Raw genomic sequence first — 113,231 nt, forward strand, 5'->3', positions numbered from 1 at the left:
TCGCCATCGATGCGGTCGGTGAGCATGGTGACGATCGCGGAGGCACCGCGGACCGCCTCGTGAAGCTCCGGTGAGGTGAGGGGCCGGTCGTGCGGGGAGATCCATACCTCGCCGAGGTCTCTCAGCGGACGCAGGGTGGCGGCGGGGAGCCCGCGGGTCACGACGATGCGGGGGGCTGCGGGGGAGGTCATTCGCTGCTCCTCTGTCGCTCGGTGCCGAGCAGTGTCCGTGCGCGGCGGGCGACGGGGTAGTCGATGAAGGTACCGTCCTCGAGCCGGATGGAGGAGACTCCGGCGGCCTCGGCGTCGCGGAACGCCTCGTCGACCTTCCGGGCCCAGGCGAGTTCCTGCGCGGTGGCGGTGAAGGCGGCTGAGACAGTCCCGATCTGCCGGGGATGGATCACCTGCTTCCCGCCGAATCCCAGCCGGTGAGCCCGGGCGGCGGACCGGGCGAGGCCGTCGTCATCGTCGAGATTGAGGTGCGGTCCGTCGATGGGGGCGGGGAGTCCGGCGGCGGCGGTCGCCAGGACCAGCTGCGACCGGGCGACGAAGAGTTCCTCGCCGTCGGCGGTCGGCGTGACACCGAGTTCACGGGACAGGTCGGCCGGGCCGAAGGCGAGAGTGCGGACGCGGGGATCGGATGTCGCGATGGCCCGTGCGTCGAGGATGCCTGCCGCGGTCTCGATCAGCGGGACGATGCCGGTGCGTCCAGGCTCCAGACCGGCGGCGGCCTCGGCGTGGTCGAGCAGCGTGGCGACGTGACGGATCCCCGATGCGGTCGAGCTCATCGGCACGATGATCAGGTCGATGGCGCCGATCACCGGGGCCAGCGCTTCGACGTCGGCCTCGGCGAGCCCGGTGTCGACGGCATTGATGCGCACCGCGACGGCCGGCCAGTTCGGGGCCGGGGCGGCGAGGGCGTCTGCGGTGCTGCCGCGGGCGGTCTCCTTCGCCGCCGCAGCGACGGCGTCCTCAAGGTCGACGGCCACACCGTCGGCACCCGCGGCCAGCGCTTTGCCGATGCGGTCGGCCCGGTCTCCGGGCACGAACAGCAGGGTGCGTAGCCGTGGGGTCGTACGGGTCAGGGAGCTGGTCATCGGGTTGCGGTTCCGATCCGAACGTTGGTGAGGTGGGCGAGAGTGCTTCCGAGGTCGGTCAGGTCGGCTGCGGCGTGGGTGGGTCGGCCGCTGAGGGGGATCACGCCGATCGCGCCGGCCTCGCGGAGCCGGTCCGCCCCGTCCGGCTGTACGAGGCCGCCGAAGACGACCGTCGGGACTCCGCTCGCGTCGGCGGCGGCGCAGACCCCTGAGACGACCTTGCCCTCGGTCGAAGACAGGTCGACACATCCTTCCCCGGTGACGACGAGGTCGGCCCGTCGCACGGCGTCGTGCCAGCCGGTGAGGTCGAGTACGAGTTCGATGCCGGAGGTGATCTCGGCTCCCATCGACAGGAGCATGGCGCCGAGGCCACCCGCCGCACCTGCTCCCGGCCGCCGCGTGATCTCCGGAGCGAAACCCATGGAGGCGAGCCGAGCCTCGAGGCGGGGAATGTCCGCAGGTCTCGCGCCCTTCTGCGGTCCGAACACCGCCGCGGCACCCCGGGGGCCGAGGAGCGGATTGTGTACGTCCGAGGCGACCCGCACCGGCACCGGCAGCTTGTCCAGGATTTCGCGCAAACCGGCACCGCCGTCGACCGTCGCGACCCCGCCGACGCCGAGCACGATCTCGCGGATGCCACCGCCCGTGACGGCGGCGGCGATGAGTTCACCCAGGCCCCGGCTCGACGCGGCGAATGGGTCGAGCTCGTCGGGTGTGAGCCGGGTGAGCCCGATCGGCTCGGCACTCTCCATGATCGCGCTTCCGTCGTCAAGGACCAGGTAGCGGGCATCCACCGGGCGGCCCAGGGGATCCGACACGGTCGCGTCTCGCAGCTCGCCGCCGAGGGCATGCCGCAGGATGTCCACCAACCCCTCTCCGCCGTCGGAAAGCGGCATGGGGATCGCCGTCACGCCCGGCCTGGCGCGGCGGAAACCCTCGGCCAGTGCTCTCGCGGCGTCAGTGGCGCCGAGCGAGCCCTTGAGGCTGTCGGGGGAGAGCAGCACGGTCAGGTCATCCATGATCCCTCCCGCTCAGTCGCCGTACCAGTTGGGCAACTCCTGCTGCAGATCCACCCACACGGACTTGACTCGCGTGTAATGCTCCATGACCTGCAGCCCGCCCTCACGCCCGTATCCGGACTGCTTGTATCCGCCGAACGGAACGAGGTGGTTGATGGTACGGGTGGTGTTGACCCAGATCAGGCCGGCCTGGATGCCAGCGGCGACGCGGTGGCCGCGGGCGATGTCTCGGGTCCAGACCGAGCCGGCGAGCCCGTACTCGGTGTTGTTGGCCTGGCGCAGCGCGTCGGCCTCGTCGGTGAAGGTCGCCACTCCGGTGACCGGGCCGAAGATCTCCTCGCGGATCATCCGCATCTCGGGACGTACGTCGTCCAGGATCGTTGGGGTGAAGTAGTAGCCCTCGGTCAGTCGCGGATCGGTGGGGCGAGTGCCGCCACAGACCAGGGTCGCGCCCTCGTCGAGCCCGCTCTCGACGTACGCGGCGATCTTGTCGCGGTGCTGTGCGGAGATCTGCGATCCCATCTGGGTCGTCTCGGCCAGCGGATGGCCGACCCGGATGCGCCGGGCGAGGGCGGAGAAGCGTTCCAGGAACTCGTCGTGTACGCGTTCCTGGACGAAGATCCGGGAAGCGGCCTGGCAGGACTGCCCGGCGGCAGAGAAGATGCCGTACGCGGTGCGGTGCACCGCCGCGTCCAGGTCGGCGTCGTCGAAGATCAACGTCGGTGACTTACCGCCCAGCTCGAAGGTGACGAGCTTGAGGTCCTCAGCCGCGGTCGCGGCGATCTGCCTACCGACCGCCGTGGACCCGGTGAAGGCGATCTTGTCGACATCGGGGTGGGCGACCAGCGCCGCGCCCGCGGACTCGCCGATGCCGGTGACGACGTTGAACACGCCAGCGGGCAGGCCCACCTCTTCGATCAGCTGCGCGAACACGAGGGCGGAGACGGAGGTCTCCTCCGCCGGCTTGAGCACGAGGGTGTTGCCGCCGGCCAGGGCCGGGCAGAGCTTCCAGGCCAGCATGAGCAGCGGGGAGTTCCAGGGCACGATCGCGCCGACCACCCCGACGGGCTCCCGGCGGGTGTAACTGAACACCGAGGCCGCCTGCGGGTGGGTTTCGCCGAGCACCGTCTGGCAGACACCCGCGAAGTACTCGAAGTACCGGACGATCCCGTCGATCTCGGCGCGGACCTCCCGGATCGGCTTCCCGTTGTCGCGAGACTCGATCACGGCCAACCGGTCCCGTTCGTGGTCGACCCTCGCGGCGATGCGGAGGAGGAAGCGGCCCCGGTCGGCCGCGCTCACCTTCGACCACTCACCGTCCAGCGCACGACGGGCGGCGGCGACGGCCCGATCCACGTCGATGGCTCCGGAACGCGGCAGGCTCGCCCAGACGCGGCCGGTGCCCGGCTCGTACGAGTCGAACGTGGAACCGTCCTCGGCCTCGGTCCAGACGCCATCGACGTACATGCGCAGCGGGACGACCGCCGCGGTGGGGTCAGGGGACGCCAGCCGGGTGACGAGGTCGACGCCTGCGTGGTTCTGGATGGTCATGCGAGAGGTCCTCTCGATGTGTCGGTGGGGTACCCGGTGGTCACGATGTGACGCCGGGCAGTAGGACCGGCTTGATCTCACGGAAGGACTGCATCCGCTCGATCACGGTGTTGACCTGGTCGAGCGGGTAGCGCCCGCTGATCAGTCGGTCGAACGGGAGCCGATCCGCGTAGCGTTCGAGGATGGTGAGCGCTTTGTGATAGTGCGAGATGTCACCGGAGAAGGAGCCGATGACGGTGAGGTTCTTCTTGGTGATGGTGCCCGGCGCCACTGCCGTGGTGCCCGCGCCGAGTTGTCCGACGACGAGGTAACGCCCGAGGGGAGCCGCCATCTCGACCCCCTCGGCGAAGGCCGCCGGGTGGCCGGAGAACTCGGCGGTCAGGTCGGCGCCGCCGCCGGTGGCCTCCCGGACGCGGGCGATCCGGTCCGCGGGGTCCGGGACCTCCTCCAGCGAGATCACCTCGTCCGCCCCGAACGCGCCGGCCAACTCCAGCCGGGCCGCGGGCGCCCCGACCGTGATCACCCGGGCGGCGCCCGCCTGGGCGAACAGCCCGGTGGCGAGAATCCCCAGCGGGCCCGCGCCCTGGACCACCACGGTCTGCTCCGGGCCGATCCGGCCGGCCTGCTCGACGGCGTTGACCACCGAGCGCAGCGCACAACTGGCCATGCTGGCGAGGTCGTCGGAGACGGCGTCGGGTACCCGGACCCGGCCCGCCCCGGGAAGCACATACGCGTGACCGGCGAACCCTCCCAGCAGGTGGGGCCAGTTCGTCATCGTGTCCTGGCCGTAGGCGATCCGGTTGCGGCACAGGGCGGGGTGCTTGCGTGCGCACATCTCGCAGCGTCCGCAGAAGACGTGGCTCCAGAGGATCCGGTCGCCGACGGCGAGCGGCTGCCCGACCGAGTCGACGTCGGCTCCGGCACCGATCGCGACGATCCGTCCGACCATCTCGTGGCCCAGGATGAGCGGCAGTTCGACTTTGATCGCGAGGGAGCCCTCCCAGCAGTGCACGTCGGTGCCGCACAGGGAGCAGGCCACGACTTCGACCAGCAGGCCACCTGCCTCGACGGTAGGTGGCAGGGCCACTTCCTCAATCGTGATCGGCTCGCCGAAGGCGCGGACGACGGCGGCGCGGGTGTGGTCGGGCAGTGTTCGGTCGCTGTTCACGGTGAATGCGGTCACGCGGATGCTCCGTGGTCTGAGTTGACGGTGTCGGTGTGGTCGCCGGCCGGGTCGTCGGGAGGCGCGGTGACGGATCGGTGTGTTCCGGCGCGCGCCTTGCCCCAGATTCCGACCACGAGGACGGTGACCAGGCACAGAGCGATGATGTAGAGCGCGACGGGCCACGGCTCGTCGTGGCTGCGCAGCAGCAGCGCGGCGGCGATCAGCGGGGTGAATCCACCGATGAGGGCCGCGCCCACCTGGTAACCGAGCGAGGCGCCGCTGTAGCGGACCCGAGCGTCAAAGAGTTCGGAGAAGTAGGCGGACTGCGCCCCGTACATCGACGCGTGTCCGATCGCGAGACCGATGATCAACGCGATCCAGAGCGTCGCCGTGGACCCGGCGCTGGCCAACCAGAAGAACGGAAACGCGAAGAGGGCCATGAATGCGGCGCCGAACAGGTAGATCGGCCGGCGCCCCACGCGGTCGGAGAGAACCCCGAAGAGCCCAACCGTGCCGATCGCCACGACCGCGGCGGCCAGTACGCCGTTCGACGCGGCCGATCCGCTTATGCGGCCACTCTGGTCGGCCAGGGTGAGGGCGAAGACGGTGATCAGGTAGAACGCCGCGGTCTCGGCGGCCTTGGCACCGAAGACGACCAGGATGCCGCGTGGCGCGGTCTTCAGCGCCTCCATGACCGGCAGCTTGACCGGCTCCTTGGCGAGTGCCTTGGCCTGCACGAACTCGGGCGACTCGGTGATGGAGCGGCGCAGATAGAGCCCGACGACGACGAGGACGAAGCCCAGCAGGAACGGCACCCGCCAGCCCCACGTCCGGAACTGGTCGTCGGGCAGCAGAAGGAACAGCCCCAGTACGAGGTTGGCGAGCACGATGCCGGCGTACACACCCATCTGTGGCCATGTGCCATAGAAGGAGCGGCGCCCCTCCGGGGCGTGCTCCACGGTCATGATTACCGCACCACCCCACTCGCCGCCGTGAGCCAGGCCCTGCAGTACGCGCAACAGCACCAGCGCCGCCGGTGCCCAGACGCCGATCGTGCCGTAGGTCGGAAGCAGGCCGATGCCGACCGTCGACACACCCATGAGCGCCAGGGTCGCGATGAGCACGGACTTGCGGCCCATCTGGTCGCCGTAATGCCCCGCGATGATCCCCCCGATGGGGCGGGCGACGAACCCGACGCCGAAGGTCGCCAGGGCCAGCAGGGTCGCGACGGCGGGATTGTCACTGTGGAAGAAGAGCGATCCGAAGATCGTCGCGGACAGGGCGCCGTAGAGGTAGAAGTCGTAGTACTCCAGCATCGTTCCGATGCTGCTGGCCAGCGCGACGCGGCGGACCAGCCGGGGGGAGGAGACGGCAATCGCGGACATCGGGTGTCCTCTCGTCGGACGAAGTGGGGGAAGGCGGGGAAGGAGAGGTGCGCCGGTGCCCGTTCGGGGACGGCGGACTTCACCGTGGGCGGTCAGCCGTTGCCGTTCCGCGGGACGGGCTCTTTGCCGGGCAACGGGTCGGGGATCGCTTCCCTGGTGGCCGGGCGCGTGGTGCTCGGACCGACTACGCCGTCCGCCCGCAGTCGCGCGAGCTCGTCGGGTTCGATGCCGAGTTCGCGGAGGAGGATCTCGTCGGTGTGCTCGCCGACGCGGGGACCGGGCGTGCGGATGGCGCCCGGCGTCCGGGTGAGGTTGGCGATCAGACCCTGCATCTTGATCGCGCCAAGGGCGGGATGGTCGACCGTCGTGACGCTGCCACGCTCGATGAAGTGGGGGTCATCAGCGATGTCGGCGGCGGAGTAGACCGGACCCACAGTGGCTCCAAGGCCTTGGAACGTGGCGAGGACCTCGGCGTTGTCGCGTTCGGCGACCCAGCTCGCGATCGCCTCGTCGATCTCTTCGCGGTGCGCCAGGCGTCCGGTGATGTCCTCGAACCAGGGCGCGTCCGCCGTGTCGTCCCGTCCGACGGCGCGCATGATGCGCCGGCCGGTGGCTGTCGTCGCACCCGACAGCGCCACCCACCGCCCGTCTCTGGTGCGGAAACATCCCCTCGGGACGTTGAAGTCGGTCTGGCTGCCCCGCCGGGTCGGCACGACGCCGAGCTGGTCGTATGCCGTGGTCTGAGCGCCGAGGATCCAGAACAGCGGTTCGTAGATGGACAGGTCGACGACCTGACCCGCGCCGGTCCGCTCGGCGTGGCGCAGCGCCGCCATCGTGGCGAACGCGCCGGCCAGCGCCGTTACGCCGTCCGCCAGCGGCCACTGGGGGAGCACCGGAGGTCCATCGGCCGGGCCGTTCGTGTCGGCGAATCCGGAGATCGCCTCGGCGAGGGTTCCGAATCCTGGTCGGGAGCGGTACGGACCCGTCTGCCCGAAACCGGACACCCGGACCACGACGAGCCGGGGGTTGATCCGCAACAGGTCCTCGGGGTCGAGACCCCAGCGCTCCAGCGTGCCGGGGCGGAAGTTCTCGATGAACACATCGGCGCCGGCGAGCAGCCTGCGCAGCACCTCCGCGCCGCGCGGGTCGGACAGTGCCAGGCTGATCCCACGCTTGTTGCGTCCGGTCAGCGCCCACCACAACGACTCGCCGTCCTTGTGCCACGCCCACTGCCGGATCCCGTCGCCCCGCGGGTGCTCGACCTTGACGACGTCGGCACCGAAGTCACCGAGCAGCGTCGCGATCATGGGCCCGGCATAGATCGTTGCGGCGTCAACGACGCGCACGCCCGCAACCGGACCGTCGCCGACCGCCGTCCGGTCTCGCTCGGGGCGTCCTGTTGTGTCAAACATTTGATAAAACTAACCGGGCGGTCGCAGGGCGTGTCAACACCTTGGTCCTGGTGACGTTCTCGCGGGTGCCGTGGACGGTTCCCCCGCAGTGATCGGCGAGGGTGCAATGAATATACGTCTGACCTGGGCTTTTTCGTTTTCTTCGGGCGTCGGCGATGCCGGGCGGTGAGAAGAACGAGCGGGGGCCGGGCCGGTCCGCTCGGCGTGATCGCGCCCCCCGTACCGGCCCGGATGTCCACCGGGTGCCCCCTCGCTGGGCGTCGCGTCCAGCCGGGCGATGGCGTCCCATGCGACGAAAGGGTACAAAAGATGCGGATTTCTGGTGAAACTCACGTACACGGTAATCGGCACGACGAATCCCCTATCGCAGGGGGATTTGTCGGCTCCGTAATAGCGCGCCGGTGGGGTCACGCAGCGACCATGTCTTCGCAGGTCAGAGGGCATCTAATGTGCCGTGAAAGCATGCATAACAGACACTTAGCATTACGAATTGATCACGCGTCGGGTGGCGGCGGTGTCGGTGGTCGGTATCTGGATACCACTTGGTCGTGGCCCCGTGATCGGGGTTATCGAGAGTCACGATTTAGGGGGAAATCAGTGCTCAAGAAGCTCACCGCAACAGGGATCCTGGCAGGGGCGGCCACGGGCGTCATCCTGCTCGGCGGTCCCGCTCACGCGGACCGTCTTGCTGCCAGCCCGAACGCCGTCTCGTACCCGGCAGCCTGCTACGTCACCACGCCCGGCTACGTCCCGCCGGCCTGGTGCTCCACCTACCTGCCGGCGCCGGTACAGGTCTACCCGCCCACCACGTACTACCCGCCCACCACGTACTACCCGCCGGTCACGTACGCGCCCGGCTACGGCTGGGGCCGGTGGCACCACGGTGGGTGGCACCACTGGCACCGCTGAGACGGCGCGCCCGGAAACTGACCGGCTTCCGGCGTGACACCCGTGGCCCGTCCGCGTCATCGCGGGCGGGCCACGGCCGTGTTTCCACGTCCCCGGCGGTGCCCTCGCGTCCTTGACGGTGGCCCGACGCCCCTGGCCGTCCTCTTGCGTCCCCGGCCGTACCTCCGCGCCCCTGAGCCGTTCTCCTGTGTCCCCGGACGTTCCGCCGCGCCTGCGGGCATCCGCCTCGGTTGCCATTCGGAGTTTCCTCCGCTTAGGGTGGTCGGTGCGGAGGAGTCTCCGGTTACCGGCGGCGCAAGGGCAGGTCGCGCCGTCCAGAACAGGACCATCGATGACCACCAACACCCTGTCCGCACCGGTCATGGCGAGGACAGACATACCCGACGGCATGACGGGAACGAGCGACGGAACGTTCCCAAGAGACGGCGCTCCGCCCCAGGAGAGTGAATGACTTCCACCAAGTCCACGGCGATCTCGCTCCGTGTCAACGGCGAGACGCACTCCCTCACGGTCGACAACCGCACCACCCTGCTCGACGCCCTGCGGGAGCGGCTCGACCTCATCGGTACCAAGAAGGGCTGCGACCAGGGCCAGTGCGGCGCCTGCACGGTGCTGCTCGACGGCCGGCGGGTCAACTCCTGCCTGCAGCTCGCGGTCGCCGCCGAGGGCCGCGAGGTGACCACGGTCGAAGGCGTGGCCGACGGAGAGCGGCTGCACCCGGTCCAGCAGGCCTTCCTCGACCTCGACGGCTACCAGTGCGGCTACTGCACGTCCGGCCAGATCTGCTCGGCGGTCGCGGTGATCGAGGAGCTCGCCCGGGAGTGGCCGAGCGCCGCCACCGAGGACGTACGGCGGCCTCCGGAGGTCAGCGAGGAGGAGATCCGCGAACGCATGAGCGGCAACCTCTGCCGCTGCGGCGCGTACGTCAACATCGTCCGCGCCGTGACCCAGGCCGCGAAGAACGAGCAGGTGACCGCATGAGGGAATTCGACTACCGGCGCGCCGCCGACGCGCACGAGGCGGTCGCGCTGCTGTCCGGCGAGCCCGAGGCGCGTTTCCTCGGCGGCGGCACCAACCTCGTCGACCTGATGAAGACCGGCGTGGAGAACCCCGCGCTGCTGGTCGACGTGCGCGGCCTCCCGCTGGACCGGGTCGAGGTCGCCGACGACGGCGCGCTGACCATCGGCGCGACGATGACCAACAGCGACCTCGCCGCCCACCCCGAGGTCAGGCACCGCTACCCGGCGCTCGCCGAGGCTCTCCTCGCCGGCGCGTCCGGGCAGCTGCGCAACATGGCCACGGTCGGCGGCAACCTGCTCCAGCGCACCCGCTGCGGCTACTTCACCGACCTCAGCCGGCCCTGCAACAAGCGCGAGCCCGGCAGCGGCTGCTCGGCGCTGGACGGCGAGCACCACAACCACGCCATCCTCGGCTGGTCCGAGCACTGCGTGGCCACGAACCCCTCGGACATGGCCGTCGCGCTCGCCGCCTTCGACGCCGTCGTCCGCGTCCTCACGGCGGAGGGGTCCGCCGAGATCCCGCTCGCGGAGTTCTACCTGCCGGTCGGCGACACTCCGCACCGCGAGACCGCGCTGCCGGACGGCGCGCTGATCACCGGCGTGACCCTGCCGGCCGCCCCGGTGGCCGCCCGGTCCCGCTACCGCAAGGTGCGCGAACGCGCCTCCTACGCCTTCGCCAACGGCTCGATCGCCGCCGCCCTGCACGTCGAGGACGGCACCGTACGCGACGTGCGCATCGCCTTCGGCGCGGTCGCGTCCCGGCCCTGGCGCGCGCGGGAGGCCGAGCGGGCCCTCACCGGCGGCCCGGCCACTCCGGAGGCGTTCGCCGCCGCGGCCGACGCCGAGCTGGCCGCCGCCCGGCCCCTGGCGCACAACGGGTACAAGGTGCCGCTCATCCGGAATCTCGTCGTCTCGACGCTCACCGAGCTTCAGGAGGCCGCTCGATGACCACCCCCGCCGCGCCGCCCCGCACCTCCGCGACCGGTACGCCGCACACCCGGCGGGAGGGCCGCGCGAAGGTGACCGGGGAGGCCCGTTACGCCGCGGACATCCCGTTCGCCGAGCTCGCCCACGGGTGGCTCGTGACCTCGACCGTCGCCCGCGGCCGGATCCGTTCCATCGACGCCGACGCCGTGCTCGCGATGCCGGGCGTGCTCGCCGTCCTGCACCACGGCAACGCGCTGCGCCTGACACCGGGTGCGGGCGTCATGGGCCCCGACGCGAACCTCCAGCTCCTGCAGGACGACCGCGTGCCGCACGTCGGCTGGCCGGTCGCCCTCGTGGTCGCCGAGACCCAGGAGCAGGCCAGGGAGGGCGCCGACGCCCTCGTCATCACCTACGACGAGGAACCGCACGACACCGCCTTCCGGGCCGACCATCCCGGTTTGCGCCCGACGACGCCGAGCCCTCTCGCCATGCCCGACGTCGACCAGGGCGACCCCGACGCCGAACTGGCGGCCTCGGCCGTCGTGGTGGACCGGGAGTACACCACGCCCGAGGAGTTCCACAACGCGATGGAGCCCCACGCCGCGATGGCGCGCTGGGAGAACGGCCGCCTGGAGGTGGTCGACTCCAACCAGGGTTCCTACGCGGTCGCCCAGGTCCTGGCCAAGCTGTTCTCCCTCGACGCCGACAAGGTGCGGGTGCGGTCGGAGCACGTCGGCGGCGGCTTCGGCTCCAAGGGCCTGCGGCTCCCGCACGCCGTGCTCGCGGCGATGGCCACGACCGTGCTCCACCGGCCGGTCCGGGTGGTGCTCACCCGCCGGCAGATGTTCTCGCTGGTCGGGCACAGGCCCGCGACCGCGCAGCGCGTACGGCTCGGCGCGGACGCGGACGGGCGCCTGCGGGTGCTCGAGCACGAGACGGCCTCGGCCACCTCGACCGTGCACGAGTACGCCGAGCAGTCCACGCGACACAGCCGGATCCTGTACGCCGCGGACGCGTTCCGCCTGCGCACCAGGGTGGTTCCGCTCGACGTGCCGACGCCGTCGTTCATGCGCGCGCCCGGCTGGACTCCCGGGTCGTTCGCCGTCGAGTCGGCGATGGACGAGCTGGCGGCCGAGGTCGGCGTGGATCCGATCGCGCTCCGCATCCGCAACGAACCCGAGGTCGGCCCGGTCTCCGGGCTGCCGTTCAGCAGCCGCAACCTGGTCGGCTGCCTGGAGGAGGGGGCGCGCCGCTTCGGGTGGGCGGACCGCGACCCGCGTCCGGGCGTCCGCCGGGACGGGCGCTGGCTCCTCGGCACCGGAGTGGCGTCCTCCGCCCACTCGGCCGGGGTCGGGGCGTCGACGGCGGCCATCACCGCCGAGGCGGACGGCACGTTCACCGTACGGGTCACCGCCGCCGACATCGGCACCGGCGCCCGTACGGCGCTCAGCCAGATCGCCGCCGACGCCCTGGACGTGTCACCGGGGTCGGTACGGATACGGATCGCGGACAGCGACTTCGGCCCCGCGTGGCTCGCCGGCGGCTCGATGGGCACCGCGTCGTGGGCCTGGGCGATCACCGAGGCGGCGGTCGCGCTGCGCAAGAAGCTGGCCGACGTTATCGACGTCCCGCCGGAGGGGATCACGGCCGGCGCCGACACCACGGAGCTGCTCGGCGCCCGTGAGCAGCGGGAGAGCCACGGGTACGGCGCCCAGTTCGCCGAGGTCGCGGTGGACCCGCTCAGCGGCGAGGTCCGCGTGCGCCGCATGCTCGGAATCTTCGCGGTGGGCCGGGTCGTCAACCCGCTGACCGCCCGCAGCCAGCTCGTCGGCGGCATGACGTGGGGGCTGTCGATGGCACTGCACGAGGAGGGCGCGCGGGACGACGTCTCCGGCGGCCTGGCCAACGGCGACCTCGCGGGCTACCACGTGGCGGCCAACGCCGACGTTCCCGTCATCGAGGCCGACTGGGTCGAGGACCACGACACCTACAACCCCTCGGGGATCAAGGGGCTCGGCGAGATCGGCATCGTCGGCGGCGCGGCCGCCATCGCCAACGCCGTCTGGCACGCGACCGGCGTACGCCACCGGCACCTGCCGATCAGCCTCGACCGGGTACTGAACGGCGGCCGGCGGTAACGTTCGCCCGGACGACGGAGGTGGCGGTGCCCTGGACGCCGGGTCCGAGACGGCCTCGGCCCCTCCAGAGGGAGGCTTCACCATGGCCGGCCGTACCGACCCCGAGAGCGACCCCCGGGAACCCGCGGCACCGGGCTTCGCCCTGCCACCCGACGCGCCGGAGCCGCTCGGCAACGGTCCGGGCGGCTACGGCCGGCGGGTGCTGCGTGAGCGCACCCCGACGCTGATCACCGAGGTGCGCGACCGGCACCCGTACGGGCCGGGGCAGCGCCGCGCGCTCGACGCGCTGCGGGAGGAGATCGCCTCCGGTGCGATGCGGCCGCTCGGCGAGGGCGCGCCCGACCGTGCCCGCTGGGACCGCTGGGGCGCCGCCTACTTCGGCCGTCCGTGGGCCGACGTGCCGTTCCTGTGGTGGGAGTCCTACTTCTACCGGCGGCTGCTGGAGGCGGTGGAGTTCTTCACGCCCGGTCCCTGGTTCTGGGTCGACCCGTTCGAGTACTGGAAGACCGCGGAACTCCGTGACGCGACGGTCGCCGTGCCCGCTCATCGGCGGCCCGCCGCCGATGAGCGGCAGGCCCTTCTGCCGGCCTCGCTGTGGGGCAACCAGGCCGACCTGGGCTTCCTGTTCGGAGCCGCGGGAGGGCCGGCCGCCTCCGGCGGCCTCGTGGCCGACGACGGTGCCCTGGTGTGGTCCGCGCTCGACGCGGGCGGCCCGGACCACGTGGCGGTCGTCGCCGACAACGCCGGCCGGGAGCTGCTGGCCGACCTGCTGCTGATCGACCACCTGCTCCGCACCGGCCTGGCCGCGACCGTGACGCTGCACCTGAAGCCGCATCCGTACTACGTCTCCGACGCGACAACGGCCGACCTGGTCGCCTGCCTGCGCCGCCTCGCCGCCGCGGACGGCGAGGCCGCCGCCGTCGAGCGGAGGCTGTCCGAGGCGATCGGCACGGGCCGCCTCCGCCTCCGCGCCCACGCGTTCTTCTGCGCGCCGTGGTCGTACCACCACATGCCCGCCGACCTGGCGGAGGAGTTCGGCGGCCGCACACTCACGATCATGAAGGGCGACCTGAACTACCGGCGCCTCGTCGGCGACCTCGCCTGGCCGCCGACGACGCCGTTCGCCGAGGTCACCGCCTACTTCCCAGGGCCGGTGGCCGCGCTGCGCACGCTGAAGTCCGACGTCGTGACGGGCGTCGACGCCGCGACGCTGTCCTCGCTCGACGCGTCCGGCGGCGACTGGCGGACGAGCGGCACCCACGGCCTGATCCAGGCGCGCGTGTCAACTTGACTCGGTCCTGAAGGGCCGGGTTTGGAGATGGCTCCCGGCTGGCTGCTGGGTGGGCTCCTCCGTTCAGCCACCGCTATGGGGTGGCAGGGACGCGTGACTCACGCCCCGCGGTCCACGCAGCTTCGCCTTTGCGGGCGATGTTGCGGGAGGCGTTGCGGTCTGCGTGGGCAACGACCCCGCAGTTCCGGCAGGTGAAGACCGATTGGCTTGCCCGGTTGTTGTTGTCGATGTGGCCGCACTCGCTGCACTGTTGTGAGGTGTAGGCCGGATCGACGAAGACCACGGGCACACCGGCTCGTTTGGCCTTGTAAACGATGAAGTTTCCAAGCTGGGCGAAGGCCCAGGAGTGCAGCGGGACCCGTTGGGGCTTGCGGAGCCGTACCCTCTGCCGGATTCCTGTGAGGTCTTCTAGGGCGATTCCGGATGAGGTGCGTTCAGCCTCGGTCACGATCGTCTTGGCGATGATGTGGTTCTGGTTCGCGGCGTGGCGCTTCTCGCTCCGGTTGCGTTTTTTGAGCAGCCGCTTGGCGGACTTGGTGCGCTTGTTCTGGAGCTTGCGGCGTAGTTCGAGCTGCCGCCTGCGGTGCCGGTTGAGTCCCCGCCCGGCGGCCTTGTAGCCGGTGGAGGTGGTGGCGATGGCGGCGATGCCCAGGTCCACGCCGATGAACCGGCCGGGCTCGTACGGCTCGGCCTCGGGCACCTCACAGGTGGCGATCAGATAGAACACCCCGTCACGCCGGACCAGATCGGATTCGCCCTGCCGGTGGGCTTGCAGCGTCTTGAGCGCGCCCGCCGAGCAGGCGAACGGAATGTTCTTCACCCGGCCCTGGACGGTCCACACCGACACGGTCCCGGCGTCGTACCGCCACGACAAACACCGGTCGTCATACGGCTGCGCGGCCTCAGACCGGAAGGCGATCGGTTTGGTCTCGGCCTTGACGCGGCGACGAGTGCCCGGTTTGCCGAGGTTCCCGGCGCGGATGTTCGCCTTCAACGTGGTGTAGGCGTCGCGGACCTTCTTGATGACGTGCTGGGCGGCTTGTGCGCCCAGGCCCCGTGATTTCAGCTCGGCATAGGTGTGTTTGCGCAGTTCGTACAGGTGCGGCACACCGTGGTCGAACGCCACGGCCGATACCCAGTTCGCCGCCTCGTTGACCGCGTGCAGGGTGCGTTCGAGCGCCAGTGCCTGCCCGGCATCTGGCATGAGTTTGACTGCACCACGACCTTCACGGAAAGTGACCTTAGCGTTCTTCTGTGTCATACGTAAGGGGAGTCTCCCGATAACCACAGGGCTAACAGCGTCGCCTACACCTCGCACACACACTTGGCCTCCCGCGCCCAAGCACCGGTCCAGGCGGCGCTAGCGCGCCGCACTCGAGGGAAGCGATTCCTCCCGGCCCTGAAGGACCGGGGTTTCTCGCTAGATCATGCTGAAACCGTCGGTGCCGTCGGTCAGGCTGGACCCGATCCGCAGCGGGGGAGAGGGGCCGGCATGCCGATCCACGTCGCGAGCCGCCGTCGTTCGGCGGCCAGGCTCGCCGAGGCCTTTCCGGCGGCGCGCATCATCGACGTGACCTCGCGGGCCGAGGAGCCCTGGGTGCGGCTCAGCCCCTTCTACCCGCACGGCGGCATCCCGGTGCCGCGCTCACCCGGAGTCACCGCGCAGTCGGTCGAGGGCATCTGGCAGGCGCTGAAGGTCTTCGCCACCGCGGACGTCGACCGCGCCGTCCTCGGCAACACGCGCATGCGCGGGCTGAAGCGCACCGTGCGCAGGTACGGCCCGGTTCGCGGCCACCGCGACGGGCTCGACGGCGAGACGCTGCTGCCGTACGAGACGGCGCGGCGCCGCATCTACCTGCCGGCCTACCGCTGGGTGCTGGAGAACAGGACCGCCGACCTGGTCGACCGCCTCCGCGCCATGGCCGCCGGCGGCGACGTCGTCCTGCTCGACTACACGACCAACGGCGACGTCGCCGACCCGTCCGCTCCGCTGTCGCACGCCGCGCTCATCGCCCACCACGTGCGAGGTCACTGGCCGCGGGAGGCGTGACGCCGGGTGACCCGGGCCGGTCGAGCATGGCGCGACGCTCGGAACGGCCGCTGAAAGCGTGGTAGAGCGGAGCCATGACGTATGACATCGCGGAGCCCTACGGGCCGCTCATCACGACCACGCTGCGTCTCGTCACGTGGAACGTCTGGGCGCGTTTCGGGCCCTGGGAAAGCCGGGAGACCGCGATCAAGGCCACCCTGGCACGCCACGACCCGGACGTCGTCGCCCTCGTCGAGGCATGGGACGGCCAGGCGGAGCGGCTCGGGATGCCGCACCACGTCTTCGCGGGCGAAGGCCTGGCCGTGCTGTCCCGCTGGCCGATCGAGCGGCACGAGTGGCGTCGCCTGCCCGGCCCCGAGGGAGCCGGGGGCGGCGTCGTGTTCACCGAGATCGCCGGGCCGCGCGGTCCCGTTCAGCTCTTCACGGTGGCGCTGACCTGGCGGCTGGAGCACGGCGCGGTGCGGCAGGAGCAGGTACGCGCGCTGAGCGCGTTCGTCGCCGAACTCCAGCGCCGGAGCCGGCCGACGATCGTGTGCGGTGACTTCAACGCCGACCCGGACAGCGACGAGATCCGCATGCTGACCGGCAAGGCCGCGACGGCAGTGCCGGACCTGGTCTGCTACGACGCCTGGGACACCGCCGGCACCGGCGGTCCCGGTCACACCTGGGCGCGGGCCAATCCCTGGGCGGCCCCGGTGTTGTGGCCCGACCGGCGGATCGATCACATCCTGTCCGCCTGGCCCCGGCGCGGCGGCGCCGGCCATCCGGTTCACTGCGAGGTCATCGGCGCCGACCCGGTCGACGACGTCGTCCCCTCCGACCACTACGGCGTCCTCGCCGACCTGCGGTATTAGACGGACGTTGGGACCGGAGGTGTCTCCGGTTGGCTGTCGTCGCCGGGGGTCGGTATGCTTTTCCCGCCGATGAACGCGGATTTCGATCCGCGACTTCGGCGCCTCGAAGATCCCGGTTCGTACAACGGGAGAACGTCCGCTAAGCTGGGCGTCGCCCGCGAGGGAGACCAAGCGGGCGGGGTGAGGTCCCGTCGTCTAGTGGCCTAGGACGCCGCCCTCTCAAGGCGGTAACGCCGGTTCAAATCCGGTCGGGACTACAGCAGGAAGGGCTGATCGCTATAACGGCGGTCAGCCCTTTTGTCATAGGCGTCCTTCGCTTACACCTCAGGGGGCGCAGGGCTCAATTTCGCCCCATTGTTTCCAGATATGTGGTGACGCATGCTTGGGATCGACCGGCGTCATCCACCGCCGACCGCACGTCAGGTGCCGACGAGCGCGAGCGCCTCTTCGCGGGCCATCGTCGCGCCGCGTGCGAACGCCGCCGCGTACGCCGCCTCGCCGATCAGCTCCCCGGCCCGGCGGGCGACGCGCGCGATGTCCGGGTCGCCCGCCACGGAGATCCCGCGCAGAGCCGCGCCCGCGCCGAGCAGCGTCGCGGCGCGTTCCCCGTCACCACGGAGCACCGCCACCCCGGCCAGCCCCTCGACGGCGTCCGCCGCGGCCCGCGCGTCGTTGCCGCCGACGCCGAGCGCCTGCCGGTGCCACGCCTCGGCCGCGGCGGCGTCTTCATCGGCCTCGGCGATCCGGCCGAGGCTGACGAGGACGCGTCCCCGTACCTCGGTGACGCCGAACGACGCCGCCGTGCAGGCCTTCAGCGCCTCCTCGGCCAGGCGGCGGGCCGCGTCCAGGTCGCCGGTCAGCCGCGTCAGCTCGGCGAGCCCGTGCCGGACCTGCGCCACCCTCTCCGGCGAGCCCGACCGGCGCGCGAACTCACCGGCCTGCGCGTAACACGAACGCGCTCCGGCGACGTCGCCGGCACGCCCCAGCCCCTCGGCCCGCAGGCACAGCAGGTCGGCGATGTCCTCGGCGGCATCGAGCCGGCGGACCAGCGCGAGCGCCTCATCGGCCAGCGCGAGCGACCGGCGGTCGTCCCCGCGCCAGGCCGCCAGGCGGGCCAGTGCGGACAGGACCCCGGCCAGTCCCCAGCGGTCGCCGACCGCCCGGAATCCCTCGGTGCTGGCCGTGAACTCGGCCTCGGCGCCGTCGACGTCGCCCTGGAAGAGCAGGACGTACCCCCACCCGAGATGACGGAGCGCCAGCGACCACGGGTCGTGGCCCATCAGCCGCTCCTGCAGCTCGACGTCCGCCGCGGCCGGCCCGGTGCCGAGCGCCCACATCACGGTCACCACCGGGCGCAGCGGCCGGTGCTCACCGGCCTGGCGGCCGGCGGCCACCACGTCGAGGAACCGCTGGAGGTCGTGCACCGGGAATCCCTGGACGCCGCCGATGACGATGACCAGGACGGCGAAGAGGTACTCCTCCTCCAGCCCGGCCGGCGGCTCGGGCCCGATGACGTCGAGCAGTTCGAGGGCGACCGGCACGCCCTCGCTGCGCAGCCCGCGCAGCCACCAGTACGACCCCACGGCCGTGAGCAGGCGCAGCGCCAGAGGCGGGTCGGCGCGCACGGCCCACCGCAGCGCCGCCATGAGGTTGCCGTGGTCGGCGTCGAGCCGGGCCAGCCAGTCCACCTGCTCGGCCCGGCGCAGGTACGGCTCGGCGGTCTCGGCCAGGTCGAGGAAGTACGCGGCGTGCGCCGCGTGCGTGGACTCGTTCTCGCCGGCCTCGGCCAGCCGCTCGGCGCAGAACGCCCGGATGGTGTCGAGCATCCGGTAGCGGCCGCCGGCGTCCTCGACGAGCGACTTGTCCACGAGGTCGGCGAGCAGATCGTCGACGTCCTCGGCGGGCAGGCCGCACACACGCGCGGCGGCGTCCGGCGTCGCGCCGCCGGCGAAGACCGTCAGCCGCCGCGCCAGGGTCCGTTCGTCCTCGCCCAGCAGGTCCCAGCTCCACTCGACCACCGCACGCAGCGTCCGGTGCCGGGGCGCCTTCGTACGGTCGCCGCGCGAGAGCAGCCGGAACCGGTCGTCCAGGCGGGCGGCGACCTCCTCCACGGTGAGCGAGCGCAGGCGTGCGGCGGCCAGCTCGATGGCCAGCGGGAGCCCGTCGAGCGCGACGCAGATCCGCTGGATGGTGCCGAGCTCGGCCGTCGGGTCCAGATCCGGGCGTACGGCGGCGGCACGGTCGGCGAACAGGCGGATCGCCGGATATTCCAGCGCGTCGAGGGCGTCCGCCGCGGGCGGTGGCAGGGGGAGCGGGGGAAGCGGGCACAGGCCCTCGCCGGTGATGCCGAGCGCCTCGCGGCTCGTCGCCAGCACGCGGAGCTCCGGGCAGGCGCCGAGCAGCCGGTGCGCGAGCCGGGCGGCGCTGTCGACGACGTGCTCGCAGTTGTCGAGGATGAGCAGGAGCGGCCGTTCGGACAGGGCGGCGACGAGCCGCGCCTCGGGGTCGGGCCGCGCCTCGGCCGGCTGCGCGAACAGGCCGGACTCGCGTAGCCCGAGGGCCTCGACGACCGCCTGCACGACCGTGTGCCGGGCCCCCGCGGCGTCGACCGGTGCCAGGTCGACGAAGCACACCTCGCCGTTCTCCTGCGCTGCCGCCTCGATCGCCAGGCGGGTCTTGCCGGACCCGCCCGGGCCGAGGAGCGTCACGAGCCGTCCGGCGGCGAGCAGCTTAGAGATCCGCCGCAACTCCTCCTCGCGCCCGACGAAGCTGGTCAGCTGGGCCGGCAGCGCGCGGCGCGCGCCCGGCGTCTCCGGCGGCGCGGCCGGCCGCTCGGCGCGCAGGATCGACAGGTGCACGGCGGCCAGCTCGGGTGACGGGTCGGCGCCGAGCTCCTCGGCGAGAACCCGGCGCGTGTCCTCGAACACGGTGAGGGCCTCGGCCTGCCGGCCGCTGCCGTGGAGCGCGCGCATCAGCTGGCCGCGCGGACGTTCGCGCAGGGGATGGGCGGCCACCAGCTCCTGGAGCTCCGGTACGAGGTCGCGACCGCGGCCCAGCGCCAGCGCGGCCTCGGCGCGGTCCTCCAGCGCGGACAGGCGCATCTCCTCCAGCCGTGCGGCCTGCGCCTCGGCGAACGGCGCGTCGGCCACATCGGCCAGCGCGGGCCCGCGCCACAGGCCCAGCGCCTCGCTCAGCAGGTCCATCGCGGGCGCGGCGTCACCCGCGGCCAGCGCGGCCCGCCCCTCCCCGGCGAGGCGCTCGAACCGGTGGACGTCGACGTCTTCGGCCTCGACGGCGAGGCGGTAACCGGCCGCGTGGAACTCCACCACCCCGGAGGCGAGGCCGGCGGCGGCGAGGCCGCGCCGGAGCCGGGAGACCTGGGACTGCAGGGCGTTGGCGGCGCCCGCGGGCGGTTCGTCGCCGTACAGGCCGTCGATGAGGCGCTCGGTGGTGACCAGCCGGCCGGCGTTCAGCAGCAAAAGGGCGAGGAGCGCGCGCACCCTCGGGCCACCGACCGACAGGGCGTGCCCCTCGGCGGACCGCACCTCCGTCGCTCCCAGAATGCCGAACTCCATGGCGTCGATTGTGGCGCATAGGAGACATATTGATCCTAATCAACATTGACGATGATTGATCGGCTTGCGACGATCCCGGCATGAGCACCGCCCAGAGCGCAGCCGACCCTCTCGCCGAGCTCTTCGCCGCCTCGCCGCGTCATTTCGCCGACTCGCCGCTGTACACGCGGCTCGGCCGGGTGGTCGCGGCCGATGAGCGGCTGCTCGCCATCGCCCGGCACGCCCGATCCGGCCAGCTGCCCTCCAACCTGCTGTTCGCGTCAGTGCACTACCTGCTGCTCCGCGATCCGGCGCAGGAGCTGGCGGCCTGGTACCCCTCGACCGGACGCGGACCCGCGGCCGGTGATCCCGGCCCGGCGTTCACCGCGTTCTGCCTGAGCCGGCGCGAGGAGATCATCGAGCTGATGCGCCGCCGTCTCGTCCAGACGAACGTCGTGAAGCGCTCGGTCCTGCTGCGGCTCGGCATGACGGTGGTCGCGTCGATGACGGACGAGCCGGTGACGCTGATCGAGGTGGGGTCCAGCGCGGGCGTGCACCTGCGTTTCGACGACTACCGGTACGAGATCGGGGGGCGTACGTGGGGGAGGGCGTCCTCACCCGTCGTCGTGGCGGCCGAGTGGCGCGGGGACGGGGCGCCGCCCGACCTCGGCCCGCTGCCCGCCATCGCCGATCGTGTGGGCATCGACCTCAACCCCATCGACGCCGGCGATCCGGACGAGCGGCTCTGGCTGCGGGCGCTGATCTGGCCGGAGAACCTCGCGCAGGCGACCCTTCAGGACGAGGCGCTGCGGGCCGTGGCGGCGAACCCGCCCCGCACGTACGCGGGGGACGCGGTCGACCTGCTGCCGGAGGTGGCCGCCGAGGTGCCGCGCGGGGCGCCGATCGTGATCTTCCATTCCGCGACGCGCCTGCACGTGGCCGCCGAGCGGAGGGAGGCCTTCGACGCCGCGATCGCGGGGGCCGGGCGGGAGCACGACCTGTTCCATCTGTCCTTCGAGGGGGCCCGTGACCTCGGGACGGATGCGTTCGCCCTCGAACTGCGCCGCGGCCGTGAGCCGGTCCGGCGGCTGGCGATCGGCCACGGGCACGCGGAGTGGCTTTCGGACTCCGGAGCCGGCCGGCCGTGCGTCAGATGATCGAGAAGGACGCCCAGACCGCCTTGCCGCCGCCGAGGAGGGGCGTCCAGCCCCAGGCGCGGCTGATGGCCTCGATGATGTGCAGGCCGCGGCCGGTCTCGGCGACCCAGTCGGGCTCCTGCATCTTGGGCGCGGTGTCGGTCGGGTCGGTCACCATGCAGACGAGCTGGCTCTCGTAGCGGGCGAGCACCAGGCGCAACGGGTCGTGGGCGGTGGGGCACAGGCCGTACCGGATGGCGTTGGTCACGAGTTCGGAGACGACCACCGCGGCGTCGTCGTAGAAGTCACCGAGACTCCACCGGGTAAGTGTGTCTTTTGTCACATGACGGGCGATACCCGGCGAGGCAGCCTCAGGGGGCAGGTCCTGGGCGGCGACCAGCGGCCGACCGCCGTCCGACCAAGGGGTGCCGTCAAAAGGGCGGAGCCAGTCGTCCCACCCCTGGTCGTTGAGGGGGACGCCGGTGGTTTCGCTCGGTGGCGGCAAGTTCATTGCGGACCCTGGGGGAAGTCGGGGACGTCGCGGGGCGCTTCATGCGCCGTTCCGCTATCTTGCTCCTCAAGTCGTGCATATGCAAGCACGCATGCACGCACGGATGCACGTGCATGTGCACGAGCGTTGTGCCGCTCCCGGAAGGGGTCCGACCTTTGGCTCACCGGTCGGGCGGTCTTGGATGGCTTGGAGGCGACATGTATCAGGCCTACAACGGAATATCGGCAGCCCGCCTGCGGGAGGCCAGCTGGCTCAAGAGCCATGCCAGTAATCCGAGTGGAAACTGCGTCGAACTCGCCGAACTACCGTGCGGCGAGATCGCGATTCGCAACTCACGGTTCCCGGACGGCCCCGCGCTGCTGTACACCCGGGCGGAGATCGACGCTTTCATCAAAGGAGCGAAGGACGGCGACTTCGATCACATGCTCGCCTGAGGCGAGCGACCATACGCCGCCTGAGGCGGGCGACCACCCGCTCGCCGAGGGCCGGCCGAACCCTGCCCGCACGAGGCGGGCGCTTTGCAACGACGGGCTCCAGTGGGACACTGGGCCGATTCCAGTGTCCTAGGGGAGCACATGATCGGGTCCCATGCCGGCGGTGAAGACACCGCACGCGACATGTTCGGCCCCCATCGCGGTGGGCCGACCGTGTTGCGCATCATCCTGGGTTCCCAGCTGCGCCGCCTCCGCGAGCAGCGGCAGATCACGTGCGAGGAGGCCGGTGCGGCGATCCGGGGTTCGCACTCGAAGATCAGCCGCATGGAGCTGGGGCGCGTGCGCTTCCGGCGCCGCGACGTCGCCGACCTGCTGACGCTCTACGGAGTGGACGACGAGAGCGACAAGGCGGCGATGCTCACGCTGGCCGACCGGGCGAACGCCCCGGGCTGGTGGCACAGCTACTCCGACATCCTCCCGGCCTGGTTCGAGGTCTACATCGGCCTGGAGGAGGCCGCGTCCCGCATCCGCGCGTACGAGGTCCAGTTCGTCCCCGGCCTGCTGCAGACCGAGGACTACGCGCGCGCCGTCACGCTGCTGGGCCACCCGACGGCCCCGGGCCACGAGGTGGAGCGCCGCGTCGGCCTGCGGATGCGGCGACAGTCGCTGCTGCAGTCCGACGACCCGCCGCACCTGTGGGCGGTCGTCGACGAGGCGGTGCTGCGGCGCCCGCTCGGCGGAGTCCAGGCGATGCGCCGTCAGCTGCGGCACCTGCTGGAGATGACCGAGCTGCCGAACGTCACGCTGCAGATGGTGCCGTTCGCCCTCGGCGGGCACGCGGCGGCGGGAGGGCCGTTCAGCATCCTGCGGTTCGCCGAGCGCGACCTGCCCGACGTGGTCTACCTCGAACAGCTCACCAGCGCCCTCTACCTCGACAAGCGCGAGGACGTCGACCACTACCACGTGGTGATGGAGCGGCTCTGCATCGACGCCGAGCCGGCCTCAAAGATCCGCGACACCCTCAACCGCATCCTCAAAGAGATGTAGCGCTGGATCCTCAGCGAGTCCGGCACTGGATCCTCAGCGAGATCCGATGCCGGCTCCGCGCGCCCGCCGGGCGCGGTTGCAGGGCTTGCGGCCGACGCCGCCGACCTTCCAGACCGTCTCCGCCGCCCGCGCGTGCAGCGGGTGGTCCGGGCGCCACTGACGCAACCAGACCAGACCGGGGTCGACCAGCTCGAAGCCGTCGAAGAACCCCAGCACGTCCTCGCGGTTGCGCGCGGTGTTCGCCGTGGGTCGGTGGAGGGCGGTCCGGTAGACGTCCTCGATGGGGCCGGCGACCTCGGGCCGGATGTCGAAGACGAGATGAGAGAGGGCCAGGTGGCTTCCCGGCGCGGTCGCGTCCCGCAGCGTCGCGACGCTCTTGTACGGATCGTCCGCGTTCGGGATGACGTGCAGCGCGCCGAAGATGAGGACGGCGACCGGCTCGTCGAAGTCGATGACGCCGCGCACCTCGCGGTCGTCGATGAGTTCCTGCGGGTGCAGGATGTCGCCCTCGACGACGGCCGTGCGTTCGTCGCGGGCGAGGACCGCGCGGCCGTGTGAGATCACGACCGGGTCGTTGTCGACGTAGACCACGCGGGCGTCCGGGAGCACCGAGCGCGCCACCTCGTGCGTGTTCTGGAGGGTGGGAAGGCCGGACCCGATGTCGAGGTACTGCCGGATGCCCTGCGCGGCGAGGAAGCGCACGGCACGGCCGAGGAAGTTCCGGCTCTCGGCCGCGATCGCCCTGATCTCCGGAGCGATCGCGAGCAACTCTTCCGCCGCGCGCCGGTCGGCGGCGAAATTGTCCTTACCGCCGAGAAAGTAATCGTTGATGCGGGCGATGTTCGGCCGGGTCGTGTCGAACTCCCCGAGTGCCCGCCGCGCCGCGCCGGTCACATTTCACCCTTTCTACCGCTGTGACCCGATCTTAGACCCATGCGGAGATCACCAGCATCGATCTGAATTGTCCGGTAGTCAGGAAGCGTCGGCCGCGAGGTCGCGGGCGCGGCGGCGCGCCTCTCGCGCGGTGCGTTCGGCGCGGCGGTGCTCCCGCTCGGCCACCTGGGTCCGGCGGGAGAGGTCCGTCTGCCGGGCCTCGGCCTCGTGCACCCGCCGGCGCAGGTCGTCGAGGTCCCGTTCGGCGTCGGCCAGCCGCCGCCGGGCCTCCTCGACGGAGGACGCCCACTCGGCGAGAGAGCGCTCGGCCTCCTCGGCCTCGCGCTCGGCGGCGCGGGCCCGCTCCGCGCGCCGTTCCCGCTCCTGCCGTTCCCTGCGCTCGCGTTCCTTCCGGGCGGCCTCGCCGTCCTCGCGTTCCTTCCGGGCGGCCTCGTCGTCCCCGCGTTCCTTCCGGGCGGCCTCGTCGTCGTCGCGGGCCTTCTTCGTCCGGTGCGGCGGGGGCTTCGGGCGGGCCGGCGGCGGGGCGGCACCGAACGGGCCGAAGCCCGCGTGCCGCAACGGATGGTCGAGCCGCCCCGCGCGTACGGCCTCCGCGGCCGACGGGTCGGCGATCGCGGCGCGCAGCGTCTCGTCCACCTCGTCGGCGAAGGCGTCGCTCAACGGCCGCCCGGCCTCGTCGGCCAGCGTGCGGGCGCGCCGGACCAGACCGTCGACGAGAGAGTCCCGTTCGCGGTCCAGGGCGGTGAGGTCGCCGCCCTCCGACCAGGCCGCGCGCATGCGTTCGCCGAGCTCCAGCACGGGGCCGACCGCGTCGTCGCGGACGAGGAGGTTCACCGCCCACGCCGGGACGGTCGGGCGCCGCATCGCGGTGAGGCGCCGGGCGTCGTCGCGCGGCAGCTCGCCCGCCAGCCGCTTCCGGGTCGCGGTGAACTCCGACGGCAGCACGCCGTACAGCTCGTCGGCGGCCTCGTCGAAATCCACATCGTCATGATTACCCGTGCCCGGCCGGACGTGAAGCCTGCGGTCAGCGGCTCTCGGCGTCGGCGCCGAACCGGCGGGCCGAGGCGTCCTCCTGGGCCATGCGCCGCAGCGCGAGCAGCACCTTCTCGTACAGCACGTTCGTGGCGACCGCCGTCTGCACGGCCCGGCCGCGCTCGCCCTCGACCGGTATGCCACCGATCTCGTGCTCGGCGATGATCGTCGCCGCCTCGATGTAGGGCCGCAGGTCGGTCCAGACGATGGGCCGCCCGAGGCGGCGCAGTGCGAGGAACGCCTGGGCGAGCAGGTCGCGGGTCGGCGCGTCCGGGGACACCTGCCAGCCGAGCTCGGCGACGATGGCGTCCACGTCCTCGCGGGCCGAGCGCCAGTCGGGCTCGTCCGGCCGGGCCTCGGCCGCCGGGCTCAGTGTGTACGCGGCGGTGCCGAGCAGCTCATGCAGGCCGACCGCCTCGTCGTCGACGGCGCCGATGATGCGCTTCACCGCCGCGACGGACAGGTCGCCGACCTCGCGGAGCGCCCGGATGAGACGCAGCCGCTCGAGGTGCTCATCGGCGTACTCCGCCCTGGTCGCGGCGGTCGCCGCGCCTTTCGGCAGCAGACCCTCCCGGATGTAGTACTTGATCGTCTGCACCGGCAGGCCGCTGCGGTCGCTGAGCTCGGAGATCTTCATCTGCCCCCCAATTTGGATACTAGCGCTATCCAACGTTGGGGAGTGTTGCTATCCGACAAGCGGTGCCGACTCCGCGGCGTCAGGGTCGGCGCATCGACTCGGAGATCTTCTCGGCGGCGGCGAGGACCGGCGGGGCGTGCATCCGGCCGGGGGAGCGGCTCAGGCGTTCGATCGGGCCGGAGACGGAGATCGCGGCGATCACGCGCGCGCCGGTCCCGCGGATCGGCGCGGACACCGACGCCACGCCCTGCTCGCGTTCGCCGACGCTCTGGGCCCAGCCGCGGCGGCGGACGGAGGCCAGCGTCGTCGCGGTGAACTTGGCGCCGCGCAGGCCCCGGTGGAGGCGGTCGGGCTCCTCCCAGGCCAGCAGGATCTGGGCCGCCGACCCGGCCGTCATCGGCAGCGAGCTGCCGACCGGCACGGTGTCGCGCAGGCCGCTCATCCGCTCGGCCGCCGCCACACAGACGCGTGCGTCGCCCTGGCGGCGGTAAAGCTGGGCGCTCTCGCCGGTCAGGTCGCGCAACTGGGTCAGGATGGGCTGGGCGACGGCCAGCAGCCGGTCCTCGCCGGCCGCGGCGGCGAGCTCGGCCAGGCGGGGGCCGAGGATGAACCGGCCCTGGGTGTCGCGGTGGACCAGTCGGTGGTGCTCCAGCGCGACGGCGAGGCGGTGGGCGGTGGGGCGAGCCAGACCGGTCGTCTGCACGAGCTGGGCCAGCGAGGCGGGGCCGGCCTCCAGGGCGTTCAAGACGAGTACCGCTTTGTCAAGTACGCCGACTCCGCTAGAGTTGTCCATGCCTCGATACTGCCGTCTCGCAATCTGAGATGCAAGTCGTGAGCAAAGGAGCCCAGGACCAAGAAGAGGTGAAGTGATGGGCCGGACACTGGCGGACAAGGTTTACGACGCGCACGTGGTGCGCAGCGCGGAGGGCGAGCCGGACGTCCTCTACATCGATCTTCACCTCGTCCACGAGGTGACGAGCCCGCAGGCCTTCGACGGCCTGCGCATGGCGGGCCGCAAGATCCGCCGGCCGGACCTGACGATCGCCACCGAGGACCACAACGTCCCGACGACCGACATCCTGGCCCCGATCGCCGACCCCGTCTCCCGGACGCAGGTGGAGACCCTGCGCAAGAACTGCGCCGAGTTCGGCGTACGTCTGCACCCGATGGGCGACGCGGGGCAGGGCATCGTGCACGTGATCGGCCCGCAGCTCGGGCTCACCCAGCCCGGCATGACGGTCGTCTGCGGCGACTCGCACACGTCCACGCACGGCGCGTTCGGCGCTCTGGCGTTCGGCATCGGCACGAGCGAGGTCGAGCACGTCCTGGCGACGCAGACGCTGTCGCAGAACAAGCCCAAGATGATGGCGGTCACCGTGAACGGTGAGCTGCCCTACGGCGTGACCGCCAAGGACCTGATCCTGGCGATCATCGCCCGCATCGGCACCGGCGGCGGCCAGGGCCACATCATCGAGTACCGCGGCGAGGCGATCCGCGCGCTCTCGATGGAGGGCCGCATGACGGTCTGCAACATGTCCATCGAGGCGGGCGCCCGCGCCGGCATGATCGCGCCGGACGAGACGACCTTCGCCTACCTCGAAGGCCGCCCCAACGCCCCGAAGGGCGCCGACTGGGAGGCCGCCAAGGAGTACTGGCGGTCGCTGCGCACCGACGACGACGCCGTCTTCGACCGTGAGGTCGTCATCGACGCCGCCGAGCTGACCCCGTTCGTCACCTGGGGCACCAACCCCGGCCAGGGCGCTCCGCTGTCCGCGAGCGTGCCGGACCCGTCCTCGTTCGAGGACCCGACCCGCCGCAGCGCCGCCGAGCGGGCCCTGGAGTACATGGGCCTGACCGCCGGCACCCCGCTGCGCGACATCGCCGTCGACACCGTGTTCGTCGGCTCCTGCACCAACGGCCGCATCGAGGACCTGCGCGCCGCGGCCGAGGTCGTCAAGGGTCGCAAGGTCGCCGACGGCGTCCGCATGCTGGTCGTGCCGGGCTCGATGAAGGTCAAGGCGCAGGCGCAGGAGGAGGGCCTCGACGCTGTGTTCACCGAGGCCGGCGCGGAGTGGCGCGAGGCGGGCTGCTCGATGTGCCTCGGCATGAACCCCGACCAGCTCAAGCCGGGGGAGCGCAGCGCCTCGACCTCCAACCGCAACTTCGAGGGCCGGCAGGGCAAGGGCGGCCGTACCCACCTGGTCTCGCCCGCCGTCGCCGCCGCCACCGCCGTCACCGGCCGCCTGGCCGCTCCCGCCGACCTGTAACGAGGAGACCCAGCAGACATGGAAGCCTTCACCGTTCACACCGGGCGCGCCGTGCCGCTGCGGCGCAGCAACGTCGACACCGACCAGATCATCCCGGCGGTCTGGCTCAAGCAGGTCAGCCGTACGGGCTTCGACAAGGGGCTGTTCTCCGCCTGGCGGGAGGACCCGGAGTTCGTGCTGAACCGTCCGGAGTACGCCGGGGCGTCGATCCTGGTCGCCGGGCCGGACTTCGGCACCGGATCCTCGCGTGAGCACGCCGTCTGGGCCCTGCAGCAGTACGGCTTCCGCGCCGTCATCTCGGCCCGCTTCGGCGACATCTTCCGCAACAACGCCACCAAGATGGGCCTGCTGCCGATCCAGCTGCCCGAGGACTACATCGAGCGCCTGCAGGACAAGATCGAGGCGAATCCGGCCAAGGAGTTCACCATCGACCTGCCCGCCCGCGAGCTGCGCTGCGACGAAGGCGGCGTGCGGTCCTTCGAGATCGACGACTACACCCGCTGGCGCCTGACGGAGGGCCTCGACGACATCGGCCTCACCCTGCGGTACGCCGACGACATCACCGTCTATGAGAAGAACCGGCAGCCGTGGCTCCCGGTGACCGCCTGAGGGACCGGGACAGGGCGGTCTCCGCCCGTCCGTGTACGCCGGCGGGGCGCGCGTCGTCCCCGCCGGCGGCCTCGCCGCGCCGGAGCCACCGAAAAAACCGGGTGTGATTATGAACGCATCGCGCGGGAGCTGGAACGATCCGCAGCTCGACGCCCTGGCGGATGGGCTCCGGATCGCGCATGCGCGGGTCGCGAAGCTATCGCCGCTGGTCAGACCGCAGATGACCAGGCATTTGCTGGTCATCACCGACCTCGCCAAACGGGATGCCGCGCTCGCCCTGAGACGCCTCGAATCATTCCTCAGCGATCTCGACGGCGATGAAAACGTTCCCTGAGAGGCACTTCCGCCTGCGACACAGCCGAAAACCTCAGCCATGGGTGATTGTGTAGATGCTGCGAGTCCCCTAGTTTCAAGCGAGCAAGGGGGAAGAGGAGTAACCCATGAACAAGCGTGAGCTCGTCGACGCCGTCGCCGAACGAGTGGGCAGTAAGAAGATCGCGGGAGAGGCCGTCGACGCGATTCTGGACACCATCCAGGACACCGTCGCCAAGGGGGAGAAGGTCGCCATCACCGGCTTCGGCTCCTTCGAAAAGGCGGATCGACCCGCCCGAGAGGCCCGTAACCCGGCGACCGGCGCCACCATCAAGGTGCCGGCGACGTCGGTCCCGAAGTTCAAGGCCGGTGCCGATTTCAAGGGTCAGGTGGCCGGTCCCAAGAAGAAGTAACACCCGAAGAAGCGACGCATACGGTCGGCGCCCGGAGAGACATCCCGTCTCCCGGGCGCCGTCGGCGTCCGCGGGCCCCCGACCTCAGACCGGCAGGGCTCAGGCCCGCGACGCTCAGGTCCGTAAGGCTCAGGTCCGTAAGGCTCAGGGCAGGGGGAACGTCGACAGGGTGATCGCGGTGATCCAGCCCTCCTCGACGGCGATGTTGACCCGCTGACCGAGACGCAGCAGCCGCAGGCCGCCGGCGTCGAACGCCAGCGCGCCGAAGGTCATCTCGCTTCCGTCGTCCAGCAGCACGCTTCCGCTGCGCGTGTCACGATCGAACGCCTTCACCGTCGCCTGCATAACCGCAGAGCTTAGAGCCTGCCCGCGAGTCCCTGATGTCCCCGGCGGCGCGGCGGGGCTCGGAGGCAGGACTAACGGCGTGCGGAGGGCAGGAGCGGGGCGACCGAGGCCGTACGGGGGCCGACGCCGAGCTCCAGGGCGGCGTGCAGGTCGTCGATCGTGTCGACGTCGCGGCGCACGCTCGGGACGTCGTCGAGCGCCAGCTCCCGTGCGCCGCCGTCGCGGTGGCGGGCCCGTGACTCCAGGCCGAAGGCCGGGGTGAAGACCGCGTCCGGCCGGGCGGTGTAGAGCGTGGTGCCGACGCCCGCCGCGTCCGGGACGAAGGCGTTCGGCACCGCGGCGGCGGCGTCCAGCACCCGCGTCAGCTCGGCGGGGCGCAGCGACGGCAGGTCGGCGCTCAGCGCGCCGACGGCGCGTTCGGGGGCCAGGCGCCGGGCCTCGGCGGCGCCGTGGACCAGCGCCGGGTTCAGGCCGTCGTCGGGTTCGTCGGGCACGATGATGGCGCCGAGGGCGGCCAGCTCCGGCGCGGCGACCGGATCGTCGGTGACCACGACGACCCCCTCGACCCGCGATGATCGGAGTACGGCCGATACCGTGTCGGTCGCGATCGCCAGCGCGAGCCGCTCGCGGTGCGGCCCGGCGGGTCCGGACAGGCGCGACTTCGCCCGTGCCAGCGGCTTGACCGGCACGACGAGCGTCCAGGTGAGACGGTGGGTACGAGGCATCGTGGGTCGACACTATGCGGAACCAACCGCGAGACTTGACCGGACCCCGCAGTTGGCGGGGACGAACCTAGGAGATGGGCAATGAAATATTCGCCCGTGTGGCGCACGATCGTCGTGGGGATCCTGCGGCCGTTGCTGTTCAGCCTGCTCAAACGCGACTGGAAGGGGCAGGAGAACATCCCCCGCACGGGCGGCGTGGTCATCGCGCCCAACCACCTGTCCGAGTCCGACCCGCTGGCGCTGGCCCACTTCGTCTACACCAGCGGCCGATTCCCGGTGTACCTGGCCAAGGACTCGGTGTTCAAGAGCCGGGTGCTCGGCCACATCCTGCGCCGTACCGGCCAGATCCCGGTCTACCGCGACCGCTCCGACGCGGGCCTGGCGCTCCGCGACGCGGAGAAGGGCCTGCGCTCCGGCGAATGCGTGATCTTCTACCCCGAGGGCACCTGCACCCGTGACCCGGACCTGTGGCCGATGACCGGCAAGACCGGCGCGGCCCGCGTCGCGCTCACCACCGGCGTCCCGGTGATCCCGGTCGCGCACTGGGGCGCGCACGAGCTGTGGCGGTACGGCACGAAGAAGATCCGGCTGTTCCCGCGCAAGACGATGCACGTCGTCGCCGGGCCGCCCGTGGACCTGTCGAAGTACGAGGGAAGGCCGCTCGACGCCGAGACGCTCACCGCCGCGACCGTCGACATCATGACCGCCATCGCCGCCCTGCTGGGCGAGCTGCGCGGCGAGACGCCGCCGGAGACGCTCTATGACCACCGCGCGGCGACGCGCGCCGCCCGCGCCGCCAAGCGGGGCGCCGGCGCGGAGGGCGGCGGGAGCGACAAAGACGGCACGGACGACACGGACGGCGACAATGAGGAGGCCAAGGCCTCTTGAAGATCGCAGTACTGGGAGCAGGGTCCTGGGGGACCGTCTTCGCCAAGGTGCTCGCCGACGCGGGCGGCGACGTCACCCTCTGGGGGCGCCGTACGGACGTCGTCGACGCGATCAACCGGACCCGTCGCAACCCCGACTATCTCCCGGACACCACGCTGCCGGAGCGCCTGAGCGCCACCACGGACGTCGCCGAGGCCCTCGACGGCGCGCCGTACATCGTCCTGGCCGTGCCCGCCCAGACCCTGCGCGCCAACCTGCAGGAGTGGCGGCCGCTGATCGGCGACGACGCCGTGCTGGTCAGCCTGATGAAGGGCATCGAGCTCGGCACCTGCAAGCGGATGAGCGAGGTGGTCCGCGAGGTCGCCGGGGTGCCGGAGGAGCGGGTCGCGGTGATCAGCGGGCCCAACCTGGCCCGCGAGATCGCGCTGGAGCAGCCCTCGGCCGCCGTCGTCGCCTGCACCGACGAGCCGACCGCGCAGAAACTCCAGCTCGCCTGCATGACGCCCTACTTCCGCGCGTACACCAACCCGGACGTCGTCGGCTGCGAGCTGGGCGGCGCGGTCAAGAACGTCATCGCCCTCGCCGTCGGCATCTCGGTCGGCATGGGCATGGGCGACAACGTCCGCGCCCTGCTGATGACGCGCGGGCTCGCCGAGATCGCCCGGCTCGGTGCGGCGCTGGGCGCCGACCAGCACACCTTCGCCGGGCTGGCGGGCATGGGCGACCTCGTCGCCACCTGCGGCTCGCCGCTGTCGCGCAACCGGACGTTCGGGGAGAACCTCGGGCGCGGCATGAGCCTGGACGAGGTCATCGCCGTGACGAAGCAGACCGCGGAGGGCGTCAAGTCCTGTGACGCGGTGCTGGAGCTCGCGCGGCGCCACCACGTCGAGATGCCGATCACCGAGGGCATCGTGGCCGTCATGCACCGCGGCCTGAGCCCCGTCGAGGCCGGCCGGCTGCTGATGTCGCGCACCCCCAAGCCGGAACGCTACGGAGTCTGAGAGCACATGAGTGAACAACCGTTCGGTGAGAACACCCGCGCGGTCCACCTGCCGCCGGCCCCCGTGCCCAGCCAGCAGCCGCTCGGCACGCCCGTGTGGCGCTCGGCCACCTACGCGTTCCCGACGTCGCAGGAGTACGCCGACGTGCTGGGCGAGCGCATGCCGGGCTACACCTACAGCCGGATCGACAACCCGACCTCCGACGGGTTCGCGGCGGCGGTCGCCGCTCTCGAGGGCGCGCGCGTCGGCGGCGTGACGGGAGAGGCGTTCGCGTCGGGCATGGCGGCGATCACCGGGGTGCTCCTGGCGTACACCCACGCGGGCGCGCACGTCGTCGCGCCCGCCGCGGCGTACGGCGGCACGTACGGGCTGTTGTCGCAGCTGCTGTCGCGGTTCGGGGTGGCGACCGACTTCGTCGACATGACCGACCCGGCGAAGGTGCGCGCGGCGATCCGCCCCGAGACGCGGCTCGTGTGGGCCGAGACCCTGGCGAACCCCACCATGGCCGTGGCCGACCTGCCCGCGCTGGCGGAGGCGGCACACGAGGCGGGGGCGCTGCTGGTCGTCGACTCGACGTTCGCGACGCCGGTCGTGTGCCGCCCGCTGGAGCACGGCGCGGACCTCGTCGTCCACTCGGCGACCAAGTACATCGGCGGGCACAGCGACGCGACGGGGGGTGTCGTCGTCGGCCGTACCGGCGTGATCGCGCCGGTCCGCGCGGTGCGCATCCACACCGGAGGATCGCTGGCGCCGGACGAGGCCTTCCTGCTGCGCCGCGGGCTGGAGACGCTGCCGCTGCGGGTGCGCCGCCAGTGCGACACCGCCGCGCTGCTGGCGGCGGCCGCCGCCCGGCACCCCGCGGTCGCCCGGGTCGACTACCCGGGCCTGCCGGACCACCCCGGCCGTGAGACGGCCCGCCGGCTGTTCGACTCCGGGCCGGAGGGCACCCGGTTCGGCGCGATCGTGACGATCATCCCGCACGGCGACGCCGCGGCCGGCATGGCCCTCGCGGACGGCCTCCGCCTGGCGAAGGTGGCCACCTCACTGGGCGGCACCCACACGCTGGCCGGGCACATCGCCTCCACGACGCACCGGCAGATGGACGAGCGCGCGCTGGCGGCCGCGGGCATCGGCCCGGCGGCCGTCCGCTTCTCCGTCGGGCTCGAGGACGCCGACGACCTGATCCACGATGTCAACAATGCCTTGAGCGCTCTGGGGCGGATCGGGGAACACGAGGGGGCATTGAACTCGTAACCCGGCCCGGCCGTTTCGCGCGGCCAGGCGGCGAAACACGCCGTGTAGGGTCGAGGCTCGCGGGTGTCGTCGCAGGTGAGAAGAGGGGTGGAGGCATGCGCAAGGTTCGTGTCGCCGTCGTTTTCGGCGGCCGTAGCTCCGAACACGCGATCTCCTGTCTCACCGCGGGCGGCATCATCGCGGCGATCGACCCGGACCGCTACGAGATCGTCCCGGTGGGCATCGCCCGCGACGGCCGCTGGGTGCTCGCCTCCGGGCAGCGGCTCGCGATCGAGGACGGGCACCTGCCCGAGGTGGACACCGGCGGCGCGGCCCTCGCCCTCCCGTTCGACGGGCCGGGCGGCGGCCTGATGGTCGTGGCGCCCGGAGAGGTGCCGCGCGCCCTGGGCGAGGTCGACGTGGTGCTGCCCCTCCTGCACGGCCCGTACGGCGAGGACGGCACGATCCAGGGCCTGCTCGAACTCGCGGGAGTCCGCTACACCGGCGCCGGGGTGTTCGCCAGCGCCGCCAGCATGGACAAGGCCTTCATGAAGGTCATCCTGCGGGGCGCCGGGCTGCCCGTGGGCCCGTACGTGGTCGTCGGCGACCGCCGCTGGCGGCGTGAGCGCAAGCGCGTGGTGGACGACGTCAAGGAGCTCGGCTGGCCGGTCTTCGTCAAGCCCGCGCGTGCCGGGTCGAGCATGGGCATCTCCCGCGTCGACGCCGAGCCGGACCTGGAGGCCGCGGTCGAGGCCGCGCGCGAGCACGACCCCAAGGTGATCGTCGAGGCGGCGGTCGAGGGCCGCGAGATCGAGTGCGGCGTCCTCGAGGGGCTGGACGACGGCCCGCCCGAGGCCAGCCTGCCCGCCGAGGTGCACGTCGGCGACGGCCACGACTACTACGACTTCGAGGCCAAGTACCTCGATGAGGGGCTGCGGCTCGACATCCCGCCCGACCTGCCGCCCGCCGTCATCGAAGACGTCCGCAGGTTGTCGGTGCGGGCCTTCGAGGCGGTCGGTTGCGAGGGCCTCGCCCGGGTCGACTTCTTCTACACGCCCGAGGGGCGGGTCATCGTCAACGAGATCAACACGATGCCCGGGTGCACGCCGGCGTCGGCGTTCCCCAAGATGTGGGCGGCGACCGGCCTGGACTACCCGGCCCTCGTGGACCGCTGGATCCGTACGGCGATGCGGCGGCCCGTCGGCCTGCGCTGAGCCGGCGACCAGGCTCTCAGGCGAACGGCAGCCAGGCCGTCCTGGCGAGGGTCGTCGCGTCGTCGGCCTGCAGACCGGACGGCGACAGCGTCCACAGCGTGCCGCCGACCAGCAGCGGCCGCTGGACGGGGCCCGCCGCGTCCGGCTGCCGTACGCTCCCCAGACGCCGTACGCTCGCCGGGCCGGCCGAAAGCACCAGGGCCCCGTCCCGGCCGCCCATCGGAACGACCGTCAGGCCGGTGGCCGGCCAGTAGAGGAACGCGCGCGGGTCGCCCTCGACCGCCGACCATGAGGACGGCAGCGTGTACCCGCTCAGCCTCTTCGGCGCGGCCGGGTCGCTCACGTCGAACAGCGACACCTGGGCGCCCTTCACCCGCCCGTTCGCGTCGGCCTGCTGACCGACCCCGATGAGCCGTCCGTCGCCGGCCGGGTGCAGGTAGGCCGAGTAGCCGCTGATCTTCAGCTCGCCGGTGACGCGTGGCCGGGCGGGATCGCGCAGGTCCAGGGTGTACAGCGGGTCGGTCTGCCGGAAGGTGGCGACGTAGCCGACCGGGCCGGCGAAGCGCACCGCGTAGAGCCGCTCGCCTCGGCCGAGCCCGCCGGCCTCACCCACCTGCCGCAGGCGGTTCCCGCGCCGGGCCAGGACGTACACGGCGCTCTGGGACGTGCCCGGGGACGTCGCGGTGCCTCCGGAGGTGGTGGCGACCCGCAGGTTCCCGGCGTACTCGGACAGGGCGTACCGGTTCACCGGGGTGCCGGGCACCGAGCCGGAGGCGGCGAACCGGGGCGGGCCCGAGCCTCCCGCGTCGAAGCGGTAGATGTCGGTCCGGTCCGCCGAGCCGGACGGGTGGTCGGTGACGTACAGGCCGGTGCTCGATCCGTACACCGTCTCGCCGCCGGCCACCACGCTGACCGGGGAGGCGTCGGCCATGTCGCCGGACAGGTCCACCGACAGCACCGAGACCAGCGACAGCCCGGTGTAGGACGGCGGATGGCTGACCTGGTCGCACGGCACCTTCTCGGCCGTGGTGCGACCGCCGCGCGTGACGCTGTAGCGCGGCAGCCACGCGTCCAGCGGCGCTTTCCCGACCGCCCCGCGGTTCGCCGCGGTCGCGTCGGCGTCGCTGCCGCCGTGACGCTGCGGGAAGGCGATGTTCGGCGCCGACCGCATGACGATCCGCGCGGTCGGGCCGGTGCGGCGGGCGTCGACGTAGGAGCCGTCGAGGCGCATCGAGCTCACCACGCGTGGCGCGCCGTGCAGGTCGACGAGCACCAGGCGCGGACCCGGTGTGCTGCGGGCGGTCACCGGCCCGTCGACGATGCCCCCGCGCGCGAAGGTGATCGCCGGGCGCAGGACGACGAGTGCCCGGTCGCCGTACAGCATCAGCTCACCGGCGGACCACGCGCCGCCCTCCCGCAGGTCCAGCGAGCCGGTCTGCCTGCGGGACGCCGCGTCGACCACGACCAGCCGCCCGCGCGCCACCGTGACGATCCGGCGGCCGTCGGTCTTGACCTGGTCGGGCTCGTCGACGCCCGGCTCCTGCACATTCGTGTCGGAGTGGGGCGTGGCGGCCTGCTGCTTGGCCGTCAGGTCGCCCGGGACGCGCCCGCTGACGAGCGGACGCATGACCGGGTCACCCGCCAGGCCGTAGGGGCCGACGTGCGCCGCGGTGGCCTTGCGCAGGCCGCTGAGGAGCTCGCCGCAGTCGTCGTAGGCGACCAGGCGGAGCGAGGGGGCGGGGCGTGCGGGGGCGGCGAGGCTGCTCGCGCCGCATCCAGCGATGATCAACCCGGCGACCGCGACCGCGAGGACCGGCCGGCCGCCCGAACTCGAATCGGAGCCCATGGGTCTTGGACGCACGCCGTTCCCGCCCGGTTCCGGTGAAGTCCAATTGACGGGTCGTTAAAAGCCGTGAAACCGCGCTGAAACAGCCTGACGTGCAGGATTGACCCATCAGATCCGCCGAAGGCCCATTGAAAGTCCGTCAAAGGTCCGCCGACGAGAGAAGGGACCGGCACTTGCTGTTCACGCCTGCCGCGCCGATCCGGACGGTGCAGTACATCCCCGGTCACAATCGCTGGCACCCCGACATTCCGCCCGTCGCCGAGGTGATCGCCGGAGGCTCGATCCGGCTGAGCTGCCAGGGCGACGGTGTCCTGTGCGGGCCGGTCGGCGTCGTCGGTGCCGAGCCGGGCGACCTCGTCATGGTCGAGATCCTCGGCATCGGCCGCCTGGACGGGTGCTTCTCGCCCGCGGGCCATCCGGGCGTCCTCGGCTGCGCGCCCTCGCACGCGATGCTCCGCGACACGCCCGGCGACCCGGAGGGAGCGCTGCTCGGGCGCATCGCGCCCTCGTCCGCCGACCACGACCGGATCGCGGCGAGCGCCCCGCCGGTCCGCGCCTCGTGCCGGGCACTGGCGCCGCGCGCGCAGATCCTGCTGCCGGTGCACGTTCCGGGAGCCCGCATTTCAGCCGGTGACCTGCACTTCCCCGATGAGGGCGGCTGCCGGACCGAGGGCGGCCGGCTCGACCTGCGGGTGCATCTGACCAAACGCGGCATGGAGCGGTTCCAGATCACCGAGCCGGTGCTCATGCCGATCACGACCAGTTCCCTCGACGCGACGGTCGCGGGCCTGACCGTCGGAGTCGCCTGAAGCCGCGCCGGACGGCGCCGCGAATCCCCGTGTGACACCGAGGAGGTGAACGCCTAGCGAGAGCACCCAGACCGTCAGGAGGCACCTCGCCGAGGAGCGCGACTCGTCTCCCGCGCTCCTCGGCGTTCCTGCGTGGCATGCTGGAAGCGATGGACGATCCTGAGCTGGTGGAGTTCGCGACCAGGCTGTTCGGCCTCGCCCGCGAAGGCCGCACCGAGACGCTCGCCGCGTACGTCGACGCGGGCGTGCCGGCCGACCTCGCCAACGACGCGGGAGACACCCTGCTGATGCTGGCCGCCTACCATGGGCGTGCCGAGACCGTACGGGCGCTGCTCGAACGCGGCGCCGACCCCGGCCGGGCCAACGACCGCGGCCAGACACCGCTGGCCGGCGCGGTGTTCAAGAAGGAGGCCGACGTCGTACGCGCCCTGCTCGACGCGGGCGCCGACCCTCAGGCGGGCACCCCCTCGGCCGTCGACACGGCCCGGATGTTCGGCCATGAGGACTTCCTGCGGTGGTTCGGCGCGTGAGGCCGCGGCGTACGGGCGTCTCTCAGGCGGCGAGCGGCGCGTCCAGCCGCTGCGCCATCTCCCGCATCCGCCGCAGCGCCGCCAGCTCCATCTGCCGCACCCGCTCGGCGGACACGCCCAGGCGCATCGCGATCTCGCGGCGGCTGTGCTCCATGCCGTCCTCCAGGCCGTAACGCGCCCGGAGCACCACCGCCTCGCGCGGCTCCAGCCGGTCGAGCATGCCGTCGATGATCTCGAGCTGGGCGCCGGCCATCGCCTCGTCCTCGGGGGAGGGCGCGTCCTCGTCGGCCAGCAGGTCGCCCAGCGAGGTCTCCTCGTCCTCGCCGACCACGGCGTCCAGGCTCGCGGGCGTACGGTCCCAGCGGTCCAGCTCGCCGATCCGCTCGACCGGCAGGTCCAGCTCGGCGGCCAGCTCCTCGTTGGTGGGCTCGGAGCCGGTGAGCAGGACGAGTTCGCGGCGGGCCTTGCGCAGCCGGTTGACGTCGGTGTGGACGGCTCCGGGCAGGCGCACGGACCGGGAGGAGTTGGCCAGCGCACGGCCGATCGCCTGCCGGATCCACCAGGTCGCGTAGGTGGAGAACTTGAAACCACGCTGCGGGTCGAACCCCTCGACCGCCCGGATCAGGCCGATCGTGCCCTCCTGGATCAGGTCCAGCAGGCTCATTCCGTCGGTGGGGTAGCGGCGCGCGACCGAGACGACCAGGCGGAGGTTGGCCAGGATGAACCGGTCCTTGGCCGCGTCGCCGCGCGCGGCGACCTCCTCCAGCTCATCGACGGTGGCACCGTCGGGACGGGTGCCGCTGTCGAGGTGGTTGTGAGCCAGCAGCCCGGCCTCCATGGCCAGCGCGAGTTCGATCTCCTGTTCGGCCGTGAGCAGTGGTGTCGCGGCGATCTCATCCAGATAGGCGCCGAGCAGGTCGCCGTCGGCGGCACGTCCGGGCCGCCTGACACGCCTGCCGCTGTTCGTGGTCGCCGCCATGGGCCACCTCGCTCTCACGTCGGATCCCGTATGGATCAACGCCGATCTCCCCTTTGCTGTTCCGCGATACCCCGAATGTCGGCTTCGCCAACACGGAGAAGAGCACCCGGTCAGGGTGCTCTTCGTCACGCGGTCAAGGGAAAGGGCTCAGAGACCGCCCGGAGCCCCCGGCGGTCCCTCAGGCGCGGCTGGCCTGGACCTCGAGCTGGATGTCGACGTTGTCGCCCAGGAGCGCCTTTTCGCCGCCGAGCGGCACGTTGAACTCGATGCCGTACTCCTTACGGCTGATCGAGGTGGTGGCGCTGAAGCCGACGCGCGTGCCGCCCCAGGGGTCCTGGCCGGAGCCGTTGAACTCCAGGTCGAGGGTGACCGGGCGGGTGACGTCGCGGATGGTCAGGTCGCCGTCCAGGAGGTAGTCGCCGCCGTTCTCGCGGATGCCCGTGCTGACGAACCGCATGGTCGGGTGGTTGTCCAGGTCGAGGATCTCGGCGGACCGGACGTGGTTGTCACGGTCGGCGTTGCGGGTGTCGATCGACTTGATCTGGATCTCGACGGAGGTCGTCGACTCGAGAACGTTCTCGGGGATCTCGAGCGAGCCGGAGAACTCCGTGAAGGAGCCGCGGACCTTGGTCATCAGATGCCGGATCACGAACGTGACCTCACTGTGCGCGGGGTCGATGTTGTACGTGCCGGGGTTGATCCCGAGCTCACTGGCGAGGGCGGTCATGGAAGCCTCCATTGCTTGAATGTTCAACTATGGTACCGGGATTTTAGTTGAAACTTAAACCACGGGCAAGTCGTCAGGATAAGGAAGATACTGATCCGGGCCGAGCCGGGCCGGGCCCGGCTCGCAGTGGTCAACCCCGGCAGGTGGCCGGGCGATCTTCTCCTGGCCCTGCACCGGAACGTGATCGTGACCGGTCTCGCCGCGGTGTCGTCGGCGTCCTCACCGGGCTGGCCGACGCCGTCGTGGTGGCCGGGTCGGAACTCGGCTACGAGGACCTCGCGCCGATGCCGGTGCTCGTCGAGGAGGCGGGCGGCCGGGCCACCGACCTGTCCGGTGGGCCGTCGCTGTCCGGGCCGGACACCGCGGTGGTCAGCACGGGGCGGTTCCACGACGAGCTGCTCGGGCTGCTTCGCCCGCCCGGCTGAACGGCGGCTCTAGGTCGCCTCGCGCAGGCGGCGGGCGGCGTCCTCGGGGTAGATGTCGTTCACGAAGGCGCCCATGGCGGCCTCCGACCCGGCGAGGTACTTCAGCTTGTTCGCGGCGCGGCGGGTGCTGAACAGCTGGAGGTGCAGGTAGGCGAGGTCGCGGTCGGCCGTGACCGGTGCCTGGTGCCAGGCGGAGACGTAGGGCATCGGCACGCCGAACAGGCGGTCCAGGCGCTGCAGCACGTCGACGTACAGCGGGGCGAAGGCGGTGCGCTCCTCCGCCGACAGGGCGCTCAGGTCCGGCACCTTCCGGTGGGGGAACAGGTGCACCTCGAACGGCCACCGGGCCGCCTGCGGCACGAACGCCGTCCACAGGTCGTTCGCGGCCACCACGCGTGTCCCGGCGGCGCGCTCGTCCGCGAGCACGTCGGCGAACAGGTCGCCTCCGGTCTCCTCGCGGTGGGCGCGGGCGACCTGGAGCATCCGCTCGGTCCGCGGCGTGACGAAGGGATAGGCGTAGATCTGCCCGTGCGGGTGGGCGAGGGTGACGCCGATCTCCGCGCCGCGGTTCTCGAAGCAGAACACCTGCCGTACGCCGGGCAGCGTGGACAGCTCGGCCGTACGGTCGGCCCACGCCTCCATGACCGTGCCGACCTGGGCCAGGTCGAGCGTCGCGAACGACGCGTCGTGGTCGGGGGAGAAGCACACCACCTCACAGCGGCCCAGCCCCGGGACGACGCCGTCCGGGTGCTCGGGGGCGCGGCCGGAGTAGGACGGGAACCGGTTCTCGAAGACGACCACCTCGTAGTCGGCGGACGGGACCTCGGTGGGCCGGCCGGGCGTGGAGGGACAGAGCGGGCACTGGTCGCTCGGCGGCAGGTGGGTGCGGTCCTGGCGGTGCGCGGCGATCGTGACCCACTCGCCGAGCAGCCGGTCGCGGCGCAGCTCGGACGCCTGCGGGGGCGGCGGCAGCGTACGCGTGTCGACCGCGGACCGGTCGGCGTCGTCGTGCCGGTCGAAGTAGATGAGCTCGCGTCCGTCGGCGAGATGGGTGACCGTGCGTTTCACGCGTCCGCCTCGCCCGGGTCGACGGTGATCAGTTCGCCGACCTCGTCGGCGAGCTGTTTGCGCGCCTCGTCGCCGACGCCGGAGTCGGTCACGAGCACGTCGGCGTCGGACAGCCGCGCGATCGTGCTGAGCCCGACCGTGCCCCACTTGGTGTGGTCGGCCAGGACGGCGAGGCGGCGTGCCGCGCCGACCATCGCCCGGTCGGTCTCGGCCTCCATGAGGTTCGGCGTGGTGAAGCCGGCGCGCGTGCTCATGCCGTGCACGCCGAGCAGTAGCAGGTCGACGTTGAGCGCGCGGACCGCGTTGACCGCGACCGGCCCCACCAGGGCGTCGGAGGGAGTGCGGATGCCGCCGGTGAGCACGATCGTCTGGTCGGCGCGGCTCGCCCGGTAGAAGACATCGGCGATCTGGATCGAGTTCGTGACAACGGTCAGCTCCGGAACGTCGGTGAGGTGGTGGGCGAGCGTCCACGTGGTGGTGCCCGCCGAGACGGCGACCGCGGTGCCGGGCCGTACGAGCCGGGCGGCGCGGCGGGCGATGGCCTCCTTCTCCTCACGCTGGCGGACCGACTTGGCCGCGAAGCCGGGCTCTTCGGTCGAGCCCGCGCCGACCGTGGTCGCGCCGCCGTGCACCTTGGAGACCAGGCCGCGGTCGGCCAGCACCTCCAGGTCGCGCCGGATCGTCATGTCGGAGACGCCGAACTCCCGTACCAGGTCGGCGACACGGACACCGCCGTGCTGCTGGACGAGGTCCAGGATCACCTGCTGTCGCTGTTGGGCGAGCATCGTCACCTCCTCTCGGTGACCGTCCACGGCGTGAAGCGTGCCCGGAGAAACGACATATGTCAACACAGCCGCACATCGTGATGCGGCAGGTCTTGTTGGTTTGTGTTTGGAATGGTAGGAATGCGCACATCGCCTGGTAACTCGGCGGAAACATCGGGGTAACGGGACCAGGACCATCACCAGCCGACAGTTGTCAGAAAGAAGGCAGAGCATGGCCCGGATACGCAGGCCGGGAGCCGCGGTCGTCGCGCTCGGCGTCGCGGTCGCCCTCAGCCTCTCCGCCTGTTCGTCAGGCAAGGAGAGCACCGACACCAACACGGACAAGAAGGTGTCGGGGAAGATCTCCATCGCGTACCTGCAGAAGCAGGGCGACCAGCAGTACTTCATCGACGAGGCCCAGGGCGCCAAGGACAAGGCCAAGCAGCTCGGCAACGTCGACGTCAAGGTCGTCAACCTCGGCAATGACACCAACAAGGCGGTGTCGGAGACGCAGGCGGCCGTCGCCCAGAAGGCCAACGGCGTCATCATCGTGCCGCCGGACCCGGCCGTCGGCCCGCAGATCGTGCAGACGGCGGCCGCCGCGAAGGTCACTCTGCTGACCAGCGACGACCAGATCTGCAAGAACGGCCCGGACCCCTCCAAGTGCCCCAAGGACCAGCTCGTGCAGCGGGTCGGTTTCTCCGGCAGCCAGATGGGCCAGCAGGTCGGCCAGCGCGCCGGTGAGGAGTTCAAGAAGGCGGGCTGGAAGGCCTCCGACACCGCGGTGATCTCGGCCTGGAAGCAGGACGTGACCGTGTGCACCGACCGGGTGACCGCCGCGCAGACCGCGTTCGAGCAGGCCGCCGGCACCAAGGTGCAGGTCATCAAGGTCGGCACCGACAACACCCCGACCGACGCCCAGTCCAAGACCGGCGCCGTCGTCTCGGGCCACCGCTCCGTCAAGCACTGGGTCGTGTGGGGCTGCAACGACGAGAACGTCTCCGGCGCGGTCACCGCGCTGCAGAACGCCGGCTACAAGGCCGGTGACATCGACGGTGTCGGCCTCGGCGCCTACCTGGCCTGCAAGGACTGGAACTCGGGCAAGGCGACCGGCATGAAGGCCGCGCTGTTCATCAACGGCTACGACGTCGGCGGCCTCGCCGTCCAGACGATCGTGGACAACCTGCGCAACGGCAAGCCCATGCCGCAGGAGGCGTTCGCGCCGACCAAGATGGTCGACGCCTCCAACTGGAAGCAGGAAGGCGTCAAGTGCACCTGACCTGAGCGAACCGGCCGGGGAGCGCGGCGTTCTCCCCGGCCGGTCGACGCCGTCGCCCGCCGCGTCGGGCACCGGCGTCCCGCCCCTACGCCGACGATCGCGACCGGTGCGCATCCTCCGCCGCCCACCGGCCGCGTCACCCCGGGGAACGACGCGGTGCCCGGTCCATCGCGCCGGCCCCAGCAGTGCGCACACCCCCGAACGCAGGAGCAGCACATGCGCACCGTCCGTGTCCTGGTATCGGCACTCGTCGCGACCGCGGCGAGCGTCGCCGGTGCCGCCACCCTCTCCCTCGCCTCGGCCCCGCCGGCCGCCGCCCTCGACAACGGCCTCGCCCTCACACCCCAGATGGGCTTCAACAACTGGAACGCCACCCACTGTGGCGCGGACTTCAACGAGGCGATGGTCAAGAGCATCGCCGACCTGTTCGTCTCCTCCGGCCTGAAGGACGCCGGATACCAGTACGTCAACCTCGACGACTGCTGGGCCGAGCACGACCGCGACGCGAACGGCGACTACGTCCCGAACAAGACGCGGTTCCCGAACGGCATCAAGGCGGTCGCCGACTACGTGCACTCCAAGGGCCTGAAGTTCGGCATCTACACCAGCGCCGGCACCATGACCTGCGCCCAGACGATGCCCGGCTCGCTCGGGCACGAGCAGCAGGACGCCCGGCTGTTCGCGTCCTGGGGAGTGGACTACCTCAAGTACGACAACTGCAACAACCAGGGCGTCGACGCCGTCCAGCGGTACACCACGATGCGCGACGCGCTGAAGGCGACCGGCCGCCCCATCCTGTTCTCGATGTGCGAGTGGGGCGAGAACAAGCCGTGGCTGTGGGCCAAGGACGTCGGCAACTCCTGGCGCACGACCGGCGACATCGGCGACAGCTACACCAGCATGCTCGGCATCGTCCACCAGAACATGGCCCTGGCCCAGTACGCCGGGCCCGGGCACTGGAACGACCCGGACATGCTGGAGGTCGGCAACGGCGGCATGACCGACACCGAGTACCGGTCGCACTTCAGCCTCTGGGCCGAGATGGCGGCGCCGCTGCTGATCGGCACGGACCTGCGCAAGGCCTCGCCCGAGACGATGAAGATCCTTACCAACAAAGACGTGATCGCGGTCGACCAGGACACCCTCGGGGCCCAGGGCGCGCCGATCTCCACCGACGGTGGCCGGGACGTCTTCGTCAAGCCGCTCGCGAACGGCGACAAGGCCGTCGCGCTGTTCAACGAGTCGGACGGGCCGCAGCGGATCACCACGTCGGCCGGGGCGATCGGGATGCCGTCCGCGCCGGCGTACCGGGTCCGCGACCTGTGGGCGCACACCGACCGCGAGACCGCCGGCACGCTGAGCGCGATGGTCCCGGCGCACGGCACGGTGATGCTGCGGGTCGCGCGCGACCGGCGCTGGGCGGCGTACCCGCCGGCGGTGGACGCCGCGACCGACGTGCCGGTGGCATACCCCGGCGCGCGGCCGTTCGTCGAGCCCGGCACGTCGGTGACCGTGACGACGACCGCGTCGAACTTCGGCAGGCTGCCCGCGCCGCTCGTCAAGAACGACCTCGCCGCGCCGGACGGGTGGACCGTCCAGGCCACGTCGCGCAGGTCCAGCGCACTCGTCGGCTCGGGCAGGAGCTTCGCGACGACGTGGACCGTCCAGGTGCCGGCCGGCGCGAAGCCCGGCACGTACGACCTGGACACCACCGCCACGTACGAGCCGGACTCCACGGTCGCCCGGAACACCGTCCAGGTCGACGTCCTGAACGTCACGCCGCCGCCGTCCGGCACCTCCTACCTCAGCGACCTGACCTGGCTCCGCGCCGACAACTACTGGGGCCCGGTGGAGAAGGACACCAGCAACGGTGAGAAGGCCGCGGGCGACGGCCACCCGATCACCATCAACGGCACCGTGTACAAGAAGGGGCTCGGCGTGCACGCTCCGAGCACCGTCGAGTACTACACGGCCAAGAAGTGCACCTCCCTGTCGGCCGACGTCGGCGTGGACGACGAGAAGACGGCCAACGGCTCGGTGACCTTCCAGGTCTGGGCGGACGGCACGAAGGTCGCCGACAGCGGCCTGCTCACGACCGCCGATCCGGCCGCACATCTGACCGCCGACGTCGGCGGGGCGACGCTCGTCCGCCTCATCGTCACCGACGGCGGCAACGGCACCGACAGCGACCACGCGGACTGGGCCGACGCCCGGCTCACCTGCACCTGACCCACCCGGCGGGGCGGCTCACGGGCCGCCCCGCCACGACACGAAGGCCTGCCATGACCGAGCGGAGCGACGGAATCGAGGACACGGTCATGAGGCCGACGAAGGAGATCTCGTGACCGAGCGAGACGAGGGAATCGAAGACACGGCCCCAGCCGTCACACCCTCCGACAACAAAGGGCTCGTGACAGAGTTGCGCGTCGCGGGGATCTCCAAACGGTTCGCCGGCGTACGGGCCCTGAACGACGTCACGCTGGACTTCGCCGGCGGGGCGGTGACCGCCCTCATGGGCGAGAACGGCGCCGGGAAGTCCACCCTCATCAAGATCATCAACGGCGACTACCTGCCGGACGAGGGAGAGATCATCCTCGACGGCGAGCCGCTGAACCTGCACTCTCCCGCCGACGCGCGGCACGCCGGCATCCGTGTCATCCCGCAGGAGCCCGAGATCGTGCCGCACGTCTCGGTGGCCGAGAACGTCTACCTCGGCACGCTGCCCCGCCGGGCCGGCCGCGCCCTCGACCGCGCCACCCTCAACCGGCGCGTACGCGCCGACCTCGAACGCCTGGGCTTCGAGCGGGTCATCGACCCGGACACCCTCGGCTCCCGCCTCACCCCCGCGCAGCGCCAGCTGGTGGAGATCCTGCGGGCGCTGACCACGGACGCGAAGGTGATCGCGTTCGACGAGCCGACGTCGTCGCTGTCGGAGCACGAGGTCGAGGCGCTGTTCGCGCTGATCCGCCGGCTGCGCGAGGACGGCCTGGCCGTCATCTACGTCTCGCACCGGATGCAGGAGATCTTCCAGCTCGCCGACCACATCGCGGTGCTGCGCGACGGCGGCCTGGTCGGGGTGCGCGAGGCGGCCGAGACCGACGAGAACGAGATCGTGCGGATGATGGTCGGCCGCGACCTGTCGGCCATGTTCTCCCGTGAGCACTCCGCCACCGGCGACGTCGTACTGCAGGTCGACGACCTCACCAGTGACGACGTGCGGGACATCAGCTTCACCGTGCACGCCGGCGAGGTGGTGGCCCTCGCCGGTCTGGTCGGCGCGGGCCGCTCCGAACTCGCGGGGGCGCTGGTCGGCGATCTGCCGATCCGCTCCGGGGAGGTGCGGGTCGAGGGCCGGCGCGTGCGGCTACGGCAGCCGAGCGACGCCGTACGGGCCGGCATGGGCTACGCCCCGGAGGAGCGCAAGGCCCAGGCGCTGCTGCTCGAACGCTCGGTGCGCGACAACACCTCCCTCGTGGTGCTGGACCGGCTGCGCCGCCTCCGCTTCGTCAGACGCGCCGAAGAGCGCCGGCTGACCCGGGAGTACGTCGACCGGCTCAACGTGCGCACGCCCGACATCGAGCACGAGGTGCGCAAGCTGTCCGGCGGCAACCAGCAGAAGGTCGTGCTCGCCCGCTGGCTGGCCCGCAAGCCGAAGGTGCTCATCCTCGACGAGCCCACCCGCGGCATCGACGTGGGCGCCAAGGCCGAGATCTACCACCTCATCGACGACCTCGCCCGCTCGGGCGTGGCCGTCCTCGTCATCTCGTCCGAGCTCCCCGAGGTGCTCGGACTGGCCGATCGCATCATCGTCATGCAGAACGGCCGCATCACCGGCGAACTCGACCGGGCCGACGCTTCCGAGGAGGCCATTCTCGGCCTCGCCATGGCGGAGGACCTGACCACGTCGCTATCGGAGGGACAGCAATGACAACCGCCACCCGCGAGCCGGTGGACACGCCGCCGAAGGAGGCGGCGCCGCGCCGCGTCCTGAGCACGGTCGGGCCGCAGAACATCAGCCTCATCGGCGCGCTCATCGTCGTCGTCGCGATCTTCACCTGGCTGAACTCCGGCTACCTCACCTGGAACAACATCCAGGTGATCGGCGAGGCCGCGACCGTGGCCGGGCTGCTGGCCGTGGTCCAGACGGTTGTGATCATCTGTGGCGCGATGGACATCTCCGTCGGCTCGCAGACCGGCGTCGCCTCGGTCATCTCCGCGATGGCCTTCATGTCGACCGGGCACAACCCGTTCCTCGGGATGGCCGCCGCGGTCGTGCTGGGCATCGTGATCGGCGTGGTGAACGGCCTGATCATCGTGTACGGCCGGGTCAACCCGGTCATCGCGACGCTGGCCGGGCTCGCCGCCTACAAGGGCGTCGCCCAGCTCATCTCCGGCGGCCGGGCGCAGGGCTTCGTCCTGGGCGACGACCTGTTCATCTTCATCGCCCGCGGCCGGATCGCCGGGATCCCGGTGCAGGTCTGGATCCTGATCGTGGTCGCCGTCCTCGTCCACCTGATGCTCAAGTACACCGACATCGGGCGCAACGTCTACGCGATCGGCGGCAACGACACCGCCGCGCGCCTGGCCGGGATCAACATCAACAAGTACCTCATCGCGGTGTACGCGCTCGCGGGCATCGTCTCGGCCGTGGCCGGCATCGTGCTGACCGCGCGCACCGGGTCGGGCCAGCCGACCAGCGGCAGCGAGGGGCTGGAGCTCCAGTCGATCACCGCCGCGGCCCTCGGCGGCTGCGCGCTCAAGGGCGGCAAGGGCGGCATCGGCGGCACCCTGCTGGCGGTGCTGCTCCTCGGCGCCCTGAACAACGGCCTCAACGTCGTGGGCGTCAACACGTTCTGGCAGAACGTCGCCCAGGGCGCGCTCCTGGTCGTCGCGGTCATCATCCAGCAGCGCCGCAGCGGGGAGCGCGCGGTCGGCCTGCCGACCTGAGCACCCGCGCCCGTTCCTCGAAGAACGCCCGGAACCCCGTGCCCGCCGCTCGCGACGGTGAGGGTTCCGGGCGGTCGCTCGAAGCCGGCGCGCCGCCGTACGCGCGCGCTCCAAGGCACCGGGGCACCGGCGATTGACACGGCCCCATGGGGTAAGCATGTGTCGTTCGCCGATACCGGGGAGGAACACGTGCTCGGACTGCCGGAGGCCGCCACGGCGTGCCTGTTCGACATGGACGGGGTGCTGACCCGTACCGCCACCGTCCACGCCGCGGCGTGGAAGCAGATGTTCGACGACTTCCTCCGCGAGCGTGAGGGCGAGGGCTTCACGCCGTTCGACCCGGTGGCCGACTACGACGAGTACGTGGACGGCAAGCGGCGCGAGGACGGCACCCGCTCGTTCCTGGAGTCGCGCGGCATCGAGCTGCCCGAGGGGTCGCCGGACGATCCGCCGAGTGCGTCCACGATCAACGGGCTGAGCGCGCGCAAGAACGCACTGGTGCTGGAGAAGCTGCGCGAGCACGGTGTGGAGGTGTACCCCGGGTCGATCCGCTACGTCCGCGCCGCGCGGGACGCCGGGCTGAAGACCGCGGTCGTCTCCTCCAGCGCCAACACCGCCCAGATCCTCGACGCGGCGGGCATCGCCGACCTGTTCGACGCGCGCGTCGACGGCCTGACCGCCAAGGAGCGCGGGCTGGCCGGAAAGCCGGCGCCCGACATGTTCCTCGCCGGGGCGGAGTCCCTCGGCGTGCCGGCGTCGGCGGCCGTGGTGTTCGAGGACGCCCTGGCGGGCGTGGAGGCCGGCCGGGCGGGCGGTTTCGCGCACGTGGTCGGCGTGGACCGCGTCGGCCAGGCGGAGGCGCTGAGGCGTCACGGGGCGCACGTCGTCGTCAAGGACCTGGAGGAGCTGCTTTGATCAAGCAGGCCGCGTACGCCGTCGAGCCGTGGTGTGTCCGCGAGCAGGAGCTGAACCTCGACACGCTCGCGCAGAGCGAGTCGGTGTTCGCCCTGTCCAACGGCCACGTCGGGCTGCGCGGCAACCTCGACGAGGGAGAGCCGCACGGGCTGCCGGGCACCTACCTCAACTCGGTCTACGAGCTGCGGCCGCTGCCGTACGCCGAGGCCGGCTACGGGTATCCCGAGTCCGGGCAGACGGTCATCAACGTCACCAACGGCAAGCTGTTCCGGCTGCTGGTCAACGATGAGCCGTTCGACGTCCGGTACGGCGAGCTGCGCTCGCACGAACGCCTGCTGGACCTGCGGGCCGGCACGCTGACGCGCAAGGCCGAATGGACCTCCCCGGCCGACGACACCGTGCGCGTGACCTCCGTCCGTCTCGTCTCCCTCGTGCAGCGCGCCGTCGCGGCGATCTGCTACGAGGTCGAGGCGGTCGACCAGCCGGTGCGCATCGTCGTGCAGTCGGAGCTGGTCGCCAACGAGACGCTGCCGACGGCGGGCAAGGACCCGCGCGCCGCGGCGTCCCTCGAGTCCCCCCTCGCCCCCGAGGAGTGCGCCGCCACCGACCAGAGCGTCGTCATGGTGCACTGCACCCGGGAGAGCGGCCTGCGCGTCGGCGCCGCGATGGGCCACGAGATCGACTGCCCCGACGGCACGATCGACACGGGGGTCCTCAACGACGTCGGCCGCGTCACGGTCGCCACGCGCCTGGAGCCGGGCCGGCGGCTGCGCATCATCAAGTACCTGGCCTACGGCTGGTCCAGCCAGCGGTCGCGGCCCGCCCTGCACGACCAGGTCATCGCCGCCCTGGCGGCGGCGAGGCTCACCGGCTGGGACGGGCTGCTGCGTGAGCAGCGGGAGTACCTCGACGACTTCTGGGCGGGGGCCGACGTCGAGGTCGACGGCGACGCCGAGGTGCAGCAGGCGGTGCGCTTCGCGCTGTTCCACGTCCTGCAGGCCGGGGCGCGGGGCGAGCGCCGCCCCATCGCCGCCAAGGGCCTGACCGGGCCCGGGTACGACGGCCACACGTTCTGGGACACCGAGTCGTTCGTCCTGCCCGTGCTCACCTTCACCCAGCCGCGCGCCGTCGCGGACGCGCTGCGGTGGCGGCACTCGACGCTCGACAACGCCCGGGCGCGCGCCCGGCAGCTCGGGCTGGAGGGGGCCACCTTCCCGTGGCGCACGATCCAGGGCGACGAGTGCTCCGGGTACTGGCCGGCCGGCACGGCGGCGTTCCACATCGGCGCCGACATCGCCTACGCGGTCGTGCGCTACCTGTCGGCCACCGGCGACGAGGCGTTCGCCCGCGACTACGGCCTCGAACTGCTGGTGGAGACCGCGCGGCTGTGGCGTAGCCTCGGCCACCACGACGCCCAGGGGCGCTTCCGCATCGACGGCGTGACCGGGCCGGATGAGTACAGCGCGCTCGCCGACAACAACGTCTACACCAACCTCATGGCCCAGCGGAACCTCCAGGCCGCCGCCGACCTGGCCGAACGCCACCCGGAGCAGGCCGAACGCCTCGGCGTGACCGACGAGGAGACCGCGTCCTGGCGCGACGCGGCGGCCGACATGTACATCCCGTACGACCGGCGGCTCCAGGTGCACCCGCAGAGCGAGGGCTTCACCGAGCACGCGCCGTGGGACTTCGAGTCCACCGGGCCGGACCAGTACCCGCTGATGCTGAACTTCCCCTACTTCGACATCTACCGCAAGCAGGTCGTCAAGCAGGCGGATCTCGTGCTCGCCATGCACCTGCGCGGCGACGCCTTCACCCCGGAGCAGAAGGCGCGCAACTTCGCCTACTACGAGGCACTGACGGTCCGGGACTCGTCGCTGTCGGCCTGCACCCAGGCGGTGATGGCGGCCGAGACCGGCCATCTCGACCTGGCCCACGACTACCTGGGCGAGGCCGCGCTGATGGACCTGGACGACCTGGAGCACAACACGCGCGACGGGCTGCACATCGCCTCCCTCGCCGGCGCCTGGACCGCCCTGGTCGGCGGCCTCGGCGGGATGCGGGTGGACGACGACACGCTCGCGTTCACCCCGCGGCTGCCCGGCGGCATCACCCGGCTGGCCTTCCGCGTGCGGTACCGCGGACGCCGGCTGAAGGTCACCGTCACCGCGCACCAGGCCGTGTACGAGCTGCTCGACGGCGACCCGCTGGAGATCACCCACGGCGGCGAGCGCGTGGCGCTGGACGGCGGAGCGGTCAGCCGCCCGGTGACGCCGCCGCCGATCCGGCCCACGCCCACGCAGCCGCGCGGGCGCGCGCCCCGGCGCCGCGGGGAGTGATCACAGGGAGCCGTCGGGCTCGGCGGCGAGCGCCGTCTTGATCGGGCCGGCCGGCTCGAGGGGAGCGATCACAGGGTGCCGTCGGGGTTGGCGGGGACCGCCGTCTTGATCGGGCCGGCCAGCTCGATCAGCACGTCGCCCGGCGGCTCGTACGCCCCGGGCACGGTCACCTCGACGTACGCCCGGCGTCCGACGGCGGTGAACGTGACCGGGCGGTCGGCGGGCACCGGCAGCCAGTTGACGCCGTTGACCACCACCAGCTGCGAGGTGGGCTTCAGCGCGGTGGGCCGGGGTACGCCGCAGCGCACCACGATCGCGGGCGAGCCCCAGGCCGTGACGAGCGGCGACTTCGGCGACGTGGCGCGCCGGGACTTGCCGTGGACCTTCGCGGGCAGCCGGTCACGGAGGCTCCGGCACACGGACGCGATCGCCGCGGGCGGTCGCGGCACGGGGACCTCGACGGCTCCGGTGCCGCACCCGGTGAGCAGGAGCAGCACACCGCCCGCCGTCAGAGCGCGTCTCATGGTGCAGACTGACGGCGGGAGGGACACCGGCTCAGATGTGGACGATGGGGCAGGTCAGTGTGCGCGTGATCCCCTCCACCGACTGGATCGACGCGACGACGAGCTTGCCCAGCTCGTCGACGTTGTTCGCCTCGGCTCGGACGATGACGTCGTACGGGCCGGTGACGTCTTCGGCCAGGGTCACGCCCGGGATGCCGGAGATCTCACCGGCCACCTCGGCGGCCTTGCCGACCTCGGTCTGGATGAGGATGTAGGCCTGCACCATCACGTCCTCCCTGGGACAGCCAATCTGACGGTCACCGTACCGTGTCTTCACTGGAGGTGGGTCATCACCGTCGGCGAACTCGGCGAGTTCGGAATCATCGCACGGATCACCGCGCGTCTCGCACCCGGCCCCGCCGTAGAGCTGGGACCAGGCGACGACGCCGCGATCGTCGCCGCGCCGGGCGGCCGGGTGGTCGCGACCACCGACGTGCTGGTCGAGGGGCGTCACTTCCGCCGCGACTGGTCACCGCCGTACGACATCGGCCGCAAGGCGGCCGCCCAGAATCTCGCCGACGTGGTCGCGATGGGCGCCCGGCCGACCGCCCTGCTCGTGGGCCTCGGCGTTCCTCCCGACACCGACGTCGCCTGGGTGGAGGCCCTGTGCGACGGGATGCGCGACGAGTCGGCGCAGGTCGAGGCGTCGATCGCGGGCGGCGACATCGTCCGCGCCGACACCGTGCTGATCTCCGTGACAGCCCTGGGCGCGCTGGACGGCCCGCCGCTCACCCGCGCGGGCGCGCGTCCCGGCGACGTCGTCGCGGTCTGCGGGCGGCTCGGCCACGCGCAGGCCGGCGTCGAGCTGCTCGAGCGCGGGCTGCGCGAGCCGGCCGCCCTGGTCGGCGCCCACCGCCGCCCACGCCCGCCGTACGCCGCGGCCCTGCGCGCCCGTGAGCTCGGGGCCACGGCGATGCTCGACGTCAGCGACGGCCTCGTCCAGGACCTCGGGCACATCGCCGAGGCGAGCGGCGTACGGATCGAGCTCGTCGGCGACGCGGTGCCCGGTCCGCCCGTGCCGGACGCGCGGCGGCTGGCGCTCACGGGTGGTGAAGATCACGCATTCGCCGCGACGTTTCCGCAGGAGGCGGCGCTACCCGCGGAATGGCAGGTCATCGGACGTGCGGTCGCCGGACCCGCGGGCGTCACGGTGGACGGACGGCCGTACGGAGCCGGCGGATGGGACCACTTTCACTAACCAGATGGAACAGTTCTCCCTGTTGACGCCCCTCGTCTGGTAGGCATGACTGGTGTGCTTTTGGTATACATCCCGAGACCGGAGAGGGACGGGATGGGACGACACACCAAAGACGTGGAAGACGGCGTTCCTGAGGAGGACGGCCCTCACCGGTACGGGAGGGTCGGCAAGGTGCCGCTCCTGCCGGCGGTCGCCGGTGTCGTGGCGATCGGTGCGATCGTATCCGCGCTCAGCACCCAGCAGATCTCACTGAACTTCGCCGGCGGGCCGCCGCCACCGGGCGACCGGGCGACGCAGCCGCAGGTCAGCGACTCGGCCTCGCCTCAGGACCGGAGCCGCCGCACGGCGCGCGACGGTGACTCCTCGCTCCTCCCGCGCGCGGGCGGCAGCCCGCGGGCGAGCCGGGGGAGCGGGCGAAAGACGGTCACCGTCTCCTACCGCACCCTCACGACGGGGGCGACCGGATTCCGCGGCCAGGTGACCATCACCAACCACGCGAGCACCTCGGTGCGGGGCTGGACGCTCGTCCTGCGATACTCGCGGGCCCAGATCCTGTCGGCGTGGGATGTGAAGGTGGTCCGCCGGGGCACGACCCTCGTCGCGGACAACCCCGCCGGCCACCCGTACATCGCCCCCGGAAAGTCGGTCAAGGTGTCCTTCGTCGCCACCGGGACCGCCGGCCGGCCGTCCGGCTGCTCGTTCAACGGAAGCTCCTGCTGAGCGCCGTACGCTTGGCCCATGACTCCTCCTCGCGTGCTGACGATCGCCGGATCCGACTCGGGCGGCGGAGCGGGCATCCAGGCCGACCTCAAGACGATGCTCGCCCTCGGCGTGCACGGCATGAGCGTCATCGCGGCGGTCACCGCCCAGAACTCCCTCGGCGTCCAGGGCTACTGGGAGCTCCCGCCCGAGGCCGTGCGCGCCCAGCTCGACTCCGTGCTCTCCGACATCGGCGCCCAGGCCGTGAAGACCGGGATGCTCGCCTCGGCCGTTCTGGTCGAGACGGTGGCCGCCGCGCTGGCGGAGGTGACCGTACCGGTCGTCGTCGATCCCGTGGGCGTCTCCAAACACGGTGACGCGCTCCTGGCGCCGGACGCGCTGGGCGCGGTCCGTACGGAGCTTCTCCCGCTCGCGACGGTCGTCACCCCGAACCTCTGGGAGGTCGAGCAGCTCACCGGCGTCAAGGTCGTCGACGAGAGCGGCCTGCGCGAGGCGGCCGAGGCCGTACGCGCGCTCGGGCCGCGGTGGGCGCTCATCAAGGGCGGTCACCTGCCCGGAGAGCCGGTGGACCTGCTGTTCGACGGCACGCGCGAACACCGGTTCGCGGCCGAGCGGCACGACAACCGGCACACGCACGGCACCGGCTGCACGCTCGCCTCGGCCATCGCCTCGTATCTGGCGCTCGGCCACGACGTGGTGAGCGCGGTGGGGCTGGCCAAGGAGTACGTCACCGGGGCGATCGAGCACGGGTTCCCGCTCGGCGCCGGCATCGGCCCCGTCGACCACGGCTGGCTCCAGCGCCGCTGACGGGTCGTACGCACCGGGGCGCGCGGCCTTCTGCGGTCAACCGGTCACGGTGCGCGGTCTGCCGTGGTTGGATTCGCGCGGAGGAGGGGTTTCCTCGTGCTTCGGATCTCTGTGTTAGTCGTTCTCGTGATCGTGGCGGTCGCCGTCGCGTTCGCGTGGTACCTGCGCCGGCGGCGGTACCGGCGAGCCGTCCTCGGCCGCGAAGCCGCGGACGGGTATCACGCCCAGGCCGCGCGCGAGCGGCCGAGGCACCGCGAGACGTGGCCGCAGTGGTCGCAGCCTCAGCCGCCGCAGCCGGCATGGGAGCACTTCCCGTACCCACCGACACCACAGCAGCCCAATGACGCGGGGGCCGACTACGAGGACTACGGGAACCCCTGGGGCTACGAGGCGCCGGCCGAACCGCACGAGAGCGAGGACGACGGGTACGCGAAGTCGCCGCCGACGACCGCCCCGCCGCCGGGCCCCCTGGCTTCGCCGCCGAGCACGCGATCGGAACCGCCACCCCGCTCGCACGACGACGGGACGATGGCCGCGCCGGACCTGGACTGGTTGCTCGAAGGTCCGTACCGAACCGACTCACGTGACCCCGCGCCGAGCTCTGCCCGCTACCTGTCCGCCGACTTTCCGGCGCGGGTCCCGGCCGGCGACGTGGCCAGCCTGATCGTGCGGATCCGCCTCGACCCCGCCCAGGGCGGGCAGGTCGCCCCGCTCAAGGCGCTGCGCGTGCCGCCACAGGGCATGCCGCTGAACATCGTGGCGCAACCGTCGCCGGGCCTGGTGCCGCTCGACCGTCTCGACCGTCAGGTGGTCCTGCCCTACGACGGCGACTCCGAGCCGGTGCGGTTCTTCTTCGAGGCGCGGACGCTCGGTCTGCACCGGGTGAACATCACCGTGTGGGCCGGCGGCACGTTCGCGGGCGAGCTGACCGCCGAGGTCTCGGCCGAGGCACGGGTCGCGGCCACGCCCCGGGGCGCCTACACCGCCTCGCTCGGCCGGCTGGAGCCGACGCCGGGCGAGGCGACTCTGCAGGTCCGGCGCGCGGCCGGGGGTTACATGTTCCAGCTGATGACGCCGCACAACCTCTATCCGCCGGTCACCGAGAGCCTCGCCGGCGACCCGGCGGGCGCGGTCGAGCGGACCGTCGCGACGTTGCAGAGCCTGGCGTCGGGCCGCAGCGGGTACTCCGGCCCCGCGGCGGGGCTGTGGCTGCGGGAGGCCGGCGTCTCGCTGTGGAACCAGATGGTGCCGCAGGTCGTCAAGGAGCAGTTCTGGGAGCAGCGGAGCCGCATCCGGTCCTTCAACATCGCCACCGACCAGGACATCGTCCCGTGGGAGCTGCTGTACCCGCTGTCTCCGACCGAGGACGAGGGTTTCCTGGTCGAGCAGTTCCCGGTGATGCGCCGGGTCTACGGGCAACAGCGGGTCGCGGCGATCTCGCTGCGGCCGGCCGCGTTCGTCCTGGCCCGCGACGCGCCCGCCGAGGCGCACGCGGAGGTCAGCGTGATCAACCAGCGTCTACGCGCCGCCCTGGGCACCGGCAACGGCACGCTGGTCGACGGCGTGCAGAGCCTGCTGGAGCTGATCAACTCCGGAGAGGCCGGGCTCCTGCACTTCGCCTGCCACAACCGGTTCGACGTGTCGGGCGGCGGCTCGTCCGTGGCGATGGCGGACGGCGACTTCACCCCGATGATGCTGACGAGCGCCGCGACCGGGCACACGCTGGCCACCGGACCGCTGGTCTTCCTCAACGCCTGCCGCAGCGCCGGCGCGGTCTATGAGTACACCCGGTCCATGGGCTGGGCGAGCGGCTTCATGGCCGCCGGGGCCGGCGCGTTCGTCGGCACGCTGTGGGCGGTGCCGAGCCGCCCGGCGCGGGAGTTCGCCGAGGCGTTCTACGCGGCCTGCCTGGACGGGGCTCCCCTCGGCCAGGCGGTGAAGATCGCGCGTGCCGCGATCCGGAGACCCGGTGACCCCACCTGGCTCGCCTACACCGCGTACGGAGACCCGGACGCGACGGTCGCGGCCGGGTCATACTTCAGCCCATGAGCGCCGAGCCCAAGATCGGAGATGTCCGGTTCTCCGACTCCGGAGAGATCGAAGTGTTCGACGGCACGGCCTGGGGACCGTACCGGCAGATTCCCGATGACGCCGGGGTCGTCCTGCGGGACCGGGCGGAGGAGTAGACGACGCGTGGGTGAGGACGCGGAACGACCGCAGGCGAGCGTGCCGGCGCCGCGTGTGCCGGGGCCGGCGGACGCCGTCGCCGACATGCGGACGACCGCCCGGTGGACGATCGCCGCGGCGGCGGGCGTGGGTGCGCTGCTGCTCGGCGGCGCACCGCTGACGGCCATCGGGAAGATCTCCGGCGCGGGCGAGGCGGTCCTGGCGTTCGCCGGGCTCGTGGTGGCGCTGGGCGGCGTGGGGTGGGGGATCTGGCAGACCGGGGAGGCGCTGATGCCCCGCGTCGCCACGCTCGACGATCTCGACGATCCGGCCCTCGCCGACCTGCGCGCGACGATCGCCCGCGACCCGTCGGCGTTCTACGGCCCGTTCGGCACGAGCGGAGCGGACCTGCGGAAGGCCGTCGCCTTCCACGGCACGGTCGCGGCCAACCTCGCCGTCACCGCGGCGGCCGAGACCGATCCCGTACGCGTGCGCCTGCTGGACCAGGCCCTCGCCGACGCCCGTGCCAACACCGAGGCGGCACGCCGGCTCCAGGACCGGCTGCTGGAGTTCGTCCTCGCGTGGAAGGTGCGCGCGGCCGTACGCCGCGCTCGCCTGCACACCCTGGCCGCCGCGGCGGTGATCGCACTCGGCGCCGTACTGTTCCTCGGCGCCACCCACGACGCGGACGCCGACCGTCCCGCCCACCCGGCCCCGAGCCCGAGCGCGGCGCGCTGAGCCGGCGGCGTCAGGTCACCGGCACGATCTCGGCGGTCAGGAGGCGGCCGTCCTCGACGTGGAGCAGCCCGATCGTGCCGTGCGGCTGGCGGCGGCGGTCGGTGGGGGAGCCGGGGTTGAAGATGCGGACGCCGTCGCCGGTCTCGTCCAGCGGGATGTGGGAGTGACCGAAGACGACCAGCGCCGCGCCGGGGAACCTGCGACGCATCCGCGCGGTCCGCCGGGCGGCCGGGCCACTGTCATGGATCATCGCCGTCGGCAGCCCGTCGAGGTCGAACTCCAGCGTCTCCGGCGCGCCCCAGGCGGCGACCTCCGGCCCGTCGTTGTTCCCGAGCACCACCTTCACCGGCGCGTACGCGGACAGCTCGTCGAGCACCGAGGGAACGCACACGTCACCGGCGTGCAGAATCAGATCCGCGCCGCGCAGGTGTTCGGCCACCGCAGGCGGACACCCCCGCCACCGCCGGGGTGCGTGCGTGTCGGAGATCGCCACCACTCTCACGCTCCCATCCTGCCCCGTACGAGCGGAACCACCGACCGGGGACCGGGAAGATCACCGGCGGCCGCGGGCCGGTTCCTCGATGCCGGGGACCGGGGGGCTATCGCGGGCGTATCGAAAACCGCATACGTCACCGCAACGCTCTTGCGTTTTCAGTGGAGGCACGGACCACAGCGGTCTGTGCCGAGGCCATGGTGTCCCGGCTTCGAAATGTGATCATGAAGAGGAGAAGACCGTGGCTGAGGGCGGAGAATGGGACCGGCGGTCGCTGCTCCGGGGCGCCGTCGTGGTGGCCGGTGCCGCCGCGGCCGCGCCGCTGCTGGGCAAGGCGGCCACGGCGCGAGCCGACAGCAGCAGTGACGCGGACGCGCTGTTCAGGTCCGGCAGGTTCGAGGAGGCCGGCCGCGCGTACGAGGAGATCCTGAAAACCGACCCTACGAACCTGAACGCGGCCCGCGGGCGGGGCTATGTCGGGCTACTGAGCAACCGGTTCCCCGAGGCCGAGAAGTTTCTCACGATGGCCCTCAAGCTCTCGCCCAGCGACAAGGACACCAACAAGCTGCTGGGCGACTGCTACATCCGGCAGGACAAATACTCCCTCTCCGTACCGTGCTGGCGGGCGACCGGCGACGAAGGCTACGCCGAATGGTTCGGGGCACTCAGCGGCGAGACGTATCAGATCGACGGCGACCTCGCGGAGCTGCCATTTCAGCAGATGGACCCGGAACCGCTGGTCGAGGTCTCGGTCAACGGCGGACCGACGAAGAACTTCACGTTCTACACCGGCTCCCCGTGGTTGCAGATGACCGCGACGACCGCCAAGGAGGCCGGGCTGGACCCCGTGTACAAGCAAAAGAGCGACTTCGAAGGCCAGGCCATCTGGGCCTACTACGGGGTGCTGGAGTCGTTCAAGCTGGGCGCCATCGAAGTGCGCAACGTGCCGGTGGCGTGGTCGGAGTTGGAGTCGGGCGGAGATGTACCCCCGGTGACCAACGACGGCATGATCGGCACGTGGTTCTTCTACCACTTCCTGACCACCTTCGCCTACGCGGGCCGGTCGCTGATCCTGCGCCGCCCGACCTCCGCGACGGCCAAGAGGGTACGCGCCGACGCCCAGCGGGCGGGCGCCGAGCCCCTGCCGCTGTGGCTGGCCTTTGACCACATGGTGCACAGCACGGGCAGCATCGAGGACTCCGGCACACGGATCATGGCCGTGAACCTCGGCGGAAACGGCGAGACCGTCGCGGGCATGCCCGGAGAAACGGCCGAGCAGTTCGGAATCCGCACCGACACCGACCGCCCGCTCGAGACCGCCGCCCACAGCCACCCGGTCGTCGCCTACCCCTGCTACCCGAAGGAGGTCCGCCTCGGCGACGCCGTCGCCAAGGAGGCCTACTGCACCGTGACCTCGCAGATGGCGCTCACCCAGCCCTGGGGGATCGACGTGTGGGGCCACCTGTCCCACTGCTTCTACAAGCCGTACAACGTCACCCTCGACTTCACCACGATGAACCTCTACATCGCCCGCGGCCAAGCCGGCTGACAGGTCTGCCCGGTTTCCGGCCGCGACCAGCTGGTCCTGGTGCTGACGGGAGCCCCAGTGCCTTCGGCCCGGTGTCCAGGCAGGGCCTCGGAGAAACGGTCCCCGCCCGCCTCGGGGGGCTCACCCCACTTCTATTGTCAAGCGCGGGGCTCCGCGGGCGGAAGGTCCGCGGGGGGCTGTGGACAACCCGGCCGGACGGCGCGGTGGGGGAACACGCGGGAAGCCGGACAACGCCGAACGGCCGGCCCATGTACAGGCCGGCCGTTCGTGCATGCCCGGTGAGAGCAGAATCCGTGGTGGCGCCGCTAGGCGCCGGCGGAACGTGGTGTCAGCGCGCCGTGGGGCGGGTGACCTTGCCCGCCTTGATGCAGGACGTGCACACGTTGATGCGCTTGGTGGTGCGGCCGACGACCGCACGCACCCGCTGGATGTTCGGGTTCCAGCGGCGAGGGGTGCGGCGGTGCGAGTGAGAGACGCGCATGCCGAACCCCGGCCCCTTGCCGCAGACGTCGCAGACGGAAGCCATGGATGCGCTCCAAAGGTTCGAGTGGGATGGCCCGGGATCGGGCGCTCGTCAAAAAGAGGCCCGGACCGAGCCTTCGGTAGAGGATAGCCGACCCCGCCCCCCGCGTGCGAATCGCTGGGTTACCGAAGCCGCCCGGTGTCCGGTAAGTCTAAGGGGATCTTGGCCGTCACGCGGCCGGGCGCAGACCCAACCGGACACCCGTGCGCCGGGCGATGATCATGGGAGGTGGCGTGGGAGACCTTCTGGACGCCGCGGGCGTACGGCGGTGGAGCCGGCTCGCGGCGGACGCCCTGGGCCGTACCCGCGCGGAGATCGACGCGCTCAACGTCTTCCCGGTGCCCGACGGGGACACCGGGACCAACCTCCACCTGACCGTCCTGGCGGCGGCCGAGGCGGTCGAGCGACTGCCCGCCGACGCGGACGCCGCCTCGGTCTGGCGTGCCCTCGCCGACGGCGCGCTGATCGGCGCGCGCGGCAACTCCGGGGTGATCCTCAGCCAGATCCTGCGCGGACTGGCCGAGGTCCTGGGCGGCGGAGGCCGGCCGGCCGAGGCGCTGCGGCACGCCTCGCGGCTGGCCGACCGGGCGGTCGCCCACCCGGTCGAGGGCACGATTCTCAGCGTGCTCCGCGCGGCGGCGGAGGCCTGCCCGGAGGACGGCGCCCCGGGCGCGGTCGCCTGGGCCGTCGCCGAGCACGCGCGCGCCGCGCTCGACGAGACGCCCGCGCAACTCGACGTGCTGGCCCGGAGCGGGGTGGTGGACGCGGGCGCGGCCGGGCTCTGCGTCATCCTCGAGACGCTCGCCGCCGTCGCCGGCGAGGAGTTCCCCCAGTCGTACGCGGTGCCGCGCCGCACGGCGCCCGGCGAGACGTCCGGCGAGACGGCGGCCTGCGAGCCCGGGAGCACGCCGGCCGGCGGCGCGTACGAGGTGATGTTCCTCCTCGACGCCGGCGAGGAGGCCGTGGCGGAACTGCGGGCCGAGCTCGACCGGCTCGGCGACTCCCTCGTCGTGGTCGGCGGCGACGGGCTGTGGAACGTCCACGTGCACACCGACGACGCGGGCCCGGCGATCGAGGCGGCCGTCCGGGCGGGCCGTCCCCACGGCATCCGCGTCACCTACCTGCGGGCGGAGGTGGACCGGCACGCGCGCACCACCGGGCGCGGCGTCGTGGCGGTGACCCTGGGCGGTGGGCTGACCGCCCTGTTCGAACAGCACGGCGCCCGTACCGTACGCCGTGAGGCCGGCGGCCCGCCGTCGCTGGAGGAGCTGATCGCCGCGATCGTCCAGGCCGGTGACGAGGTCGCCGTGCTGCCGGGCGACCCGTCGGTCCTCGCGGTCGCCGAGGCGGCGGCCCGGCGCGCGCGGGAGGACGGCGTGCGCGTGGCGGTCATCCCGTCGCGCGCGTCGGTCCAGGGGCTCGCCGCACTGGCCGTCCACGACCCGCTGCGGCGCTTCGACGACGATGTGATCGCCATGACGAGCGCGGCGGGCGCCACGCGGTTCGGCCGGCTCGAGACGGCGGAGGAGGAGGCCGTGACGAGCGCGGGCATCTGCCGCGCCGGCGACACGCTCGGGCTGATCGAGGGCGACGTGGCCGTCATCGGCACCGATCCGGCGGACGTGGCCACGCAGGTCGTGGACCGGATGCTGTCGGGCGGCGGAGAGCTCGTCACGCTGATCACCGGCGAGCCGGCCGGCGACCGCCCCTCCGGCCCCGGCGACCGCATCTCCACGCCCCACGACCGTCTCTCCGGGCCCCGTGGCGGCCTCGCCGGTGTCGTACGGGAGCATCTGCGCGGGCACCGGCCGGACGTCGAGGTCGTCGTGTACGAAGGAGGGCAGGAGCGCTACCCGCTCCTGATCGGCGTGGAGTGACCGCGCCTCCGTACGGCGGGTGGGGAACGTCACGGGCCCGGAGCCGGTAGAACTGTCGGTACCTGGCTGTTGGATGGCTGGAGGAAGGGTTCCGTGACGACACTCGAGCAGCCACTGGTCAAGGCGGTGGGGGCCAAGGCGGCCAAGAAGCTCGCCGCCCTCGACCTGGAGACCGCCGGTGATCTGCTGCGCCACTATCCCCGGCGCTATGCCCAGCGCGGCGAGCTGACCGACCTCGACAGCCTCGCCGAGGGTGAGTACGTCACGGTCCTGGCCGAGGTCCAGAAGGTCCAGGGGCGCAAGATCAGTAAGAGGCCCGGAAACCTGCTCGAGGTCACCGTCACCGACGGCCGCGGCCTGCTCACCCTCACGTTCTTCGGCAAGGGCGCCTACGTGCCCGAGCGCGAGCTGCCGCCGGGCACACACGGGCTGTTCGCCGGAAAGGTGACGTTCTTCGGCTCCGGCCGCAACGCCAAGCGGCAGCTCGTCCACCCGGAGTACAAGCCGCTCGCCGGGGGTGACCTCGCCGGCGCGGCCCGCGAGTTCGCCGAGGAGTTGATCCCCGTCTACCCGGCGGCCAAGGGAGTGACCTCCTGGCAGATCGCCGACTGCGTGCGCATCCTCCTCGACACCGCCGAACTCGGCGACGACGCCCTGCCCGAGCACGTGCGCAGGCGCCACCGGCTCATCGGGCTGGCCGACGCCTACCGCGGCATCCACCGGCCGCGCGACATGGCCGAGGCGGGCCGGGCGCGCAAGCGGCTCAAGTGGGACGAGGCGTTCGTGCTGCAGACCGCGCTGGCCCAGCGGAGGCGCGCGGCGGCCGAGCTGGCCGCGACCCCCCGGCCACCGGCCGCCGAGGGCCTGCTCGCCGCGTTCGACGAGCGGCTTCCGTTCGAGCTCACCGAGGGCCAGCGCGCCGTCGGCGACGAGATCGCGGCCGACCTGGCCCGCACCCACCCGATGCACCGGCTGCTCCAGGGCGACGTCGGCGCGGGCAAGACGGTCGTGGGCCTGCGCGCGATGCTCCAGGTGGTCGACTCGGGCGGGCAGGCGGCCCTGCTCGCGCCGACCGAGGTGCTGGCCCAGCAGCACCACCGCTCGATCGTCGCGATGCTCGGGCCGCTCGCCCAGGCCGGGCAGCTCGGCGGCGCCGAGCACGCCACGCGCGTCGCCCTGCTGACCGGCTCGCAGGGGGCCAAGGCGCGCCGCGAGGCCCTGCTCGACGCGGCCTCTGGGGCGGCCGGCATCGTCGTCGGCACGCACGCGCTGCTCCAGGAGCACGTGCAGTTCGCCGACCTGGGGCTCGTCGTGATCGACGAGCAGCACCGCTTCGGCGTCGAGCAGCGCGACGCGCTGCGCGAGAAGGCCACCGGCGGGCGCCCGCACGTCCTCGTCATGACCGCGACGCCGATCCCGCGCACCGTCGCGATGACCGTCTACGGCGACCTGGACACCTCGGCGCTGACCCAGCTGCCCGCCGGCCGTTCGCCGATCGCCACGCACGTCGTGCCGTCCGCCAACCGCGCCTACTGGAACCGCGCCTGGGAGCGCATCCGCGAGGAGGCCGCCCAGGGGCGTCAGGCGTACGTCGTGTGCCCGCGCATCGGCGACGAGGAGGCGCCCGCGCCGGAAGACGTCCCGGAGGAGGACGGCGAGGACGCCCGCCGACCGCCCCTGGCGGTGCTCGACGTCGCGCCCAAGCTGAGCGAGGGTCCGCTCCACGGCCTGCGGATCGACGTGCTGCACGGCCGGATGCACCCGGACGAGAAGGACGCGGTGATGCGCCGGTTCGCGGCGGGAGAGCTGGACGTCCTGGTCGCCACCACCGTGATCGAGGTCGGCGTCGACGTGCCCAATGCCACGGTCATGGTCGTCATGGACGCCGACCGGTTCGGGGTCTCCCAGCTCCACCAGCTGCGCGGCCGGGTCGGGCGTGGCCGGCACGCGGGCCTGTGCCTGCTGGTCACCGACGCCGTGGAGGAGTCCAAGGCCCGCGAACGCCTCGACGCGGTCGCCTCGACGCTGGACGGGTTCGCGCTGTCGCGCATCGACCTGGAGCAGCGGCGCGAGGGCGACGTGCTCGGCGAGAGCCAGTCCGGCCGGCGGTCGAGCCTGCGGCTCCTCACGCTGTTGCGCGACGAGGAGATCATCAAGGAGGCCCGTGCCGAGGCGACCACGCTCGTCGAGGACGATCCGGAGCTGCGGGGCCATCCCGCGCTGGCGGCCGAGCTGGCCGCGCTCGTCGACGAGGAACGCGCGGAGTACCTCGAGAAGACCTGAGTTTCCCTACCTAACTGGTTGACATTGAAGGGATTGTCCTCCAGGATCGAAGCCGTGTACCGGAGGGCTTTGCTGATCGCGCGGCTCCACGTCGACCTGGGACGGCAGGCCGGCGCGCTGTGTCGCCGGTGATCGCCCCGCGCCCGATCGCCGCCTCAGCTCCGGAGGACCCTGTGACCGTCATCGACCTGCCCGCGAACGAGCCCGCCCTCAGCGAGGAGACCGGCAACGCGCTGGCCCGCGCGCTCGCCGACCCCGACCCCGGCGTACGCCGCGCCGCCGCCGACGCCCTCATCGACGAGCGCGAGGTGCTGATCGGCGAGGAGGGCGTCCGCGCGCTCGTGGACGCGAAGGCGAACGGCCCCGACCCGTACGTCCGCGCCGTCGCCGCCGAACTGGTCCGTGCCATGCGCGCCGCCGCCTGGGAGATCTACACCCAGGCCCTGACCCGCGAGGACGGCGCCCGCGCCGAGACCGTCCGCGGCCTCGTCGTGCTGCGCGCCGCCACCGAGCTGGCGGAGATGGCCCTGACCGACCCTGACTGGCGCGTGCGCCGGCGTGCCGTCGCCGCGCTCGGCGGCCTGGACGGCCGCGACGCGATCGGCCCGCTGACGAGTGCGCTGGAAGACGAGATCGTGTCCGTCCGCCGGGCCGCGGTGCGGGCGCTGGGCGCCTGGGCGGCGGACCGCCACTACGCCCGGACGGCGCTCACCGCCGCCCTGAACGACCCGGACGCGGGCGTGCGCACCGAGGCGCGCTGGGCCCTGGCCTGACGGCCGCTTCCCCCGGCGGTCAGGCGGCGCGGCAGCTGCCCCAACGCCGCTCGCGACGCGCGGGGACGGTGAGACGAGCCTCTGCGATCACGGCGCGGGGCGTGGCAGGGGAGGGACGGTTGCCGATACCCTCCCGCAGTGGAGCACAAGAGCGACTTCCGCCTCCCCGTCGCCGCCGCGCCCGCGTACCTGACCGCCACGATCGCGGCCGTGTCGGCCGCCGGGGCTCTCGTCGTCCTGGTCATGGTGGGGTACCTGCTGGCCACGATGAACCGGCTCTCCCGCGAACCCTCCACCACGCTCGTGTTCGTCTTCTTCCCCGTGCTCGCCTTCGGGCTGCTCGCCTCCGCGGCCGTGATGGCGCTGCTCGCCCGCGGCGAGTTCCGGCTGCTGCGCAACCCTCCCGTCTTCACCACCGACGGCGTACGGCTGCGGGTCTTCGCCCGCCGCGGCTACGACGTGTTCGTCCCCTGGGATCGCGTGGCGCGCCTGCGCATCGCCGACCAGGGACCCCGGCCGTTCCTGGTGGTGGACGTGCCCGGCGCCGAGGACCTCGTCGGCGGCGACCCCGGCAAGACCGAGCGCCTGCGCCGGACCGCCGAGCGGTTCGAGGGAGCCGCCTTCGTGTACGGGCTGCGCGGCGCCCTCATCCACGCCGAGGACCTGGACGCGGTCGTCGACCGGCTCAGCGACGGGACCGTCGCCCTCGACTACTGAACCGCGCTGAGGAGCGGACCGTCGGTCATCGGTCCGAGCCTCGGGTCCGGTGGAGCGCGCCCGGAGGTGGTCGGCGCCCTGCGGCCGGCGCTCGTGCCGCCGGCCGGTCTTGAGCCGTCACCCGGCCCATGCGCCTTCGCCGTGCGGGCCGCCGCCGTCCGCCCGCCGGAACGCCGGAGGGCGTCCCCGCGCGCACGCGGGAACGCCCTCCGGTCGTTCGTCAGGCGTCGCGGCCGAACCGGAACCGGGAGCCGGCGATGCCGGCCGCTCCGGTCAGCACGGCGGCGGCGCCCAGCAGCGCGAGCACCCCGATCGGGCCGCCGGTGAACGGCAGGGAGTCGCCGGCCACGGTCAGTGAGCTCGCGGCGGCCTCGGCGGCGCCGGGCGGGGCCGCCTGCGGCGGCGTGGGGTTGCCGACCGGCGGGGCCGGCGGCGGCGTCGGCGGGCCGGGCGGGATCGGGTTCGGCGGCGCCGGCACCGGTCCGCACTGCTGCGGCGGGTGGGCGCACAGGTGGAGGCTCACGTTCGCCTTGACGCCGTCCGTCGACGCCTTGACGGACGCCTTCACCCCCGCCTTCACCTCCGGCGCGGAGCGGCCGGGCGACTCGCCGCCGCCGGACCGCTGCGGGGCGCCCAGGCGCACATGCACCGGAAGGTTCACCCGGAGGGCCGGCTTGGAGGAGCTTCGCGTGCCGGACGTCGTCTGCTTGACCACCCCGTCGACGGTCTTGGTCACGCCGTCGACGGTCTTGCCCAGCGTGCCGGGCAGGTCGAGGGAGAGGTTCGGCCCGCCGGTGTCGGCCTGGGCCATGCCGCTCATGGCGGTGAAACCCAGGACCGTCACGCCGGCGGTCGTGGCCAGTCTCGTGCGTTTTCGCATACAGGAATCTCCAGGTCGGGAGGGCCGTCCGCGAGGTGACGCCCCCATCACCGCTTGTCTCGGGAAGGGAGGCCCGAGGAGCGCCTGCCGTACGGTCAGCGATTAGTTTGTCACGACAAGTAGCTTTTTGAAATTGTTTGACGGCGATCTGTCAATAATTCACAGCGCTCTGTGGCCGACACCGAGGGGGCCGAGCGGACAGGGCGGCCGGTCCGCTGGGCCACACTGAGTGCGTGACCCGAGTCATCGCAGGAACCGCCGGCGGCCGGCGGCTCTCCGTGCCCACCGGCCGCGACACCAGGCCCACCAGCGACCGCGCGCGGGAAGGGCTGTTCGCGACCGTCCTCTCGCTGCTCGGCGACCTCGACGGCCTGCGGGCGGCCGACCTGTACGCCGGGTCGGGCGCGGTCGGGCTGGAGGCCCTGTCCCGCGGTGCCGCCCACGTGCTCCTCGTCGAGTCGTCGCCGCGGGCCGCCAAGGCGATCAGGGCCAACGTCGAGGCGCTCGGCCTCCCCGGCGCCGAACTCGTCACCGACCGGGTCGAGCGGGTGCTGCGCCGGCCTCCGGCGGAGCCGTACGACCTGGTCTTCGCGGACCCCCCGTACGCCGTGACCGACGACACGGTGACGCGCATGCTCGAGGCGCTGCGCGACAACGGCTGGCTCACGCCCGGCGCCCTCGTCGCCGTCGAACGCGCCACCCGGGGGGCGCCTGTCACCTGGCCGTCCGGGTATACCGAGGACAGGGCCCGTCGTTACGGCGAAGGCACGCTTTGGTACGGTCACGCCGCAGGCCACTGACGACTTCCTTGCAGAGGGGATCCACCTCGTGCGCCGTGTTGTCTGTCCGGGTTCCTATGACCCCGTCACCAATGGACATCTCGACATCATCAGCCGCGCGTCGCGCCTCTATGACGAGGTCGTCGTCGCCGTACTCATCAACATCTCCAAGAAGAGTCTCTTCACCGTAGAAGAACGCGTCGAGATGATCGGCGAGGTCACGAAGGAGTACGGCAACGTCGCCGTCGAGAAGTTCCACGGGCTGACCGTCGACTTCTGCCGCGAGCGCAGCATCCCGGTGATCGTCCGGGGTCTGCGCGCGGTCAGCGACTTCGACTACGAGCTGCAGATCGCCCAGATGAACCACCAGATGGCCGGCGTCGAGACGATGTTCATGGCCACCAACCCGCTCTACTCCTTCCTGTCATCCAGCCTGGTCAAGGAGATCGCGCAGTACGGTGGAGACGTGTCCGGGCTGGTGCCCGAGCCGGTGCAGCGGCGGCTCGCCCGTCGTTTCGCGGAGTCCTGACCGGGCGTCCGGTACGAAGCGCGGGAGGCCGGCCGGCGGTCGCTTCCGATCCTCGTCGGAAGAGTCATGACCGGCCGGTGCCGCGGCCGAGTTGGGGATGAGGGCCCGGGTTCGGTAATCTAACCAATCGACCTTGCCCGACGGCGGTGATGCGCCATGCCTCACGGAAGCAGGAACGACCTGACACGCATCGATCCCCGCGACCCCTTCGTGATCGACACGCGAGCTCTGGGCCGCCGGCCGGGGTCGATGCGCAAGGATTCCCACACCGTGCCGGCTCCGGCGGATCTCGGCGTCGAGATGGTCGGTGTTCCCGAGGGCGCCGACGTCGAGCTGGACATCCGGCTCGAGGCGGTGTTGGAGGGCGTACTCGTCACGGGTACGGCGCGGGCCCCTCTCTCCGGAGAGTGCGCGCGCTGCCTGGACCCGCTCACCTCGTCGATCGAGGTGGAGTTCCAGGAGCTTTATGTCTACGACGACACTCGCTCCGGCGAGAACGCCGAAGACGACGAACGCCGTCTCGAGGGAGATCTGATCGATCTCGAGCCGGTCGTCCGGGACGCGATGGTGCTCGCACTGCCGCTGTCCCCGCTGTGCCGGGACGACTGTCCCGGGCTGTGCTCGGACTGCGGGGTCCGGCTGGCCGACGCCGAGCCGGATCACCACCACGACGCCGTCGACCCCCGGTGGGCGGCATTGCAGGGCATGTTGGATCAACGACAAGAAGACCAGGAGGGCTGACGTGGCCGTACCCAAGCGGAAAAAGTCGCGCAGCAACACGCGGCACCGTCGCTCGCAGTGGAAGACCCAGGCGCCCACGCTCGTGCGCTGCCCGCAGTGCCGCGACGAAAAGCTGCCGCACACCGCGTGCCCGACCTGCGGCACCTACAACCGCCGTCAGGTCATCGACGTGGCCTGAGAGACCGCCCGGAGCCCTCTCCCGAGGGTTCGGACCGTCTCTGACGACGTTCTCGGGGGCGGCGGAGCGCCGCCCCCGCCCGTCTCGCGACGAAGAGTCGCCCGAGGCCGTGGCGGACGCCGGGGGTCGACCCGGCGTGCACCTCGTCCTCGCGGAATCTTCCGCGGAGGAAACACCGTGAATACTGTCAGTGCCGCCTCCCACACGGGGAGGACCGCATGAAGCCCGACCACTCGGTGACCGACCGCAGCGCGCTCGAGGCCGCGCTCGGCGTGGCCCCGGATCCCGCGCTGCTCGAACGCGCCCTGACGCACCGCTCGTTCGCGTACGAGAACGGCGGTCTGCCGACCAACGAGCGCCTGGAGTTCCTCGGCGACTCGGTGCTCGGCCTCATCGTCACCGACACCCTGTTCCGCGGCCACCCGGACCTGCCGGAGGGCCAGCTCGCCAAGCTGCGCGCCGCCGTGGTCAACATGCGGGCGCTCGCCGGCGTCGCCCGCCAGCTCGACCTCGGCGCCTACATCCGCCTCGGGCGCGGCGAGGAGGGCACCGGAGGCCGCGACAAGGCCTCGATCCTCGCCGACACGCTCGAGGCCGTGATCGGCGCGGTCTACCTCGACCAGGGCCTGAAGGCCGCCGACGCGCTCGTCCACCGGCTCTTCGACGCCCTGATCACCCGCTCGGCCAGCCTCGGCGCCGGACTCGACTGGAAGACCTCGCTGCAGGAGCTGACCGCCACCGAGGAGCTCGGCGTGCCCGAGTACCACGTGGAGGAGAGCGGCCCGGACCACCAGAAGAGCTTCCGTGCCGTCGTCTCGGTCGGCGGCGTGGAGTACGGCCGTGGCGAGGGGCGGTCGAAGAAGGAGGCCGAGCAGCAGGCGGCCGAGGCGGCGTGGAACGCGATCCGTGAGCGGTCCGCGGCCCGCCCCGAGTGACGCTTCTCGTGGAGGAGGCCCCCGTTGCCCGAACTCCCTGAGGTCGAGGTCGTACGCCGGGGCGTCGAACGCTGGGTGGCCGGGCGGACCATCGAGTCCGCCACCGTCCTGCACCCGCGCGCGGCCCGGCGTCACGCCGAAGGCCCCGCCGACCTCGCCGCCCGCCTCACCGGCCGTCTCGTCTCCGGCGCGTGCCGACGCGGCAAGTACCTCTGGCTGCCGGTCGGCGAAGACGAGTCGCTCCTGGCCCACCTGGGCATGAGCGGCCAGCTGATCGTCGGCGAGCCGGACCGGCCGTACGAGAAGCACCTGCGGGCGCGGTTCACCTTCACCGACGGCGGGGCGGACCTGCGGTTCATCGACCAGCGCACGTTCGGGCACCTCATGCTGACCGAGATGGCCGACGGCGTGCCCCAGCCGATCGCGCACATCGCCCCCGACCCGCTGGAGAAGGCGTTCGACGAGGAGACGTTCTTCCGCGCGCTGCGGAGGCGCCGCACGGGTCTCAAACGCGCGCTGCTCGACCAGTCGCTGATCAGCGGCGTCGGCAACATCTACGCGGACGAGTCGCTGTGGCGGGCCCGGCTGCACTGGGCCCGCCCCACCGAGACGCTGGGCCGCCCGGAGGCGACGCGCGTGCTGGCGGCCGCACGCGAGGTCATGGAGGCCGCACTCCTGGCGGGCGGAACATCGTTCGACAGCCTGTACGTCAACGTCAACGGCGAGAGCGGCTACTTCGACCGATCACTCAACGTGTACGGGCGCGAGGACGAGCCCTGTCCACGCTGCGGAAGCCCGATCCGGCGCGACGCCTTCATGAACCGCTCCTCCTACACCTGCCCCACCTGTCAGCCCCGCCCCCGCCGGGCGCGCTACTGATCACCGGAAGCGCTTAAGAGCCCGCGCGGATAGGGACTGCGCTACTGCGCGGCGTTCGCTACGCGCGCCCCTATCCGCGCGGGCTCTAAGACGGCTTCCGGGCGGTCCGGTACGGGCGTCCGGGTCCGGTCACGAGGCCCCGGCTGGACGGGTTGCCCTGGTTCGTCCCGAGTGCTACTCGGCGGTCCGTGTTGACCGGCCGTTCGGTCGGCACCGCGCTCCGGCCGGCGAAAGCGCCGGTCAGACGGGTGCCCGGGATCGTTCCAAACCGTTGTCGCGCCCCGGCTGCGCCCGTGCGTGATCGGCTCCGCCGGCGCGACTAGGATCCCGGAGCGTGGAGGAGCAGACACGGCTGACCGCGTGGGTCCGCGGTCGCGTCCAGGGCGTCGGGTTCCGCTGGTGGGTACGTTCCAGGGCGCTTGAGCTGGGGCTCAGGGGCTCGGCGAGCAATCTGACGGACGGGCGCGTCGAAGTGATCGCCGAGGGGCCGCGAGCGGCATGTGACGATCTGCTCGAGATGTTGCGCGGCGGCCGCACTCCCGGAATGGTCACGGGCGTCGTCGAACGATGGACCGAGCCCCGTGGGGATCTTCACGGGTTCATCGAACGCTGATCGTCCCCGGAAGTCTGCTAAACTCGGATAGACAGGTTGTTACGCGTCTGTGACATCCGTCTTGACCGGCTCTCTCGCCGGTGCGACCCTAGTTGTTACGCGCATCTATTCGGCTCTCATGTGCGCGATCATTCCTGCTGGTCACTCAGCGTGGAGGACCCTTAATCATGGCGAAGGCTCTACTCGGCCACGTCGGCGGTCCGGACCCCCGCATGGTTGCGGAGATGCGGCGCCTTCAGCAACGTGTCCGTGACCTGGAGGCCGAGCTCGTACGGCTCCAGACCGAGAACGACGCGCTCGCGGCGGTTGCTGACAACGAAGTCATGGCGCTCAGCGCCAACGACCGTGAACCGGCGCTGACCTAGAGGTCAGGCTGCTCCGTAAAAGGGACGTCGATCATGACGTCCCTTTTTGTTGCCCGGGCATCGGCGGTGGCCGCCCGCTTTCCAAGCTTCTTCCCCGTCTCGTGCGGGGAGGCAATCAGTTCGGAAATATATGTGTGATCACGATCTTCCCAGGTCAGGTCGCTGTCCGGCCGCTAGGTGAATTCTCCCGGCGCGGTGGGGCAAGGGAAATGTGGCGCCGCGAGAGATGTCCGGGCAAAGATTGACCCTTTTTCGCCCCGCGGCGCGAGGCGCCGTACGCCGGGCCGCTGCCCGGCGGGGCGTTCGAGCGGGGCGGGGGAGCCGCGCGGCCGGGGCGGTTTCGCGCGGAGCCCCGCGAAACACGAGGGTTCGTGGCACATTTGGGGATGTCAGATGCCGGTGCGGCGGCTTCCGGCCGGTATGGTGCGCAGGGGCCGGCCGCGGTGACCCCTCGCAGAGCTCCCGGGCCGTGCCGCGCCGGGCGGGGAAAGGATCGGTGGACGCTTGTACTTGAAGAGCCTCACGCTGCGTGGCTTCAAGTCCTTCGCGTCCTCGACCACGCTGCGTCTCGAACCCGGCATCACGGCCGTCGTCGGGCCCAACGGCTCGGGGAAGTCCAACGTCGTCGACGCCCTCGCCTGGGTGATGGGCGAGCAGGGCGCCAAGTCGCTGCGCGGCGGCAAGATGGAGGACGTCATCTTCGCGGGCACCTCGTCGCGCCCGCCGCTCGGCCGGGCCGAGGTCCTCCTCACGATCGACAACACCGACGGTGCCCTGCCGATCGACTACACCGAGGTCACGATCAGCCGGCTGATGTTCCGGTCGGGGCAGAGCGAGTACGCCATCAACGGCGACACCTGCCGCCTGCTCGACGTCCAGGAACTGCTGTCCGACTCCGGCATCGGCCGTGAGATGCATGTGATCATCGGCCAGGGCCAGCTCGACCGGGTCCTGCACTCCGGGCCGGAGGGCCGCCGCTCCATGGTCGAGGAGGCGGCCGGCGTCCTCAAGCACCGTAAGCGCAAGGAGAAGGCCCTTCGCAAGCTCGACGCGATGCAGGCCAACCTCACGCGCGTCCAGGACCTCACCACCGAGCTGCGCCGCCAGCTGAAACCCCTGGGCCGCCAGGCCGAGATCGCCCGCAGGGCCGCCGTCATCCAGTCCGACCTGCGCGACGCGCGCGTACGCCTGCTGGCCGACGACCTGGTGACGCTCAGCGGCCGGCTCAAGCAGGAGGCCGTCGACGAGGCCGCCGTACGCGAGCGGCACATCGCCGTCGAGGAGGCCCTCGCCGCCGCCCAGCAGCGTGAGGCGGCGCTGGAGGCCGAGGCGGCCGAGCAGGCGCCCGTGCTGGCCCGTGCCCAGGAGACCTGGTACTCCCTGTCGTCCCTGCGCGAGCGGCTGCGCGGCGTCGGGGAGGTCGCCGCCGAGCGCCACCGCCACGCCACCGAGGCGCAGGAGGACGACCGCCGGGGCCGCGACCCGGAGGACATGGAGCGCGAGGCCGCGGAGGTCGCCGAGCAGGAAGAGGTCCTCGCCGCGCGGCTGGAGGCGGTCGAGGAGACGCTCGCCGAGGCCGTACGAGAGCGGTCGGAGGCCGAGTCGGCGCTGGAGATGGAGGAGCGCCGCCTGCAGGCCGCCGCGCGCGCCGCCGCCGACCGGCGGGAGGGCCTGGCCCGGCTGCGCGGCCAGGTCGGCGCGCTGGACAGCAAGATGCAGGCCACCGAGGCGGAGATCGGCCGGTTGAGCGAGGCGCGGGCCGCCGCCGAGGAGCGCGCTCAGATCGCCGAAGAGGAGTACTCCTCCCAGAACACCCAGGCGGAGGAGGACCCCGAGCTGGCGGCCGAGCACGAGCGCGCCCAGGAGGTCCTCGAACAGGCCAAGGAGTCCGCCGAACAGGCGCGCGAGGCCGTCGAGGCGCCCCGCCGGGCCGTTCGCGAGGCGCACGAGCGCGTCGGCGCGGCCCGTGGCGCCGACCAGGCCGCGCAGAAGGAGGCGACCGCGCTGCAGGCGCGGGTCGAGGCGCTCGACCTGACCCTCGGCAGCGCGGCGGACGGGGGAGAGGCACTGCTCGCCGCCGGTCTCGACGGCGTCCTGGGCACGCTCGCGTCCCTCCTGTCCGTCGAACCCGGCGCCGAGGTCGCGATCGCCGCCGCTCTCGGAGCCGCGACCGAGGCCGTCGCCGTCGACTCGCTCGACACCGCCGAGTCCGCCCTGACCCGGCTGCGCGCCGACGACGCGGGCCAGGCCGGTCTCGTGGTCGGCGACGGGCCCGAAACCAAGCTCGCGGACGTCCCGCTGCCGGACGGCGTCCGGCGCGCCACCGACCTGATCACCGCGGCGGAGTCCGTCCGCTCCGCCGTGCACCACCTCCTCGCCGACGTCGTGGTCGTCGACGACCTGGCCGCCGCCGCCGCGCTCGTACGCCGGGCGCCGGAGCTGCGGGCGGTCACGCGCGAGGGCGACCTGTTCGGCGCGCACTGGGCCCTGGGCGGGGGCGGCGGCCGGCAGAGCGCGCTGCAGATGCGCGCCGCCCGCGACGAGGCCGCCGAGCGGCTCGCGGCGGCGCGTGAGAAGGCCGAGGGGACCGCCGAGGCGCTCGAGGAGGCCGTGGAGGCCGAGCAGCGGGCCCAGGCGGTGCTGGAGGCGGCCCAGGCCGCCGTCGGCGAGGCGCAGACGGGCGTGAGCCGCGCGCAGGCGGCCCTCGACCGCGTACGCGCCCGGCTCCGCGAGGCGGCCGCCGAGGCCGCGCAGGAGGCCAGGCACGTCGCCGGGCTCCAGGCCGCGGCCAAGGCCGCCCGGCAGGAGGCCGAACGTCTCTCCGCGTCCGTACGGGCCGCGGAGGAGGCACGCGAGCGCGACGCCGAAGAACGCGTCCGGCTGCGCGAGCGGCTGGAGGCCGCCGAGGCCGAGCCGGTCGAGGAGGACGACGAGGCGTCCTTCCGCCGTGACGAGCTCGCCGACCGGTGCCAGGAGCTGCGGTCCGTCGAGATGGAGGCGCGGCTCAACGTCCGTACCGCCGAGGAGCGGGTCAAGGCGATCGAGGGTCGCGCCGACGCGCTGCTGCGCGCGGCGGCGGAGGAGCGCGCCGAGCGCGCTCGCGCAGCCGAACGCCGCGAGCGACGTGCCCGCGACGCCCGTGTCGCGCAGGCCGTCGTCGTCGGCGCGCACCGGGCCCTCGCCCGCATCGAGGTGTCGATCGCCGCGGCCGTCGCCGAGCGCGAGGCCGCCGAGCAGGCGCGTGCCGCCCGCGAGGAGGAGCTGAAGGCCGTCCGCACGCGCGTGCGCGAGCTGACCGGCGAGCACGAGCGGCTCGTCAACGTCGCCCACGGCAGCGAGGTCGCCCGCGCCGAGCGCCGGCTCCGCCTGGAGCAGATGGAGGAGCGGGCGATGGAGGAGTTCGGGCTGGAGGTGGACGTGCTGATCGCCGAGTACGGCCCCGACCAGCTCGTCCCGCCGCCGCCCGACGCGCCCGAGGACGCCGAGCCTCAGCCGTACGACCGTGCCACGCAGGAGAAGCGGGCCAAGCAGGCCGAACGCCAGCTCACCCAGCTCGGGAAGGTCAACCCGCTGGCGCTGGAGGAGTTCGCCGCCCTGGAGGAGCGGCACGCCTTCCTGACCTCCCAGCTGGAGGATCTGAAGAAGACCCGGCGCGACCTGCTCACGGTCGTCAAGGAGGTCGACGAGCGGGTCGAGCAGGTCTTCACCTCCGCGTACGAGGACACCGCGCGGGAGTTCGAGGGGATCTTCTCACGCCTGTTCCCGGGCGGTGACGGGCGCCTGTCGCTGACCGAGCCGGAGGACATGCTGACCACCGGCATCGAGGTGGAGGCCCGGCCGCCCGGCAAGAAGGTCAAGCGGCTGTCGCTGCTGTCCGGCGGCGAGCGTTCCCTGGTCGCGATCGCGTTCCTCGTCGCGATCTTCAAGGCGCGGCCGTCGCCGTTCTACGTCCTCGACGAGGTCGAGGCGGCCCTCGACGACACCAACACCCAGCGTCTGCTGGGCATCTTCGAAGAGCTCCGCGAGTCCTCGCAGCTGATCGTCATCACGCACCAGAAGCGCACGATGGAGGGCGCGGACGCGCTCTACGGCGTGAGCATGCGGGGCGACGGCGTGACCCAGGTGATCAGCCAGCGCCTGCGCGAGCCGGAACCCGCCTGAGCGGCCGAGCCGGAGTCTGTGACTCCGGCCACCCCGTCGAGGTCCACAGCGGGCCGGAGGCCGTCTGGTCGGGCCCTGACTCGCGCGCCCGGCGGGGCTGTGCGAGACCCGATGGGCGGCTCGCCGTCCGGCACCGGCCTGACCGGGACATCTGACACACGCCCCTGACGGTCGAGGTCCGCTCGTGGCGACGATTGGCCCGTTCCAGAACTCTCTGACCACGGTGCCTGACACGACGACGGCGCTCCCGGCTCCGTCTCGACGCGTGCGCGACGACGCGTCCTCCCGGCCGTGGCGGTTGACCTGGGTCCTGTCCACCGGTCGCCTCTTTTGTCACACGGATGCGGTTCTCAACCCTGTGTAACGGTTGCGCCGAGTCGTGCGCTTCGTTAGGAATAGACGTCGTTCAACCCGAGAAAGGGCCTCATATGGACGCTCAGCGACTGAAGGATAACTTTGCGCAGGTCGCCGATCACGGTATGGAGGTGGCCGATTACTTTTACGCGGATCTCTTCCAGGGCAACCCTGGCTACCGGTCACTTTTCCCGGCTTCCATGGCGCGTCAGCAGAAGGTTCTCCTGGAGGCGCTTGCGCAGATCGTCGCATGGGTGGACAACACTGAGGAATTGGTTCCCTACCTTCAGCAACTGGGCCGCCGGCATCAGGGATTCGGTATCACCGCCGAGCACTACCTCGAGGTCGGCAACAGCCTCGTCGCGACGCTTCGCTACTTCAGCGGCGACTCGTGGACGCCTGAGCTGGAGAAAGAGTGGACGGCCGCGTACGACGTCGTCTCGGGCGTCATGCTGAAGGCGGGTGGCGAGGGGTAGCGCGCACCCGGCGCCGGTGCCCGGCACCGGCGCCCGCTCGCGTAAGCCGCCCCATCAGGAGAACGTGTGGACGCTCAAGCATTGAAGGATAACTTTGCGCAGGTCGCTCAGCATGGTGACGCTGTGGCATTGTTCTTTTACTCGGATCTATTTCTGCGGAATCCAGGGCTTCGGGAGATGTTCCCGATCGGAATGAATCACCAGCGTGATCGGTTGTTGCACGCACTGGGACGTATCGTTTCTCAGGTCGACAACCTGCCGGAACTCGTTCCTTTCGTTCGTCAGCTCGGTGCCGACCACCGCAAATTCGGGGTCGAGGCGCTGCATTATCCGGAGGTCGGGCAGAGCCTGTTCACTACTCTGCGTTACTTTTCCGGTGCGGAGTGGACCGACACCCTCGCCAAGGACTGGAGCGACGCGTACGGAGTGGTCGCCAAGGTCATGATCGAGGCCGCGGAAGAGGACGCGGCGCAGCGCCCGGCCTGGTGGAACGCCCAGATCGTGACGCACGAACGGCGCCGCTTCGACCTCGCGGTGATGCGAGTGGTGACCGAACGCCCGCTGCCGTTCCTGCCCGGCCAGGCGGTCGCGGTGGAGGTTCCCGCCCGGCCGCGCACGTGGCGGTTCTACTCGATGGCGAACGCACCGCGCCCCGACAACACGATCGACTTCCACGTACGGCTGGTCGACGGAGGGCCGGTGAGCCCCGTCCTGGTGCGCTCGGTCGCCCCGGGTGACCGGCTCAAGCTCGCGTCGCCGGTGGGCACGATGACCTACGACGATCGCTCCGGCCGCGACGTACTCCTCATCGGCGGCAGCACCGGCCTGGCCCCGCTCAAGGCGATCCTCGAACGGATCGCGCAGAGCCCCGCACCGCCGCGCGTCCACCTGTTCTTCGGCTCACGCACGATGGACGGCCTGTACGACCTGGACGACCTGGCCAAGCGGGCGGTGGAGTACCCGTGGCTCACCGTCGTGCCCGCCGTGTCCGACGAGCCCGCGGACGGCGGCGCCGAGCAGGGCACGCTCGCCGACGTCATCGCCCGGCACGGGATCTGGAGAGATCACGACGCGTACGTGTGCGGCTCGCCCACGATGGTGGACGCGACCTCCGACCGCCTCGTACGCCTCGGGCTCGGCAGGGATCGCATCCGGTTCGACAAGTACGCGGACGCATAGGGGGATCCATGACACGCCTTAGTGGTGACTCTCTCCGACGAAGGAGGCCCCAGTGACCTCGCTAGACAATCCCGGCGCTCAGCGTCTCACCCCGGCCGAGCTGCAGACGGCCGACTTCCGGCGTGCCCCGCTCGGCCGGCGGGGCTATGACGAGGACCAGGTCCGCGCCTTCCTCCACGGGGTCGAGCAGGAGCTGGTCCGGGTCCTCAACGAGAAGGCGGCGCTGCAGAACGAGGTCGGCCGGCTGCGCGACCGGATCTCCGGCAGCCCCCAGGGCATCTCGCCGGCGCAGGCCGAGGACGCCCACATGCAGGCCGTGCGCATCCTGTCCACGGCGCAGGAGACCGCCGACCACTATGTCGCCGACGCCCAGCGTTACAGCCAGGAACTGGCCGAGGAGGCGCGGCGCAACCGCGACGAGATCCTCGCCGAGGCCAAGGCGCGGGCCGTGATGGTGCTGGAGGAGGCGCATCGGCAGGCGTCGACCGCGGCCGAGCAGGTCCGGCCGTCCTCCTCCGCACCCCTGTCGGACGACGAACGCCGCAACCTGGAAAGCGAGATCACCTACCTGCGCACCTTCAGCGACGTCTACCGCACCCATCTGCGGTCCTACCTGGAGGCCCTGCTGAAGAACCTCGAGGAATGGGGGAACTCCGAGCACGAGACCATGCCGCCGACCCGCCTGCCGCCGCCCCGCTCTCGCTGACCGGCCCCGGCCTCTGCGAGACTGGGACACGCTATGGAATACCTGATCCTCGCCATCGCGATCGTCGTGGTCGCCGTCGTCGCGGCCGGACTCTTCCTGCTGAGAGGGCGCGGCCGTACGGCTCCGCCGCCGCAGGCGCCGCCGGAGAGCGGTGTCTCACCGGGCGGCACCGCCGTCCTGGAGGAGGACACCGCGACCGTCGAGGCGCCTCCGGTGGAGGTCCCGGCGCCGCCGGTGCCGGAGGTGGAGGTCCCGCCGCCGTCCGCGGGCCGTCTCGTACGCCTGCGTGCGCGGCTGTCCCGGTCGCAGAACGCCCTGGGACGCAGCCTGCTCCTGCTGCTGTCCCGCGACGCGCTCGACGACGACGCGTGGGAGGAGATCGAGGACACTCTGGTCACCGCGGACGTCGGCGTGGCGCCGTCCCGGCAGATCGTCGAGGACCTGCGCACCAAGGTCAAGGTGCTGGGCTCCCGTGACGCCACCGAGGTGCGCGCGCTGCTCAAGGAAGAGCTGCTGGGCCAGATCGGCAAGGACTGGGAGCGCTCCCTGCGCACCGAGCCGCACGGCGCCCAGCCGGCCGTCATCCTCGTCGTGGGCGTCAACGGCACGGGTAAGACCACGACCTGCGGCAAGCTCGCGCGGGTCATCGTGGGCGACGGCCGTACGGTGCTGCTCGGCGCCGCCGACACGTTCCGTGCCGCCGCGGCCGACCAGCTCCAGACGTGGGGGTCCCGGGTCGGCGCGGAGGTCGTACGCCGGGACGAGGGCACCGACCCGGCGAGCGTCGCCTTCGAGGCGGTCAAGCACGGCATCGCCGCCGGCGTCGACACGGTGATCGTCGACACGGCCGGCCGCCTGCACACCAAGACCGGGCTGATGGACGAGCTCGGCAAGGTGAAGCGGGTGATCGAAAAGCAGGCGCAGGTCGACGAGGTGATCCTCGTCCTCGACGCGACCACGGGCCAGAACGGCCTGCAGCAGGCCCGCGTCTTCGCCGAGGTCGTCGACGTGACCGGCATCGCCCTGACCAAGCTCGACGGCACCGCGAAGGGCGGCATCGTGATCGCGGTCCAGCGCGAGCTGGGCGTGCCCGTCAAGCTCGTCGGCCTCGGCGAGGGGCCCGACGACCTGGCACCGTTCGAGCCGGAGGCCTTCGTCGAGGCGATCCTCGGCGACTGAGCGGGCCTCCGCGTGTACGGGGCGTCTACCTGCGGATTCGGGTATTTTTCCCCGTGTGCCCGGCAGCCTCGGGTGGCATCGTCGTCGGTGGAGGTCATCGGCACGCCGGATACGGCGCCGGCGCCTCCGGGACACCGCGCCGTACGCGGCCGTCCCTCCGGAACCACAGGAAAAGCGGTGGCGCCGTCAACCCCCCCGGCGGCGTCAACGCGTCACGGTGTCGCATCCCCCCCGCGACGCCGTCCCGGCGACGCGGGCCCGGACCCCGCGTCGCAGGTACACCGGGGTCGGCACCCCTCGTCATCGCAGGTGCCGGCCCCGGTGCCCCACCTCGCCGTTGAGGTCGCCATGGCCGTTGCCCTTGTCGCGCTCACTGATCCAGACCGCGATCTGCGAGCGCGACGCGAACCCGAGCCGGTGCATGATCTGCTCCACGTGGCCCTCGGCGGTGCGCTGGGAGATCACCAGCTTGGTGGCGATGTCGCGGTTGGTCAGCCCGCGGCCGATGAGCCGGGCCACCTCGGTCTGCCGCCGCGTCAGCGGCGCCGAGCGGTCGCCGTCCACCGGCCCGGCCGCCTCCGCGACGTCGTCCTCGGCGCTCTCCTCCAGCGCGTACGCGAGCGCGTGGTCCACGTCGAGCCGGGCGCTCTCGCGCACCGTCGACTCGAAGGCCGCCTCGCCGAGCGCGCGCCGGATCTCCGCCACACACCCCTCCTGGTAGGGGCGCAGATGCCGGTATCCGGCCACCTGTGCGCCGATCGCCCGCCGTGACCGCGGCTCCCGCGAGAACCTCTCGAAGATCCCCAGCAGCCGCGCCGCCCGCTCGTACCGGCCGTCCGCCGCCGTGATCCACGCGAGAGCCGCCATGTTGAGGCCGATGCCACGGGAATTGCCGAGCTCACGGTGGAAGGCGAGGCTCTCCCTCACCAGCGCGCCGGCCCGCGCCGTGTCGCCCCGGCGCCAGAACGCCACGCCGAGCATGGTCAGCAGGTGGGCGCGGTACAGGCCCTTGCCGTGGTCCTCGCACAGGGCGATGCCCTCCTGCGCGGTGCGGACGGCGGCGTCCAGGTCGCCGGCCAGGGTGAGCGCGCTGGCGAGCCACAGGGCCGCGCGGATGCGGCCCATGATGTCGCCGGCCGCGCGCTGTCGCTCCTCGGCGGCGCGGCACAGCGTGATCGCGGTCTCCGCGTCGCCCCGGTCCAGCGCCAGCAGTCCCTCCTGGAGGGCGATGTCGGCGAGGATCACGCCGTGCCCCAGGAGTTCGCCGATCTCCCGCGCCTCGTCGAACAGCCGGCTGCCCTCCTCGGGCCGGCCGTCGACCACGGCCAGCCAGCCGTCCACGATCAGGGCACGGCCTCGCGCCTCGTCCTTCGCCCGGTGCAGGGCCAGCCCCTGGGCGAACCGCTGGCGGCCCTCGCCGAGGTAGCCGCTGAGCCAGTGGTTGCGCAGGTCGGCGGCCATCCGCAGGCCGTACGCGGCGCCGCCGGGCGTGCTGAAGCAGTAGTCCATGGCCGAGCGCAGGTTGGCGGTCTCCAACTTCACCCGGCTGAGCAGCTTCAGCTGGCACGACTCCGACGCCAGCGTGTCGGCGCACATCCGGGCGAAGTGATCACGGTGCCGCCGTTGCACGGCGTCGGCGCCGCCCCCCTCGGCGAGCCGCTCCCGGCCGTACTCCCGCAGCGACTCCATGAGCCGGTAGCGGACCCCGAACGGCGTCTCCTCGGTGATCAGCACCGACTTGTCGACGAGCCCGGCCACGAGGTCCAGTACCTCCTCGCGGGCGATGCCGTCGCCGGAGCAGACGTCCTCGGCCGACTCCAGGCCGAAACCGCCGACGAACACCGAGGCCCGCGCCCACAGCAGCCGTTCCTCCGGCGTGCAGAGCGTGTGGCTCCAGTCGATCAGCGCCCACAGCGTGCGATGCCGCTCGACCGCCGTACAGGAACGGCGTTCGAGCAGGCGGAACCGGTCGTCGAGGCGTCCGAGCAGGTGCTGGACCGACAGGGCCCGCAGCCGTACCGCCGCCAGCTCGATCGCGAGCGGGACGCCGTCGAGGCGGCGGCAGAGCCGCTCGACGGCCTGGCGGTTGTCCTCGGTCAGCGCGAAGCCGGGGCGTACGGCCCGCGCCCGGTCGACGAACAGCCGCACCGCGTCATAGCGCGTCGACGCCTCGACCGATCCGGGATCGGTGCCGGGCAGCGGCAGGGGCAGCGCCGGCACGTCCAGGGTCTGCTCGCCCGTGATCCCCAGGAGCTGCCGGCTCGTGGCCAGGACGCGCAGGCAGGGCGCGGCGCGCAGCAGGGCGTCGGTCAGTACGGCGCATTCGGGCAGGAGGTGCTCACAGTTGTCCAGCACGATCAGCGCGGTGATGTCCCGCAGATGATCGGTCAGGGTCTCCACCGGGCACCGGCCGGACCGGTCCTCGACACCGAGTGCCGCGGAGACGGCCTGCGCGAGCAGCTCGGGGTTCTCCAGCTCGGCCAGATCGACCGGCCACACGCCGTCGGGGAACGCGCGCCACAGCTCCGCGGCGACCCGGTAGGCCAGCCTGGTCTTGCCGACTCCGCCCACCCCGGTGAGCGTCACCAGCCGTGAGTCGGACAGCAGGCGTTTGACGTCGGCCACCTCGCGCCGACGTCCGACGAAACTCGTCACCTCCGCGGGTAGCCCGCGTGCGCGCCACCGGACGGAGGGGCGCGACACCGCAGACACCGTTGCCGATCCCCGTCCTTATAGGGATGACCTGGGAACTTGTCCTCACACTGTACGTCGGGCCGGGCGTGACGGTCCGTGACGGGCGTCACGGTGGGGGCTACCGGCGGCGAACGCGTACGAAGCGGGGCGTAGCACTTGGAAACACGTCGGAAACATGGGCGCGCACGGTTTCACACCGCCGAAACACTCATGCCCCGTAGGTGAAACGGCTCTGCTCGAAGCTCCAGAGCAGTATCGACCACCTCACCGAAGGGGCGCCGCATGCCGCCGGACGTTCTCAAGATGTTGAATTCAGGCGACACCGCCTGGCTGCTGGCGAGCTCTGCTCTCGTGCTTCTCATGACCCCGGGCCTCGCGTTCTTCTACGGCGGTATGACCCGGTCCAAGAGCGTCCTCAACATGCTGATGATGAACTTCGCCACGATCGGCATCGTCAGCGTGCTGTGGGTCTTCTACGGCTACTCCCTGGCCTTCGCCAAGGACGTCGGGAACCACGGCTTCATCGGCGGCTTCGGCCGGGTCGGGCTGAAGGACACGCTGCTGTCGGCGTCCGGCACGTCGCCCGAGCTGGCGTTCGTCGCCTTCCAGCTCATGTTCGCCATCATCACCCCCGCGCTGATCAGCGGTGCCATCGCGGACCGGGTGAAGTTCGGCGGCTGGTGCGCGTTCGTGGCGATCTGGACCACGATCGTGTACTTCCCGGTGGCGCACTGGGTGTTCTTCTTCGGCGACCTGTCCACGACCAAGGACGGCGGCTTCCTGGCCGACCACATCGGCGCCCTGGACTTCGCCGGCGGCACCGCGGTCCACCTGAACGCCGGTATGGCGGGCCTGGCCCTGGCCCTGGTGGTCGGCAAGCGGGTCGGCTGGCCCAAGGAGCCGATGCGCCCGCACAACGTGCCGTTCGTGCTGCTCGGCGCGGGCCTGCTGTGGTTCGGCTGGTTCGGCTTCAACGCCGGCTCGGCGCTGGCCGCCAACGCCCAGGCGTCGGTGGCGTTCGTCAACACCCAGGTGGCGACCGCGGCCGCGGCGCTCGGCTGGATCGTCGTGGAGAAGTTCCGCTACGGGAAGTCCACCGCTTTGGGCATGGCCTCCGGCGCGGTCGCCGGCCTCGTCGCGATCACCCCGGCCTGCGCCTCGGTGAACCCGGTGGGAGCGATCATCCTCGGCGTGATCGCCGGCGCGCTCTGCTCCGTGGCGGTCGGCATGAAGACCAGGTTCGGCTTCGACGACTCCCTCGACGTCGTCGGCGTGCACGCGGTCGGCGGCGCGGCGGGCGCCCTGCTGATCGGTTTCCTGGCCACCCCGACCGTGACCGGCATCCTCACCCCGGCCAAGGGCGACGGGCCGGCGGGCCTGTTCTACGGCGGTGGGTTCGGCCAGCTCGGCAAGCAGGCCGTCGGCGTGGTGCTGGTGGCCGTCTACTCGTTCGTCCTCACCTTCGTCATCGGCAAGGTGCTGGACAAGATCATGGGTCTGCGGGTCAGTGAAGAGGACGAGGTGTCCGGCATCGACCTGGCCGTCCACGCGGAGACCGCGTACGAGATCGGCACGGCGCACGGCGGTTCCGGCGGCGGACACGGAATCCTTACCGCACTGACGGCGGACCACGCCAAGGGCTCGGCGGAGCCGGGCGACAAGAAGGTGGAGGCTGAGGCATGAGACTCGTCACGGCGGTCATCAAGCCCTTCAAGCTCGACGACGTGAAGGCGGCGCTGGAGACGTTCGGGGTCAACGGCCTCACGGTGAGCGAGGCCAGCGGGTACGGCCGCCAGCGCGGTCACACCGAGGTCTACCGGGGCGCGGAGTACAAGGTCGACCTCGTGCCCAAGCTGCGGGTCGAGGTCCTCGTCGACGACGAGGACGCCGAGGACATCGTCGACGTCATCGTGAAGGCGGCGCAGACCGGCAAGATCGGCGACGGCAAGGTCTGGTCGGTGCCGGTCGACACCGTGGTGCGCGTTCGTACCGGTGAGACCGGGCCGGAGGCACTGTAAGGGTGACGAACACGCTCGGGGGAGGGCACGGCCCGGCCGAGGCGACGCCTCGGCCGGGCTCCGCCGTCAGGGGCGGCGACAGGGCTCGGCAGGGCTCTGCCATACAGGACGGGGCTCAGGCGGGTCCGGCTGTTCGGGACGGTGGTCAGGCGGGTCCGGCTGGTCAGGGCGGTGCTCAGGCAGGCCCGGCTGGTCAGGGTGGCGGCAGTGCACGCGCGCGGCTGCGTGCCGAGCGGGCGCGCCGCGCCGGCGAGCTCGACCGGCGGCTGGCCCGGCTGGTCGGTGCCGAACCGGACGTCGCGCTGGTCGCGGTCGGCAGCCACGGGCGTGAGGAGCTCACGCCGGGCGGCGACGTCGACCTGGTGCTCCTGCACCGCGGCCGGCCCGACATCGCGGTCCTCGCCGAGCGCGTCTGGTATCCGATCTGGGACTCCGGGCTGCGGCTCGACCACTCGGTCCGCACGCCCGCCCAGGCATGCGAGGTCGCGCGCGAGGACCTCAAGGCCGTCCTCGGCCTGATCTCCGCGCGGCACGTCGCGGGCGATCCGGACCTCACCCGTGAGGTGCGCGAGACGGTGCTCGCCGGCTGGCGCTCGGACGCGCGCCGCCGGCTGCCCGAGCTGCGAGAGATGACCCGCGCCCGCTGGAGCGACTCCGGCGAACTGGCGTTCCTCCTGGAGCCCGACCTGAAGGAGTCGCGCGGGGGGCTCCGCGACGTGCACGCGATCCAGGCGGTCGCGGCGGCCTGGGTCGCCCCGGCCCCGTCCGCCCGGGTCAAGGACGCCTACGCGCTGCTCCTGGACGTCCGGCACGCGCTGCACGAGGCGACCGGCCGCGCGGCGGACCGCCTCGTCCTGCAGGAGCAGGGCGCGGTGGCCGAGGCGCTCGGCCTGCTCGACGCCGAAGCGCTCCTGCGCACGGTGGTCGAGGCCGCCCGTACGGTCGCGTTCGCGGTCGACCACATGTGGCGGTCGGTGGACCGCTTCTGCTCCCCGTCCGGCCGCCCGGTACGCCGCCCCCTCGCCGACGGAGTCGTCGAGCACGACTCCGAGGTCGTTCTCGCCCGCGCCGCGGACGCCGGCGGCGACCCCACGCTCGTCCTGCGCGCCGCGGCGGCGGCCGCGCAGGCCGGCCTGCCGCTGGCGATCTCGACGGTCGAGCGGCTGGCACGAGAGACACCGCCCATGCCGGTGCCGTGGCCGGCGGAGGCGCGCGACGCGCTGGTGACCCTGCTCGGCGCCGGGCCGCCCGCCATCGGTGTCTGGGAGGCGCTCGACCAGGTCGGCCTGATCGAACGCCTGATGCCCGACTGGGAACGCGTGCGCAACCGCCCGCAGCGCAACCCGGTGCACACCTTCACCGTCGATCGCCACCTCGTGGAGACCGCGGCGCGGGCCGCCGCCCACACGCGCGACGTGGCCCGCCCCGACCTGTTGCTCGTCGGCGCGCTCCTGCACGACATCGGCAAGGGCTGGCCCGGCGACCACGCCAGGACCGGCGCGGTGATGGCGCGCGACCTGGGGGAGCGGCTCGGCTTCGACGCCGGCGACGTCCGGGTGCTGGAGGCCGTCGTACGGCACCATCTGCTGCTGCCCGAGACCGCGACGCGCCGCGACCTGGACGACCCGGTGACGATCGAGACGGTGGCCGAGACGGTCGGCGACCCCGTCGTCCTGGAGACGCTCGCCGCGCTGGCGGTCGCCGACGGCCAGGCCACCGGACCGGCCGCGTGGAGCCCCTGGAAGGCCGGGCTGGTCGCCGAGCTCACCCGCCGCGTCGCCGCGGTCCTGGCCGGCGCGCCGCCGCCGGTGGCGCCCGAACCGACGCCGGAGCAGCTCGCCCTCGCCCGGCACGGCGGCGGCTCCGTACGCGTCGTCGGCTCGCGGATCACCGTCGTCGCGCCCGACCGGCCCGGCCTGCTCTGGCAGGCCGCCGGCGTGCTCGCGCTGCACCGCCTGGCCGTGCGCGGCGCCCGTACGGTCTCCTGGGGCCGGGGCGCGGAGGGGCCGACCGCGCTGCTGGAGTTCCTGGCCGTGCCGGAGTACGGCTCCGGGCCGGACCCGGCCGCGCTCGAGGTGGACCTGCGCCGGGTGCTGGCCGGACGCCTGGACGTCGAGAAACGCCTCGAACGCCGGGCGCGCTCGTACCGGCCGCGCAAGGGCGTCCCGGTGCCGCCGCCCCGCGTGACCATGATCGACGACGCGTCCGCGACCGCGACGGTGGTGGAGGTGCGCGCGCACGACCGCCCGGGCCTGCTGTGGCGCGTCGGGCACGTGCTCGGGACCTTCGGCCTGCAGGTGCGGGCGGCGCGGGTCGAGACGCTCGGCGCCGAGGCCGTCGACGTCTTCTACGTCGTCGACGCCGAGGGCCGCCCGGTCACCGACGAGGACCTGCGCTCGTCGGTCCGCGCGGGCGTCCTCGACGTGGTGCGCTGAGCTCCCGTCGTGCCCGTGCCGCGTCCCTGAAGTGCGCGGAATCCCCGAGGTAGGTGTCCTGGCCCACACCGGCCAATGAAGATCACGGAAACCTCTGTCGCGATCATTGACCGCGCTCCCGGTGGCGATGACGCTTCTTGCGTTCGCGATGCCTGGGAGGCTCCTGTGCGTAGATTTTCGCGTGCCGCCGTACTGGCGGGTGTGACGGCGCTCGGCGGGCTGGTCGCCGTGCCGGCCGCCACCGCGGGGACGACGACGGTCGTCGAGCGAGGTCACGACCGTACGATCACGTTCCGCGCCGACCGTACGGGCGAGGCGCTCCTCGACGTGACCGCCGCCGCGCCCGGGGTCTCCTGGGGCGAGGAGGGCCACGAGTCGGCGGTGCTGTCGCTCTACGTCGACGGCCGGTACGTCACCGACGACGTGGTGCCGGCCGCGTTCCCGATCACGCGGGAGTTCGCGCTCGGGCACCTGCGGGCGGGCCGGCACCGGCTGACGCTCCGGTTCGCCGCGGACCGTTCGCGCGGCACGCGGGTCGACGTCACCGGCACCGCCGTCCGCGTGGTGAGCCGCGGGCGGGACTACGTGGACCTGGCGCACGCGCCGATCCTGTACGGCCGGAACGGGGCCGACTCGGGCGGCCCGTTCCAGAACGCCTTCACCGACACGCCCCTCGTCGCCTGGCACGAGGACGTGCCCGCGGCCGTGCCCGGACACCGGCTGCTGACCTATTCCTACATCTGGAGCAACGAGGACGGCGGCACCTCGACGCCGCAGCTCATGGCCCGCTGGGGCCGGACGACCGACATCGAGTGGATCTACCAGGTCGAGGTCGACGCCCGGGGCCGCCGCGTGCCGGGCACCGCCGTGATCCAGGCGCCGAACCACGTGACGCAGCCGTTCGGCGGGACGTACGAGGGCGATCACCCGCTGATGCAGACGTGCACGCTCAACAACAACATCTGCGACAAGGTCGATGACCCGATGCGGTTCTTCCTGTCCACGTCCGCGTCGCTGAACGCGGCCACGGAGGCGCGGGAGCAGATCATGGACCGCAACCCGTGGACGTACTGGGTGTCCGACGCGGAGTCGCGCCGCGAGGGCAAGGTGGAGGCGGACCCGCCGACCTCCTCCACCACGTCCATCGCCGACCCGCGCGACTACCTCTACCTGGTCGTCCGCAAGGTGACGGAGAATCCGCCGAACGGCGCCCTCGACTGGGTGGGCCTGTCCATCGGGGTACGGCTGAAGGACGACCCGACGGTGTACCGCTCGGACCACCTGTTCCCGGACCGCTCGATCCAGCGCGACCTGCCGGCGGCCACGACGGTGCAGCTCCCGCCCGGCACGACACCGTCCGACATCGCGGAGATCACCGCGATCCGGGTGCCGACCTCGAACGCCGACCCGGGCTCGACGATCGAGGTGCAGGCGGTCAACCGGGCGTTCTTCCTCGGCCGCGAGGACGAGCCGCAGCGGTCGTTCCTGTCCGGCGCGACCCCGGCCACGCTGACCAAGGCCGAGCCGACCGCCGTCATCTACGGCGGCTGAGGGTCACTCGGACCAGGGCGGCACGACGGTCCGCCCGTTCAGCGTCGCCCGTACGCCGGCCGAGGTGCACACCACCAGCCGGGCGGGCTCGGACCCGTCGTTGAGCATCGAGAACGGGACCCCCGGCGGCACGATCACCACGTCGCCGGGGCCCGCCTCGCACGGATCTCCGCCGATCGTGGCGGACATCCGCCCGGACCGTACGACGAACACCTCCTCGCGGTCGACGGTGTGCTCCTCGCCGCGCAGGCCGGGCGGCACCTCCAGGTACCAGATGGCCAGCTCGGCGGAACCACGGCTGGGCACCGCCATGGGATGCGCGGTGAGGCCGTGAAACTCGATCTTCTTCGCCTCGGCCAGCGTGTTCACGGGCATGGGTGTCCTCCCTCGATATGGTCAACCTGCTTGACGATAAAGAAGGTAAAGCGGCTTGTCCATATAGTCAAGCTGCTTGTCTTTATGGGGAGGGTGCCGATGGCCGGGGAGATCCCGGGGCTGCTGGGCATGGCCTTTCACGCGATCATGGAAGAGGTGCACGCCCGGCTGGCCGAGGAGGGGTTCGGCGACGTGCGGCCCGCGCACGGCTTCGCGTTCCAGTACCTGTCCGTACGCGGCGGCGCGACAGCGGTCGAGCTGGGGCAGCACCTGGGCGTCACCAAGCAGGCCGCCGTGCAGCTGGTGGACGAGCTGGAGCGGCGCGGCTACGTCGAGCGCCGCCCGCACCCGGCCGACCGGCGCGCCCGCGTCGTCGTCCTGGCCTCGCGCGGCCGGGCCTGCGTCGGACGGGTCGTGGCGCTGTGGACCGAGATCGAGAACCGCTGGGCCGGCCTGGTCGGCGCCGACCGGCTCGAGGTGGTCCGCGAGTCGCTGTCGGCGTACGTCACCGCGGCCGGCTCACCGCCGATCCGGCCTCTCTGGTAGGCGTGCGAGCTCCCGGCCGGCCTCCTCCAGCGCGGCCAGGCCCCGTGCGATCGCCGGCCGGCGGTCGCTGCCGAGCCGGACGCACGCGAGGACGTGGCGGGTGGGCGCGTCCCGCAGCGGGAGCCGGGCGACGTCATGCAGGGCGGGCACCGCGGCCGTACGGGGGATGAGGGCGACGCCGAGGCCGCAGGCGACGAGGGCGGAGACCGCGGCGTAGTCGCGCGCGTGGTGCGCGACCCGTGGTGTGAACCCCGCGGCCGAACAGGCCGCGACGGCGAGCTCGTACAGGTCGCAGCTGCCCGCGGCGGCCAGCACCCAGGGCTCGTCCGCGACGTCGCCCAGCACGGCCTCGTCCCGCCCCGCCAGCGGGTGACCGGCGGGCACGATCAGGTCGAACGGCTCGGCCAGCACCGGGCGGCGGCCGAACTTCGCGTCGTCCAGCGGCAGGGTCGATCCGTCCAGGACGACCACGGCGATGTCGATCTCGCCGGCCAGCAGCCGGTCCAGCCCGGCGGCCGTCTCCTCCTCGGCGACGTGGACGGTCAATCCCGTGTCGGTGGCGCGGAGCCGGGCCGCGGCCGGCGCCAGCAGCCGTGCGACCGCGGAGGGGAACCCGCACATGTGCAGCGACTCGGCGCTTCCGTCGGCGTACGCGGCCAGCTCCGCCCGCGCCCGCTCCCAGTTCGCGTGCAGCGCGTCGGCGTGGGCGACCAGGGCGCGGCCCGCGGCCGTGAGCCGTACGCGGCGGCCGTCGGGCTCCAGCAGCGCGACGCCGGTCTCGCGCGCGAGCTGGCGCAGCTGGTGGGAGACGGCGGACGGGGTGAGGTGAAGGACGTCGGCGGCCGCGGTGACCGTGCCGTGGCGGTGCACGAGGCGCAGCACCTGGAGACGCCGCAGGTCCACCGACTCGATCATGCGTTTTCCTCACAAGGTAATGCGTGAAAAGATGAGCTGGACCTCAACTGTAGGCGCGGCCGACACTGACAGCCATGAACCGGTGCCACCGATGCGGCAGCCCGCAGGAACCCCCGTACACCGTCGTCTCGCGTCACTTCACCTCGGAGGGCGTGCTGGTCTACACCCGCTGTGCCTGCGGAGCGTTGCGGCCGCGGCTGCTCCGCTACGACGGTCTTCGCTGAGACGTGAGGGGTGCGGCGGGGAGCCGCGGGCCGAGCGTCATACCCAAGGCCTGCCGAACGGATAGTGTGGTAGGTCGATCCCCAAAGCTTCCTAGGACTGGCCAGACACGTGTTCGAGACGCTTTCCGACCGGCTGACTACGGTCTTCTCCTCACTGCGCAGCAAGGGCAAGCTGTCCGAAGCGGACATCAATGCCACGGCGCGCGAGATCCGCATCGCGTTGCTCGAGGCCGACGTGGCGCTGCCCGTCGTCAAGGACTTCATCGCGCAGGTCAAAGAGCGGGCCCGTGGCGCGGAGGTGTCCCAGGCGCTGAACCCCGCCCAGCAGGTCGTCAAGATCGTCAACGATGAGCTGATCAAGATCCTCGGCGGCGAGACGCGGCGGGTGCGGTTCGCCAAGACGCCGCCGACCGTGATCATGCTGGCGGGTCTGCAGGGCTCGGGTAAGACGACGCTGGCGGGCAAGCTGTCACGCTGGCTGAAGAACGAGGGGCACGCGCCGCTGCTCGTCGCCGCCGACCTCCAGCGGCCCAACGCCGTGCAGCAGCTGCAGGTGCTCGGCGAGCGCGCCGGCACGCCGGTGTACGCCCCCGAGCCGGGCAACGGCGTCGGCGACCCGGTCGAGGTGTCCCGGCGTTCGATCGAGCACGCGCGGCACGCGCAGCACGACGTGGTCATCATCGACACGGCCGGCCGGCTGGGCATCGACGAGGAGATGATGCGCCAGGCCGCCGACATCCGCGACGCGGTGAAGCCCGACGAGATCCTCTTCGTCGTCGACGCGATGATCGGCCAGGACGCGGTCACGACGGCGCAGGCGTTCGTCGACGGCGTCGGCTTCGACGGCGTCGTACTCACCAAGCTCGACGGCGACGCGCGCGGTGGCGCCGCGCTGTCGGTCCGCCACATCACCGGTCAGCCGATCATGTTCGCCTCGACCGGTGAGAAGCTGGAGGACTTCGACGTCTTCCACCCCGACCGGATGGCCGGGCGCATCCTCGACATGGGTGACATCCTCACCCTGATCGAGCAGGCCGAAAAGGCGTTCGACGCCGAGCAGGCCGAGAAGATGACCTCGAAGTTCGCCTCGGGTGAGGACTTCAGCCTGGAGGACTTCCTCGAGCAGATGCAGATGATCCGCAAGCTCGGGCCGATCAAGAACCTGCTCGGAATGATGCCCGGAATGGGGCAGATGCGGCAGCAGATCGACGAGATCGACGACCGTGATCTCGACCGGGTGGGCGGCATCATCAACTCGATGACGCCCGATGAACGGCGCAACCCGAAGATCATCAACGGCTCGCGGCGCGCGCGTATCGCGAAGGGCTCCGGCGTCACCGTGACCGAGGTCAACAACCTCGTCACCCGCTTCTTCGACGCGCAGAAGATGATGCGCCAGATGGCCGGCGGGATGGGCATTCCCGGCATGCCGGGCACACGCCGCAAGGCGGTCAAGTCCGGTAACAAGAAGAACAAGAAGGGCCGGCAGCGCAGCGGTGACCCGCGCAAGCGCGCCCAGGGCGCGGCCGGAAAGGGCGGCGGCAAGCAGGACGCCCTGCCCAAGGGCCTGCCGCCCGGCCTGGGCGGCGGCCTGCCGGGACAGCTGCCCCCGGGCTTCCAGATGCCGGATCTGTCCAAGCTGCAGGACCCGAAGAACAAGAATTAACCCAATTCCGCCGATGGCGCGGTGCGGCGACCTTGATCGGTTACGACTTCACCGCGATCGTCTGGCAGAATGGCTAGCTGGAACCGCGGTCAGCAGGGGACCCTCTCTCAACCCCAGGCGAGCCGTGTCCTTCCGAGTGGCAGCGCAGGTCCCCACCCGGCGCCCGTCCGCTCATCCATTTCGAATCTGGAGAACACCACACCCGTGGCAGTCAAGATCAAGCTCAAGCGTCTGGGGAAGATCCGGGCACCGTACTACCGGATCGTCGTTGCCGACTCCCGCACCAAGCGCGATGGCCGCGCCATCGAGGAGGTCGGCAAGTACCACCCGAAGGAGGAGCCCTCGCTCATCGAGGTCAACTCCGAGCGGGTGCAGTACTGGCTGGGCGTCGGTGCCCAGCCCACCGAGCCCGTCCTCGCGATCCTCAAGGTCACCGGCGACTGGCAGAAGTTCAAGGGCGAGCCGGGTGCCGAGGGCACGCTGAAGGTCGCCGAGCCGAAGCCCGACAAGGCCGAGGTCTTCGCCGCCGCCCTCAAGGAGACCGCGGACGAGCCCGAGGGCAAGGCGACCCAGCCGAAGTCCAAGAAGGCCGCGCCGAAGAAGGCCAAGAAGGACGAGGCGAAGGCGGAGGAGAAGCCGGCCGAGGACGCCGCCGAAGCCAAGAGCGAGGCGTAGCGTGCTCGAGGAGGCGCTCGAACACCTGGTGCGCGGCATCGTCGAGCATCCGGACGAGGTTCGGGTGCGGGCACGTCGGCTTCGCAACGGCAGAGTCCTGGAAGTGCGCGTGCACCCCGACGACCTCGGCAAGGTCATCGGGCGCAACGGCCGTACGGCCAAGGCCCTGCGGACCGTCATGAGCGCCATCGCCGGGGGACGGTACGTCCGCGTCGACCTGCTCGACCTCAACGAGGCGCGCTGACGGTGTCCTCCGGATCCCCGGCCCGCGCCACGGCGTCCGGGCCGCCGACGCTTCGGCCCGGTGACGGATCCACGCCCGTGCGATCCCCGGTCGGCACCATGCCGCCGGGGATCTCGGCGTTGCTCCGTGAGGTGCCGCCCGGACGCGTACGAGGCGGGGCCTGATGCTGCTCGCCGTCGGTCGTATCGGCCGCGCTCACGGAGTCCGTGGCGAGGTCAGCGTCGACGTGCGCACCGACGACCCGGCCGAGCGGTTCGCCCCGGGCACCTCGCTCGGCACCGAGGACGCGGGCACGCTGACGGTGGAGACGGTCCGTACGCACGCCGGGCGCCTGCTGGTGCGGTTCGCCGGCGTCGAGGACCGCACGGCCGCGGAGGCACTCCGCGGCCTGCTGCTGCTCGTCGACTCCACCGAGATCCCGCCGAGCGACGACCCGGAGGAGTTCCACGACCACGAGCTGATCGGGCTGGCCGCCGTGGCCACGGACGGCACCGAGCTCGGTGAGATCGTGGACGTCGAACACTACGGTCAGGACCTGCTGGTCCTGCGCCGCCCGAGCGGCGACGAGGCGCTGGTGCCGTTCGTCGGCGCGATCGTCCCGACCGTCGACCTCCCCGCCGGCCGCGTGGTCCTCGACCCGCCGCCCGGTCTGCTCGAGTAGAGACCCCCATGCGCCTCGACATCATCACGATCTTCCCCGACTACTTCGCGCCGCTCGGCGTCTCGCTGCTGGGCAAGGCGCGGCAGCGCGGCGATGTCGACGTCCACGTCCACGACCTGCGCGGCTGGGCCCACGACCGGCACCGTACGGTGGACGACACCCCGTACGGCGGCGGCCCCGGCATGGTGATGAAACCCGAGCCGTGGGGCGAGGCCCTCGACGCGATCGTCCCTTCCGGGTCGGCGCCGCGGCTGGTCGTGCCCACGCCGAGCGGGCGCCCGTTCACCCAGGAGACGGCCGTCGCGTACGCGGGCGAGCCGTGGCTGGTGTTCGCGTGCGGACGCTACGAGGGCATCGACGCGAGGGTGATCGAGGACGCACGGTCGCGGATGCCGGTCGATGAGGTGAGCATCGGCGACTACGTCCTCGCGGGAGGCGAGTCGGCCGTGCTCGTCATCGTCGAGGCGGTGACCCGGCTCCTGCCGGGCGTGCTGGGCAACGCCGACTCGGTGAGCGACGACTCGTTCGCGCCGGGCCGGATGGCGGCGCTGCTGGAGGGCCCGGTGTACACCAAGCCCCCGACCTGGCGCGGACGCGCGGTGCCGCCCGTGCTGATGTCGGGCAACCACGGCGCGATCGCCCGGTGGCGACGCGACCAGGCCCTGCGCCGTACGGCCGCCACGAGACCCGAATTGATCGCTCGCAATACCCTGGACGACGTCGATCGGCGTACCCTGGCGGAGGCCGGTTTTCCGATCGACGGCGAACATATGGCACACTGAAGTGTCGGCCCGGCCTCACGCTGGGCGCGCCCAGACTTCCCAGAAGACCCCATCGCGTTGCGGCGCCGTGTGCCGCGCGCGTGTCCAACACGAGGAACCTCAGTCATGCACACCCTGATCCAGGAGATCGAGAACGCCGCGAAGCGGTCCGACGTACCGGACTTCCGTCCGGGTGACACGCTCAAGGTTCACGTGCGCGTGACCGAGGGAAGCCGCAGCCGTATCCAGGTCTTCCAGGGCGTGGTGATCCGGCGCCAGGGCGGCGGCGCCCGCGAGACGTTCACCGTCCGCAAGGTGAGCTACAGCGTGGGCGTGGAGCGCACCTTCCCGCTCAACAGCCCGTCGATCGACAAGATCGAGGTCGTCACCCGCGGTGACGTCCGCCGCGCCAAGCTCTACTACCTCCGCGACCTCCGCGGCAAGGCCGCGCGCATCAAGGAGAAGCGCGAGAACTGACCGCGCCTCCGGCGAAGCCCTCCTCCCGAACCTCTCCACCGGAAACGGTCGGCGTTCGGGAGGATCGGTGTTTTCGGAGCCGGCAACGGATCGGGCGTGCTCGCGTACGGTCGGCCGCCCGCCCTTCGGGACGTGTCCCTGGACGACGCCCGGCCTTCCGTACCTGAGAGCCGCGGCCCCCGTGCGCTGCCCTGGTCGGCCGGAGTTCGTTCGTCCTGGCCTGGTGGGCCGCTCGCGGGATGGCGGTCCTGTTCCGTACGGCGGCCGGCTCTCCTGCGGCGGTTGTTCTGCCGATGGGGGAGGCGGCCTGTTTCGCGCGTTCTGGCCGTCGATGTGCTCCAGGTTCTGGCGCTCGGGCCGTTCGGGTGGTGGCCCCGGCCTGGCGGGCCGTTCGCCGTACGGCGGTCGCGTTCCGTGTGGCGGCTGGGCGTCGTACAGCTTCCCGGCGGCGATCTCTTGTCGTACGGGGGATGCGATCCGCCTCTCGCGGGCTGGATCTCGATGTGCCTCAGGTCCTGGTGGTCCGGCGCGGGTCGTGCCGATGTTCTGGCCGGGCGGCGAACCTCGTACCTGACCGCGCGGCGCGCGCTGGAGGCCGGTTGCCGCTTCCGGCCATCGATGTCGCGACGTGAGCCCGGGATCGGGGGCTGAGAGGCCGCAAGGCCGTCCTCTTTCGGCCGTCGCCGGCAGCCGGAAAGTCAAGTCTCGGCAAGGTCAAGTTGAGCCGAGGGGGCCTTACGGGTACAACGGGCACTGCGAATGGTCCTGGACGGCGCAATGGCGTTCCGGGGCGAAGTTCTCTATTCGGATGACTCCGGCACCCTTGCCGGAGACGACACGCGGCCGATGACCTCCCGTGCGGCCTTAGGGCATTAGGCTTCCCAATGATGAGTGACGACGAGCAGGGCCTGCGCGAGCCCGCGCCCACTTCCGGTGAAACGCGCCACGACATATCCGGGAACTCTCGGGACGGCGTGAGGGGCGACGGGCACGAGCCGAACGGTCCGTCCGACAATGCGGCCCTGGTCGGAGACGAGAGCGACTCCGAGCGTCCAGGTGACGAGGAGTCGGAACAGAAGGGGCGTAAGAAGAAGCAGGGGTCGTTCTGGAAAGAACTCCCCATCCTGGTCGGTGTGGCGCTCGCACTCGCGATGGTCATCAAGGCCTTCGCCGTGCAGGCGTTCTACATTCCGTCCCAGTCGATGGAGAACACCCTCAAGGTCGGCGACCGCGTCCTGGTCAACAAGATCGTCTATCACACGCGCGACATCAAGCGCGGTGACGTCGTCGTCTTCAACGGACTCGACTCCTGGGACCCGGAGGTCCAGTACTCCCAGCCGAAGAACCCGGTGTCGAAGGTGCTTCACGCGATCGGCAGCGCGTTCGGGGTCGTGCCGGGGGAGAAGGACTACATCAAGCGGGTCATCGGTGTTCCGGGCGACCACGTGGCATGCTGCGACGCCCAGGGCCGCGTGACCGTCAACGGCCACCCGCTCGTCGAGACGTCCTACATCTACACCGATCCGCAGGGCGAGCAGAACCGGCCGTCGGACAGCAAGTTCAACATCACCGTGCCGGCGGGCCACCTGTGGGTGATGGGCGACCACCGCGAGGTGTCGTACGACTCGCGCGGCCACATCGGCGACCCGGGCGGCGGCACGGTCCCGGAGAGCCGCGTGATCGGCCGAGCCTTCGTCATCGTCTGGCCGCTGTCCCGGCTCACGACGCTGTCGATCCCGAAGACGTTCGACACTCCGGGGCTGGCGCTGGTGAACGGCGCTTTGCCGGAGGCCCCGCTCGCGCTCGGCCTGATCGGCGCCGTACCGGTCACGCTCCTGCGCCGCCGCATCCGCGCTCGCCGCTCCCGCTGACCGCCCGCCCATGCTTCCTCGCTGAGGCGGTGGATGCGGCGCACGGGCCCTCACAGCGCAGCCGTCGTGGCCCGCACCGCCGGTCCCCGCGCCGAGCCTGCGCCGATGCCGGTCTGCCCTGATGGTTGAGACGCCGTTTCCTCCCTGGGGATGCCGGGTGCGGCTTGGAACACCGGCCGAGCGACTGCCGCGCCGACCACACATGAGCGGCACGCCGGTGCCCGGCGCCAAATCCGGCCCGGCGAGGCGGGTGAGGATACCGGGCGTGAGCAACAGGACGCCACGGACGAGCACCAGCGCGGCTTCAACCAATTCCCGCCGCCCTGACAGAGCCGCCGAGGCCCCGGCCGCCGCGAGCCTCGCCCGTGCCGACTCCCCAAATCACACGCGAAACCAACACGCCCGGACCGGCACACCTGAGCCGCACGTCGAGATCACCACAGACAAAGCCACCGCCCGGCCGGCGCGTCGGAAACGCCGCAGATCAAGCCGTGCCCGGGTTGGCGCGTCGCGGTCGTCGTGGATCGGGTCGGGTCTGGGTCGGTGTGTCATGTCGCCGGGGATCGAGTCGTGCTTGGGTTGGCGCGTCGCGGTCGTCGTGGATCGGGTCGGGTCTGGGTCGGTGTGTCATGTCGCCGGGGATCGAGTCGTGCTTGGGTTGGCGCGTCGCGGTCGTCGTGGATCGGGTCGGGTCTGGGTCGGTGTGTCATGTCGCCGGGGATCGAGTCGTGCTTGGGTTGGCGCGTCGCGGTCGTCGTGGATCGGGTCGGGTCTGGGTCGGTGTGTCATGTCGCCGGGGATCGAGTCGTGCTTGGGTTGGCGCGTCGCGGTCGTCGTGGATCGGGTCGGGTCTGGGTCGGTGTGTCATGTCGCCGGGGATCGAGTCGTGCTTGGGTTGGCGCGTCGCGGTCGTCGTGGATCGGGTCGGGTCTGGGTCGGTGTGTCATGTCGCCGGGGATCGAGTCGTGCTTGGGTTGGCGCGTCGCGGTCGTCGTGGATCGGGTCGGGTCTGGGTCGGTGTGTCATGTCGCCGGGGATCGAGTCGTGCCTGAGCTGGCGTATCGCGGTCGTCGTGGATCGGGTCGGGTCTGGGTCGGTGTGTCATGTCGCCGGGGATCGAGTCGTGCCTGAGCTGGCGTATCGCGGTCGTCGTGGATCGGGTCGGGTCTGGGTCGGTGTGTCATGTCGCCGGGGATCGAGCCGTGCCTGAGCTGGCGTATCGCGGTCGCCGCAGATCGGGTCGGGTCTGGGTCGGTGTGTCATGTCGCCGGGGATCGAGCCGTGCCTGAGCTGGCGTATCGCGGTCGCCGCAGATCAGGCCACATCTGGGTCGGTGCGTCAGTATCGCCGCAGACCAGGCCGTGCCCGGGCTGGTGCGTCGCGATCGTCATGGATCGGGTCGCGCCTGGACCGGCACGTCAGCGCCACAGATCAAGCCACACTTGAGCTGGTGCGTCGGTCGTCACGGATCAGGTCCCACCTGAACCGGGGCGTCGGAATCGCCACAGTGGCTGCCGGCCTCGGGCCGGATGGCCGTGCTGTCGCCGGGGGCTGGCAAGATCACCCATCCTGTGGCGCCGTTACCAACCTCCGTGGTCAGTGCAGCACCCGCAGTCGCGTGTCGTTGGTGTTGGCCATCCGGGTGTGCGGGTCGCCCAGGTCCGAGCTTTCTCCGCTGGGCTGTCGGCTCGGTCGCCTCGTGGTGGCCCGGGCTTGGGACGGCTGGCGCGGTACGGCGTTCTGAGCGAAGGCGGCCGCGAGCGCCGTGAGGACGATGGAGACGATCACCCAGGCGTCGCCCGTGACGTGCATGGCGCCGGCGGTGGCGAAGCCGAACGCCGGCACGGCGACGCCGCGACGGCGTACGCGCGGCAGACGCGGTGCAGGAGCCGCGCAGCCGTGCCCGGGCTGGTGCGTCGCGGTCGTCGTGGATCGGGTCGCGCCTGGGTCGGTGCGTCAGTATCGCCGCAGACCCGGCCATCGCCGGGCCGTCGTCGCCCGGGGCGGCGGTGGATCCGAGGGCGGGTTCGAGGGTGGGCTCGGCGGTGTGCCGGGCGGAGGCCCGGCGGATCGCGGCGGGGAACATGCTGGCCGCCACGGCCACCGGCCCGACGGCGAGGAGCATCCTCCTTGGATGCTCTGCCTGAGATCGGCGGCATGCGCGACGTGGCCGGTCCTGGTCTTTTTATGCGTCGGAAGGTTGTTTCCTGCCTCTATGTGGCGGAAAAGAACGCTCGGTGGCTATGGTGCCAGTGCTGCCGCTCAATCGAGGTATGACCGCAGCTCGAACAGCGGATCACTTCTCTCTGTGCCTTGCCCGAAAAGGATATGGCAGGCCGTTCCGGCGCGCAGGGAGGGCGATCAGCCCTTGTTACCTGGGCGATCTCGGCCTCGGGTGCCCTGTCCTGCCGGTGTTCGAGCGCGGGCTCGGCCGTTGGCGACGTACCCTGCGTCATGTGCACATCGATGTCCGGGCTCACCGCCCCCGTGGTCTCACTCCTCGGCGTGACGCCGGGCTGTACGCCTACGAGCGGGTGCTCGAACGCGCCGGGCTCGGTCCCGTCGCCGGGGTCGACGAGGCGGGGCGGGGAGCGTGTGCAGGACCGCTCGTGGTCGCCGCGGTCGTGCTGCCGCCGAGCCGCCGAGGACGTCTCGAAGGACTGGCGGACTCGAAGCTGCTCACCGCCGCCCGCCGCGAACGCCTCTACGCGGAGATCACCAAGACGGCACCGGCGTGGTGCGCGCTGGTGATCTCTCGCGAGGAGATCGACCGGGTCGGCCTTCACCGGTGCAACATCGCCGGGATGCGCAGGGCACTGGCGGGCCTGAACCTCATGCCGGGCTATGTCCTCACCGACGGCTTCCGGGTACCCGGCCTGGTGGCGCCCGGCCTTCCGGTGCCCAAGGGCGATCGGGTGGCCGCATGCGTCGCCGCCGCCTCGATCGTGGCGAAGGTGACACGAGACCGGATCATGATCGACCTGCACGAGCAGTACCCGGAGTACGGTTTCGCCGTGCACAAGGGTTATGTGACACGAGCACATACGGCGGCGCTTCTAGAGCATGGTCCGTGTCCTGAGCACCGGCGTTCTTTCGTCAACGTGGCCCGCGCGGCAAACGGGGAGATCGAAGAGACTTGCGTGGTCGCGGGCTCGGCGGAGGAAGAGGATGCTCCGGTAACCGGGGAAGTCGAGTGGGATGCGTCAGAGTACGAAGGCACCGCCGGCCGGGCGGATGTCGCCTGAGCCGGTAGTACGGGGAGGGGAACGGCCATGAGCGCAGAGGATCTCGAGAAATACGAGACCGAGATGGAGCTCCAGCTCTATCGCGAGTACCGCGACGTCGTCGGCCTGTTCGCGTACGTGGTGGAGACCGAGCGCCGGTTCTACCTGACCAACACGGTCGACCTACAGGTGCGCAGCACGGACAACGGAGAGGTCTTCTTCGAGGTCACGATGCAGGACGCCTGGGTCTGGGACATGTACCGCCCCGCCCGCTTCGTGAAGAGCGTGCGCGTGGTCACCTTCAAGGACGTCAACGTCGAAGAACTCGCCAAAAGCGACCTGGAGCTCCCCGAAAGCTGACATCGGCCCAGCGCATCCCCACGTGAAACCAACGGCCCGACGCACATGAGCGACCACGTCGGAACGGCCACGCACGAGCGGAGCACGGTGCGCGGGCGGGAAGCATCGTTTCCCGCCTGAGCTGGCAGGCCGGAACGGCCACGGACGAAGCCGCGCCCCCGTTGGGCTACCCGCGGTCCCGCTGGGCGTGTCCACGACCCGCTGGAGCCTGGTCGGACCCGTGGGTCCTGTCGCCGGAAACCGATCCTCGCCGTGGAGGCCGCCCCCGGCTCGATCTGCCTCCGAGCGTCGATGCGATCAGACCGTTGACGTCCAGGTCGGTGGCGTGCGGATCGTCGATGTCCAGGTCGGTGGCGTGCGGATCGTCGATGTCCAGGTCGGTGGCGTGCGGATCGTCGGCGTCCAGGTCGGTGGCGTGCGGATCGTCGACGACCAGATCATCGGCATCCAGACCGTCGACGTTCCATCATCGACGTTGGGGGCTGTCAGCGCCACCGCAGTGCCTGGTCCGCACCTGGCGGGCTTTCGGATACCGCGCTCAGCGAGGCGCGCTACCGGGCGCGGGCGGCCATCTTCAACAGTGGTGAGACGTGATCCAACCGCCATGTCACCGTCAGCCTCTCTACGGCCAGCCTGTCCAAGCGCGGCAGCGGGTTCGATCTGGCCGTCTCCGTCGCGGTACTCGGAGCGGAACGAAGCCGTACTTGAGCGGACATGCCGGAATGGCCATGGGAGAAGCCGTGTCCCAACTCGCTAAGTCATCCCGGCATCGGCATGCGCCGGGACATCTCCGATTTTTCTCAATGGGCGCATGAGTTTCTCCGTCCACATCAAGGCTCCTTACCAGGGGGAATTCGTGTGGCTCTCCTCTCACGATCGGGTTGAGTCGCGCCGTAGCCTCCAGCCCTTGGCGCAACGTTCGATGAATCCGCCTGCGGCGAGTGCGCCCAGGCAGGTGAGGGCGGTGTCGAGGTCGACGCCGGCCGTCACCGCTATGCGGGCGGCGCCCGCTCCGCCTCGTGCCGGAAGTGCTTCGAGGACATTTCGCGCCGCCGGGCCGAGCCGGTCGCGGTCGAGTACCGGGCCTCGGCGTTCGGGTGCCAGGTCATCACCGATGAGCCCGACCCGGTCCAGCACATCGGCGGTGTCGGTCACGCAGACGGCCTCGCCCCATTCGCGCAGAAGCGTGTGGCAGCCCGCAGACGTCGGTGACGTGACCGGCCCGGGCACCACCATCACCGCACGTCCGAGGTCACGGGCATGGCGGGCGGTGCTGATGGCACCGCTGCGTTGCGCCGCCTCGACCACCACGGTGCCGCGGGTCAGCGCCGCGATCACCCTGTTCCGGATCAGGAAGTGCGGGCGGGTCGGCGGCGCTCCGGGCGGGAACTCGCTCACCAGCAGTCCGCTCTGGGCGATCTCCGCGAAGAGCGCCGAGTGCGAGTGCGGATACGCCACATCCACCCCACAGGCGAACACCGCCACCGTCGTCCCATCGGCGCTGAGCACACCACGATGCGCCGCGGCGTCGATCCCGTACGCACCGCCGCTGACCACGGTCCAGCTGTGGTCGGCCAGTTCGGCCGCCATCTCGGCGGCGACGTGAACCCCGTACGGCGACGCGGCGCGAGCGCCGACCACGGCGACCGAACGCAGGCATCCGAACCGCAGATCCTGGTCACCGCGAATCCACAGGGCGTACGGCCGAGCCGCCCCGAGGTCGTCGAGCTGGGACGGCCACTCGGCATCACCTGGGCACAGCAGCCGGCCGCCCCCTTCCTCGCAGACGGTCAGGAGCCGCTGCGGATCGGCCTCGGACAGCCGGGCTCGCCAGGCGGGGAACCGTCGCCGGAGCTCGGTCTCGTCGTCGCCGCCGGGCGTCTCGTCGGCCCGTATCGCTTCGAGCGCGGCCTTCGCTCCCACCGAGTCGACCAAGCGCCCTAAGCGCTCATCACCGGGTTCCGCCACGGCGGTCAACAACGCCCGCGCCAACCGTTCTTCGGCAGGGACGATCATCGGTTCTTCTCCTTCGTGTCGGGGGAGGCCGGATATGCCACTGGCTTACGGCCGGCGGCGGGGCACCGCAGGAGATCACTCGTCGGCTGCCGATGACCGGCGTCCGGTGCGGACGATCAGGGATCTTTCGCGTGCCGGTGGGGGTGTCGCCCGGTGGGGATGGTCGGTGTGGTCAAGTGCGGCCCTCCCAGAGCCCGAGGGCCTCGTTGACCTCGTCGGCGGTGGGAGTCTCCTTGCCGGTCAGGTCGGCGAGGGTCCAGGCGACCCGGACCACGCGGTCGAGGCCGCGTGCGCTCAGGCGGCCGTCGGCCAGGGGGCGGTCGAGGGCGGCGAGGGCGGCGTGCGGCGGGGCGAAACGACGGCGTAGTTCGCGGCCGGGGATCTCCGCGTTCGTGCGCCAGGGTGTGTCGGCCAGGCGTCTTCTCGTGCGGTCTCGGGCGGTGAGCACCCTCTCGGCCACCACCGCGCTGGACTCGGCGATCGTCAGGTCGTAGCGGAGCTCGGCCCTCGTCACCTCTTTCAGCTCGGACTTGAGGTCGACGCGGTCGAGCAGCGGCCCGGACATGCGCGCGAGGTAACGCCGTCGTACGGAAGGGGCGCAGCCGCAGTCGCGCGTCCTCGGGGCGGCGCAGGGGCAGGGGTTCGCGGCCAGGAGCATCGTGAACCGGGCCGGGAAACGGGCCGTCGCCCCCGACCTGGCGATCACGACCTCGCCCCCTTCGAGGGGCTGCCGTAACGCGTCGAGGACGCCGCCGGCGAACTCCGGGCTCTCGTCGAGAAAGAGGATGCCCCGGTGCGCGAGCGACGCGGCCCCCGGCCGGATCAGCCGCCCGGTGCCACCGCCGACCAGGGCCGCTCGCGACGCCGTGTGATGCGGCGCCTGGAACGGCGGTCTGGTGATCAGAGGCTGGTCCGCCGGAAGGGCGCCGGCGACCGAGTGGATCGCCGTCACCTCCAGCGCCGCGCCGTGGTCGAGGTCGGGGAGCAGCGCGGGGAGCCGCTCGGCCAGCATCGTCTTGCCGCAGCCGGGTGGGCCGGTGAAGCAGACGTGGTGACCGCCCGCCGCGCTGATCTCCAGGATCTTGCGCCCGACCGGCTGCCCGCGGACGTCCGAGAGGTCGAGATCGCCACGGTCGGCCGCCAACCGCCGCGCCGGCCCGTCGGCCGGTGTGCGGCCCGGCGGGCCGGCGGTCTCCTCGTCGGGCTCTTCGGGCGGCGGCAGGTCGCGCAGCAGCGCCAGCAGGGCACGCAGCGAACCCACGCCGACCACCTTCACGTCCGGCACGAGCGATGCCTCGGCCGCGTTGCCCTTCGCCACGATCACCGTCTCGGCTCCGCTCTCGGCCGCGGTCAGGACCGCGGGCAGAACGCCGGACACGGGCCGGATGCGCCCGTCGAGGCCCAGCTCGCCGATCATCACGAGACCCGAACAGGCGTCGATGGGCACGGCTTCGTTCGCCCCGAGCACCGCGACGGAGATGGCCAGGTCGAACCCGCTGCCGCGCTTGGGCAGGCTGGCCGGGAAGAGGCTGACGGTGACGTGGCGGTTGGGCCACGTCTCGCCACTGTTGAAGATGGCCGCCCGCACCCGGTCGCGTGCCTCGCTGAGCGCGGTGTCCGGGAGGCCGACCAGGTGCAGGCCGGGAAGTCCGTTGGTGATGGCGGCCTCGACGTCGACGATCTGGCCGTCCACGCCCAGGATGGCGACGGCTCTGGTGCGGGCGAGCGCCATTCAGCACACCGCCTTGAGATGGTCGATGTCGAACCGCCCGGGCCCCGCACGTACGAGCCCGATCACGTCGATGCGGACGTCGGCGGCCCGGCTGATGCCGTGCGACGCCAGCCACCGCATGGTGAGGCGTCGCAGCCGCCCCGCCTTGGCGGGCGTGATCGCCTCGAGCGGAGTGCCGTGCGCGGCCCGTGAGCGCGTCTTGACCTCGCAGACCACCAGGCCGGACCCGTCATGGGCCACGATGTCGAGCTCGCCCTCCGGGCACCGCCAGTTGCGCTCGATGATCGTCCAGCCGAGCCCCATCAGATGCCGGACGGCCGCGTCCTCTCCGAGCCGTCCAAGCACGTCCTTCGCGCGCATGTGCTCACCTCCGGCATTGAAACTGCCCGATGACCACGCTGAGTGGTAGATGTGTCGCAACCTGTGGATAACTCGGCGCGAGAGGCGCTCAGGGCGGTGTCATGCCGACGGTGGGACCGTCGTCCCACCAGGGCAGAAGGCGTACGGGGGCTCGGCCCACCAGGATCAGCGGGTCGAGATACGAGAGCCCGTGCCGCAGCCCCCAGTGCAGGCACGCGACCTGGCCGCAGTGCCCGAGCACGCCCTCCACCACGCCGATGCGCGTCCCGGCCTTCACGACGCGGCCGGGCCGCACCGTCGCGCGTACGGGCAGGTAAGTCGTGCGTAAGCGTCCGTGGATCACGGTGACCACCCCTCGCCCCGCCAGGTCCCGCGCGTATCCGACGCGGCCGGGCCCGGCCGCGTACACCGCCTGCCCCGGGCGGGCCGCCAGGTCGGCGCCCCGATGGCCGGCCTCCCAGGGATGGGCCGGAGGGTCGTAGGGCCGTAACACCTGCGGCACCGGGCGCAGCGGCCACCGCCACCCCGTCCCGCCTCCGGCGCCGGCCGGACCGGCACCGGGACCGGCGGGCAGCAACGTCGTGATCACCAGAAGCACTCCGCTCCACGTCATGCCACCACAGCCTGAGCGCGGCCGGTGCCGGCCACCAGAGCGTCCGCCCCGATGTGGATAACTCCGCTGATTCCACGCCAGGGGCGCGCCGCCGGTACACTGACTGAACGGTCGCATGACCGAATTCACGCGCCCGCCGGCCATCGGTGAACGGTGGGGCGGCCCTCTCGGTCCGTGACGGCAGTCACGGCAGGGGCACGCACGGGCGCCAGACAACCGAGAACGGTCCGCACAGGGCCAGACAGGAGCGGAACGGGCATGGCACCCGTCGTCACCATGAAGCAGCTGCTCGAGAGCGGCGTCCACTTCGGGCATCAGACCCGGCGCTGGAACCCGAAGATGAAGCGTTTCATCTTCACCGAGCGCAACGGCATCTACATCATCGACCTGCAGCAGTCGCTGTCCTACATCGACCGCGCCTACGACTTCATCAAGGAGACCGTCGCCCACGGCGGCACGATCCTGTTCGTCGGCACCAAGAAGCAGGCGCAGGAGTCGATCTCCGAGCAGGCGCAGCGCGTCGGCATGCCCTTCGTCAACCAGCGCTGGCTGGGCGGCATGCTCACCAACTTCTCGACCGTGCACAAGCGCCTGACGCGTTTGAAGGAGCTCGAGGAGATCGACTACGACGACGTCGCGGGCTCGGGTCTGACGAAGAAAGAGCTTCTCATGCGCAAGCGTGAGAAGGACAAGCTCGAGCGCACCCTCGGCGGCATCCGGGACATGGCGCGTGTGCCCAGCGCGGTGTGGATCTGCGACACCAAGAAGGAGCACATCGCCGTCAACGAGGCGCGCAAGCTGGGCATCCCGGTCGTCGCGATCCTCGACACCAACTGCGACCCGGATGAGGTCGACTACCCGATTCCGGGCAATGACGACGCCATCCGCAGTGTCAGCCTGCTCACCCGCGTGGTCGCCGACGCCGTCGCCGACGGTCTGATCGCCCGCGCGGGCGCCTCCGCCTCCGGCGACGAGAAGCCGGCCTCCGTGGGAGCCGAGGAGCCTCTCCCGGAGTGGGAGCGCGAGCTGCTGGAGAAGAAGGCCGAGGCCGACGCGGCCCAGGCTCAGGCCGAGGGGCAGGCCCCCGCCGAGGCGCAGGCCCCGGCCGAGGCGCAGGCCCCGGCTGAGGCGCAGGCCCCGGCTGAGGCGCAGGCTCCGGCCGAGGCGCAGGCTGAGACGACGCAAGAGCAGCCCGCCCAGGAAGCCTGACGGCCGGCCGACAACCGAAGACGAAAGAGACAGACCACAATGGCGAACTTCACCGCCGCCGACGTCAAGCGGCTCCGGGAGCTCACCGGCTCCGGCATGATGGCGTGTAAGAACGCCCTCACCGAGGCGGAGGGCGACTTCGACAAGGCCGTTGAGCTTCTGCGTCTCAAGGGCGCCAAGGACGTCGGCAAGCGCGCCGAGCGCACCGCCGCCAACGGCCTGGTCGCCCAGCACTTCAAGGGCGACAACGACGGCACGCTGATCGAGCTCAACTGCGAGACCGACTTCGTCGCGAAGAACGAGCAGTTCATCGCGCTGGCCGACCAGATCGCCGCGTTCGCCGCGAACACCGACGTGGCGGACGTGCCGGCGCTGCTCGGCGCGGAGATCGAGCCGGGGACGACCGTTCAGCAGCTGATCGACAACAACAGCGCGAAGATCGGTGAGAAGCTCGAGCTGCGTCGCTTCGCCCACTTCACGGGCGGCTACGTGGCCAGCTACCTCCACAAGTCCGATCCGTCCCTGCCGCCGACCACCGGCGTGCTGGTCGAGCTGGACACCGCGAACGCCGAGGTCGCCAAGGACATCGCGCAGCAGATCGCCGCGATGTCGCCGAAGTACCTCAGCAACGACGACGTTCCCGAGGACGTCGTCGCCAAGGAGCGGGCCCTCGCGGAGCAGATCACGCGTGAGGAGGGCAAGCCCGAGCAGGCGATTCCAAAGATCGTCGAGGGACGCGTACGGTCCTACTTCAAGGACTTCGTCCTTCTTGAGCAGCCCTTCGTGAAGGACCCCAAGAAGACGATCGCTAAGGTCCTCCAGGAGTCCGGCGTGACCGTCAAGCGCTTCGCCCGGTTCAAGGTCGGACAGGCCTGAGGGTCGCCGAAGACAGAAACGAGAGACTAAGGAGCCGCCGCCGTGCAGGAGAACGAAACCACCGACACGACGGCGGCTCCGTCGTCCCAGTCCCACGGCTGGAAACGTGTCCTTCTCAAGCTGTCCGGCGAGGCGTTCGCCGGCGGTGAGGGCCTCGGCATCGACCCGGCGATCGTGCAGCACATCGCCAAGGCGATCGCCGAGGTCACGCGCGAGGGAGTGCAGGTCGCCGTGGTCTGCGGCGGCGGAAACATGTTCCGCGGCGCGCAGATGTCGGCCCGCGGCATGGACCGCGCCCGCGGCGACTACATGGGCATGCTCGGCACCGTGATCAACTGCCTGGCTCTGCAGGACTTCCTCGAAAAGCTCGGAGTCGAGACGCGGGTGCAGACCGCGATCACGATGGGGCAGGTGGCGGAGCCGTACATCCCGCGGCGCGCCATCCGTCACCTCGAGAAGGGCCGCGTGGTCATCTTCGGAGCGGGGATCGGACAGCCGTTCTTCTCCACCGACACCGCCGCCGCCCAGCGGGCCCTGGAGATCTCCGCCGACGCGGTGCTCAAGGGCACGCAGGTCGACGGCGTGTACGACGCCGATCCGAAGAAGAACCCGGATGCCTTCCGGTTCGACCGGCTGGAGTACGGCGAGGTGCTGCAACGCGGGCTGAAGGTCATGGATGCCACCGCGATCAGCCTGTGCATGGACAACGGCCTGCCGATCGTGGTCTTCGACCTGATGGGTCAGGGCAACATCGTGCGTGCCGTACGCGGTGAAAAGATCGGCACATTGGTATGTCCGGCGGACAGTTGAAATACAGGAGCCTAAGGTGATCGACGAAATCCTCCTCGAGGCCGAGGAGAAGATGGACAAGGCCGTCACTGTCGCCAAGGAAGACTTCACCAGTATCCGTACCGGCCGAGTCACGCCCGCGATGTTCAACAAGATCACCGCGGACTACTACGGGACGCAGACGCCCATCAACCAGCTCGCGTCGTTCCAGCTTCCCGAGCCGCGCATGGTCATCGTCCAGCCGTACGACGCCTCGTCGATGAACGCGATCGAGAGGGCCATCCGCGACAGCGACCTGGGTGTCAACCCCGGCAACGACGGGAAGATCATCCGTGTGGTCTTCCCCGAGCTGTCGGAGGAGCGCCGCAAGGAGTTCATCAAGGTGGCCGGGCACAAGGCGGAGGAGGCGCGGGTCTCGATCCGCAACATCCGCCGTCACGCCAAGGACGCCTTGGACAAGCTCGCCAAGGCCGGCGACGCGGGCGAGGACGAGGTGCACCGCGCGGAGAAGGATCTCGACGACTTCACGCACAAGCACGTCGCCAAGATCGACGAGTTGCTCGAACACAAGAAAGCCGAGCTGCTCGAGGTCTAGTGGGACTCGAACAGGCCCCCATGCCGGCACCGGAGATCCCGGAGGAGCAGGCGGTCACGGGCAAGAAGAAGCGCGGATCCAGCCGTAACCTTCCCATCGCCGTCGCGGTCGGTGTGGCGCTGGGCGCCGTGGTGCTGCTGTCGCTCTACACGATCAAAGAGATCTTCCTCGGCGTCGTCGTCATCTTCCTGGGCATGGCCGTCTGGGAGTTCATCCGGGCGTTCGACTCGCGCGGCATCCGGATCCCGTGGGTGCCGGTCATGGCCGGCGGGCTCGCGACGGTGCTGTGCACCTACTTCTGGGGTACGACGGCGCTGGTCGCGGGCTTCGGCCTGACCACCCTCGTCGTCCTGCTCTGGCGACTGCCCCGCGGCCAGGACGGCTACGTCCGCGACGCGACGGCGGGCGTGTTCGCCACGGCGTACATCTGGTTCCTCGCCGGATTCGTCGTGCTCCTCCTGGCCGCCCCGGACGGCGCCGACCGCGTACTGATCTTCATCGCGGTCACGGTCGCCAGCGACATCGGCGGGTTCTTCGCCGGTTCCTTCCTGGGCAGCCACAAGATGGCCCCGTCCATCAGCCCGAAGAAGACGTGGGAGGGCGTCAGCGGTTCGGCGCTGACCTGCATGATCGTCGGTGGAATTCTGCTGCCGTGGCTGCTGCACGGCCACTGGTGGCAGGGGGTCATCGTCGGCGCGGCCGCGGTCTGCTCGGCGACTCTCGGCGACCTCATCGAGTCGATGATCAAGCGGGACCTCGGCATCAAGGACATGGGCAGCCTCCTGCCCGAACACGGCGGGGTCATGGACCGCCTCGACTCACTCCTGGCGACCGTCCCGGTGGTCTGGTTGCTGTTCGAGGTGTTCGTGCCGCCCGCGTAGATGCGAGACGCCGGGCGGCCGATCACGGCGCCCGGCGCATGCACACGGCGACCGAGCCGACCCCGCTGGACGCCCGGCTGCGTCTCCCGGGGGCCGGCCGAAGACGGGCGCCTCGGTTACTCGCCCACGACCCAGCTGCGTCCCTTGCGGGCGAGGCGTTCGATGAGGGCGTCCGAGCCTTCCTGCTTGCCGTACTGCCGCTCCTCCTCGGTGATCGGGACGATCCACAGCCACTGCACCGGGTCGCCACCGAAGGAGAACGCCGTCAGATCGGGGGCGTCCGGACCCTCGAGGCGGTTGGGGTTGTCGAGCAGGAGGACGCCTTCCCAGGTCGGACCCAACGGGAACGTCCGAGCCTCGTGGTACCACTTCACATTGTCACCCGGGGCGAAGGAGGTGACGGCCTGCCATGGATACTGCGCCAGCCACGGAAAGACCCTGCCCGCCTGCACGCTGGGCAAGGTCGTGGCGACCGCGAGCTCGATGCGGGCGTGCTCGGCGACGTTGTCCTCATACAGCTCGACCGTGGGCATCCGCTGGCAGCTCATGCCGACGGTCGACAGCACGTTGTACGACCGGTCGCCGCGCGCCGGGCGCTCGGAGACGCCCACGACCGGTTCGCGCCGTGGCGGCGTGGTGGTCGCCGGCACGGCGGGCCATGGCGCGGGTACGGCCGGTCGCTGCGCGGATCCGGCGGGTCGTTGCGCGGGTACGGCGGGCTGCGGCCCGTTGTCCGTACGGCCCGGCCGGCGGCCGATGTCATGCCAGTAGTAGCCGCCCGGCCCCAACCGGCTCAGCAGGTGGCCGAGCAGCGACTGCTGAAAAGCCTCCCAGGCGCCCTGTCCACGCCGCCAGCTCCAGAACGCCTCGGCCTGCAGTATCCGCGGGCCGAGCTCGTCGATCTCATCGTCCAGCGCGAACGCGAACGGGCTCCGGCCGATCGCCTCCCGCGCGTATCCGGGGATGCCGCGGTCCGTGTCGGACCAGCCGGGGATGACGCACAACGGCTGCCCGGCCTCCATCAACGCGACCCCGTCACCCTCCTCGAACCACACGACCTCCAGCGTCCGGGGGTCGAGCGGCGGCCGTCCCTTGGGGTGTTTCGTACGGCCGCTGGGCAGTGCCGGCACCAGACCGGCGTTGAGCCGCGCCAGATCGGCGTGGTAGGGCGCCTCCTGATGGTTGGCGACCCAGCTGGCCGCGACGGTCTCCCCGTCAGCGGTGCGCAGGTACGCCGCCGTGGCGACCTGGTCGTACTCAACGTCGAGGACACGGCTCCCATAGGGGCTCGTGTCACTGAGCAGGACCCGCGCCTCCCGCGGCGTTCTACGCAATACCGGCATAGGAAGGGACTGTAGTGATTCCAGTGCCCGAGCGGAGTAACGACCTGCCGAAAGAACGCCCTCTTGTCCAAACAGAATCCGGGGCCCGCCCGGCGGCCGGTGGGCGGCGTGCGGTCAAAGCTCTCCCGGGTGTCTGCCACACTGGTACGAACATGTCCGCTCAGCTCACCTTCGCCGCTCCGCGGCGGGCCAAGCCGCCCCGTCATCTCGCCGATCTGTCCCCCGGTGAGCGCCGGGAGGCGGTTGCCGCGCTGGATGAAAAGCCGTTCCGTGCCGACCAGCTCTCGCGGCACTACTTCGGCCGGCTGGTCGACGATCCGGCTGATATGACCGACCTGCCGGCGGCGGTGCGTGACCGTCTCGTCGCCGAGCTGATGCCGACTCTGCTCACCTCGGTGCGCGACCAGGTCTGTGACGAGGGCATGACCCGCAAGACGCTGTGGAAGGCGTTCGACGGCACGCTGATCGAGTCGGTCCTCATGCGGTACCCCGATCGCGTGACGATGTGCGTGTCCTCGCAGGCCGGCTGCGGCATGAACTGCCCCTTCTGCGCGACCGGCCAGGCGGGCCTCACCCGCAACCTGTCGACGGCCGAGATCGTCGAGCAGGTGGTGGCCGGGGCCCGTGCGCTGTCCCGAGGCGAGATCCCCGGCGGCCCCGGACGTGTCAGCAACATCGTCTTCATGGGGATGGGCGAGCCGCTCGCGTCCTTCAACAACGTCGTACGGGCGATCCACCGGTTCAGCGACCCCAGTCCGGCCGGGCTCGGCATCTCCCAGCGCAACATCACCGTCTCGACGGTCGGTCTCGTACCCGCCATCGGGCGGCTCGCCGACCTCGACCTGAAGGTGCGTCTCGCGGTGTCGCTGCACGCGCCCGACGACGAACTGCGCGACGAGCTGGTGCCCATCAACACGCGCTGGAAGGTGGCCGAGGTCCTCGACGCCGCCTGGGCGTACGCCGACCGCACCCGGCGGCGCGTCTCCATCGAGTACGCCCTCATCCGCGACATCAATGACCAGGCCTGGCGCGCCGACCTGCTGGGGCGGCTCATCAAGGGCCATCCCGTGCACGTCAATCTGATCCCGCTCAACCCGACGCCCGGCTCGAAGTGGACCGCCTCACGGCCGTCCGTCCAGACGGAGTTCGTCCGGCATCTGGAGGCGCACGGCGTGCCGGTCACCGTACGCGACACGCGTGGCCAGGAGATCGACGGAGCCTGCGGGCAACTCGCGGCGATGCCTCAGGAGGCCCCGCTGCGGACCCGGCAGGGATAGGCGCACCTCACCCAGCCCTCCAACGTGAGGCAGGCCGGATACGGCCATGGCGCATCGCGTGGTCGTGCGTCGCCTGTTCGGCGGAGATCGGAAACAATGATCAGATGCCAGACTTTCCGCGTGCCTTCCGCGGCTACAGCCCCGCTCAGGTGGACGCGCTCATCGGCCGTATCGAGGGGACACTCGGGCTGAGCCCGCTGTACGCGCCGCCGGTCACGGCCGATGAGGTCAACGCGGTGAAATTCCGGCGGGCGGTGCGTGGATATCGCATGAAGGCCGTGGACGAGGCGCTCGAGAAGTACATCCGCGAGCTGGAGGACAAGGCCGGCGGCAACCGCATGGTGTCGGGCGAGGTGGACCGGCTCGTCGGCCTGGTGCGCAACGTGCAGTTCACGACGGCGCGGCTCACCCCCGGCTACGACGAGCAGGAGGTCGACGACTTCCTCGACACGACCATCACCGCCCTCCGCGCGGGCACCGCGCGGGGCTCGGTGGTGAAGAAGTCGGCGTTCGCGACGACCCGGATGCGTCCCGGCTACCGGCAGGCGGAAGTGGACGCCTTCCTGGAGCGGCTGGCATCGGAGATCGAACGCCTCCGCTCCGAAGGCTGACCCGGCGACCGGGTCCGCTTCAAAGGCCGACACGACCGCCGGGGCCGCTCCAAACACCGACCCGGCCGGGGCCGCTCCAAACACCGACCCGGCCGGGGCCGTCAGGGGCGGGTGCGGCGCAGGCGGACGTACAGGGCGATCGCGATGGCGGTCCACGCGAGGGTGCGCGCCGTCA

At 71.6% G+C, this 113,231-nt stretch carries 111 protein-coding genes and 1 tRNA gene (2 of these 112 cut by a window edge); 75 read left to right on the plus strand and 37 right to left on the minus strand.

The features are described from left to right. The 7 genes from OG417_RS16475 to OG417_RS16505 form a co-directional block, all read right to left on the minus strand. Positions 1-191, minus strand: partial view of a 2-hydroxyacid dehydrogenase gene (locus OG417_RS16475; protein WP_329256341.1) — the start only. 790 nt of this gene lie to the left of the window's left edge; the window shows 191 of its 981 coding nt (coding positions 1-191); it begins with the start codon at positions 189-191; its stop codon lies beyond the left edge, outside the window. Next, positions 188-1,096 carry an HpcH/HpaI aldolase/citrate lyase family protein gene (locus OG417_RS16480; protein ID WP_329256343.1) on the minus strand — a complete coding sequence of 303 codons (909 nt, stop codon included), beginning with the start codon at positions 1,094-1,096 and terminating at the stop codon, positions 188-190. The genes OG417_RS16475 and OG417_RS16480 overlap by 4 nt, the downstream gene beginning before the upstream one ends. Further along, on the minus strand, positions 1,093-2,115 hold the full coding sequence (locus OG417_RS16485) for a glycerate kinase (RefSeq protein WP_329256345.1): 1,023 nt from the start codon (positions 2,113-2,115) through the stop codon (positions 1,093-1,095). Before OG417_RS16485 ends, OG417_RS16480 begins: the two co-directional genes overlap by 4 nt. Positions 2,116-2,127: 12 nt before the next feature. After that, the gene (locus tag OG417_RS16490; protein WP_329256347.1) at positions 2,128-3,666 is read right to left on the minus strand and encodes an aldehyde dehydrogenase; all 1,539 of its coding nucleotides are present in this window, start codon (positions 3,664-3,666) and stop codon (positions 2,128-2,130) included. A gap of 40 nt (positions 3,667-3,706) precedes the next feature. Continuing rightward, the gene (locus OG417_RS16495; protein ID WP_329256349.1) at positions 3,707-4,849 is read right to left on the minus strand and encodes a zinc-binding dehydrogenase; all 1,143 of its coding nucleotides are present in this window, start codon (positions 4,847-4,849) and stop codon (positions 3,707-3,709) included. Beyond that, positions 4,846-6,216, minus strand: coding sequence for an MFS transporter (locus tag OG417_RS16500; protein WP_329256351.1), 1,371 nt, complete (start codon positions 6,214-6,216; stop codon positions 4,846-4,848). The genes OG417_RS16495 and OG417_RS16500 overlap by 4 nt, the downstream gene beginning before the upstream one ends. 92 nt (positions 6,217-6,308) lie before the next feature. Continuing rightward, a complete protein-coding gene (locus tag OG417_RS16505; protein ID WP_329256353.1) occupies positions 6,309-7,562 on the minus strand; it encodes a CaiB/BaiF CoA transferase family protein in 1,254 nt (417 codons plus the stop codon). A 663-nt stretch (positions 7,563-8,225) separates the two neighbouring features. Between OG417_RS16505 and OG417_RS16510 the strand changes: the two genes are divergently transcribed. From OG417_RS16510 to OG417_RS16530, 5 genes are all read left to right on the plus strand, one after another. Then, on the plus strand, positions 8,226-8,537 hold the full coding sequence (locus OG417_RS16510; protein ID WP_329256355.1) for a hypothetical protein: 312 nt from the start codon (positions 8,226-8,228) through the stop codon (positions 8,535-8,537). Positions 8,538-8,984: 447 nt separating this feature from the next. Next, positions 8,985-9,518 (plus strand): (2Fe-2S)-binding protein, encoded by a 534-nt coding sequence (locus OG417_RS16515; protein ID WP_329256357.1) that lies wholly within the window; start codon positions 8,985-8,987, stop codon positions 9,516-9,518. Beyond that, positions 9,515-10,504 carry an FAD binding domain-containing protein gene (locus tag OG417_RS16520; RefSeq protein ID WP_329256359.1) on the plus strand — a complete coding sequence of 330 codons (990 nt, stop codon included), beginning with the start codon at positions 9,515-9,517 and terminating at the stop codon, positions 10,502-10,504. The genes OG417_RS16515 and OG417_RS16520 overlap by 4 nt, the downstream gene beginning before the upstream one ends. Further along, the gene (locus OG417_RS16525) at positions 10,501-12,621 is read left to right on the plus strand and encodes a xanthine dehydrogenase family protein molybdopterin-binding subunit (RefSeq protein ID WP_329256362.1); all 2,121 of its coding nucleotides are present in this window, start codon (positions 10,501-10,503) and stop codon (positions 12,619-12,621) included. Before OG417_RS16520 ends, OG417_RS16525 begins: the two co-directional genes overlap by 4 nt. A gap of 82 nt (positions 12,622-12,703) precedes the next feature. Then, positions 12,704-13,912, plus strand: a complete 1,209-nt coding sequence (locus OG417_RS16530; protein WP_329256364.1) for a damage-control phosphatase ARMT1 family protein — start codon at positions 12,704-12,706, stop codon at positions 13,910-13,912. Positions 13,913-13,985: 73 nt separating this feature from the next. Here the strand turns inward: OG417_RS16530 and OG417_RS16535 are convergent, their stop codons facing one another. After that, positions 13,986-15,173, minus strand: a complete 1,188-nt coding sequence (locus tag OG417_RS16535; protein ID WP_329256366.1) for an RNA-guided endonuclease InsQ/TnpB family protein — start codon at positions 15,171-15,173, stop codon at positions 13,986-13,988. A 231-nt stretch (positions 15,174-15,404) separates the two neighbouring features. Between OG417_RS16535 and OG417_RS16540 the strand changes: the two genes are divergently transcribed. The 3 genes from OG417_RS16540 to OG417_RS16550 all read left to right on the plus strand — a co-directional run bounded on the left by OG417_RS16540 (position 15,405) and on the right by OG417_RS16550 (position 17,073). Continuing rightward, a complete protein-coding gene (locus tag OG417_RS16540; RefSeq protein WP_329256368.1) occupies positions 15,405-15,962 on the plus strand; it encodes a DUF6939 family protein in 558 nt (185 codons plus the stop codon). A gap of 74 nt (positions 15,963-16,036) precedes the next feature. Next, complete coding sequence (locus tag OG417_RS16545) at positions 16,037-16,816, plus strand: endonuclease/exonuclease/phosphatase family protein (RefSeq protein ID WP_329256370.1); 780 nt, start codon at positions 16,037-16,039, stop codon at positions 16,814-16,816. Between the two features lie 184 nt (positions 16,817-17,000). Next, a tRNA-Glu gene (locus OG417_RS16550) sits at positions 17,001-17,073 on the plus strand. Between the two features lie 162 nt (positions 17,074-17,235). Here the strand turns inward: OG417_RS16550 and OG417_RS16555 are convergent. Further along, on the minus strand, positions 17,236-20,391 hold the full coding sequence (locus OG417_RS16555; RefSeq protein ID WP_329256371.1) for an AfsR/SARP family transcriptional regulator: 3,156 nt from the start codon (positions 20,389-20,391) through the stop codon (positions 17,236-17,238). An 80-nt stretch (positions 20,392-20,471) separates the two neighbouring features. Here OG417_RS16555 and OG417_RS16560 point away from each other — a divergent pair, with 80 nt between their 5' ends. After that, positions 20,472-21,527 (plus strand): DUF2332 domain-containing protein, encoded by a 1,056-nt coding sequence (locus OG417_RS16560; RefSeq protein WP_329256372.1) that lies wholly within the window; start codon positions 20,472-20,474, stop codon positions 21,525-21,527. Here the strand turns inward: OG417_RS16560 and OG417_RS16565 are convergent. Beyond that, positions 21,520-22,017 (minus strand): ATP-binding protein, encoded by a 498-nt coding sequence (locus OG417_RS16565; protein WP_442875694.1) that lies wholly within the window; start codon positions 22,015-22,017, stop codon positions 21,520-21,522. The genes OG417_RS16560 and OG417_RS16565 overlap by 8 nt on opposite strands. Before the next feature lie 197 nt (positions 22,018-22,214). Between OG417_RS16565 and OG417_RS16570 the strand changes: the two genes are divergently transcribed. Both OG417_RS16570 and OG417_RS16575 read left to right on the plus strand, forming a co-directional pair. Next, positions 22,215-22,451, plus strand: a complete 237-nt coding sequence (locus OG417_RS16570) for a DUF397 domain-containing protein (protein ID WP_285571323.1) — start codon at positions 22,215-22,217, stop codon at positions 22,449-22,451. Between the two features lie 141 nt (positions 22,452-22,592). Beyond that, entirely contained in the window at positions 22,593-23,498 is a 906-nt protein-coding gene (locus tag OG417_RS16575) for a helix-turn-helix domain-containing protein (protein WP_329256376.1), read from the plus strand. Between the two features lie 33 nt (positions 23,499-23,531). Here the strand turns inward: OG417_RS16575 and OG417_RS16580 are convergent, their stop codons facing one another. From OG417_RS16580 to OG417_RS16595, 4 genes are all read right to left on the minus strand, one after another. Next, entirely contained in the window at positions 23,532-24,392 is an 861-nt protein-coding gene (locus tag OG417_RS16580; RefSeq protein ID WP_329256378.1) for an SAM-dependent methyltransferase, read from the minus strand. Between the two features lie 78 nt (positions 24,393-24,470). Continuing rightward, positions 24,471-25,373 (minus strand): hypothetical protein, encoded by a 903-nt coding sequence (locus OG417_RS16585; protein ID WP_329256380.1) that lies wholly within the window; start codon positions 25,371-25,373, stop codon positions 24,471-24,473. A 43-nt stretch (positions 25,374-25,416) separates the two neighbouring features. Further along, complete coding sequence (locus OG417_RS16590) at positions 25,417-26,061, minus strand: MerR family transcriptional regulator (protein WP_329256382.1); 645 nt, start codon at positions 26,059-26,061, stop codon at positions 25,417-25,419. 79 nt (positions 26,062-26,140) lie between these two features. Continuing rightward, a complete protein-coding gene (locus OG417_RS16595) occupies positions 26,141-26,854 on the minus strand; it encodes an IclR family transcriptional regulator (RefSeq protein ID WP_329256384.1) in 714 nt (237 codons plus the stop codon). A gap of 76 nt (positions 26,855-26,930) precedes the next feature. On the opposite strand from OG417_RS16595, the gene leuC reads away from it, so the two are divergent. The 4 genes from leuC to OG417_RS16615 all read left to right on the plus strand — a co-directional run bounded on the left by leuC (position 26,931) and on the right by OG417_RS16615 (position 29,662). Further along, positions 26,931-28,328, plus strand: coding sequence for a 3-isopropylmalate dehydratase large subunit (gene leuC / locus OG417_RS16600; protein WP_329256386.1), 1,398 nt, complete (start codon positions 26,931-26,933; stop codon positions 28,326-28,328). 18 nt (positions 28,329-28,346) lie between these two features. Then, complete coding sequence (gene leuD, locus OG417_RS16605; RefSeq protein WP_329256388.1) at positions 28,347-28,937, plus strand: 3-isopropylmalate dehydratase small subunit; 591 nt, start codon at positions 28,347-28,349, stop codon at positions 28,935-28,937. 31 nt (positions 28,938-28,968) lie between these two features. Then, positions 28,969-29,271 carry a hypothetical protein gene (locus tag OG417_RS16610; RefSeq protein WP_329256390.1) on the plus strand — a complete coding sequence of 101 codons (303 nt, stop codon included), beginning with the start codon at positions 28,969-28,971 and terminating at the stop codon, positions 29,269-29,271. A gap of 106 nt (positions 29,272-29,377) precedes the next feature. Further along, complete coding sequence (locus tag OG417_RS16615) at positions 29,378-29,662, plus strand: HU family DNA-binding protein (protein WP_285569221.1); 285 nt, start codon at positions 29,378-29,380, stop codon at positions 29,660-29,662. A 144-nt stretch (positions 29,663-29,806) separates the two neighbouring features. On the opposite strand, the gene OG417_RS16620 is transcribed toward OG417_RS16615, so the two are convergent. Both OG417_RS16620 and cofC read right to left on the minus strand, forming a co-directional pair. Beyond that, complete coding sequence (locus tag OG417_RS16620; RefSeq protein ID WP_329256392.1) at positions 29,807-30,007, minus strand: cold-shock protein; 201 nt, start codon at positions 30,005-30,007, stop codon at positions 29,807-29,809. A 71-nt stretch (positions 30,008-30,078) separates the two neighbouring features. After that, the gene (cofC, locus tag OG417_RS16625) at positions 30,079-30,732 is read right to left on the minus strand and encodes a 2-phospho-L-lactate guanylyltransferase (RefSeq protein WP_329256394.1); all 654 of its coding nucleotides are present in this window, start codon (positions 30,730-30,732) and stop codon (positions 30,079-30,081) included. An 81-nt stretch (positions 30,733-30,813) separates the two neighbouring features. Between cofC and OG417_RS16630 the strand changes: the two genes are divergently transcribed. The 4 genes from OG417_RS16630 (at position 30,814) to OG417_RS16645 (ending at position 35,068) form a co-directional block, all read left to right on the plus strand. Then, complete coding sequence (locus tag OG417_RS16630) at positions 30,814-31,620, plus strand: lysophospholipid acyltransferase family protein (protein WP_329256396.1); 807 nt, start codon at positions 30,814-30,816, stop codon at positions 31,618-31,620. Further along, positions 31,617-32,621 (plus strand): NAD(P)H-dependent glycerol-3-phosphate dehydrogenase, encoded by a 1,005-nt coding sequence (locus tag OG417_RS16635; protein WP_329256398.1) that lies wholly within the window; start codon positions 31,617-31,619, stop codon positions 32,619-32,621. The genes OG417_RS16630 and OG417_RS16635 overlap by 4 nt, the downstream gene beginning before the upstream one ends. A 6-nt stretch (positions 32,622-32,627) precedes the next feature. Then, entirely contained in the window at positions 32,628-33,875 is a 1,248-nt protein-coding gene (locus OG417_RS16640; RefSeq protein WP_329256400.1) for a trans-sulfuration enzyme family protein, read from the plus strand. A gap of 95 nt (positions 33,876-33,970) precedes the next feature. Beyond that, on the plus strand, positions 33,971-35,068 hold the full coding sequence (locus tag OG417_RS16645; RefSeq protein ID WP_329256402.1) for a D-alanine--D-alanine ligase family protein: 1,098 nt from the start codon (positions 33,971-33,973) through the stop codon (positions 35,066-35,068). Positions 35,069-35,084: 16 nt separating this feature from the next. Here the strand turns inward: OG417_RS16645 and OG417_RS16650 are convergent, their stop codons facing one another. Then, complete coding sequence (locus OG417_RS16650) at positions 35,085-36,914, minus strand: beta-propeller domain-containing protein (protein ID WP_329256404.1); 1,830 nt, start codon at positions 36,912-36,914, stop codon at positions 35,085-35,087. A gap of 173 nt (positions 36,915-37,087) precedes the next feature. Here OG417_RS16650 and OG417_RS16655 point away from each other — a divergent pair, with 173 nt between their 5' ends. Together OG417_RS16655 and OG417_RS16660 are read left to right on the plus strand one after the other, a co-directional pair. Further along, positions 37,088-37,723, plus strand: coding sequence for an acetamidase/formamidase family protein (locus OG417_RS16655; RefSeq protein WP_329256407.1), 636 nt, complete (start codon positions 37,088-37,090; stop codon positions 37,721-37,723). A 149-nt stretch (positions 37,724-37,872) separates the two neighbouring features. Then, positions 37,873-38,253: an ankyrin repeat domain-containing protein gene (locus OG417_RS16660; RefSeq protein ID WP_329256409.1), complete on the plus strand. Its 381-nt coding sequence runs from the start codon at positions 37,873-37,875 to the stop codon at positions 38,251-38,253. A 22-nt stretch (positions 38,254-38,275) separates the two neighbouring features. Here OG417_RS16660 and OG417_RS16665 read toward each other — a convergent pair whose 3' ends face one another. Both OG417_RS16665 and OG417_RS16670 read right to left on the minus strand, forming a co-directional pair. Beyond that, positions 38,276-39,232: a sigma-70 family RNA polymerase sigma factor gene (locus OG417_RS16665; protein ID WP_329256410.1), complete on the minus strand. Its 957-nt coding sequence runs from the start codon at positions 39,230-39,232 to the stop codon at positions 38,276-38,278. 178 nt (positions 39,233-39,410) lie between these two features. Further along, positions 39,411-39,959, minus strand: coding sequence for a YceI family protein (locus OG417_RS16670; RefSeq protein ID WP_329256412.1), 549 nt, complete (start codon positions 39,957-39,959; stop codon positions 39,411-39,413). 245 nt (positions 39,960-40,204) lie between these two features. Here OG417_RS16670 and OG417_RS16675 point away from each other — a divergent pair, with 245 nt between their 5' ends. Then, on the plus strand, positions 40,205-40,384 hold the full coding sequence (locus OG417_RS16675) for a hypothetical protein (RefSeq protein WP_329256414.1): 180 nt from the start codon (positions 40,205-40,207) through the stop codon (positions 40,382-40,384). 9 nt (positions 40,385-40,393) lie between these two features. On the opposite strand, the gene galT is transcribed toward OG417_RS16675, so the two are convergent. Both galT and OG417_RS16685 read right to left on the minus strand, forming a co-directional pair. After that, positions 40,394-41,452, minus strand: coding sequence for a galactose-1-phosphate uridylyltransferase (galT, locus tag OG417_RS16680; RefSeq protein WP_329256416.1), 1,059 nt, complete (start codon positions 41,450-41,452; stop codon positions 40,394-40,396). Next, on the minus strand, positions 41,449-42,237 hold the full coding sequence (locus tag OG417_RS16685; protein WP_329262338.1) for a DeoR/GlpR family DNA-binding transcription regulator: 789 nt from the start codon (positions 42,235-42,237) through the stop codon (positions 41,449-41,451). The genes galT and OG417_RS16685 overlap by 4 nt, the downstream gene beginning before the upstream one ends. A 211-nt stretch (positions 42,238-42,448) precedes the next feature. Between OG417_RS16685 and OG417_RS16690 the strand changes: the two genes are divergently transcribed. From OG417_RS16690 to OG417_RS16715, 6 genes are all read left to right on the plus strand, one after another. Next, positions 42,449-43,495 (plus strand): substrate-binding domain-containing protein, encoded by a 1,047-nt coding sequence (locus tag OG417_RS16690; RefSeq protein WP_329256418.1) that lies wholly within the window; start codon positions 42,449-42,451, stop codon positions 43,493-43,495. Between the two features lie 216 nt (positions 43,496-43,711). Beyond that, positions 43,712-45,724 (plus strand): NPCBM/NEW2 domain-containing protein, encoded by a 2,013-nt coding sequence (locus OG417_RS16695; RefSeq protein WP_329256420.1) that lies wholly within the window; start codon positions 43,712-43,714, stop codon positions 45,722-45,724. A gap of 112 nt (positions 45,725-45,836) precedes the next feature. Next, positions 45,837-47,423, plus strand: a complete 1,587-nt coding sequence (locus OG417_RS16700) for a sugar ABC transporter ATP-binding protein (RefSeq protein WP_329256421.1) — start codon at positions 45,837-45,839, stop codon at positions 47,421-47,423. Continuing rightward, a complete protein-coding gene (locus tag OG417_RS16705) occupies positions 47,420-48,442 on the plus strand; it encodes an ABC transporter permease (protein WP_329256423.1) in 1,023 nt (340 codons plus the stop codon). The genes OG417_RS16700 and OG417_RS16705 overlap by 4 nt, the downstream gene beginning before the upstream one ends. Positions 48,443-48,631: 189 nt before the next feature. Then, a complete protein-coding gene (locus OG417_RS16710) occupies positions 48,632-49,357 on the plus strand; it encodes a beta-phosphoglucomutase family hydrolase (RefSeq protein WP_329256425.1) in 726 nt (241 codons plus the stop codon). Next, entirely contained in the window at positions 49,354-51,696 is a 2,343-nt protein-coding gene (locus tag OG417_RS16715; protein WP_329256427.1) for a glycoside hydrolase family 65 protein, read from the plus strand. The genes OG417_RS16710 and OG417_RS16715 overlap by 4 nt, the downstream gene beginning before the upstream one ends. 68 nt (positions 51,697-51,764) lie before the next feature. On the opposite strand, the gene OG417_RS16720 is transcribed toward OG417_RS16715, so the two are convergent. Both OG417_RS16720 and OG417_RS16725 read right to left on the minus strand, forming a co-directional pair. Then, on the minus strand, positions 51,765-52,220 hold the full coding sequence (locus OG417_RS16720; RefSeq protein ID WP_329256429.1) for a DUF3515 domain-containing protein: 456 nt from the start codon (positions 52,218-52,220) through the stop codon (positions 51,765-51,767). A 31-nt stretch (positions 52,221-52,251) separates the two neighbouring features. Beyond that, positions 52,252-52,485 (minus strand): Lrp/AsnC family transcriptional regulator, encoded by a 234-nt coding sequence (locus OG417_RS16725; protein WP_285571319.1) that lies wholly within the window; start codon positions 52,483-52,485, stop codon positions 52,252-52,254. Positions 52,486-52,548: 63 nt separating this feature from the next. Between OG417_RS16725 and OG417_RS16730 the strand changes: the two genes are divergently transcribed. The 6 genes from OG417_RS16730 to OG417_RS16755 all read left to right on the plus strand — a co-directional run bounded on the left by OG417_RS16730 (position 52,549) and on the right by OG417_RS16755 (position 57,888). Continuing rightward, a complete protein-coding gene (locus OG417_RS16730) occupies positions 52,549-53,457 on the plus strand; it encodes a thiamine-phosphate kinase (protein ID WP_329262341.1) in 909 nt (302 codons plus the stop codon). A gap of 93 nt (positions 53,458-53,550) precedes the next feature. Continuing rightward, the gene (locus tag OG417_RS16735; protein WP_329256431.1) at positions 53,551-54,177 is read left to right on the plus strand and encodes a cellulose binding domain-containing protein; all 627 of its coding nucleotides are present in this window, start codon (positions 53,551-53,553) and stop codon (positions 54,175-54,177) included. A gap of 18 nt (positions 54,178-54,195) precedes the next feature. After that, positions 54,196-54,984 carry a bifunctional hydroxymethylpyrimidine kinase/phosphomethylpyrimidine kinase gene (gene thiD / locus OG417_RS16740; protein WP_329256433.1) on the plus strand — a complete coding sequence of 263 codons (789 nt, stop codon included), beginning with the start codon at positions 54,196-54,198 and terminating at the stop codon, positions 54,982-54,984. A 126-nt stretch (positions 54,985-55,110) separates the two neighbouring features. Next, entirely contained in the window at positions 55,111-57,033 is a 1,923-nt protein-coding gene (locus OG417_RS16745; RefSeq protein WP_329256436.1) for a CHAT domain-containing protein, read from the plus strand. Then, positions 57,030-57,170 (plus strand): hypothetical protein, encoded by a 141-nt coding sequence (locus OG417_RS16750; RefSeq protein WP_329256438.1) that lies wholly within the window; start codon positions 57,030-57,032, stop codon positions 57,168-57,170. Before OG417_RS16745 ends, OG417_RS16750 begins: the two co-directional genes overlap by 4 nt. Before the next feature lie 7 nt (positions 57,171-57,177). Then, entirely contained in the window at positions 57,178-57,888 is a 711-nt protein-coding gene (locus OG417_RS16755) for a hypothetical protein (RefSeq protein WP_329256440.1), read from the plus strand. A gap of 10 nt (positions 57,889-57,898) precedes the next feature. Here the strand turns inward: OG417_RS16755 and OG417_RS16760 are convergent, their stop codons facing one another. Then, positions 57,899-58,390 carry a metallophosphoesterase family protein gene (locus OG417_RS16760; RefSeq protein ID WP_329256442.1) on the minus strand — a complete coding sequence of 164 codons (492 nt, stop codon included), beginning with the start codon at positions 58,388-58,390 and terminating at the stop codon, positions 57,899-57,901. Between the two features lie 232 nt (positions 58,391-58,622). On the opposite strand from OG417_RS16760, the gene OG417_RS16765 reads away from it, so the two are divergent. Next, positions 58,623-59,930 carry an aspartyl protease family protein gene (locus tag OG417_RS16765; protein ID WP_329256444.1) on the plus strand — a complete coding sequence of 436 codons (1,308 nt, stop codon included), beginning with the start codon at positions 58,623-58,625 and terminating at the stop codon, positions 59,928-59,930. 328 nt (positions 59,931-60,258) lie between these two features. Here OG417_RS16765 and rpmB read toward each other — a convergent pair whose 3' ends face one another. After that, positions 60,259-60,456 (minus strand): 50S ribosomal protein L28, encoded by a 198-nt coding sequence (gene rpmB, locus OG417_RS16770; protein ID WP_329256446.1) that lies wholly within the window; start codon positions 60,454-60,456, stop codon positions 60,259-60,261. A gap of 230 nt (positions 60,457-60,686) precedes the next feature. On the opposite strand from rpmB, the gene OG417_RS16775 reads away from it, so the two are divergent. The 4 genes from OG417_RS16775 to OG417_RS16790 all read left to right on the plus strand — a co-directional run bounded on the left by OG417_RS16775 (position 60,687) and on the right by OG417_RS16790 (position 66,103). After that, positions 60,687-62,330, plus strand: coding sequence for a DAK2 domain-containing protein (locus OG417_RS16775; protein ID WP_329256448.1), 1,644 nt, complete (start codon positions 60,687-60,689; stop codon positions 62,328-62,330). A gap of 93 nt (positions 62,331-62,423) precedes the next feature. Beyond that, on the plus strand, positions 62,424-64,613 hold the full coding sequence (recG, locus tag OG417_RS16780; RefSeq protein WP_329256450.1) for an ATP-dependent DNA helicase RecG: 2,190 nt from the start codon (positions 62,424-62,426) through the stop codon (positions 64,611-64,613). 173 nt (positions 64,614-64,786) lie between these two features. Continuing rightward, on the plus strand, positions 64,787-65,386 hold the full coding sequence (locus tag OG417_RS16785; RefSeq protein WP_329256452.1) for a HEAT repeat domain-containing protein: 600 nt from the start codon (positions 64,787-64,789) through the stop codon (positions 65,384-65,386). A gap of 138 nt (positions 65,387-65,524) precedes the next feature. Continuing rightward, positions 65,525-66,103, plus strand: coding sequence for a hypothetical protein (locus tag OG417_RS16790; protein ID WP_329256454.1), 579 nt, complete (start codon positions 65,525-65,527; stop codon positions 66,101-66,103). Positions 66,104-66,323: 220 nt separating this feature from the next. On the opposite strand, the gene OG417_RS16795 is transcribed toward OG417_RS16790, so the two are convergent. Continuing rightward, positions 66,324-66,983: a hypothetical protein gene (locus OG417_RS16795; RefSeq protein ID WP_329256456.1), complete on the minus strand. Its 660-nt coding sequence runs from the start codon at positions 66,981-66,983 to the stop codon at positions 66,324-66,326. A gap of 233 nt (positions 66,984-67,216) precedes the next feature. On the opposite strand from OG417_RS16795, the gene rsmD reads away from it, so the two are divergent. From rsmD to ftsY, 13 genes are all read left to right on the plus strand, one after another. Next, positions 67,217-67,783, plus strand: coding sequence for a 16S rRNA (guanine(966)-N(2))-methyltransferase RsmD (gene rsmD, locus OG417_RS16800; RefSeq protein WP_329256458.1), 567 nt, complete (start codon positions 67,217-67,219; stop codon positions 67,781-67,783). A 28-nt stretch (positions 67,784-67,811) separates the two neighbouring features. Further along, complete coding sequence (gene coaD / locus OG417_RS16805; RefSeq protein WP_329256460.1) at positions 67,812-68,291, plus strand: pantetheine-phosphate adenylyltransferase; 480 nt, start codon at positions 67,812-67,814, stop codon at positions 68,289-68,291. A 156-nt stretch (positions 68,292-68,447) separates the two neighbouring features. After that, positions 68,448-69,032 (plus strand): YceD family protein, encoded by a 585-nt coding sequence (locus tag OG417_RS16810; RefSeq protein WP_329256462.1) that lies wholly within the window; start codon positions 68,448-68,450, stop codon positions 69,030-69,032. A 1-nt stretch (position 69,033) separates the two neighbouring features. Next, positions 69,034-69,210, plus strand: a complete 177-nt coding sequence (gene rpmF, locus OG417_RS16815; RefSeq protein WP_285569124.1) for a 50S ribosomal protein L32 — start codon at positions 69,034-69,036, stop codon at positions 69,208-69,210. A 218-nt stretch (positions 69,211-69,428) separates the two neighbouring features. After that, positions 69,429-70,145: a ribonuclease III gene (rnc, locus tag OG417_RS16820; RefSeq protein ID WP_329256465.1), complete on the plus strand. Its 717-nt coding sequence runs from the start codon at positions 69,429-69,431 to the stop codon at positions 70,143-70,145. Between the two features lie 24 nt (positions 70,146-70,169). Next, a complete protein-coding gene (gene mutM, locus OG417_RS16825) occupies positions 70,170-71,024 on the plus strand; it encodes a bifunctional DNA-formamidopyrimidine glycosylase/DNA-(apurinic or apyrimidinic site) lyase (protein ID WP_329256467.1) in 855 nt (284 codons plus the stop codon). A gap of 334 nt (positions 71,025-71,358) precedes the next feature. Continuing rightward, complete coding sequence (locus OG417_RS16830; RefSeq protein WP_329256470.1) at positions 71,359-71,637, plus strand: acylphosphatase; 279 nt, start codon at positions 71,359-71,361, stop codon at positions 71,635-71,637. A 167-nt stretch (positions 71,638-71,804) separates the two neighbouring features. Next, positions 71,805-72,002: a hypothetical protein gene (locus tag OG417_RS16835; RefSeq protein WP_285569113.1), complete on the plus strand. Its 198-nt coding sequence runs from the start codon at positions 71,805-71,807 to the stop codon at positions 72,000-72,002. A 504-nt stretch (positions 72,003-72,506) separates the two neighbouring features. Then, complete coding sequence (gene smc, locus OG417_RS16840; RefSeq protein WP_329256472.1) at positions 72,507-76,163, plus strand: chromosome segregation protein SMC; 3,657 nt, start codon at positions 72,507-72,509, stop codon at positions 76,161-76,163. Between the two features lie 428 nt (positions 76,164-76,591). Beyond that, a complete protein-coding gene (locus OG417_RS16845; RefSeq protein WP_329256475.1) occupies positions 76,592-76,993 on the plus strand; it encodes a globin domain-containing protein in 402 nt (133 codons plus the stop codon). A 123-nt stretch (positions 76,994-77,116) separates the two neighbouring features. Beyond that, entirely contained in the window at positions 77,117-78,172 is a 1,056-nt protein-coding gene (locus OG417_RS16850; protein ID WP_329256477.1) for a globin domain-containing protein, read from the plus strand. Between the two features lie 52 nt (positions 78,173-78,224). Beyond that, entirely contained in the window at positions 78,225-78,878 is a 654-nt protein-coding gene (locus tag OG417_RS16855) for a DivIVA domain-containing protein (RefSeq protein WP_329256479.1), read from the plus strand. A 33-nt stretch (positions 78,879-78,911) separates the two neighbouring features. Further along, entirely contained in the window at positions 78,912-80,057 is a 1,146-nt protein-coding gene (gene ftsY, locus OG417_RS16860) for a signal recognition particle-docking protein FtsY (RefSeq protein WP_329256481.1), read from the plus strand. Positions 80,058-80,357: 300 nt separating this feature from the next. Here ftsY and OG417_RS16865 read toward each other — a convergent pair whose 3' ends face one another. Further along, entirely contained in the window at positions 80,358-82,712 is a 2,355-nt protein-coding gene (locus OG417_RS16865) for an ATP-binding protein (protein WP_329256483.1), read from the minus strand. A gap of 342 nt (positions 82,713-83,054) precedes the next feature. Between OG417_RS16865 and OG417_RS16870 the strand changes: the two genes are divergently transcribed. The 4 genes from OG417_RS16870 to OG417_RS16885 all read left to right on the plus strand — a co-directional run bounded on the left by OG417_RS16870 (position 83,055) and on the right by OG417_RS16885 (position 88,755). Continuing rightward, positions 83,055-84,434: an ammonium transporter gene (locus OG417_RS16870; RefSeq protein WP_329256485.1), complete on the plus strand. Its 1,380-nt coding sequence runs from the start codon at positions 83,055-83,057 to the stop codon at positions 84,432-84,434. Next, positions 84,431-84,769, plus strand: coding sequence for a P-II family nitrogen regulator (locus tag OG417_RS16875; RefSeq protein WP_285569096.1), 339 nt, complete (start codon positions 84,431-84,433; stop codon positions 84,767-84,769). The genes OG417_RS16870 and OG417_RS16875 overlap by 4 nt, the downstream gene beginning before the upstream one ends. 2 nt (positions 84,770-84,771) lie before the next feature. Then, on the plus strand, positions 84,772-87,204 hold the full coding sequence (locus OG417_RS16880; protein WP_329256487.1) for a [protein-PII] uridylyltransferase: 2,433 nt from the start codon (positions 84,772-84,774) through the stop codon (positions 87,202-87,204). A 165-nt stretch (positions 87,205-87,369) separates the two neighbouring features. Next, positions 87,370-88,755 (plus strand): hypothetical protein, encoded by a 1,386-nt coding sequence (locus OG417_RS16885; protein ID WP_329256489.1) that lies wholly within the window; start codon positions 87,370-87,372, stop codon positions 88,753-88,755. Positions 88,756-88,758: 3 nt separating this feature from the next. Here the strand turns inward: OG417_RS16885 and OG417_RS16890 are convergent, their stop codons facing one another. Continuing rightward, positions 88,759-89,130 carry a cupin domain-containing protein gene (locus tag OG417_RS16890; protein WP_329256491.1) on the minus strand — a complete coding sequence of 124 codons (372 nt, stop codon included), beginning with the start codon at positions 89,128-89,130 and terminating at the stop codon, positions 88,759-88,761. A gap of 99 nt (positions 89,131-89,229) precedes the next feature. On the opposite strand from OG417_RS16890, the gene OG417_RS16895 reads away from it, so the two are divergent. Next, on the plus strand, positions 89,230-89,676 hold the full coding sequence (locus tag OG417_RS16895; protein WP_329256494.1) for a MarR family winged helix-turn-helix transcriptional regulator: 447 nt from the start codon (positions 89,230-89,232) through the stop codon (positions 89,674-89,676). Here the strand turns inward: OG417_RS16895 and OG417_RS16900 are convergent. Next, positions 89,650-90,591 carry a LysR family transcriptional regulator gene (locus tag OG417_RS16900; RefSeq protein WP_329256496.1) on the minus strand — a complete coding sequence of 314 codons (942 nt, stop codon included), beginning with the start codon at positions 90,589-90,591 and terminating at the stop codon, positions 89,650-89,652. The two genes, OG417_RS16895 and OG417_RS16900, sit on opposite strands and share 27 nt — an antisense overlap. A gap of 74 nt (positions 90,592-90,665) precedes the next feature. Here OG417_RS16900 and OG417_RS16905 point away from each other — a divergent pair, with 74 nt between their 5' ends. From OG417_RS16905 to lepB, 8 genes are all read left to right on the plus strand, one after another. Next, on the plus strand, positions 90,666-90,815 hold the full coding sequence (locus tag OG417_RS16905; RefSeq protein ID WP_329256498.1) for a hypothetical protein: 150 nt from the start codon (positions 90,666-90,668) through the stop codon (positions 90,813-90,815). A gap of 109 nt (positions 90,816-90,924) precedes the next feature. Further along, complete coding sequence (ffh, locus tag OG417_RS16910; protein ID WP_329256501.1) at positions 90,925-92,481, plus strand: signal recognition particle protein; 1,557 nt, start codon at positions 90,925-90,927, stop codon at positions 92,479-92,481. Positions 92,482-92,685: 204 nt separating this feature from the next. Further along, the gene (rpsP, locus tag OG417_RS16915; RefSeq protein ID WP_329256503.1) at positions 92,686-93,156 is read left to right on the plus strand and encodes a 30S ribosomal protein S16; all 471 of its coding nucleotides are present in this window, start codon (positions 92,686-92,688) and stop codon (positions 93,154-93,156) included. 1 nt (position 93,157) lies between these two features. Further along, positions 93,158-93,400 carry an RNA-binding protein gene (locus OG417_RS16920; RefSeq protein ID WP_285569079.1) on the plus strand — a complete coding sequence of 81 codons (243 nt, stop codon included), beginning with the start codon at positions 93,158-93,160 and terminating at the stop codon, positions 93,398-93,400. 163 nt (positions 93,401-93,563) lie between these two features. Further along, the gene (gene rimM / locus OG417_RS16925) at positions 93,564-94,061 is read left to right on the plus strand and encodes a ribosome maturation factor RimM (RefSeq protein ID WP_329256505.1); all 498 of its coding nucleotides are present in this window, start codon (positions 93,564-93,566) and stop codon (positions 94,059-94,061) included. An 8-nt stretch (positions 94,062-94,069) separates the two neighbouring features. Then, complete coding sequence (gene trmD, locus OG417_RS16930) at positions 94,070-94,843, plus strand: tRNA (guanosine(37)-N1)-methyltransferase TrmD (RefSeq protein ID WP_329256507.1); 774 nt, start codon at positions 94,070-94,072, stop codon at positions 94,841-94,843. A 105-nt stretch (positions 94,844-94,948) separates the two neighbouring features. Then, on the plus strand, positions 94,949-95,299 hold the full coding sequence (gene rplS / locus OG417_RS16935; protein WP_329256509.1) for a 50S ribosomal protein L19: 351 nt from the start codon (positions 94,949-94,951) through the stop codon (positions 95,297-95,299). 887 nt (positions 95,300-96,186) lie between these two features. Continuing rightward, complete coding sequence (gene lepB / locus OG417_RS16940; RefSeq protein ID WP_329256511.1) at positions 96,187-97,170, plus strand: signal peptidase I; 984 nt, start codon at positions 96,187-96,189, stop codon at positions 97,168-97,170. 1,596 nt (positions 97,171-98,766) lie between these two features. Here lepB and OG417_RS16945 read toward each other — a convergent pair. Continuing rightward, positions 98,767-99,015, minus strand: coding sequence for a hypothetical protein (locus OG417_RS16945; RefSeq protein WP_329256513.1), 249 nt, complete (start codon positions 99,013-99,015; stop codon positions 98,767-98,769). A 611-nt stretch (positions 99,016-99,626) separates the two neighbouring features. On the opposite strand from OG417_RS16945, the gene OG417_RS16950 reads away from it, so the two are divergent. Beyond that, positions 99,627-100,415, plus strand: a complete 789-nt coding sequence (locus OG417_RS16950; protein ID WP_329262344.1) for a ribonuclease HII — start codon at positions 99,627-99,629, stop codon at positions 100,413-100,415. Between the two features lie 27 nt (positions 100,416-100,442). Continuing rightward, a complete protein-coding gene (locus tag OG417_RS16955; protein ID WP_329256515.1) occupies positions 100,443-100,754 on the plus strand; it encodes a DUF2469 domain-containing protein in 312 nt (103 codons plus the stop codon). 297 nt (positions 100,755-101,051) lie between these two features. On the opposite strand, the gene OG417_RS16960 is transcribed toward OG417_RS16955, so the two are convergent. Continuing rightward, entirely contained in the window at positions 101,052-101,249 is a 198-nt protein-coding gene (locus OG417_RS16960) for a hypothetical protein (RefSeq protein ID WP_329256517.1), read from the minus strand. 138 nt (positions 101,250-101,387) lie between these two features. Between OG417_RS16960 and OG417_RS16965 the strand changes: the two genes are divergently transcribed. After that, positions 101,388-101,462 carry a hypothetical protein gene (locus OG417_RS16965; protein ID WP_329262347.1) on the plus strand — a complete coding sequence of 25 codons (75 nt, stop codon included), beginning with the start codon at positions 101,388-101,390 and terminating at the stop codon, positions 101,460-101,462. A gap of 162 nt (positions 101,463-101,624) precedes the next feature. Here the strand turns inward: OG417_RS16965 and dprA are convergent, their stop codons facing one another. The 4 genes from dprA to OG417_RS16985 all read right to left on the minus strand — a co-directional run bounded on the left by dprA (position 101,625) and on the right by OG417_RS16985 (position 105,475). Then, positions 101,625-102,770: a DNA-processing protein DprA gene (gene dprA, locus OG417_RS16970; RefSeq protein ID WP_329256519.1), complete on the minus strand. Its 1,146-nt coding sequence runs from the start codon at positions 102,768-102,770 to the stop codon at positions 101,625-101,627. Positions 102,771-102,942: 172 nt separating this feature from the next. After that, on the minus strand, positions 102,943-104,502 hold the full coding sequence (locus OG417_RS16975; RefSeq protein WP_329256522.1) for a YifB family Mg chelatase-like AAA ATPase: 1,560 nt from the start codon (positions 104,500-104,502) through the stop codon (positions 102,943-102,945). Then, the gene (locus OG417_RS16980) at positions 104,503-104,862 is read right to left on the minus strand and encodes a YraN family protein (protein WP_329256524.1); all 360 of its coding nucleotides are present in this window, start codon (positions 104,860-104,862) and stop codon (positions 104,503-104,505) included. An 88-nt stretch (positions 104,863-104,950) separates the two neighbouring features. Continuing rightward, complete coding sequence (locus OG417_RS16985) at positions 104,951-105,475, minus strand: M23 family metallopeptidase (RefSeq protein WP_329256526.1); 525 nt, start codon at positions 105,473-105,475, stop codon at positions 104,951-104,953. 258 nt (positions 105,476-105,733) lie between these two features. Here OG417_RS16985 and rpsB point away from each other — a divergent pair, with 258 nt between their 5' ends. Genes rpsB through OG417_RS17010 form a run of 5 tightly spaced genes read left to right on the plus strand, consistent with a single transcriptional unit; the run spans position 105,734 to position 109,825 of the window. Continuing rightward, the gene (gene rpsB / locus OG417_RS16990; RefSeq protein WP_329256528.1) at positions 105,734-106,684 is read left to right on the plus strand and encodes a 30S ribosomal protein S2; all 951 of its coding nucleotides are present in this window, start codon (positions 105,734-105,736) and stop codon (positions 106,682-106,684) included. 39 nt (positions 106,685-106,723) lie between these two features. Further along, positions 106,724-107,560 (plus strand): translation elongation factor Ts, encoded by an 837-nt coding sequence (tsf, locus tag OG417_RS16995; protein WP_329256530.1) that lies wholly within the window; start codon positions 106,724-106,726, stop codon positions 107,558-107,560. A 42-nt stretch (positions 107,561-107,602) separates the two neighbouring features. Beyond that, positions 107,603-108,370: a UMP kinase gene (pyrH, locus tag OG417_RS17000; protein ID WP_329256533.1), complete on the plus strand. Its 768-nt coding sequence runs from the start codon at positions 107,603-107,605 to the stop codon at positions 108,368-108,370. A 16-nt stretch (positions 108,371-108,386) separates the two neighbouring features. Further along, positions 108,387-108,944 carry a ribosome recycling factor gene (frr, locus tag OG417_RS17005; RefSeq protein ID WP_329256535.1) on the plus strand — a complete coding sequence of 186 codons (558 nt, stop codon included), beginning with the start codon at positions 108,387-108,389 and terminating at the stop codon, positions 108,942-108,944. Positions 108,945-108,964: 20 nt separating this feature from the next. Beyond that, positions 108,965-109,825, plus strand: coding sequence for a phosphatidate cytidylyltransferase (locus OG417_RS17010; protein ID WP_329256537.1), 861 nt, complete (start codon positions 108,965-108,967; stop codon positions 109,823-109,825). Between the two features lie 116 nt (positions 109,826-109,941). On the opposite strand, the gene OG417_RS17015 is transcribed toward OG417_RS17010, so the two are convergent. Next, entirely contained in the window at positions 109,942-111,168 is a 1,227-nt protein-coding gene (locus OG417_RS17015) for a suppressor of fused domain protein (protein WP_329256539.1), read from the minus strand. 152 nt (positions 111,169-111,320) lie between these two features. Between OG417_RS17015 and rlmN the strand changes: the two genes are divergently transcribed. Both rlmN and OG417_RS17025 read left to right on the plus strand, forming a co-directional pair. Then, a complete protein-coding gene (gene rlmN, locus OG417_RS17020) occupies positions 111,321-112,445 on the plus strand; it encodes a 23S rRNA (adenine(2503)-C(2))-methyltransferase RlmN (protein ID WP_329256541.1) in 1,125 nt (374 codons plus the stop codon). Positions 112,446-112,549: 104 nt separating this feature from the next. Continuing rightward, complete coding sequence (locus tag OG417_RS17025; protein ID WP_329256543.1) at positions 112,550-113,056, plus strand: DivIVA domain-containing protein; 507 nt, start codon at positions 112,550-112,552, stop codon at positions 113,054-113,056. Positions 113,057-113,157: 101 nt separating this feature from the next. Here the strand turns inward: OG417_RS17025 and OG417_RS17030 are convergent, their stop codons facing one another. Next, positions 113,158-113,231: the end of a hypothetical protein gene (locus OG417_RS17030; RefSeq protein ID WP_329256545.1), read on the minus strand. 607 nt of this gene lie beyond the right edge of the window; the window shows 74 of its 681 coding nt (coding positions 608-681); the start codon falls outside the window, past its right edge; it ends in the stop codon at positions 113,158-113,160.

Origin of the sequence: Actinoallomurus sp. NBC_01490 (genome assembly GCF_036227085.1) — a bacterium.
GTDB lineage: Bacteria > Actinomycetota > Actinomycetes > Streptosporangiales > Streptosporangiaceae > Actinoallomurus > Actinoallomurus oryzae.

What these genes read in the sequence shown, in the direction of transcription:
- OG417_RS16520 (WP_329256359.1), top strand. Translation starts at nt 9,515, where the DNA reads ATGAGGGAATTCGACTACCGGCGCGCCGCCGACGCGCACGAGGCGGTC.
- OG417_RS16630 (WP_329256396.1), top strand. Translation starts at nt 30,814, where the DNA reads ATGAAATATTCGCCCGTGTGGCGCACGATCGTCGTGGGGATCCTGCGG.
- OG417_RS16660 (WP_329256409.1), top strand. Translation starts at nt 37,873, where the DNA reads ATGGACGATCCTGAGCTGGTGGAGTTCGCGACCAGGCTGTTCGGCCTC.
- OG417_RS16980 (WP_329256524.1), bottom strand. Translation starts at nt 104,862, where the DNA reads ATGCGCGCGAAGGACGTGCTTGGACGGCTCGGAGAGGACGCGGCCGTC.
- OG417_RS16530 (WP_329256364.1), top strand. Translation starts at nt 12,704, where the DNA reads ATGGCCGGCCGTACCGACCCCGAGAGCGACCCCCGGGAACCCGCGGCA.
- OG417_RS16620 (WP_329256392.1), bottom strand. Translation starts at nt 30,007, where the DNA reads ATGCAGGCGACGGTGAAGGCGTTCGATCGTGACACGCGCAGCGGAAGC.
- OG417_RS16725 (WP_285571319.1), bottom strand. Translation starts at nt 52,485, where the DNA reads ATGGTGCAGGCCTACATCCTCATCCAGACCGAGGTCGGCAAGGCCGCC.
- OG417_RS16670 (WP_329256412.1), bottom strand. Translation starts at nt 39,959, where the DNA reads ATGACCGCCCTCGCCAGTGAGCTCGGGATCAACCCCGGCACGTACAAC.
- OG417_RS16810 (WP_329256462.1), top strand. Translation starts at nt 68,448, where the DNA reads ATGCCTCACGGAAGCAGGAACGACCTGACACGCATCGATCCCCGCGAC.
- OG417_RS16645 (WP_329256402.1), top strand. Translation starts at nt 33,971, where the DNA reads ATGCGCAAGGTTCGTGTCGCCGTCGTTTTCGGCGGCCGTAGCTCCGAA.
- OG417_RS16595 (WP_329256384.1), bottom strand. Translation starts at nt 26,854, where the DNA reads ATGGACAACTCTAGCGGAGTCGGCGTACTTGACAAAGCGGTACTCGTC.
- lepB (WP_329256511.1), top strand. Translation starts at nt 96,187, where the DNA reads ATGAGTGACGACGAGCAGGGCCTGCGCGAGCCCGCGCCCACTTCCGGT.
- ftsY (WP_329256481.1), top strand. Translation starts at nt 78,912, where the DNA reads ATGGAATACCTGATCCTCGCCATCGCGATCGTCGTGGTCGCCGTCGTC.
- OG417_RS16985 (WP_329256526.1), bottom strand. Translation starts at nt 105,475, where the DNA reads ATGACGTGGAGCGGAGTGCTTCTGGTGATCACGACGTTGCTGCCCGCC.
- OG417_RS16615 (WP_285569221.1), top strand. Translation starts at nt 29,378, where the DNA reads ATGAACAAGCGTGAGCTCGTCGACGCCGTCGCCGAACGAGTGGGCAGT.
- OG417_RS16640 (WP_329256400.1), top strand. Translation starts at nt 32,628, where the DNA reads ATGAGTGAACAACCGTTCGGTGAGAACACCCGCGCGGTCCACCTGCCG.
- OG417_RS16955 (WP_329256515.1), top strand. Translation starts at nt 100,443, where the DNA reads ATGAGCGCAGAGGATCTCGAGAAATACGAGACCGAGATGGAGCTCCAG.
- tsf (WP_329256530.1), top strand. Translation starts at nt 106,724, where the DNA reads ATGGCGAACTTCACCGCCGCCGACGTCAAGCGGCTCCGGGAGCTCACC.
- OG417_RS16665 (WP_329256410.1), bottom strand. Translation starts at nt 39,232, where the DNA reads ATGGCGGCGACCACGAACAGCGGCAGGCGTGTCAGGCGGCCCGGACGT.
- OG417_RS16795 (WP_329256456.1), bottom strand. Translation starts at nt 66,983, where the DNA reads ATGCGAAAACGCACGAGACTGGCCACGACCGCCGGCGTGACGGTCCTG.
- OG417_RS16705 (WP_329256423.1), top strand. Translation starts at nt 47,420, where the DNA reads ATGACAACCGCCACCCGCGAGCCGGTGGACACGCCGCCGAAGGAGGCG.
- OG417_RS16870 (WP_329256485.1), top strand. Translation starts at nt 83,055, where the DNA reads ATGTTGAATTCAGGCGACACCGCCTGGCTGCTGGCGAGCTCTGCTCTC.
- OG417_RS16560 (WP_329256372.1), top strand. Translation starts at nt 20,472, where the DNA reads ATGAGCACCGCCCAGAGCGCAGCCGACCCTCTCGCCGAGCTCTTCGCC.
- OG417_RS16735 (WP_329256431.1), top strand. Translation starts at nt 53,551, where the DNA reads ATGGGACGACACACCAAAGACGTGGAAGACGGCGTTCCTGAGGAGGAC.
- OG417_RS16975 (WP_329256522.1), bottom strand. Translation starts at nt 104,502, where the DNA reads ATGGCGCTCGCCCGCACCAGAGCCGTCGCCATCCTGGGCGTGGACGGC.
- OG417_RS16575 (WP_329256376.1), top strand. Translation starts at nt 22,593, where the DNA reads ATGATCGGGTCCCATGCCGGCGGTGAAGACACCGCACGCGACATGTTC.
- OG417_RS16565 (WP_442875694.1), bottom strand. Translation starts at nt 22,017, where the DNA reads ATGAACTTGCCGCCACCGAGCGAAACCACCGGCGTCCCCCTCAACGAC.
- OG417_RS16890 (WP_329256491.1), bottom strand. Translation starts at nt 89,130, where the DNA reads ATGCCCGTGAACACGCTGGCCGAGGCGAAGAAGATCGAGTTTCACGGC.
- OG417_RS16685 (WP_329262338.1), bottom strand. Translation starts at nt 42,237, where the DNA reads ATGCTCGCCCAACAGCGACAGCAGGTGATCCTGGACCTCGTCCAGCAG.
- OG417_RS16555 (WP_329256371.1), bottom strand. Translation starts at nt 20,391, where the DNA reads ATGGAGTTCGGCATTCTGGGAGCGACGGAGGTGCGGTCCGCCGAGGGG.
- OG417_RS17015 (WP_329256539.1), bottom strand. Translation starts at nt 111,168, where the DNA reads ATGCCGGTATTGCGTAGAACGCCGCGGGAGGCGCGGGTCCTGCTCAGT.
- OG417_RS16545 (WP_329256370.1), top strand. Translation starts at nt 16,037, where the DNA reads ATGACGTATGACATCGCGGAGCCCTACGGGCCGCTCATCACGACCACG.
- rlmN (WP_329256541.1), top strand. Translation starts at nt 111,321, where the DNA reads ATGTCCGCTCAGCTCACCTTCGCCGCTCCGCGGCGGGCCAAGCCGCCC.
- OG417_RS16515 (WP_329256357.1), top strand. Translation starts at nt 8,985, where the DNA reads ATGACTTCCACCAAGTCCACGGCGATCTCGCTCCGTGTCAACGGCGAG.
- OG417_RS16650 (WP_329256404.1), bottom strand. Translation starts at nt 36,914, where the DNA reads ATGGGCTCCGATTCGAGTTCGGGCGGCCGGCCGGTCCTCGCGGTCGCG.
- rimM (WP_329256505.1), top strand. Translation starts at nt 93,564, where the DNA reads ATGCTGCTCGCCGTCGGTCGTATCGGCCGCGCTCACGGAGTCCGTGGC.
- OG417_RS16485 (WP_329256345.1), bottom strand. Translation starts at nt 2,115, where the DNA reads ATGGATGACCTGACCGTGCTGCTCTCCCCCGACAGCCTCAAGGGCTCG.
- rplS (WP_329256509.1), top strand. Translation starts at nt 94,949, where the DNA reads ATGCACACCCTGATCCAGGAGATCGAGAACGCCGCGAAGCGGTCCGAC.
- OG417_RS16500 (WP_329256351.1), bottom strand. Translation starts at nt 6,216, where the DNA reads ATGTCCGCGATTGCCGTCTCCTCCCCCCGGCTGGTCCGCCGCGTCGCG.
- OG417_RS16535 (WP_329256366.1), bottom strand. Translation starts at nt 15,173, where the DNA reads ATGACACAGAAGAACGCTAAGGTCACTTTCCGTGAAGGTCGTGGTGCA.
- leuC (WP_329256386.1), top strand. Translation starts at nt 26,931, where the DNA reads ATGGGCCGGACACTGGCGGACAAGGTTTACGACGCGCACGTGGTGCGC.
- OG417_RS16835 (WP_285569113.1), top strand. Translation starts at nt 71,805, where the DNA reads ATGGCGAAGGCTCTACTCGGCCACGTCGGCGGTCCGGACCCCCGCATG.
- cofC (WP_329256394.1), bottom strand. Translation starts at nt 30,732, where the DNA reads ATGCCTCGTACCCACCGTCTCACCTGGACGCTCGTCGTGCCGGTCAAG.
- leuD (WP_329256388.1), top strand. Translation starts at nt 28,347, where the DNA reads ATGGAAGCCTTCACCGTTCACACCGGGCGCGCCGTGCCGCTGCGGCGC.
- OG417_RS16905 (WP_329256498.1), top strand. Translation starts at nt 90,666, where the DNA reads ATGAACCGGTGCCACCGATGCGGCAGCCCGCAGGAACCCCCGTACACC.
- rpsB (WP_329256528.1), top strand. Translation starts at nt 105,734, where the DNA reads ATGGCACCCGTCGTCACCATGAAGCAGCTGCTCGAGAGCGGCGTCCAC.
- dprA (WP_329256519.1), bottom strand. Translation starts at nt 102,770, where the DNA reads ATGATCGTCCCTGCCGAAGAACGGTTGGCGCGGGCGTTGTTGACCGCC.
- OG417_RS16480 (WP_329256343.1), bottom strand. Translation starts at nt 1,096, where the DNA reads ATGACCAGCTCCCTGACCCGTACGACCCCACGGCTACGCACCCTGCTG.
- OG417_RS16895 (WP_329256494.1), top strand. Translation starts at nt 89,230, where the DNA reads ATGGCCGGGGAGATCCCGGGGCTGCTGGGCATGGCCTTTCACGCGATC.
- OG417_RS16540 (WP_329256368.1), top strand. Translation starts at nt 15,405, where the DNA reads ATGCCGATCCACGTCGCGAGCCGCCGTCGTTCGGCGGCCAGGCTCGCC.
- OG417_RS16570 (WP_285571323.1), top strand. Translation starts at nt 22,215, where the DNA reads ATGTATCAGGCCTACAACGGAATATCGGCAGCCCGCCTGCGGGAGGCC.
- OG417_RS16695 (WP_329256420.1), top strand. Translation starts at nt 43,712, where the DNA reads ATGCGCACCGTCCGTGTCCTGGTATCGGCACTCGTCGCGACCGCGGCG.
- OG417_RS17010 (WP_329256537.1), top strand. Translation starts at nt 108,965, where the DNA reads ATGCCGGCACCGGAGATCCCGGAGGAGCAGGCGGTCACGGGCAAGAAG.
- OG417_RS16900 (WP_329256496.1), bottom strand. Translation starts at nt 90,591, where the DNA reads ATGATCGAGTCGGTGGACCTGCGGCGTCTCCAGGTGCTGCGCCTCGTG.
- OG417_RS16525 (WP_329256362.1), top strand. Translation starts at nt 10,501, where the DNA reads ATGACCACCCCCGCCGCGCCGCCCCGCACCTCCGCGACCGGTACGCCG.
- rpmB (WP_329256446.1), bottom strand. Translation starts at nt 60,456, where the DNA reads ATGGCTTCCGTCTGCGACGTCTGCGGCAAGGGGCCGGGGTTCGGCATG.
- rnc (WP_329256465.1), top strand. Translation starts at nt 69,429, where the DNA reads ATGAAGCCCGACCACTCGGTGACCGACCGCAGCGCGCTCGAGGCCGCG.
- OG417_RS16590 (WP_329256382.1), bottom strand. Translation starts at nt 26,061, where the DNA reads ATGAAGATCTCCGAGCTCAGCGACCGCAGCGGCCTGCCGGTGCAGACG.
- OG417_RS16750 (WP_329256438.1), top strand. Translation starts at nt 57,030, where the DNA reads ATGAGCGCCGAGCCCAAGATCGGAGATGTCCGGTTCTCCGACTCCGGA.
- trmD (WP_329256507.1), top strand. Translation starts at nt 94,070, where the DNA reads ATGCGCCTCGACATCATCACGATCTTCCCCGACTACTTCGCGCCGCTC.
- OG417_RS16875 (WP_285569096.1), top strand. Translation starts at nt 84,431, where the DNA reads ATGAGACTCGTCACGGCGGTCATCAAGCCCTTCAAGCTCGACGACGTG.
- OG417_RS16690 (WP_329256418.1), top strand. Translation starts at nt 42,449, where the DNA reads ATGGCCCGGATACGCAGGCCGGGAGCCGCGGTCGTCGCGCTCGGCGTC.
- OG417_RS16845 (WP_329256475.1), top strand. Translation starts at nt 76,592, where the DNA reads ATGGACGCTCAGCGACTGAAGGATAACTTTGCGCAGGTCGCCGATCAC.
- OG417_RS16720 (WP_329256429.1), bottom strand. Translation starts at nt 52,220, where the DNA reads ATGAGACGCGCTCTGACGGCGGGCGGTGTGCTGCTCCTGCTCACCGGG.
- OG417_RS16490 (WP_329256347.1), bottom strand. Translation starts at nt 3,666, where the DNA reads ATGACCATCCAGAACCACGCAGGCGTCGACCTCGTCACCCGGCTGGCG.
- thiD (WP_329256433.1), top strand. Translation starts at nt 54,196, where the DNA reads ATGACTCCTCCTCGCGTGCTGACGATCGCCGGATCCGACTCGGGCGGC.
- OG417_RS17025 (WP_329256543.1), top strand. Translation starts at nt 112,550, where the DNA reads ATGCCAGACTTTCCGCGTGCCTTCCGCGGCTACAGCCCCGCTCAGGTG.